Origin of the sequence: Leifsonia sp. EB41 (assembly GCF_041262565.1) — a bacterium.
GTDB lineage: Bacteria > Actinomycetota > Actinomycetes > Actinomycetales > Microbacteriaceae > Leifsonia.
On the sequence record NZ_JBGCCJ010000001.1, the window covers coordinates 507,575 to 620,906 of the forward strand.

Genomic DNA, 113,332 nt, shown 5'->3' on the forward strand with positions numbered 1-113,332 from the left:
CGGAGGCCCACACCACGATCGGCGCGTCGTAGAAGAACGCGATGGCGCCGATGGTGAAGGCGATAAGCATGATGATCACGGCCGTCCACGCCGCCGGCGAATGACCGTGGCCTGGATCGACTGACTCGCTGCTCATGGGACTCCTGCACGTCGGGTGCGCATCGAGGCAGCCCGGAGGCTGCACCACGGCGCGCACGGATTGGTGGATCTGGACCAGTCTAGTGGCTCAGCGGGTGGGGTCGTCGCCGCGACTCAGCTCGTCCCAGCTGTCGATCGCGGAGTCGCGGTCGAGGGTGGTCGGCTCCTCCTGGGCGTCCGATTCGGCGGCCTCCCGCGCCTCCCGCTCGTCGCCGGGCTCGGCGTCGTCGGCGGTCTCCGGCTCCTCGGCGTCGAGCCCGGCGAGCGTCTCCTCGGCCGAGCGGCCGTCCTCGCCCGCGAAACGCGACTGGTACTTGCGCGACGGGCCGGGCCAGGCCCGCAGGAAGACGATGGCGAGCGCGCCGGCCACCGCGACCAGCACTCCGCCGAGCACCGCGAACCACGGCCAGAACTCCGTCGTGGTGCTCTGGACGAGCTTGCGCAGCGACGCCTCCCCCGCGACGCCGGTCGCGGAGGTGATCGCTGCGCTGGCGGCCTGGAGCGGGTCGCCGAGGACGGCGAGAGCCGAGTAGACGATGGATGCGCCGAGCAGGATGCCGAGCAGCGCCAGCACGACCCGGAACGCGGGGCCCGCGATGGCGAGCGCCGCGGTCAGCGCGAGCCCGGCGAGCGACAGCGCCGTGAGCGCCGGCGCGGCGGCCGAGCCGGCGACGGTCACCGTGCCGGCGTGGTTCGCCACATCGGTGACCTGGATCGTGAACCAGGTCTGCGTGGCGGAGAGCAGGCCGAGGCCGCTCCCGACCAGGAGGGCGAGGAGCGTCAGGTACTTGATGCGCCGGTTCTCAGTCCGCACCGTGCACCCGTCTCATCCCGTTGGCCACCGCGACCGCGCGCAGCGGAGCCGCGGCCTTGTTCTGCGACTCCTGGAACTCCAGAACGGGCACCGAGTCGGCGACGAGACCGCCACCGGCCTGCACGCGCGCGACGCCTCCCAGGATGGTCGCCGTGCGGATCGCGATGGCGAGGTCGGCGTCGCCTGCGAAGTCGAAGTAGCCGATCACTCCTCCGTACACGCCGCGCTGCGCGGGCTCCAGCTCGTCGATGATCCGCAGCGCCATCGGCTTCGGCGCGCCCGACAGTGTGCCCGCCGGGAAGGTCGCCCGGAAGACGTCGATCGCGCCGGACTCGGGCAGCAGGTCGCCCTCCACCGACGAGACGATGTGCATGATGTGGCTGAACCGCTCCACGCGCATGAACTCTGTCACCTCGACGCTGCCGGCCGCACACACCTTCAGGAGGTCGTTGCGGGCCAGGTCGACGAGCATCAGATGCTCGGCGCGCTCCTTGTCGTCAGCGAGCAGGGAGGCCTCCAGGTCGAGGTCCTCCTCGGGCGTCGCGCCGCGCGGCCGCGAGCCGGCGATGGGGTGCGTGAACGCGCGACCCTCCTGCACCTTGACCAGCGCCTCCGGCGAGGAGCCGACGATCTGGTAGGGCTCGCCGTCCGGCCGCTCCAGCGACAGCAGGTACATGTACGGACTCGGGTTCAGCGCGCGCAGGACGCGGTAGACGTCGAGCGCGGAGGCCGTGCACTCCAGCTCGAAGCGCTGCGAGATGACGACCTGGAAGATGTCGCCGGCGACGATGCGCTCCTTGGCCGTCTCGACCGACGCGAGGAAGTCCTCCTCGCGGGTGCGGGACACCGGGTTCGCGGGCGTGCCGAGGTCGACCTCGGCCAGCCAGGCCTCCGACGGCTGCGCGAGCTGCCGCTGCATGCGGTCGAGGCGCTGCTGCGCGTCGCTCCAGAGCGCGTCGGCGTCCTGCTCGCCGTCCGCCAGCGCGTTGGCGATGAGCTTGACCGTGCCGGAGCGGTGGTCGATCACCACGAGGTCGGCGGCGAAGGCCATCGCCTGGCCCGGGATGTCGTAGTCCGCGGGCGGGCGCTGCGGCAGGCGCTCCAGCTGGCGCACCGCCTCCCAGCCGATGAAGCCGACCAGGCCGCCGGTCAGCGGCGGGAGTCCGGGGATGCGCGGCGACGACCAGCGCTCGTGGAGCGCCGCGAGGGCGTCGAGCGGGCCGCTCGGGACCGCGGTCCCGAGGGCACGCTCGGCGGACAGGCCGTAGTCGAGCCAGCGCACCTCGTCGCCGTCCTGCGTGAGCATCCCGAACGACGCCGCGCCGACGAACGAGAACCGCGACCAGATGCCGCCCTGCTCGGCGGACTCCAGCAGGAAGGTGCCGGGCCGGCCCGCGGTCAGCTTGCGGTAGATGCCGACCGGCGTCTCGCCGTCGGCGAAGAGTTCGCGGATCACGGGCACGACCCGGTGCTCGGCGGCTAGCGCGGCGAACTCGTCGCGGCCGGTCGTACCGTTCGCTGTCGCGATCACAGGTCGGACCCCATCTCCCTGACCAGCTCGTCGGTCTCCGCCCCGCCCACGGCAGGCGCGAGGACGTCGGCGTCGAAGCAGGTGCGGGTGCCCGTGTGGCAGGCCGCGCCCACCTGGTCGACGGTCACGAGCAGGGTGTCGCCGTCGCAGTCGAGCGCGGCGCCCTTCACATACTGGACGTGCCCGGACATGTCGCCCTTGCGCCAGTACTCCTGCCGGGAGCGCGACCAGAAGGTCACCCGGCCCTCGGTGAGCGTGCGGCGCACGGCCTCCGCGTCCATCCAGCCCATCATGAGCACCTCGCGGGAGTCCCACTGCTGGATGACGGCGGGCACCAGCCCGGCGTCGGTGAAGCGGATCCGTCCGATCACGGCGTCCAGTCCAGTCATGAGCGCACCTCCAAGCCTGCCCGCAGCAGCTCGTCCTTCACGTCGCCGATGGTCAGCTCCCCCGAGTGGAACACGCTCGCGGCGAGCACGGCGTCCGCCCCGGCCTCGATCGCGGGGACGAAGTCGCCGACCGCGCCCGCGCCGCCCGAAGCGATGACCGGGACCCGGCTGATCGCCCGCATCTCGCGGATGAGCTCCAGGTCGAAGCCCTCCTTGGTGCCGTCGGCGTCGATCGAGTTGACCAGGAGCTCGCCGGCGCCGAGCTCGACGGCGCGCTCCGCCCAGGCCAGGGCGTCGATCCCGGTCTCGGTGCGGCCGCCGTGCGTCGTCACCACGAAGCCGGAGGGCGTCGCCGCCGAGCGCTTGACGTCGAGCGAGAGCACGAGCACCTGCGCGCCGAAGCGCCGGGCGATCTCCGCCACCAGCTCCGGGCGCGCGATCGCGGCCGAGTTGACTCCCACCTTGTCCGCGCCGCTGCCCAGCAGCTTCGCGACGTCCTCGGTGCTGCGCACGCCGCCGCCGACGGTGAGCGGGATGAAGACCTGCTCGGCCGTCGCGCGCACCACGTCGTAAGTGGTCGCCCGGTCGTCGACCGTGGCCGTGACGTCGAGGAAGGTCAGCTCGTCGGCGCCCTGCTCGAAGTACCGGCGCGCCAGCTCGACGGGGTCGCCCTGATCGCGGAGGTTCTGGAAGTTGACGCCCTTGACGACGCGTCCGGCGGCCACGTCGAGACAGGGGATGACCCGGACCGCGACGCTCATCAGATCCGCGCCGCGTGGATCGAGGTGACCAGGATGGCCCTGGCGCCGAGCTCGTAGAGGTCGTCCATGACGTGGTTGGTGCTGTCGCGCTTGATCATCACGCGCACCGCCACCCAGTCGGGCTCGCCGAGCGGCGACACGGTGGGCGACTCCACGCCGGGTGTCAGCGCGACGGCCTGCTCCAGCAGGGCGACCGGGAGGTTGTAGTCGACCAGGACGTACTGGCGGGCGACCATGACGCCCTGCAGCCGGCGGAGCAGGGTGTCGACCCCCGCGGCCGGAGACGGCGAGGAGACCAGCACGGCCTCGGACTCCAGGATGACCGGGCCGAAGATCTCCAGGCCCTGCTTGCGCAGCGTCGAGCCGGTCTCCACCACGTCGGCCACCGCGTCCGCGACGCCGAGCCGCACCGCGGACTCCACGGCGCCGTCGAGCTTGATGAGCGCGGCGTCCACGCCGTTCTCGGCGAGGAAGCCGCCGACCAGGCCGGGATAGCTCGTCGCGACGCGCTTGCCGTCGAGGTCGGCGAGGTCGGTGTACGTGCCGGCTGGACCGGCGAACCGGAACGTCGAGGCGGCGAAGTCGAGCGCTGCGATCTCGGCGGCGGGCGACTCCGAGTCGATCAGGAGGTCGCGGCCGGTGATGCCCACGTCGAGGGCGCCGGAGCCGACATACGTGGCGATGTCGCGCGGCCGGAGGTAGAAGAACTCCACCCCGTTGCGCGGGTCGGCGACGATGAGCTCCTTGGGGTCGCGGCGGCCGTTGTAACCGGCTTCGTGGAGCATCTGCGCCGCAGTCTCGGAGAGGGAGCCCTTGTTGGGGACGGCGATCTTCAGCATGTGATTAGTGACTTTCGTGACGTGATTGACGGAGGCGGGGTCGTTCGTCACAGATGTCGGTACACGTCGGCCGGAGTCAGGCCTTTCGCGAGCAGCAGCACCTGGAGGTGGTAGAGGAGCTGGGAGATCTCCTCCGCCGTGGCCTCGTCGGACTCGTACTCGGCGGCCATCCAGACCTCGGCGGCCTCCTCCACGATCTTCTTTCCGATGGCGTGCACGCCCGCGTCCAGCTCGCGAACCGTCCCGGAGCCCTCCGGGCGGGTCTCGGCCTTCTCACGGAGCTCGGCGAAGAGGTCGTCGAAGGTTTTCACCGTTACAGCGTACCGGTCGTGGAGCGCGGGTCGCTCCGCGTGACGATGCCGATGCCGATGCCTGTCGTACGCGACCGATGTGCTAATGTCAACGGGTTTGCTCTGACATATCCCATCTCGATGAGGAGATCCGTATGACGTCGACCGTCTCTCGTCCGCCCGCCCTCTGGCCCCTGCTGCTCTGCTGGGTGATCGTCGCCCTCGACGGCTTCGACCTGGTCGTGCTCGGCACGGTGATCCCCACGCTCCTGAGCACGAAGGAGCTCGGGTTCGACCCCGCCGCGGCCACCGCGGTCGCCACGGCCGGGCTGGTGGGCGTCGGCATCGGCGCGCTCACGGTCGGACCGCTCGCCGACCGCCACGGCAGGCGGCTCTGCCTGGTCGTGTGCGTGACGGTGTTCTCTGTGCTCACGCTCGCGATCGCGGTCGCGCCGAACGTCTTCGTCTTCGGGCTGCTGCGCGTGCTCGCCGGTCTCGCCCTCGGCGCGTGCCTGCCGGTCACGATCGCCTACGTCACCGACCTGATGCCGAGCGCACGCGCCGGAAAGGCGACGACGCTCACCATGACCGGCTACCACGCCGGGGCCGTCCTCACCGCGCTCCTCGCCATCGCGGTCATCCCCGACTGGCGTGTGCTGTTCCTGATCGGCGGCGCCGCGGGGCTGGTCGTCGTCCCGCTCATCCGGTTCCTGCTGCCGGAGGCGCGGCGGGAGCGGGACGCCGCCCCAAGGGCGACGGTGCGGCAGCTCGTCGCGCGTCCGTACCTGACGATCAGCGTCGGCGTCTGGGTCGCGTCGTTCATGGGCCTGCTGGTCGTCTACGGGCTCAACACCTGGATGCCGCAGTTGATGAAGGACGCCGGCTACGGCTCCACCGACGCGCTCGGGCTGCTGCTCACCCTCAACGCGGGTGCGGTCACCGGGCTGGTCCTCGCGGGTGTCGTCGCCGACCGCGCAGGCACCAAGCGCGTCGCGATGGCGTGGTTCGTGCTCGCGGCCGCGTTGCTGGCGTTCCTCAGCATCCGGCTGGAGGACGTCACGATGGTGTACGTCGCCGTCTTCGTCACGGGCGTCTTCGTGTTCTCGGCCCAGGTGCTCGTGTACGCGTTCATCACCCAGCTCTACCCGCCGGAGGTCCGCAGCACCGCGCTCGGCTTCGCCGCGGGCATCGGCCGGCTCGGCGCCATCCTCGGCCCGGCCGTGACCGGAACGCTGGTCTCGCTCGGCCTGGCGTACCCCGGCGGCTTCTACGTGTTCGCGGCGACGGCGCTGCTCGCGGTCGGCGCGCTCGCGGTCATCCCGGCGCGCGCCCCCGCCGCGGTCGCGACTCCGCAGCCCGCCGCCGCAGAGGTTGACGTCGCGGGCTGACGTCGCGGGCCGACACCGGTCGGCGGCGCCGCCCTCAGTGGGTGTGCGCCGCCACCGCGGCCCGCAGGCCGGCGATCCGCTCGGCCGGCTCGCCGCGGAAGACGCTCGACCCGGCCACGAACGTGTCGGCGCCGTTCTCCGCCGCCGTCACGATGGTCTCCTCGGTGATCCCGCCGTCCACCTGCAGCCAGACGTCGAGGCCGCGGGCCTCCACCGCCTCCCGCAGCGACCGCAGCTTGGGCATGGTCTCCGTCATGAACGACTGGCCGCCGAAGCCGGGCTCCACGGTCATCACGAGCACCTGGTCGAACTCCGGCAGGAGGTCGAGGTAGTTGTCGGCCGACGTGCCGGGCTTGAGCGCGATCCCGGCGCGGGCGCCGATGGCGCGCAGGCGCCGCGCGAGGGCTACCGGGTCGGCAGCGGCCTCGGCGTGGAAGGTCACCGAGTAGGCGCCGAGCTCGGCGTAACCGGGGGCCCAGCGGTCGGGGTCGTCGATCATCAGGTGTACGTCGAGCGGGATCGGGCTGACGTCCTGGATGCGCCCCACCATCTGCGGGCCGAAGGTCAGGTTCGGCACGAAATGGTTGTCCATGACGTCCACGTGCACCAGGTCGGCCGTGGCGATGGCGCCGAGGTCCCGCTCCAGGTTCACGAAGTCGGCCGCCAGGATGCTCGGGTTGATGCGCGTCGCCATGCCTCCAGCCTATTGGTCGGAGGCCTATTGCTCGGAGGCCTCTGGCGCGGAGGCGTCGCCGCCCGCCTTCTCCAGCACGGCGATGAACATCGCGTCGGTCAGGTGGCGGTGCGGCCAGAGCTGGACGAGGTCGGCGTCGCCCGCGAGGTCGAGCCGCTCCTCGGCGACGGACTGCACGATGTCGGCCGTGCCCACCGGCCGCAGGGCGCGGTGCCGGTCGAGGGCGTCGGCGACGATCGCGCGGGTCTCCGCGACGTGGGGCGAGCAGGTGATGTAGGCCAGCAGGCCGCCCGGCTTGAGCGCGGCCACCGCGGAGTCCAGGAGCTGCGTCTGCAGTGCGGTCAGCTCGGCCACGTCGCGCGGGGTCTTGCGCCAGCGGGCCTCCGGGCGGCGTCGCAGCGCGCCGAGGCCGGTGCACGGCGCGTCGAGCAGGATGCGGTCGAACGCCTCCGGCTCCTCCGCACCGATGCCGACGCCGTCGCGCTCCCAGACCGGTACGTCGAGCGGCACGGCGGCGAGGGCGCGGCGGACCAGCTCGGCACGGGCGGGCACGACCTCGTTCGCGACCAGGGTCGCGCCGCCCGCGAGCGCCTCGGCGGCGAGCAGCGCCGCCTTGCCGCCCGGGCCGGCGCAGAGGTCGAGCCAGCGCTCCCCCTGCTGGATGGGCCGGGCGCGCGTGAGCGCGAGCGCGGCGAGCTGGGAGCCCTCGTCCTGCACGCGGAGCCGGCCCTCCGCCCCGGTGACGAGCCCCTGCGGGTCTCCCCCGCCCGCGGTGAAGCCGACGGGCGAGAACCGGTCGGGGCGCGCGCCCTCCGGCGGCTCGGCGAGGCCGGGCAGCGCGACCAGGTTGACGCGGGGCGCGGTGTTGTCGGCCTCCAGCAGCGCTTCGAGTTCGTCGCCGCGGCCCTCGGACTCCAGGGCGCGGTGGAACGCGCGCACGATCCAAGCCGGGTGTGAGCTGAGCGCGGCGAAGCGCTCGTCGTCGTTCTTCGCGTCGGCCAGGACGCGCACACGCCACTCCTCCGGCGTCGAGCGGCCGATCTCGCGGAGCACGCCGTTGACGAAGCCGGTGCCGGAGCGGCTGCCGACCTGGCGGGCGAGCGCGACCGACTCGTTGACGGCCGCGTGCGACGCCACCCGGGTCGACAGGAGCTGGTGCGCGCCGAGCCGCAGCACGTCGAGCAGCGGCGGGTCGATCTTGTCGACAGTGCGGCCGGCGGCGCGGGCGATCACCCGGTCGTAGTAGCCCTGCATCCGCAGGGTGCCGTAGGTCAGCTCCGTGGCGAGCGCGGCGTCGGCGGGCGACAGACCCGCCCGGGCGATGCGGCCGGGCAACAGGAGATTGGCGTAGGCGTCCGACTCGCGGACGGCCGAGATGACGTCGAGCGCGACCTTGCGGGACGGCTGGACGCGGGTGCGCTCGGCGGCGCTGCGGCCGGGCTGGTTACGGTCGTTGCGGCGGTGGTCGCTCATGCCAGCACCGCCTCCCCGCCGGCGCCGCGCCACCAGTCGGCGGCGTCCATGGCGCGCTTGCCCGCGGGCTGTACCGTGAGGAGCTCGAGCGGGGTCGTCCCGGTGCCCACCTGGATGCGGCCCTCGGTCACGGCGACCACGCCGGCCGGGAGCGACAGGCCTGTAGCCGGGCGGGCGGCGTGGATCTTGAACCGCTCGCCGTCGAGGAGCACCCAGGCGCCGGGCTCCGGGGTCACGCCGCGCAGGCGCGCGTAGACCTCCTCCACCGGCCGGGTGAGGTCGAGGCGGGCGTCGTCGATCGTGAGCTTCGGCGCGAGCACCGGGTCGCCGGACTGCGGCACGGCCTCGGCGGTGCCGTCCGCCAGGGCGGCGACGGTGTCTATGAGCAGGGGCGCGCCCTCCTCGGCCAGGGTGTCGAGCAGCTCCCCCGCCGTCGCGTCGGCCGGGATCGGGCGGCGGAGCTCCGCGAACACGTCGCCGGCGTCCAACCCGGCGACGAGCTGGAAGACGGCGGCGCCGGTCTCGGCGTCGCCCGCCATGACGGCGCGCTGGACGGGCGCGGCACCGCGCCAGCGCGGGAGGAGCGAGAAGTGCAGGTTGACCCAGCCGAGCCGCGGGGTCGAGAGCAGCGGCTCGCGGACCAGGCCGCCGTACGCGACGATCACGCCGAGGTCGGCCTCCAGGCGGGCGACCTGGTCGGTCACGCCGTCGTCCAGCCGGTTGGCCTTGATCACCGGGAGGTCGAGGGCGGCGGCGGCATCGGCGACCGGCGACGGTGTCAGCACGCGCTTGCGGCCGAGCGGCGCGTCCTCGCGGGTGATCACGGCGGCGATGTCGAACCGCTCGGCCAGGGCGTTCAAGGAGGGGACGGCGACGGCGGGTGTGCCGGCGAAGACGAGTCGCATGTCAAGGTTCTTTCGGTCAGGTCCAGCCCCCGAGTCTACCCGCGCCGCCCTGCGCGCCCCCAGCACCCACCCCATCCCCGCCGAGGGGCACGTTGTTGTCACTTAGGGGCGCGAAAAGTGACAACGACGTGCCCCTCGGCGAGGAGAAGAGAGGGTTAGAGGATTTCGGGGTCGTCGAAGCGGACGCGGAGCGTCGGGGCGGGGCGGTAGCCGGGGCGGCCTCCCGGTGCCCGGCGGCGCTGCGTCGCGTTGCGCACGACCGTCGCCCGCACGGCCGCGGCCACGTCGGCGCCCTTCGCGTACTCGAAGCGCAGGATGACCCTGACCGTCTTCTCGTCGACCGCAGCCGGGCCGAGCACGTCGATCAGAAGTTCGGGGTCGACCGCCTTCAGCAGACCGTCGACCGCCTCCGCCGCCCCGGTCACCGAGGCCAGCCGCACGGCAGGCGGGAACCGGAGCTGACGGCGGTCGGCCAGCTCCTCGCGGGCGAAGTCGACCAGTCGGCCGGTCGCGAAGTCGCGGGCGAGGTCGCCGGAGACCCCGACGAGCACGGTCGGCGCGCCCGCGGCGGCCAGCACCGCGGCGCTCGTCCACCAGCGCAGGCAGTCCTCGGCGACGTGCAGTGTCTCCCTCGCCAGCATCCGCTCGCCGTCGAGCAGCAGCACCGCCTGGTAGCCGCCCTCGGCGATCGGCTCGGCGCCGCGCGTGGCGACCACGAGCGCGGGGGCGGAGCCGACGCGCTGCACCGGGTGGTCGCCATCCGCGAGGATCACGCGCGTGCCGGGGAAGGCGCGGCCCAGCTCCTCCGCCGTCCGACCGGAGCCCGGCGTCACCATCCGCAGCTTCGTCTGCTCGCAGCGCGTGCAGTGCCAGTCGGTCGCCAGCGCGCCGCACACGCCGCAGGACGGCGTCGCTCCTGCCCGGCGCTGGCCGAGCGGCCCGGTGCAGCGGGCGCAGCGCGCCGCCTGACCGCAGTTGGCGCACGACAGCACCGGCAAGTAGCCGGGACGGGCGACCTGGACGAGCACGGGGCCGCGCGGCCTCCCGCTCTCGCCGCTCAGCGCGTCCCTCGCGGCCCGCCACGCGGACGACGGAATGCGCGCGGCGCGGGCGGCGGGCTCGTCGGCGAACTGGTTCGCGGTCAGCACGACCTTGGCCGCGTGCGCGCGCTCCGGCCCGAGGTCGCGCAGCCAGCCGAGGTCGACCAGTCGCTGCGCCTCGACGCTGCGCACCAGCCCGCTCAGCACGAGGGCGCCGCCCTCCAGCTCCTGCCGGACCAGCGCGGCGTCACGCGCGTGCACGTACGGGCTGAGCGGCTCGGCGAACAGCGGGTCGCTGTCCTCCCACACAGCGACGAGGCCCAGCCGGGCGGCGGGAGCGTAGACCACCGAGCGGTTGCCGATGACGATGCGCGGGCCGGAGAGCGCGGCGAGGAACCCCTTGTACCGCTCCGGGTTGGACTGGGAGGCGTCGGCGCGGACCACCGCGGCCGCGGGGGCGATCGCCGCCAGCGCGGCCGCGAGCTGCTCCAGGTCGCGGTGGTCGGGCACGGCGACGATGGCGGTGCTGCCCGCGCGCCAGGTGGCGGTCGCGAGCGCGGCGAGCGTGACCGCCCACTCGCCGACCCAGGTGCCGTCCGGGAGCCTGCTCAGCCGCGGGATCGGCCGCAGCGCGATGCGCTCCCCCGCCGCGACCGCGGCCTCCAGAGCGCCGGCGACGTAGCCGCGGACCGGGAACGCCGGCGGCTGCGCCTCGCCCGGCGCGGGAGCGGAAGCGGAAGTGGCAGCGCCCGCCTCCCGCGCCGCCAGCCACGCCTTCTCCACCCGCACCATGCGCGGCGGCACGGCGAGCCGGAGGATGTCGCTCGCGGTCCCCGCACTGCGGTCGGCGAGCCTGCGGGCGAGCCGCCACACCGGCTCGGTGAGCACCGGCACCGGCGACACCACGGCCTCCAGCGGGCTCAGCGTCCCGGAGAAGGCCTCATCGGGCTCGGCGAGCTCCACCAGGTAGCCGTCGGCCACCCGTCCCGCCGAGCGCAGCGGTACGCGCACGCGCACGCCGGGGACCGCCTGCTCCGCGAGCTCGTCCGGAACGCTGTAGTCGAACAGGTGGTCGAGCTGCGGGAGCGGCGAGTCCAGGGCCACACGGGCGACCGTGGCGGCCGCCGGCACGGCTACAGCCCCGCGGCGGAGCGCAGGTCGTCGACGCGGTCCAGCCGCTCCCAGGTGAAGTCGGGGAGGTCGCGGCCGAAGTGGCCGTAGGTCGCCGTCTGCGCGTAGATCGGCCGGAGCAGGTCGAGGTCGCGCACGATCGCGGCCGGGCGCAGGTCGAACACCTCGCGGATGGCGCGGATGATGCGCTCGTCCGAGACGGTGCCGGTGCCGAACGACTCCACGTAGAGCCCGACCGGGGCGGCCTTGCCGATCGCGTACGCGATCTGCACCTCGAGCCGCTCGGCGAGGCCCGCCGCGACGGCGTTCTTCGCGACCCAGCGCATCGCGTACGCGGCCGACCGGTCGACCTTCGACGGGTCCTTGCCGGAGAACGCGCCGCCGCCGTGCCGGCTGGCGCCGCCGTAGGTGTCGACGATGATCTTGCGCCCGGTGAGCCCGGCGTCGCCCTTGGGCCCGCCGATCTCGAATCGGCCGGTCGGGTTGATGAGCGTGCGGATGTGCGCGGTCTCCAGCCCGGCGGCGTGCATGACCGGGGCGATGACCTCCTCGACCACCTCGGCCTGGAGCTGTTCGCTGGAGACGTGCGGCGCGTGCTGCGTCGAGAGCACGACGGTCTCCACCGTGCGCGGCGTGTGGCCCTCGTAGCCGATCGTGACCTGGGTCTTGCCGTCCGGGCGGAGGTAGTCGAGGGTGCCGTCCTTGCGTACGGCGGCGAGGCGCTCGGCCAGGCGGTGCGCCAGCCAGATCGGCAGCGGCATGTACTGCAGCGTCTCGGTGGTGGCGAAGCCGAACATGATGCCCTGGTCTCCCGCGCCCTGGCGGTCGAGGTCGTCGGTGCTCTGCTCGGTGCGCGACTCGAAGGCGTTGTCGACGCCCTGGGCGATGTCGGGCGACTGCGCGCCGATCGAGACGGACACGCCGCACTGGGTGCCGTCGAAGCTGACGTCGGAGGAGTCGTAGCCGATCTCGACGATCTTCTCGCGCACCAGCGCGGGGATCTCGACGTAGCCCTTCGTCGTCACCTCGCCTGCGACGTGGACCAGCCCGGTGGTGACCAGCGTCTCCACGGCGACGCGGCTGTGCGGATCGACCGCGAGCAGCGCGTCCAGGATGCTGTCGGAGATCTGGTCGCAGATCTTGTCGGGGTGACCTTCCGTGACCGACTCCGACGTGAAGAGGCGCAGATCTGCCATTGTTCTCCTTGATCGCGGCATGGAGGTACGGCCAGGGATGCCGTGGCCCTGGTCGTCGACTAGACGACGACGTCCAAGATACGGTCGGCCACCGACAGCTTGCTCCCCGAGGCCTCCATCACTATATCGCCGCCCCTGCGGAGGACCACGACCTCGTTGCTCTCCGTTGCGAAGCCCTGCTCCCAGCCGACCTGGTTGAGGACGAGGAAGTCGCTGCCCTTGGCGGCGAGCTTGGTGCGGCCCAGCTCGATGAGCGTCGACGGGTCGGGCTCGGTCTCGGCGGCGAAGCCCACGACGACCTGGCCCTCGCGCTTGGCGGCGGAGAGGCCGGCGAGGATGTCCGGGTTGGCGACCAGTTCGAGCGTGAGGGTCTGACCGGCCTCGGACTTCTTGATCTTGGAGTCGCGCATGACGGCGGGCCGGTAGTCGGCGACAGCGGCCGTCATCACGACCAGGTCGGCGGAGCGCGCGGCCTCGGTGACGGCCTCCTGCAACTCCAGCGCGGTCTGCACCTGGACCAGCTCGACGCCCTCCGGCGGCTCGACCTCCAGGTGCGCGGCGATCAGGACGACTTCGGCGCCGCGGGCCTGGGCCGCCGCCGCGACGGCGACGCCCTGCCGCCCGCTCGACCGGTTGCCGAGGAAGCGCACGGGGTCCAGCGGCTCCCGGGTGCCGCCCGCGGTCACGACGACGCGCTTGCCCGCGAGGTCCACGCCTCCGCGCGGCCGGCGGGAGGCCTCGTTGGCCCGGCGGCGCTCGGAGAGCACCACGACGTCGGCGACCGGCTCGGGCACAGCGGAGACCGCGAGGCGCGGCGAGATGCCGGCGGCGCGCAGCGCGGCGCGCACGATGACCTCGGGCTCCTCCATGCGGCCGGGGCCGGAGTCGGCGCCCGTGAGCTGGCCGGAGGCCGGGCCGACGACGGTGACGCCGCGGCTGCGCAGGGTGGCGACGTTGGCGACCGTTGCCGGATTGCGCCACATCTCGGTGTGCATCGCCGGCGCGACCACCAGCGGGGCGGTGGAGGCCAGGACGGTGTTGCCGAGCAGGTCGTCCGCGATGCCGGCGGCGAGCTTGGCCAGGGTGTTCGCCGTCGCCGGGGCGATGACGATGAGGTCGGCGGACTGGCCGATGGCCACGTGCCGCACCTCGGCGACGCCTTCGTAGAGGTCGGTCGCGACGGGGTTGCGGCTGATCGCCTCCAGGGTCGGACGGCCCACGAACCGCAGCGCGGCCTCCGTCGCCACGACGTGCACCGAGTGCCCTTCGAGCACCAGCGCGCGGATGACCCCGACGGCTTTATACGCGGCGATGCCGCCGGTCACTCCGACGACGACGGTCAATCGTGGGCTCACGGCGGCATCTCCTCCAGCCAGCGGGACACGGTCCCGGCTGTGGTCGTTCTCTTGCGCTCGGTCGGCGGCTCTCTGTCTGCCGGATGTGGCGGGAGGTTACTCCGCGGCCAGCGGCTTGATGACGAGCTTGTCCTCGTTGATCTCGTGGAGCGCCACCGAGAGGGGCTTGTCGTCGACGGAGGAGTCGACCAGCGGGCCGACGTTGTCGAACAGGCTGCCCTCGTGCAGGTCGGCGTAGTAGTCGTTGATCTGGCGGGCGCGCTTGGAGGCGAAGATGACCAGCGCGTACTTGGACTCGACGCGGGCCAGGAGCTCGTCGATGGGCGGGTCGATGATGCCGTTGTTCGTGGTCGCCATTGCGGTAACCCTCTCTGTTGTGCTTCCGGGCCTCGCGGAGTCGAGACGCGGAGAAACTGCGGTAAAGCGCCGATCCCGGCGCGCACGATTCTGGTCTACGGGCGCGACGGCGCCACGCGGACCTTCATCAAGTCTACGACCTCCCGGGCGGCCTCAGCGACCGTGTGGTTGACCACACGGTAATCGAACTCGTCCTGGGCGGCCAGTTCCACCTTCGCGGTCTCCAGCCGACGCTGCTGCTCGGCGGCCTCCTCGGTGCCGCGCCCGATCAGCCGTCTGACCAGCTCGTCCCAGGTCGGCGGCAGCAGGAAGATCAGCCTGGCCTCCGGCATGGACTCGCGCACCTGCCGGGCGCCCTGGAGGTCGATCTCCAGCAGGACGCTCCTGCCCTGCTCCAGCGCTGCCTCGATCGGCCCGCGCGGCGTGCCGTAGCGGTAGGCATTGTGCACGGTGGCGTGCTCCAGGAGCTCGCCCTCCTCGATCATCCGGTCGAACTCGGCGTCGTCGACGAAGTAGTAGTTGACGCCGTCCACCTCGCCGGGCCGCGGCGCGCGCGTGGTCGCGGAGACCGACAGCAGCACCTCCGGGTAGTTCTCCCGGATGTAGGTGGAGACCGTGCCCTTGCCGACGGCGGTCGGGCCGGCCAGCACGACGAGCTGCTGGCGGCGGCGGCCGGCGCGGTTCTCGCGCTCGATCAGGAACTCGCGGAGCTTCAGCCGCTGGTGCCTGCCGAGGCCGCCGAGCCGCTTGGCCGGCGAGATGGCGAGGCGCTGCAGGGCCTCCTGCATCTTCGTGGTCCCGATCGCGGGCACGCTCAGCAGGAACTCGGTGACCCGGAGCCGGCCCTCCACGCCCTCGGGCGCGGCGGTCGCGTGGTCGAGCACGACCAGCGGCGAGACCTCGCGGGAGGCGATGGCGTTCTTCACGGCAGCGCGCGCTCGGCGGGCGGCGACAGCGGCCGCTGACGCGGCGGTCCGGTCGACCTCCGGCGGTGCGGGGCGGCGGGAGGCGGTGGTCGGCTCAGCCATGACTGGTGCGCACCTCCTCGGCGCGACGGGCGACGGCCTCGGCCAGTCCACCGGGGCCGGCGGTCAGCAGCCCGCGGGACTCGCTGACGATCACCCCGGGCGCGAACGCCCCGAAGATCGCGTGCACGTCGGCCACCCGGGCGCCCTGGTGGCCGAAGCCGGGCGCCAGCACAGGGACGGTCGGCGCGACGGCGGTCGCGGTGTCGATCCCGTAGTCCCCCAGCGCGACGGTGGCGCCGAGCACCAGGCCGACCGTGCCGAAGGGATGCGGGGGCTGCTCCTGGTTGAACGCGTGCACGTCTTCGATGATCGCACGGGCGACCGTCATCCCGGCACGGGCCCCGTCGGCGACGACCGCCTTCTGGATGGCCGCGGCCTCCGGATTGGACGTCGCCGCGAGCACGAACAGGCCCTTGCCTGCCGCCTCGGCGAGTCGCATCGGCTCGGCGATCGAGCCGACGCCCTGGAAGGCGGCGATCGTCATGGCGTCGGCCTCCAGGGGCGAGCCAGGGGTCAGCCACGCCTCGGCGTACGCCGCGACACTCGTCCCGATGTCGCCGCGCTTCGCGTCCGCGATCACCAGGAGCCCGGCGTCGCGCGCCGCGCGGATGACGCCCTCCAGCGCCGCGTAGCCCGCGGACCCGTAGCGCTCGAAGAACGCCACCTGCGGCTTCACGATCCCGGCCCGGCCGGCGGCGGCCTCCACCACGCGCAGTCCGAACGCGCGCACGCCGGCGGCCGAGGCCTCCAGGCCCCAGTCCGCCAGCAGGTGCGCGTGCGGGTCGATGCCGACGCACAGACGGCCGTGCGCGTCGAACGCCGCGGCCAGCCTGCCGCCGAACGACACCGAGGTCCCCGTCACGCGCGCGCGGCCCTCTGCAGCGCGTACTCCTGCAGCGACGTCACCTCGAAGCCCTCGCGCACCGCGTCGAGCGATGCGACGGCGGCACTCAGCTCGGCGATGGTCGTGAACAGCGGCTTGTCGCCGGCCACGGCAGCGGCGCGGATCTCGTACCCGTCGGCACGGGCGGAGCGGCCGCTCGGCGTGTTGATGACGACGTCCACCTCGTTGCGGGTGATGAGCCCGACGACCGAGTCCTCCTCCGGCGCCTCGCTGAACTTGCGCACGATGCCCGCCTCGATGCCGTTGCGGTTGAGCACCTCGGCGGTGCCCTCCGTTGCGACGATGTCGTAGCCGAGCTGCTTCAGCCGCAGCACCGGGAGGACGATCGCGCGCTTGTCGCGGTCGGAGACCGAGACGAAGACGGTGCCCTCCAGCGGCATGCCGCCGTAGGCCGCGGCCTGGCTCTTGGCGAACGCGGTCGGGAAGTCGCGGTCGATGCCCATGACCTCGCCGGTCGAGCGCATCTCCGGGCCGAGCACCGAGTCGACGATCTTGCCCTCGCGGGTGCGGAACCGCTTGAACGGCAGCACGGCCTCCTTCACGGCGACCGGCGAGTCCATCGGGATGATGGAGCCGTCGGTCTCCGGCAGCAGGCCCTCCTCGATCAGGCCGGTGACGGTGTCGCCGACCATGATCCGCGACGCGGCCTTGGCGAGCGGGATGCCCAGCGCCTTCGACACGAACGGGACGGTCCGCGACGCGCGCGGGTTGGCCTCCAGCACGTAGAGCACGCCCGCGCCGATCGCGAACTGCACGTTCAGCAGGCCGCGGACGCCGATGCCCTGGGCGATCTTCAGCGTCGCCTCACGCACGCGATCGATCTCGCGGCGGCCCAGCGTGATCGGCGGCAGCGTGCAGCTCGAGTCGCCGGAGTGGATGCCGGCCTCCTCGATGTGCTCCATGACGCCGCCGATGTAAAGCCGCTCGCCGTCGTAGAGCGCGTCGACGTCGATCTCGATCGCGTCGTCCAGGAACCGGTCGACCAGCAGCGGGTGCGATGGCCCGACGATGCCCTGACCCGCGACGCGCTCGAAGTAGTCCGCGAGCGAGGCGGTGTCGTAGACGATCTCCATGCCGCGTCCGCCGAGCACGAAGCTGGGGCGCACGAGCACCGGGTAGCCGATCTGCTCCGCGGCGTGCGCGGCGCTCGGGAAGTCGATCGCCGTGGCGTTCTTCGGGGCCAGCAGCCCGGCGCTTTCGAGGATCCCGGCGAACAGGCCGCGCTCCTCCGCCAGGTCGATGGCCTCCGGCGTGGTGCCGAGGATCGGGACGCCCGCCGCCTCCAGGCCCTTGGCGAGGCCGAGGGCGGTCTGGCCGCCGAGCTGCACGACGACGCCGACCAGCTCGCCGGACTGCGACTCGGCGTGGATGACCTCCAGCACGTCCTCCAGCGTCAGCGGCTCGAAGTACAGGCGGTCGGAGGTGTCGTAGTCGGTCGACACGGTCTCCGGGTTGCAGTTGATCATGATGGTCTCGAACCCGGCGTCGTGCAGCGCGAACGAGGCGTGCACGCACGAGTAGTCGAACTCGACGCCCTGTCCGATGCGGTTCGGGCCGGAGCCGAGGATGACGACCTTGCGGCTGTCGCTCGGGGCGACCTCCGTCTCCTCGTCGTAGCTGGAGTAGTGGTACGGCGTGAGCGCAGGGAACTCGCCCGCGCAGGTGTCGACCGTCTTGTAGACCGGGCGGACGCCGAGGATGTGCCGCACCTCGCGCACGTCGGCCTCGCCGAAGCCGCGCAGCTCGCCGATCTGAGCGTCCGAGAAGCCGTGGTCCTTGGCGTAGCGGAGCGTGTCGGTGTCGAGCGTCTCCGCGTCGCGGATCTGCTCGGCGACCTCGTTGATCAGGACGATCTGGTCGATGAACCAGGGGTCGATCTTGGTCGCTTCGAAGACCTCCTCGGCCGTCGCGCCCAGGCGCAGCGCCTGCTGCACGTCCACGATCCGGCCGTCGGTCGGGGTCGCGATGGACTCCAGCAGCTCCTGGACCGTGCGGGACTCCGCGCCCCAGTGGAACGACGAGCCGCGCTTCTCCAGCGAGCGGAGCGCCTTCTGCAGCGCGCTCGTGAAGCTGCGGCCGATCGCCATCGCCTCGCCCACCGACTTCATGGTGGTGGTCAGCGTCGGGTCGGCGGCCGGGAACTTCTCGAACGCGAACCGCGGCACCTTGACGACGACGTAGTCGAGCGTCGGCTCGAAGCTCGCTGGGGTGACCTTGGTGATGTCGTTCGGGATCTCGTCCAGCCGGTAGCCGATCGCGAGCTTCGCGGCGATCTTCGCGATCGGGAAGCCGGTGGCCTTCGACGCCAGCGCCGACGAGCGGGAGACGCGCGGGTTCATCTCGATGACGATGATCCGGCCGTTCTCCGGGTCCACCGCGAACTGGATGTTGCAGCCGCCGGTGTCGACGCCCACCGCGCGGATGATGTCGATGCCGATGTCGCGCAGCTTCTGGTACTCGCGGTCCGTCAGCGTCAGCGCGGGCGCGACGGTGATGGAGTCGCCGGTGTGCACGCCGACCGGGTCCACGTTCTCGATCGAGCAGACGACCACCGTGTTGTCGGAGGTGTCGCGCATCAGCTCGAGCTCGTACTCCTTCCAGCCGAGGATCGACTCCTCCAGGAGCACCTCGCTGGTCGGGCTCTGGTGGATGCCGTCGCCCGCGATGCGGCGCAGGTCCTCCGGCGTGTAGGCGAAGCCCGAGCCGAGGCCGCCCATCGTGAACGAGGGGCGGACGACGAGCGGGTAGCCGAGGTCCTCGGCGAACTCCAGCGCCTCCTCGACAGTGTGCGCGATGTGCGAGCGCGCCACCTCCGCGCCGGCGGCGACCACGAGCTCCTTGAAGATCTGGCGGTCCTCGCCCTTCTGGATCGCCTCGAACTTGGCGCCGATCAGCTCGACGCCGTACTTCTCCAGGATGCCGTGCTCGTGCAGCTGCATGGCCGCGTTGAGCGCGGTCTGGCCGCCGAGGGTCGGCAGGATCGCGTCCGGCTTCTCCTTGGCGATGATGGTCTCGATGACCTCCCAGGTGATCGGCTCGACGTAGGTCGCGTCGGCGAAGTCGGGGTCGGTCATGATGGTGGCCGGGTTGGAGTTCACCAGGATGACGCGCACGCCCTCCTGCTTGAGCACGCGGCAGGCCTGGGTGCCGGAGTAGTCGAACTCGCAGGCCTGGCCGATGACGATCGGGCCGGACCCGATGACCAGGACGGAGTGGATGTCGTCGCGCTTGGGCATCAGTCGGTGCCTTCCTGGGTCTCATCGTCGGTGGCGCCGTTCTCACGCTTCCGGATCATCTCGATGAACCGGTCGAAGAGGTAGTTGGCGTCGTGCGGCCCTGCGGCCGCCTCCGGGTGGTACTGCACGCTGAACGCGTCGATGTCGAGGCAGTTCAGGCCCTCTACGACGTTGTCGTTGAGGCTGAAGTGGCTGACCTCCACCGTGCCGAACCCGGCCGGGGAATCGAAGGTCGCGTCGATCGGCGCCTTGACCGCGAAGCCATGGTTCTGCGCGGTGATCTCCACGCGGCCGGTGCGCTTGTCGAGCACCGGCTGGTTGATCCCGCGGTGGCCGAAGGGCAGCTTGTAGGTGGTCAGGCCGAGCGCGCGGCCGAGGAGCTGGTTGCCGAAGCAGATGCCGAAGTACGGCAGGCCGGCGCGCAGCGTCTCCTGGAGGAGCGCGACGTGCTTGTCCGAGGCCTGCGGGTCACCCGGGCCGTTCGAGAAGAACAGCGCGGACGGATTCAGGCTGAGCACGTGCTCGGCCGTGACCTGCTGCGGGAGGACGTGGACATCGAGCCCGCGCGCGGCCAGGTTCTCCAGGGTGGACTTCTTGACTCCGAGGTCGAGGACCGCGACAGAGCCGATGCGCTCGCCGACCGCCGGGACCGTGTACGGCTCGACGGTGGAGACCTCGGCCGAGAGGTTGCGGCCGGCCATCTTCGCGCCGGACTGCACCAGCTCCAGCTGCTCGGAGTCGCTCAGCCCGAAGTCGTCGCCGGAGAAGATGCCGGAGCGCATCGCGCCCGCCGAGCGGATGTGACGGGTGACGGCGCGGGTGTCGATGCCGCTGATGCCGACGACGCCCTGCTCCACGAGGTCGTCGTCGAGGCTGCGCTGGGCGCGGAAGTTGGAGACGACCCGGCTGGGCTCGCGGACGACGAAGCCGTCGACCCAGATCCGTCGGGACTCCATGTCCTCGTCGTTCGTGCCGGTGTTGCCGATGTGCGGCGCCGTCATGAGGACGATCTGGCCCGCGTACGACGGGTCGGTGAGGGTCTCCTGGTAGCCGGTCATGCCGGTGGCGAAGACCGCCTCGCCGAGCGTCCGCCCGCGGGCGCCGTAGGCCCGGCCCACGTAACGCTTCCCGTCTTCGAGGACGAGCACGGCAGGTTCTGCTGCGGCCACGTCACACCTCGCTTTCGTTCGTTCCCTCGGGCGTTCCGCCCGGGAGGATGTCTTCGACGGCCGCGGTCAGCAGACCGCGCCCGGCCGGGTCCACGACCCGGAAGTAGCTGTCGGCGGACGCGCCGCCGCTGGTGGTCCAGCCGAGCCGGAGCAGGCCGTCCCGCTCCACGACCCGGTCGATGGTGACCGTCGCCGCGCCGACGCCGGTGAGCGCCGTCGCCGGAATGAACACGGGGGGCTCCCCCGTGACGCGGAGCTGCACGCCGTCTCCGGAGACCTCCACGGTGCCGCGGCCTCGATACGACAGCCCGGGCAGCGCCAGGCGCTCCAGCGGCTCGCCGGCCTTGGTCGTGGCGACGTAGAGCACCTCGGAGGAGGCCGTGACGGCCGTCGGGCTCTCCGGCGCCGGGTACCCGCCGCCGGCGGGGGCGTCGCGGCGGATGCGACGGCGCCAGCCGACCAGCGCAAGCGCGAGCACCACGATGACGACGAGGAGGATGCCGATGGTCGGCAGGAGCTTATCCACGGGCCGCCTCCAGCTCCTCGACCACGGTGCCGTCGAGCACGGTGGCGTAGCCGCGGTGGAAGGTCGCCACCACCCGTCCCGGCAGCGTCATCGACAGGTAGGGCGAGTTGACGCCCTTGCCTGCGAGGTCCCCGGTCGAGAACTCCCGCGAGGCGGCCGGGTCGTAGAGGAACAGCTCGGCCGGCGCGCCGGTCTCGAGCGGGAGGCCGTGGCCGTCCAGCCGGCCGATGCGGGCCGGGGCCGCCGAGAGCACCCGGGCGATGTCCGTCCAGCCGAGGAGGCCGTTGTCGACCACCGAGGCCTGCACGACCGAGAGCGCGGACTCCAGCCCGACCATCCCGAACGCGGCGGCGTCCCACTCGCAGTCCTTGGACTCCACCGGGTGCGGCGCGTGGTCGGTCGCGACGATGTCGATCGTCCCGTCCGCGAGGCCCGCGCGCAGCGCCTCCACGTCCTCCGCACGGCGCAGCGGCGGGTTGACCTTGTAGCGGGCGTCGTAGCCGGAGGCCAGCTCCTCGGTCAGCAGCAGGTGGTGCGGCGTGACCTCGGCCGTGACGTCGACGCCGCGCGCCTTCGCCCAGCGGATGACGTCCACCGAGCCGGCGGTCGACACGTGGCAGACGTGCAGGCGCGAGCCGACGTGCTCGGCGAGGAGCACGTCGCGGGCGATGATCGACTCCTCGGCGACGGCCGGCCAGCCGGTCAGGCCGAGCTCGCCCGAAAGCGCGCCCTCGTTCATCTGGGCGCCCTCGGTGAGCCGCGGCTCCTGCGCGTGCTGGGCGATCACGCCGCCGAACGCCTTGACGTACTCCAGCGCGCGGCGCATCAGCAGCGGGTCGGAGACGCACTTGCCGTCGTCGGAGAAGACCCGCACCCTGGCGCGGGAGTCGGCCATCGCGCCGAGCTCGGCGAGCCGCTCCCCCGCGAGTCCGACGGTCACGGCGCCGATCGGCTGGACGGTCGCGTAGCCCGCGGACTCGCCGAGCCGGAGCACCTGCTCCACGACGCCGGCGGTGTCGGCGACCGGGGAGGTGTTCGCCATCGGGAACACCGCGGTGAAGCCTCCCGCCGCGGCGGCGCGCGTGCCGGTGAGGACCGTCTCGCTCTGCTCGTAGCCGGGCTCGCGCAGGTGCGTGTGCAGGTCGACCAGGCCCGGAAGGGCGATCAGGCCGTCCGCGTCGATCACGGTCGCGCCCGTATCGCTCGCGGCACTGCCGGTGGCCGCGATCCGGCCGTCGGCGAGCAGGAGGTCGGTGCGGGCGCCATCGGCCAGAGTCGCGCCGCGGATCAGGTACTTCTGGGTCATCACGCTCTCACTCATCGCACACCGTCATTCGTCTGCTGGCCGTCCCTGTCTCCTCCGGAGAGCAGCAGATACAGTGCCGCCATTCGCACGGACACGCCGTTGGCGACCTGCTCCCGCACCGTCGACCGCGGCGAGTCGGCGGCGGCCGCCGAGATCTCCAGCCCGCGGTTCATCGGTCCCGGGTGCATCACAATGCTATCGGCCCCGAGCCGGCCCAGCCGTTCGTCGTCCAGCCCCCAGCGCCGCGCGTACTCGCGCTCGGAGGGGAAGTAGGCCGCGTGCATCCGCTCGCCCTGGATGCGCAGCATCATCACGACGTCGGGCTCGGCGTCGATCGCCGCGTCCAGGTCGTAGCCGATCGCGGCCGGCCAGCTCGACACGTCGACCGGCAGCAGGGTGGGCGGCGCGACCAGGGTCACCTGCGCGCCGAGGGTCTGCAGCAGCCACACGTTGGAGCGGGCGACCCGGGAGTGCAGGATGTCGCCGACGATCGTCACGGTCACGCCGTCGAGGTCGTGTCCGCGCGAGGCGCGGCCGTGCAGCCGGCGTCGCATCGTGAAGGCGTCGAGCAGCGCCTGGGTCGGGTGCTCGTGGGTGCCGTCGCCGGCGTTGAGCACGCCCGCGTCGATCCAGCCGCTGGTCGCGAGCGTCTGCGGGGCGCCGGAGGCGCTGTGCCGCACGACGACCGCGTCCGCGCCCATCGCCGCGAGCGTCTGCGCGGTGTCCTTCAGGCTCTCGCCCTTGGAGACGCTGGAGCCCTTGGCGGAGAAGTTGATGACATCCGCCGAGAGCCGCTTCGCCGCCGCCTCGAACGAGATGCGCGTGCGGGTGGAGTCCTCGAAGAAGAGGTTGACGACTGTCTTGCCGCGCAGGGTCGGCAGCTTCTTGACCTCGCGGTCCTGCACGTCCGCCATGTCCTCGGCGACGTCGAGCAGGGTGATCGCGTCGTCCCGCGAGAGGGTCTTGGTGCTGAGCAGGTGCCTCATGCCCCGGCCTCCTCGATCGTCCGCGACTCTTCGATGGTCACCGACTCCTCGCCGTCGATCTCGTCCAGCCGCACGAAGATGCGCTCGGAGGCGGCCGACGGAAGGTTCTTGCCGACGAAGTCCGCCCGGATCGGCAGCTCGCGGTGCCCGCGGTCGACCAGCACGGCGAGCCGGACGGCCCGCGGCCTGCCCAGGTCGCTGATCGCGTCGAGCGCGGCGCGGATGGTGCGGCCCGAGAAGAGCACGTCGTCCACCAGGACGACGGTCCGCCCGTCGATCGACCCCGGCAGCGAGGTGGGCTGCGGCGCCCGCGTGGGATTCCGGGACAGGTCGTCGCGGTACATCGTCACGTCGAGGGAGCCGACGATGTCGTCGGGCGACGCGACCGAGTCCGGCTCGATCCGCTGGATGTTCGCGGCGATCCGCCGGGCCAGCACGACGCCGCGCGTCGGGATGCCGAGGATCACCAGCTCGTTCGTTCCCCGGTTGGACTCCAGGATCTCGTGGGAGATCCGAGTCAACGCCCGGGCGATGTCAGCCTGTTGCAGCACGGTGCGCGCTGTCATGCCGACCTCCTTCCCCGCCTCACAGGACGGCTGTTAAAGGATGCCAATTGGGTCGAGCCTAGCAGGCCCGGCGCAGCTCACCGGCACAGCTCACCGGCCGAGGAAGCTCGCGAACTCCTTCTCGTCGCTGATCGAGCCGGTGTACTGCTTGCCGTTCACGAGCACTGTCGGCGTGCCCTGGATGTTGTCGAGCACTTTCTTGCCGTCCACCGTGATCGGTCCGCTCTGCGAGTGCGCGGTGTTCGCCTGCGCCCACGCCTGGTACGGCCCGCTGCGGTCGATGCAGCCCGAGATGTCGGTGATGCCGTGGTCCGTGGCAAGCGTGGCGAGCTGCTTGTCGGTCAGGCCGCTGGAGTTCTCCTCCGGCTGGTCCGCGAACAGCGCCTGGTAGTAGTCCAGCGTGCGCGCCGGCTCGTGTACGGCGACGCAGGCGAGCGCAGCCGACGCCCGGGTCGAGTATCCGGTGCCGTTCGACGCGCGGTCCAGGAAGGTCAGCGGGTGCAGGCGGAGCGTGATCGAGCCGTCCTTCACCGCGTTGGCCAGCGTCGTGCCGTTCGACTTCTCGAACGCGCCGCAGACCGGGCACATCGGGTCGAACCAGAGGTCGACCTTCTTCGGGCCGGAGCCGGCCGAGACGTAGCCGCCGTCGAAGTTCGCGACGCCATCGATGCCCGTGGCCGGCTTGGCGGTCGCGACGGGGACGTTAGAGTTGCCGCCGAGGAGCGAGCAGGACGCGACGCCCGCGGTCACCGCGACCGCGAGCACCGCTGCGGCGACGATCCGGCGCAGCCGGCCCGTCGCGGTCATGCGCGCTGCGGGCGGTTCTGCGCGATCTTCGCGAGCAGGCCGTTCACGAAGCCGGCCGAGTCGTCCGTCGACAGCACGGTCGCGGCCTCCACGGCCTCCGAGATCGCGACGCCGTCCGGCACCTCGTCGTTGAACAGCAGCTCCCACACGCCGATGCGCAGGATGGCGCGGTCCACGGCGGGCATGCGCGCCAGGGTCCAGCCCTGGGCGTACGTCTCGATCTGCTCGTCGATCTCGTCCTGGTGGTCGATCACGCCGTCCACGATTTCGCGGGCGTACAGCCAGGAGGCCTCACGCGTCGGCTCGTTGGCCGCGCGCTCCGCCTCGGCCGCCAGGGCCTGCGGCAGGGTGAGCTGCCGCAGGTCGGCGCTGAACAGCACATCGAGGGCGCGCTTGCGCGCCTTGGTCCTGGCGCTCACTAGTCGTTGACGCGGCCGAGGTAGTCGCCGGTGCGGGTGTCGACCTTGACCTTGGTGCCGGTCTCCAGGAACAGCGGGACCTGGATCTGGTAGCCGGTCTCCACGGTCGCCGGCTTGGTGCCGCCGGTGGAGCGGTCGCCCTGCAGGCCGGGCTCGGTGTAGGTGATCTCCAGGACGACCGAGGCCGGGAGCTCGACGTAGAGCGGCGAGCCCTCGTGCAGCGCGACGGTCACGTTCTGGTTCTCGAGCATGAAGTTGGCGGCGTCGCCGACGACCGGGCCGGTGATGGTGAGCTGGTCGTAGTCGCTGGTGTCCATGAAGACGAAGTCGGCGCCGTCCTGGTACAGGTACTGGTACTCGCGGCGGTCGACGTTGGTGATGTCGATCTTCGCGCCCGCGTTGTAGGTGCGGTCGACGGTCTTGCCGGTCGTGACGTTCTTCAGCTTCGTGCGGACGAACGCTCCACCCTTGCCCGGCTTGACGTGCTGGAACTCGATGACGCTCCAGAGCTGTCCGTCGATGTTGAGGACGATGCCGTTCTTGATGTCAGCGGTCGATGCCATGCGGGAGTTCCATTCGGTTTGCGGAAGTTACGGGTGGGATCGGCGCCCCTCGCCGTCCACGACGGGCCCCGGCGTACGGAGCCCCAGAAGATTCTAGACGTCAGCGCGCGTTTCGGCGAATGAACGCCAGTGCGAGGCGATACGACTCGAAGCCGAACCCGGCGATGACGCCGGTGGAGACGGCGCTGATGACGCTGGTGTGCCGGAACTCCTCGCGGGCGTGCGGGTTGGACAGGTGCACCTCGACGACGATGCCGCCGGCCTTCGTCACGAGCGACACGGCGTCGCGCAGCGCGTACGAGTAGTGCGTCCACGCGCCCGCGTTCAGGATGACCGGGGCGCCGGAGTCAGCCGCCTCGTGCAGCCAGCGCAGCAGCTCGCCCTCGACGTCGGTCTGGCGGAGGTCGATGTCCAGCCCGGGAGCGTCCGCGGCGAGCTGGGCGCGGAGGTCGTCGAGCGTCCCCGCGCCGTACACGTCCGGCTCGCGGGTGCCGAGCCGGCCGAGGTTGGGACCGTTCAGGACGAGGACGGAAGTCATGCCGCTCACCCTACCGGCGCCTCGCCGTCGGTGAGCGGACGGACGCGCACCGCCGACCAGACGTCGTCCACGGCCACGTTGCTGATCGGCCGCCAGCCGTACGCGCCGGCCTCCCGGATGAACGTGTCCCGGTTGAAGTCGGCCCTGCCGCCCTTCGGGTACAGGAACCAGACAGCGCGGGCGCCGGACAGCGCGGGCAGCTCGGTCTGGAACTGCGTCATCAGCTCGTCGCGGGTGCGCACGAACGTGATTGCGACAGCAGCGTCGGCCGGCGCCACCTCGGTCACGCCGTCGGGCAGCGCGCCGATCGCTGCGCGCTCGTCCGCTCCTGCGCCCACGAGACTCAGGGCGTCGCCCTCCTTCAGGAGCAGCTTCTGAGCGATCGTCTTGGCCATCAGGAGCCGATCTCCTGGTAGGCGGCGAACAACAGGCTCTGGTCGGGACCGGCGAGCACAGTCGGCCGGCCGATGTCGTCCAGCACGATGAACCGCAGCAGGCTGCCGCGCGCCTTCTTGTCGCGCTGCATGCTCGCCAGCAGCGTCTGCCAGCGGCCGAGCGGGTAGCTCGTCGGCAGGGTGAGCGACTCCAGGATGCGGCGGTGCCGGTCGACGGCCTCGTCGCTCAGCCGCCCGCTCAGCCGGCCGAGCTCGGCGGCGTAGACCATCCCGACGGAGACCGCCGCGCCGTGCCGCCACTGGTAGCGCTCGGCGTGCTCGATCGCGTGGCCGAGCGTGTGGCCGTAGTTGAGGATCTCGCGCAGGCCCTGCTCGGTGAAGTCCTCGCCGACCACCCGCGCCTTGATCCCGATGGACAGCTCGACCAGGCGGCGGAACTCCGGCGACTCCGGGTCGGTTGCGACGTCCACGTCCCGCTCGATGATGTCCAGGATCTCCGGCTCGGCGATGAAGCCGTACTTGACGACCTCGGCGAAGCCCGCGAGCAGCTCGTTGCGTCCGAGGGAGGTGAGCGTGTCGAGGTCGCAGACCACGGCGGCGGGAGCGTAGAACGCGCCGACGAGGTTCTTGCCCTCGGCGGTGTTGATGCCGGTCTTGCCACCGACAGCGGCGTCCACCATCCCGAGCACGGTCGTCGGAACCTGGATCAGCTTCACGCCGCGCAGCCAGGTCGCGGCGACGAAGCCCGCCAGGTCGGTGACGGCGCCGCCGCCGAAGCCGATCACCGCGTCCGAGCGGGTGAAGTCGGCCTGGCCCATGATGCCCCAGAGGAAGGAGGCGACCTCGACGCGCTTGGCGGCCTCCGCGTCCGGGACCTCGGCGAGCAGCACCTCGTATGTGCCGAGCAGCGACTCGCGCAGTTCGGCCGCCGCGGCGCCGAGCGTGGCGGGGTGGACGACGAGTACCTTGCTCACGCCGGTGCCGAGGTGCGCTGCGAGGTCGAACCGGAGGCCGCGGCCGACGACGACCGGGTACGGGCTCGCCCCCGCGACGAGGATCTCGGTGGGCTGGTCGGTCATGACTCTCCTTGTTCGGTGCTCTGGCCGTGTTCGGTGCGGCCGCTCTCCACCCAGCGGGCGATCTCCTCCACGATGGTGTCGATCGGCCGGGTGGACGTGTCGGCGGTGTAGTCCGCCAGCGACTCGTAAAGCGGGGTGCGCGCCGCCACGAGCCGTTTCCACGACTCCAGGTCGGTGACCAGCGGGCGCTTGCGGTTGGTGATCCGGGCGGCGATCGCCTCGGCCCGCACAGTCAGCAGGACGACCCGGGTCGCGGCCAGGTCGGCCTGCGTGTCCGGGTCGAGCACTGCTCCCCCGCCCAGCGAGACGATGCCCGGCCGGCCGACCGCTTCCGCGACCGCTGTGCGTTCCAGCGCCCGGAAGTACGGCTCGCCGTGCTCCGCGAAGATCTCCGCGATAGCGCCGTGGTCGGCGACCACGACGGCGTCGGTGTCCACGAACGACAGTCCCAGCCGCTTGGCCAGGCGCTTGCCCACGCGCGTCTTGCCCGCCGCCGGCGGGCCGATCAGGACGATCGTCACGGGACTCAGGCGTACGGCGCGCTGACGCGCTCGGTCGCCAGGTTCTGCGGGATGGCGTCGAGGTAGCCGTGCAGGTTGCGCGCCGTCTCGGTCACCGAGTCGCCGCCGAACTTCTCCAGCACGGCGTTCGCGAGAACGAGCGCGACCATCGCCTCCGCGACCACACCGGCCGCGGGGACGGCGCAGACGTCGGAGCGCTGGTGGTGCGCGGGGGCCGCCTCGCTCGTGGCGATGTCGATGGTGCGCAGCGCGTGCGGGACCGTCGCGATCGGCTTCATGCCCGCGCGGACGCGCAGCACGCCGCCGGTGCTCATGCCGCCCTCGGTGCCGCCGGCCTTGTCGCTGGTGCGCTGGATGGCGCCCTCCTCGGCCACGAGCTCGTCGTGCGCCTGCGAGCCGCGGCGGGTCGTCGTAAGGAAACCGTCGCCGACCTCCACGCCCTTGATCGCCTGGATGCCCATGAGCGCCGCGGCGAGCTGTGCGTCGAGGCGACGGTCCCAGTGCACGTGCGAGCCCAGTCCCGGCGGGAGGCCGTAGGCGAGCACCTCCACGACGCCGCCGAGGGTGTCGCCCTCCCTTGTGGGCGTCGTCGACCTCGGCGACCATCCGCTCGGAGGTGGCGGGGTCGAAGCAGCGCAGCGGGTCGGCGTCGAGCGTCGCGACGTCGGCGGGCGTGGGCAGCGGGGCGTCCTCCGGAACGCGGACCGGCCCGATGGACAGCGTGTGGCTGACCAGCGTGATCCCGAGCTCGGCGAGGAACGAGCGCGCGACGGCGCCCAGCGCGACGCGGGCCGCGGTCTCCCGGGCGCTCGCGCGCTCCAGGATCGGCCGGGCCTCGTCGAAGCCGTACTTCTGCATGCCGACCAGGTCGGCGTGGCCGGGACGCGGACGCGTCAGGGCGGCGCCGCGGCCGCCTGCGAGCTTCTCCGGGTCGACCGGCTCGGGGCTCATGACGTCGACCCACTTGGGCCACTCGGTGTTGCCGATGCGCAGCGCGATCGGGCTGCCGAGGCTCAGGCCGTGGCGGACGCCGCCGGAGACCTCCAGCGCGTCCTGCTCGAACTTCATCCGCGCGCCGCGGCCATAGCCCAGCTTGCGGCGGGCGAGATCGGCGCGGACGGCGTCCAGGGAGACGGGCACCCCGGCAGGGAGTCCCTCCAGGACGGCGATGAGTTCGGGGCCGTGGGATTCCCCGGCCGTGAGCCAACGAAGCATGCTTCGATTCTGGCACAGCGGCAGGGGGCCTCCTCCCGGCATTACGGCCGGCGGCGCTGCCCTGCTACTCCGATTCGCCCTCGATGGAGCCGTCGCCCACCGGCGACCCCTCCGCGTCGATGCCGACCGCGGCGAGCATGGCCTCCAGCACGCCCTCCTCGTCGGGCAGCGGCTGGAGCACGTCGCCGGAGAGGAAGATGCGCACCTGCAGCAGCGCCTGCTGCGCGAGCATCGCCAGGCCGGAGACGACCCGGCCGCCGACGGCCTGCCACGCCGACGCGAGGACGCTCGGCCACGGGTCGTAGGCGACGTCGAGCAGCACGGCCGCGCGGCGCGTCGAGTCGGTGTAGATCGCCTCGGTGGAGGCGCCGCCCGGCAGCGTGCTGATCACGAGCTGCGGCACGTCCAGCGACCGGTCGGCCTGCGCGAACGACCGGATGCGGATCCTCAGCCCGAGCTGGTGGGCCAGCGGCTCCAGCCAGACGCTCTTCTGCAGGTCGCGCACGTGCACGTCGACCCGCTCGGCGCCGAGCTCGGCCGCGGCGACCAGCGCGGACGCGGCGGTCGCTCCCCCGCCCAGGACGTGCACGTAGTGCGCCTCGTCCAGGCCGGCGGCTGACAGCGCCCGGACGATGCCCGCGACGTCGGTGTTGAAGCCGCTGATGTCGTCGCCGTCGAGCAGGACGGTGTTGGCCACGCCCGTCTGCTCCGCGACCCGGTCCGTCTCGGTCAGCAGCGGGATGACGGACTGCTTGAGCGGCATGGTCAGCGACAGACCGCGCCACTCCTCGCCCAGTCCGTCGAGGAAGGCGGACAGGCCGGCCTCGCTGACATCGAGCTGGTCGTACGACCAGTCCAGGCCGAGCGCGGTGTAGGCGGCACGGTGCAGGGCGGGCGACTTGGAGTGGCCGATCGGCGAGCCGAGGACGGCGAGGCGACGGGAGGCGGTGGCGGCGGGGGCCGGTGCAGGATCCGCAGGTTCCACGGGCTCTTCCTCCGGTGCCGGCTCCTCCGCGGGCTCCTCGTCCTCCAGCGGCTCCTCCTCATCGGCGGCACGCTCGGCCTCCGCGATCGCCGCCTCCTCGGCCTCCACCTCGCGCTCGGCCTCCACCAGCTCGGCGATCAGCTCCTCGGCGGACGCCTCCGACACCCCGTTCTCGACGGCGTCGAGCGACTCCCCCTCGTGCGACTCCTCGGCTTTCGCCGGCTTCGGTCGAGGGGCGCGCGACTTCGCGGCGGGCCGGGGCTTCGGTGCGTCACTCATAGCCGGGGTTGTCCTTCATCCATTGCTGCCATTTCGCGACCGCCGCGTCGTGCTCGGCCTGCGTGGTCGAGAAGATCGTCTCGCCGGTCTTGAGGTTCCAGGTCACGAAGTACATCCAGGTCCCGGCCGCCGGGTGCGTCACCGCGTTCAGCGCGAGGTCGCCCGGGTTCGAGATCGGCCCGACCGGGAGGCCGGGGTGCGCGTACGTGTTGTACGGGTTCGACGCGTCCGCGCGCTCGGCGTCGGTGGTCGTGACCCGGTCGGTGTGCCCGGTTCCGTAGGCGACGGTCGCGTCGGACTGGAGGTCCCAGCCCTGCGCGAGCCGGTTGAGGAAGACGCGCGCGACCTTCGGGTAGTCGTCCTTCAAGCCGGCCTCGCGCTGCACGATGGAGGCGAGGATGACGTCGTTCCAGCGGTCGGCGACCGGCACGCCCGCCTGGTCGAGCGCCTCGAAGGACCGGTCCACCATCGTCTTGATCGCATCGTGTGCGGTGACACCGGGCGCGAACGTGTACGTCGCAGGGAACAGGAAGCCCTCGAGCGTCTTCGCCTGCGCAGGCAGACCGAAGTCCGCCGGATTGGCGGCGGCAGCCTGCAACTGGGCGAGCGGGATCTTCGTGGCGGTCGCCACGGTCTGCAGCGCGTCCTTCTCCGCCGTGCCCTCAGGGATCACCGCGGTGTTCTGCAACCGCGCCGACGGGTTCTGCAGCGCCGCTAGGGCGGCCTTCGCGCTCATCTGCTTCGCCAGCTTGAAGACACCGGGCTGCCAGACGATCTGCGGCTGCTGATGCAGGAGCAGCGTGTAGAACGCGGTGTAGCTCTTGGTCACGCCCGCCTTCTGCAGGTTGGTAGCGATCGCGCTGCCGTCGTCGCCCGACTTGATGGTGAACGTCACCGAGCCGGTACCGTTGCCCGTGTAGTCGTTGTTCTGCGGCATGACCTTCGCTACGAGCGCGGCGACCTGCGGCTGGAACGCCATGAAGCCACCGGTCGCGAGCCCGCCGAGGACGAGGATGACGACGAGGGTGATGACGAGCCGTTTCAGCCAGCGCCGCTTGCGCTTGGGCGGCTCATGCGAGAGGTAGTTCTGCTGACGCCAGGAGAGCGGCGAGTCGCCATGTCCTCCCGCGGACGCGTCAGCGCGGTCATCGGGGCCGTCGGCGGCGAGCGACGCGAAGATCGCGTGCGCCGAGTCGTCGAACCGGCCGTGGTCGCCGGCCGCCGCGCCGTGAGCGGCCTCGTGGCGCGCGGACGCGCCGACCGGCTCGCGCCCGGAGCGTGCCGCGTCGACCGCCACGGGTCCGGTCACGACGGAGTCGAAGTCCAACCCGTTCAGGGTCTCGCGGTTCGAGAGAGTCTCGGCGGGCGGCGGTGTCCACGGCCCAGGAGTCTGCGGGTTGCGGGTGTCGTCGACGGGCGCGGGCCGGTCCGCGGGCGGCTGCGGAGCCTGCGCCTGCGCAGCCTGGGCCTCCTCGGCCTCCCTGGCCTGGCGCGCCTCGCGCCGGGTCAGCGGCTGCTGCCGGTTCACGGCGGGGAAGACGGGGGGCTCCGGCTTCTCCTGCGGGTTCTGCGACAAACTAGGGTCCAATGCTCGGTTCGACGGGTTGGCCCGGCGGACGGCCTGAAGCGCGCTCCGCGTCGAGGGCGTGCTGCAAAATTATCGTGGCGGCCACCTGATCCACCACCGGACGCGCGCTTTTCGAGTTCTTGCCCGACGCCCGGAGCGCCGAGTGGGCCGAGACGGTCGAGAGCCGCTCGTCCACCAACCGCACCGGGACGTCCACCTGGGCGTCGAGCGCTTCCGCGAAGGCGACGGCATCCGCCGTCGACGCAGTATGCGCGCCCGAGAGCGCCAGAGGCAACCCGACGATAATCTCGAAAACTCCGAGTTCGGTCACAATCTCCGCGATCCGGCGCCGATCCGCAGCATCCTCGGAGCGTGCGACCGTCTCCACCGGAGTCGCGAGCATCCCGTGGAGGTCGGACCGGCTCACGCCGATCCGCACCTTCCCGACGTCGATGCCGAGCCGCACGCCCGTGCGCACGCGCTAGCCGATCGCCGAGACCACCGCGGACAGCGCGGCCGGGATCGCCTCGGCGTCCGTGCCGCCGCCCTGCGCGAGATCGGCCTTACCGCCGCCGCCGCCGCCGAGCACGCCGGACGCGGTCTTGGCGAGCGCTCCCGCGTTCACGCCGGCGTCGCGCGCGGCCTGGTTGGTCGCCACGATCACGACGGGCTTGCCCGCGGCACGCGCCGCGAGAGCGACGGTCGCCGCGTCCGAGCCGAGCCGCTCGCGGACGGTCGTCGCCAGCAGGCGCAGGTCGTCAGCCGAGTTGAGCGTGCCGGCGTCCTCCGCCACCACGGTGACGGCGCCGCGACGGGAGGCCGACTCCAGCAGCGCGGGCACCTTGTCGAGCACCGCGCGCGCCTCGAACGCCTGGATGCGCTTCTCGGCGGCCTTGAGGTTCGCCATCAGGTCCGCGATCTTCTCGGGGAGCTGCTCGCGCGGCGTCTTGAGTGCGCCGGAGAGCTGCGACACGATGGTGCGCTCGACGGCGAGGTCCTGGAAGGCCTCCAGCCCGACCAGCGACTCGACGCGGCGGTTGGTCGAGCCGACGGACGACTCGCTCACCAGGTTGATCATGCCGATCTCGGCGCTCGAGGCCACGTGCGTGCCCGCGCAGAGCTCGCGCGACCACGGGCCGCCGATGTCGACCACGCGCACGACGTCGCCGTACTTCTCGCCGAACAGCGCCATCGCGCCGAGCGCCTTGGCCTCCGCCAGCGGCAGCTCGCGCGTCGTCACCTGCAGGTTGTCGCGGATCGCGTTGTTGGAGATCTCCTCGATCTCGCTGCGGGTCTCCGGCGACAGCGCCTGGTTCCAGGAGAAGTCGAGTCGCAGGTAACCGGCCTTGTTGAACGAGCCGGACTGGTGCGCGTTGGGGCCGAGCACCTGGCGCAGCGCCGCGTGGATGATGTGCGTGCCGGAGTGCGCCTGCTTGGCGCCGCGGCGGTACTCCGCGTCCACGAGGCTGGTCGCCGGGGAGCCGACACCGACCTCGCCGCTGCGGACCAGCACCTTGTGGCTGATCAGGCCCTTCACCGGCTTCTGCACGTCGAGGACGTCGAGCTCGTAGCCCGGGCCGACGATCGTGCCCGCGTCGGCGTCCTGGCCGCCGGACTCCGCATAGAGGGAGGTCGCGCCGAGAATGATCTCGGCGACCTGGCCCTCACGCGCGACGTTCACCGACTTGCCGTCGACGATCAGGCCGAGCACGCTCGACTCCGTCTCCAGGTCGGTGTACCCGGTGAAGACCGTCTCGCCCTGCGCGCGGAACGCGCTGTAGACCGACAGGTCGGCGAGGGCTGTCTTCTTCGCCTTGGCGTCCGCCTTCGCGCGGGCGCGCTGGTCCGCCATGAGCGTGTCGAACGCGGCGCGGTCGACGCTGAGGCCGGCCTCCTCCGCCATCTCCAGGGTCAGGTCGATCGGGAAGCCGTAGGTGTCGTGCAGGAGGAACGCGGTGTCGCCCGCGAGCTCGTCCTTGCCCGCGCCCTTGGTGTTCGCCACGGCGGTGTCGAGGATGCTCGTGCCGGACGCGAGCGTGCGCAGGAAGGTCTCCTCCTCCGCGTAGGCGAGCTGCGACGTGCGCGCGAATTCGGCCTCCACCTCGGGGTACGCCGCCTTCATGGCGTCGCGCGAGGCGGGGAAGAGCGCGGGGAACGTCGCGGTCTCGACGCCCAGAAGGCGCATCGCGCGCACCGTACGGCGCAGCAAGCGGCGCAGCACGTAGCCGCGGCCCTCGTTGGACGGCGTCACGCCGTCGGTCATCAGCATGAGCGCGCTGCGGACGTGGTCGGCGACCACGCGCAGGCGCACGTCGTCCTCGTGCGCCTCATGGCCATACGGCTTGCCCGCCAGCTCGGCCGCGCGGTCGAGCACCGGACGCACCTGGTCGATCTCGTACATGTTGTCGACGCCCTGCTTGATGAACGCGACGCGCTCCAGCCCGAGGCCGGTGTCGATGTTCTTCTTCGGCAGGTCGCCGAGGATGTCGAAGTCCTTCTTGCCGGTGCCCTCGCCGCGCAGGTACTGCATGAAGACGAGGTTCCAGATCTCGACGTAGCGGTCGTCGTCCGTCGCCGGGCCGCCGTCGATGCCGTAAGCGGGGCCGCGGTCGAAGAAGATCTCCGAGCAGGGACCCGCCGGGCCGGGCTGGCCGGTCGACCAGTAGTTGGTGTCCTTGCCGAGGCCCTGGATGCGCTCGGCCGGGAGGCCGGCGACGCGCGTCCAGATCTCGCGGGCCTCGTCGTCGTCCTCGTACACGGTGACCCAGAGGTCCTTCGGGTCGAAGCCGAGGCCGCCCTCGTCCTCGGACAGGGTGAGGAGGTCCCAGGCGAACGTGATCGCCTGCTCCTTGAAGTAGTCGCCGAACGAGAAGTTGCCGCACATCTGGAAGAAGGTGCCGTGGCGGGGGGTCTTGCCGACCTCCTCGATGTCCAGCGTGCGGATGCACTTCTGGACGCTCGTCGCGCGCGGGAACGGCGCGGGGACGACACCGGTCAGGTACGGGACGAAGGGCACCATCCCGGCGACGGTGAAGAGCAGCGACGGGTCGTCGCTGACCAGCGAGGCGGACGGGACGACGGTGTGACCGCGCGTGGCGAAGAAGTCGAGCCAGCGGCGGTGGATTTCAGCAGTCTGCATGGTTTCCGGTCGATCGAGGATGGAACGAGACGAGGGCGTCAGGAGAGGGGCGGCGGATCACTCGCCGTCGATGGCCGACCGCAGCTCGGCCTCGCGCTGGCGGTACCCGTCCGAGACGGCCTCGCCGAAGTCGCGCGCCTTCTTGTCGAGCGTGCCGAAGAACTCGCGACCCTTGGGGGTCTCGTTGACCTTGTGGGCGACGACGAAGCCGACAGCCACGCCGATCAGGAGCCACAGGAAACTCTTCATTGCCGGATCTTCCCTCCCTGGTTGCGCGCGCTCAGCGCACTCGCGCAAGTCTAGTCCGACTGGCGTCGGGAACGCCGGGAGGCCCCTGGCACGCGGAGGGCCGCGCGGACGGCGGCGCTGAAGCCCGCCAGCTTGATCAGCGGACCGCCGACCGTCGCGGCGAACAGCGCCACCAGCGCAGACACGTTGCCCGTGACGTCGGCGACGTTCTTGGTGATCGTGTCGACCCGCGCGAGCTGCTTGTTCGTCTCCTGCAACGTGGTCGCCGTCTCCTCCAGGATCGGCGTGATGCCGTCGCTGGCCTCCTTGATGGCGTCGCGTGTGGAGTCGAGCACACGGCCGAGCTTCAGCAGCGGAACGGCGATGAATCCGACCAGGACGGCGAACACGGCCGCCGCGATCAGTCCTGCGATGTCGCCTCCGGACATGACGGCCCCCTCCATTCCGTGACGGGCATACGACCCCCAGCGTACGGGAAACGGGTCCCGGATGGACCCGGGAGAACGAGAAACGGGGCCGCGGCCGAAGCCGCGACCCCGTTCTGCGGGAGTCTGTCGCTCGCCTTAGCGGGCGGCGTAGTACTCGACGACGAGCTGCACGTCACAGGTGATGGGGACCTCGGCGCGCTTCGGGCGGCGCACGAGGCGGGCCTGGAGCTTGTCGATCTCGACATCGAGGTAGGCCGGGACCTTGGGCAGGACGTCGACGTGACCGCCGGCGGCCGCGACCTGGAAGGGCTCGGTGCCCTCGGAGCGGGCCTTGACGTGGATGAGCTGACCCGGCTTCACGCGGAAGGACGGGCGGTCGACGATCTTGCCGTCGACGAGGATGTGACGGTGCACGACGAACTGGCGGGCCTGCGAGATGGTGCGGGCGAAGCCGGCGCGGAGCACCAGCGCGTCGAGGCGCATCTCGAGGAGCTCGACCAGGTTCTCACCGGTCAGGCCGGCGGTGCGGCGGGCCTCTTCGAACGCGATGCGGACCTGCTTCTCCAGGATGCCGTACTGGGCGCGCAGACGCTGCTTCTCGCGCAGACGAACGGCGTAGTCGGAGTCGGCCTTGCGCTTGGTGCGGCCGTGCTCACCCGGAGCGTACGGGCGCTTCTCCATGTAGCGGGCCGCCTTCGGGGTCAGGGCGATGCCCAGGGCGCGCGACTCGCGGGTCTTGCTGCGGGAACGTGAAGACACGATTTCCTTTCGGTTTTCTCTCTACGAATGTTGGTCGCAGTGCGCGCAGGGGCGCACTGCGCAGGGTCTTTCACCTGCAAGAGAGAGGGATTGACGCCAAGGACGCCCGGCTAAAGGGCCTGTCCCGTCGAAACCGTGTCCCGGGCAGCCGCACCCTGAACACGCTTCTAGGCCAGACGATTCTAGCAGAACCGCGTCAGCGTCCGCGCACGATGCGGCGCAGCTTCGCCAGGCGCGCTGCGACGTCGCGCTCGTTGCCGTGCTCGGTCGGCGCGTAGTAGGTCGTGTCGGCCAGTTCGTCGGGAAGGTACTGCTGCTGGAGCACCCCGAGGGCGTCGTCGTGCGGGTACTTGTAGCCCTTGCCGTGGCCGAGCCGCTTGGCGCCGGGATAGTGCGCGTCGCGGAGGTGCTTGGGCACCCTCCCGATCTTGCCTGCGCGCACGTCGGCGATCGCCGCGTCGAGCGCCATGTAGGCCGCGTTCGACTTGGGGGCGGTGGCGAGGTGGACGACGGCCTGCGCGAGCGGGATGCGCCCCTCCGGCATCCCGATGTACTGCACCGCGTCGGCGGCGGCGATGGCCACCACGAGCGCCTGCGGGTCGGCCATCCCGATGTCCTCCGACGCCGAGACGATGATTCTGCGGGCGATGAATCGCGGGTCCTCCCCCGCCTCGATCATCCGCGCCAGGTAGTGCAGCGCGGCGTCGACGTCCGAGCCGCGGACCGACTTGATGAAGGCGCTGATGACGTCGTAGTGCTCGTCGCCGTTGCGGTCGTAGCGCAGCAGGGCGCGGTCGACCGCCTGCGCGACCAGCTCGGCGGTGATGACCGGCTTCTTCTTGGAGGTCGCGGGCGTCACCGAGGCGGCGGTGACCGACGCGGCCTCGAGCGCCGTGAGCGCACGCCTGGCGTCGCCGGACGCGAGCCGGATGAGGGCGGCGCGCGCCTCGTCGTCCAGCGTGTACTGACCGCCGAGGCCGCGGTCGTCGGACACCGCCCGGTCGACGACGACGCCGAGGTCCTCGTCGCTCAGCGTCTCCAGCGTGAGCAGGAGCGAGCGCGACAGCAGCGGGGAGATGACCGAGAACGACGGGTTCTCGGTGGTGGCGGCGACCAGGATGACCCAGCCGTTCTCCACGCCGGGCAGGAGGGCATCCTGCTGCGCCTTGGTGAAGCGGTGGATCTCGTCGAGGAAGAGGACGGTCGAGACGCCGTACAGGTCGCGGGTGGACAGTGCCTCGTCCATCACCAAGCGGACGTCCTTCACGCCCGCGGTGACGGCGGAGAGCTCCACGAACCGCCGGCCGGACGAGTGCGCGATGGCCTGCGCCAGCGTGGTCTTGCCGGTGCCGGGCGGGCCCCACAGGATGACGGACACCGAACCGGACTGCCCGTCCTTGTCGGAGGCCAGCGCGACCAGCGGGGAACCGGGCCGCAGCAGATGGCGCTGCCCGGCGACCTCGTCCAGCGACTTCGGCCGCATGCGCACGGCGAGAGGCGTCGCTCCCGTCCGGAGCCCAGGTTGCACGTCGACCACCCGACAAGAGTAGTCGCCGCCACCGACATCGGCGTCCGTACCGGAGAGTGCGCCACCGGCGCGTGGGTTTGGGCGCTCATAGCCACGCCGGATAGGGTTCGTGCAGCATCCATCCCGCCACGGCATCCGTCGGCGCGGTGGCATCCATCCCCCGCTCGACGGCGCCCCCGGAGGACAGACGTGGCACCCAGCAAGCAGAACGACCGCGAAGCGCGACAGGCACGCGAGCGCCTCCGCGCGTATCAGGCGCGGCAGACGGTGCACGAGGAGAAGGTCAAGCGCCGCAAGCGGGACAACTGGGTCGCCGGGATCGCCGTGCTCGTGATCGTCCTGCTGGCGGTCGGCACGCAGCTCCTCTTCTTCGCGAAGCCCGCCGCCACGAGCGCGTCGGCCTCCCCGTCCGCATCCCCCTCCCCGTCGTCGTCCGCCGCAGCCGGCGTGCCGTCGAAGAGCATCGCGGAGGGCCGCACCTGGACGGGCGACCTCACGATCAACGGCATCAAGCTCGGCGTCTCGCTCGACGGCGCCGCCGCCCCCCAGGCGGTCTCCTCGACCATCTCGCTGACGCAGAAGAAGTTCTACGACGGGCTCACCTGCCACCGCCTCACCAACGGCGGCTTCTACGTGCTGCAGTGCGGCGACCCCAACGGCGACGGCACCGGCGGCCCCGGCTACTCCTACGGCCCGGTCGAGAACGCGCCGAAGAACGACAAGTACCCGGCCGGCACTCTCGCGATGGCGCGCCAGAGCGGCAACGCCAACAGCCAGGGCAGCCAGTTCTTCATCGTCTACAAGGACACCACCATCCCGTCGGACTCCGCCGGCGGCTACACCGTCATCGGGAAGATCACCAGCGGTCTCCCCACCCTGATCAGCGACGTCACCGACAAGGGCGTCCAGGGCGGCAGCACCGACGGCAAGCCCGCCGTGGCGACGAAGATCGACAGCTTCACGCTGCAGTGATCCCGGCGTGTGCAATAGGCTGATTCCCAACGTGGCACCGCAAGCAAGGTGAGGCTCTTGGCTACTTCTGAACAGCACCCCTGGGGTCGCGTCGATGAGACCGGCACCGTGTACGTCCGTGAGGGCGATGGCGAGCGCGCCGTCGGCGAGTACCCGGACGGCACTCCGGAGGAGGCGATCTCCTACTTCGAGCGCAAGTACAACGACCTCGCCGGCCAGGTCGGTCTCCTGGAGCAGCGCGCCCGCCGCGGCGCCCCGGCGGCCGATGTCGCCAAGTCGGTCGCGAGCCTGCGCACCGCAGTCGAGGGCGCGAACGCCGTCGGCGACCTCCCGTCGCTGATGACCCGGCTGGACGCGCTCGGCGGCACCGTCGAGGAGCTCACGGAGCAGCAGAGCGCCGAGGCCAAGGCCGCGCTCGAGCAGGCCATCGCCGACCGCACCGCGATCGTGGAGCAGGCGGAGGCCCTCGCCGCGCAGGACCCGGCGCGCACCCAATGGAAGCAGACCACCGCCGAGCTCGACGCACTCTTCGCGAGCTGGCAGGCCCACCAGCACGACGGCCCCCGGCTGCCGAAGAACGACGCCAACGAGCTGTGGAAGCGGTTCCGCGCCGCGCGCTCGACCATCGAGCACAACCGCAAGGCGTTCTTCGCCGACCTGGACAACCAGCACCGCGACGTCCGCAGCCGCAAGAACGCCCTCATCGAGCAGGCCGAGGGCCTCGTGCCGCTCGGCGCCGACGGTGTGCCGGAGTACCGGCGCCTGCTCGACCAGTGGAAGCTGGCCGGCCGCGCGGGCAAGAAGAACGACGACGCGCTCTGGGCGCGTTTCAAGGCCGCAGGCGACGCGATCTACTCGGCCAAGGCCGAGGTCGACGCGCGCGACAACGTCGAGTACGAGGAGAACCTCACGCTCAAGCTCGCGCTGCTGGAGGAGGCGGAGCCGCTCCTGAAGGAGAAGGACCGCGAGACCGCCCGCACGAAGCTGCTCTCCATCCAGGAGCGCTGGGACGCCATCGGCCGCGTGCCCCGCGACCAGGTGCGCCCCATCGAGGACCGCCTGCGCAAGGTCGAGGCCTCCGTGCGCCGGCTGGACGAGGAGCACTGGGAGCGCAACAACCCCGAGAAGAAGGCGCGCTCCGAGGGGCTGGCCAGCCAGCTCAACGCGGCGATCGCCAAGCTGGAGCAGGAGCTCGAGGAGGCCAAGGCCAGCGGCGACGCCGCCAAGGTCAAGGCCGCCCAGGAGGCGCTCGACGCCCGCAAGGTGTGGCTGGACGCACTCGGCTGACTCCCGGCCGTCGGAGGCACGGTCGCCTGCGGCGGGTTTGTTCTCCACAGCCCGAGTGAGCGGGTGAGTACTCCACGGATTCGCCGCCGGCCGTCCGCGGGAGTTGCGTGCAGCGGAGGCTGGACGCATGACAACAGCGCTCCCTCTCCTCCTCGACCGTGACGTCCTCCCGCTCGCCGAGCTCTTCTCTCTCGTGCTCGACGGGCAGCTCTACCGGGTCGGCGACGCGTTCGCCACCACGGACATCCCCGACACCCCCTCGCTGCGCGCGCACGCGTTCGCGGCGCACCGGCCGGGAAGCACAGTCGCCGATCGCGGCACCGCGGCCTGGATCCACGGCACGCGCTCGGCGCCGCCACTACGGCCGCAGGTCTGTGTCGACCGCAGGCGCCGCGGTCGCGTCCCACCCGACTTCGACGCGCACCAGCACCGGCTGGGAGCCGACGATGTCGTCGAGCTGAGCGGCGTGCGGGTCACGGCGCCGCTACGCACGGCGGCCGACCTGATGCTGACGCTCCCCCGGTTCGGGCATCATGAAGCCCTGGAGGTGCGACACCTGCTCGACCTCGGGCGCGCCTCGCCCGACCGGCTCGGCGCCCACCTCGCCCGGTCACGCCGGCACGGGGCGACGCGGGCGCTCACCCGGATGCCCGTGGTCGAGCGCACGGAGCTCCCGGTCCCGCTCAGCCGGCGCTGACCCGGTACACGTCGTAGACGCCGTCGATCCGGCGCACGGCGTTGAGCACGCGGTCGAGGTGGGTGGTGTCGCCCATCTCGAACACGAAGCGGCTCAGCGCCAGCCGGTTGCTCGACGTCGTAACCGTCGCAGAAAGGATGTTGACATGGTGCTCGGACAGCACGCGCGTGACGTCGGAGAGCAACCCGGAGCGGTCCAGGGCCTCCACTTGGATCTGCACCAGGAAGACGCTCTTCGAGCTCGGCGCCCACTCCACGTCGATCATGCGGTCGGGCTCCTGCAGCAGCGACTGCACGTTGTGACAGTTCGCCTGGTGCACGGAGACGCCCTGACCTCGCGTCACGAAGCCGACGATCGGGTCGCCGGGCACCGGCGTGCAGCACTTGGCCAGCTTCACCAGGATGTCCGGCGCACCCCGCACGAGCACGCCGGAGTCGCTGTTGCGGAGCTGCTTCGGCCGGCCCTTGACCGGGATGTCCATCTCACCGTCGGACTCGACCTCGCTCTGCAGCGAGGCGACGATCTTCTCGATCACCGACTGCGTCGAGATGTGACCCTCGCCGACGGACGCGTACAGCGACGAGACGTCCGGATGCTTGAGCGAGGACGCGACCTCCACGAGGGCGTCCTGCGTCATCAGCTTCTGCAGCGGCAGGTTCTGCTTGCGCATCGCCCGGGCGATGGCGTCCTTGCCCTGCTCGATCGCCTCGTCGCGGCGCTCCTTGGTGAACCACTGGCGGATCTTGTTGCGGGCGCGCGGGCTCTTGACGAAGTTCAGCCAGTCCTGGCTCGGGCCGGAGTCCGGGTTCTTGGAGGTGAAGATCTCCACCACGTCGCCGGTGGAGAGCGTACTCTCCAGCGGAACCAGGCGGCCGTTCACCTTGGCGCCCATCGTGCGGTGGCCGACCTCGGTGTGCACGGCGTAGGCGAAGTCGACCGGGGTGGCGCCGGCGGGCAGGCCGATCACGCGGGCCCTTCGGCGTGAAGACGTAGACCTCCTTCGCGCCGATCTCGAACCGCAGCGAGTCCAGGAACTCCGACGGGTCGGCCGTCTCGGCCTGCCAGTCGGAGATATGCGCGAGCCAGGCCAGGTCCGTGTCCACCTTGGCCGGGCCGCCGGTGCTCTTGCCGGTCGTCTGCTCCTTGTACTTCCAGTGCGCCGCGACACCGAACTCGGCTCGCTGGTGCATCTCCTCGGTGCGGATCTGGATCTCGACCGGGCGGCCCTGCGGACCGATCACCGTCGTGTGCAGCGATTGGTACAGGTTGAACTTCGGGGTGGCGATGTAGTCCTTGAAACGGCCGGGCATCGGCGTCCAGCGCGCGTGGATGGAGCCGAGCACCGCGTAGCAGTCGCGCACCGTGTTGACGAGCACGCGGATGCCGACAAGGTCGTAGATGTCGTCGAACTCGCGGCCGCGCACGACCATCTTCTGGTAGATCGAGTAGTACTGCTTGGGCCGGCCGACCACCTTGCCGCGGATCTTCGCGGTCTTCAGGTCGTCGTTGATCGCGTCGATCACCTGCTGCACGAGGCGCTCGCGCTCGGGGGTGCGCTGCTTGACCAGGCTCTCGATCTCCGCGTAGAGCTTGGGATACAGCACGGCGAACGAGAGGTCTTCCAGCTCCCACTTGATCGTCTGGATGCCGAGCCGGTGCGCGAGCGGCGCGTAGATCTCGAGGGTCTCCGTCGCCTTGCGCGTCGCGTTCGCCGCGGGGACGAAGCCCCAGGTGCGGGCGTTGTGCAGGCGGTCGGCGAGCTTGATTATCAGCACGCGGATGTCCTTCGACATCGCGACGATCATCTTGCGGACGGTCTCGGCCTGCGCGCTGTCGCCGTACTTGACCTTGTCGAGCTTGGTGACGCCGTCGACGAGCATCGCGATCTCGTCACCGAACTGGTCGCGGAGCTCGTCCAGCGTGTAAGCGGTGTCCTCCACCGTGTCGTGCAACAGCGCGGCGGCGATGGTCTTGGCGCCGATCCCGAGGTCGGCAATGATCTGCGCGACGGCGACCGGGTGGGTGATGTACGGCTCGCCGGAGCGGCGCTTCTGGCCGTCGTGGGCGCGCTCGGCGACCGCGTAGGCGCGCTCGATGAGCGAGAGGTCGGCCTTCGGGTGGTGCATGCGCACCGTGCGGATCAGGGTGTCGACGGCGCCGGCGGGCTGGGCGCGGGAGAAGATCCGCGGCACGAGACGGCGCAGCGAGGCGGACTGCGGTGTCGTCGTGTCAACCATCTGCTCGCCTCCTGTCGTCCATTATCGCCGCTGTTCGTGCCTTCCCGTTCACGGGGGCGGCGCGACCGACGCTCAGACGGACGCTCCGGGGGGTCCATCGGGGTCGGAGACCGGGCCACCGGAGGCCTGCCAGGCGAGCATCCCGCCCGCGACGTTGGCCGCCGGATAGTCCGCCTGCAGCAACGCGTCGGTCACCATCCGCGACCGGCCGCCGACCGCGCAGATCACCAGGATCTGCTCGTCCTCCGGCAGCTCGTGCTGGCGCAGGCCGAGCTCCCCCATGGGGATGTGATGGGCGGCCGGCGCATGGCCGGACTCCCACTCGTGGTCCTCGCGGACGTCGAGCAGCCAGGCCGCTCCGGCGTCGACGAGCTCGAGCGCACGCGCGGCGCTCACCTCATCCTCCGACAGGTAGCGACCGCTCATGCGCCGACGCTACTCCGCCGCGACCGGCTCGGCCGTGGCGACCTTGGCCTTCGGGCGCACCGCGCGGACCTTCTGGTCGTGCTTCTTGATCGCGGCCTCGCCCTCGCGGAACTGCGAGTACATCGGCGCGGCCAGGAAGATGGTCGAGTACGTGCCGACGATGATGCCGATGAGCAGTGCGAGCGAGATGTCGCGCAGCGTGGCGGCGCCGAAGGCATACGCACCGATGAAGAGGATCGACGCGACCGGCAGCACCGCGACGACGGCCGTGTTGATCGATCGCACGAGCGTCTGGTTCACCGCCAGGTTCACCGCCTCGGGGAACGTGCGCCGGGTGAGCTCGAGCTCCTCGCGCGTGTTCTCGCGGATCTTGTCGAACACCACGACCGTGTCGTACAGCGAGTAGCCGAGGATCGTCAGGAAGCCGATCATCGTCGCGGGCGACACCTCGAAGCCCACGAGGGCGTAGATCCCCGCGGTGATGATGAGGTCGTGGAAGAGCGAGATGATCGCGGACGCCGACATCTTCCAGGTGCGGAAGTACAGCGCCATCGCGATGAACGCCAGCAGCAGGAACACCACGAGGCCCTGGATGGACTGCTGCGTGACGTCCGCACCCCACGACGGGCCGATGAAGGTCGAGGAGATCTCGGACGACGGGACGCCGTAGGCCGTGGCCAGTGCGTCGGCGACGGCCTTGGTCTGGGTGTCGGAGAGCTGGTCGGTCTGCACCTGGATGGCGTTGTTGCCGACGACGCTGACATGCGAGACCGCGTTGGGCACGACGCTGGAAACGGCGTTCTGCGCCTTGGTCGTGTCGGTGCTCTGCACCTGGCTGATCTGGAACTGCGAACCGCCGCGGAACTCGATCGAGAAGTTGAACCCGCCCTTGACGATCGGGACCAGGATCGAGAGTGCGACCAGGACGATCGCGATGGTGTACCAGATCTTGCGCTTGCCGACGAAGTCGAACGAGCGCGCGCCCGTGTAGAGGTCGTTACCGAACTTGGTGAGGCGGCTGGCCATCAGTTGTCCTTCCCCTCGGTCGATCGATCCGACGACGAGGAGGTCGAGGCGGAGGCGAGCTCCGCCGCCTTGCGCTCGGCGATCGTCTGGCGGCGTGCCGCCTCCCCGCTGGCGCGGGAGGCCTTACCCGCGCCCACGAGCTCGGGCTGGGGCGCGCGGAAGCGTGCGGCGCCGCGGTACACGGCGCCCAGGGCGTCCGGGTCGAGGCCGGAGAGCGGGTGGCCGCTGCTGAAGAAGCGGGTCTTCGCGAGGAGCTGGAGCGTCGGGTGAGTGAACAGCAGCACCACGATCACGTCGATGATGGTCGTGAGACCCAGCGTGAACGCGAAGCCGCGCACGTTGGCCGCGGCCAGCACGTACAGCACGACGGCCGCGAGGAGGTTGGTCGCCTTGGACGCGTAGATCGTGCGGCGCGCACGGCCCCAGCCGGCCTCCACGGCCGATTCGAGACTTCGCCCGTCGCGCAGCTCGTCTCGTATTCGCTCGAAGTAGACGATGAAGGAGTCTGCTGTGAAGCCGATCGCCACGATCAGACCGGCGACGCCCGCGAGCGACAGCCGGTAGTCGTAGTGCCACGACATCAGCGAGATGGTCAGCCAGGTGAGTGTGCCGGCGACGACGAGCGAGAAGATCGTGACGAGGCCGAGGAGGCGGTACTGGAAGAACGTGTAGATCGCGACCAGGATCAGGCCGATCAGACCGGCGATCAGACCGCTGATGAGCTGCGAGGTTCCGAGCGTGGCCGAGATGTCGTCCTGGCTCTGCACCTTGAAGCTGAACGGCAGCGCACCGAATTTGAGCTGGTCGGCGAGGGTCTTGGCGCTCTGCTCGGTGAAGTTGCCCGAGATCTGCGGCTTGCCGTCCGTGATCACTGCGTTGGTGGTCGGCGCCGAGATGACGCGGCCGTCCAGGACGATCGCGAACTGGTTCTGCGCGCCCTGGAGGGCGTTCAGGCGCGTGGTGACCGCGGCGAACTGCTTGGTGCCGGTGGCGTCGAAGACGATGTTGACCGCCCACTGGCCGGTCGTGACGCCCTGCGAGCTCTGCATCAGGCCGGCGCTGGCGTCGGAGATGTTCTGGCCCTTCACCTCGACCGGGCCGAGCAGGTACTTGACCGTGTTGGCGTCGTCGCAGGTGATCAGCGGCTTGTCCGTCGGAGCGGCGCTGAGGTCCTTGTTCTTGTTCGCGGCGCACGAGAAGGCGTCGTATTCCGCCTGCAGCGCCGGGGTCACCCAGGCCAGGTCGCTGCCGTTCGTCGGCGACGTCGACGGCGTCGACTGGAGGCCGGGAGCCGGGCTCGGCGCCGGGGTCGACTTACCGTCGGCGCCCACGACCTCGTTGGTCGGGCCGCCGGTGAGCAGCACCGGCCGGAAGTCGAGCCGCGCGCTCGCCTTGACGCGGTCGAGCGTCTGCTGGTCGGGCTTGCCCGGCAGCGACACCACGATGTTGCGCGAGCCCTCGGTGGAGATCTGCGCCTCGGACACGCCGGACGCGTCGATGCGCTGCCGGATGATCGAGACCGCCTGGTCGAGCTGCTGCTGCTGCACCGACTGACCGTTCTCGACCTGCGGCGCGAGGATGATCTGGGTGCCGCCCTCGAGGTCGAGGGCGAGCTTGGGCAGCCACGTGGCGTTGCTGAACAGGACGCCGGCCGTGAGGGTCCCGAGGAGGACCACCACGATCACACCAAGCCACGTCAACGAACGCCAGGCCTTTTTGACCGGAGTCGACTTTGCCACCTAGGAACTCAGCTTTCTACGAGCGATCCGCGCACCCTGTCGGTGCGCGGAGCACAGGGATGCTATCAGTCGTCGCTCTTCGCGCCGGGCTTCTTCGGCGCGTCGTCGAGCCGCTCGCCGAATTCCGGAGCGGACGAGTCGGCCGGGATGGCGTGGTCCTGGTTGAGCTCCAGGCCCGCGACCTCGGTGTCGTCGGTCTCGACGGTCTTCGGCTCGACCACGCGGGAGAGCACCTGGCGGTGCACCTTCACGACGTGGCCGGGGCTCGTCTCGATGATGGCGGTGTTGTCGTCCTCGTCGACGGACAGCAGGGTGCCGTACAGGCCGAAGTTGGTCATGACCTCGGCGCCGGGCACCATCTTCGAACGGGTCTCCGCCTGCTCCTTCTGCCGCTTGCGGCTGTTGCGGAACATGAAGAAGACGAGGGCCGCCAAAATGACGACCATCACAATGGTCAACGGATCCATGAAGTAAGCCGAACCTTCCGGTGAAAGTCAAGGGGGTGTGTGGCGAGTGGCCAGCTTGAATTATAGGTCATCCATCAGGGACGGTTGCTGTGAGTGGCCTTGCGGTACGCCCCCAGGTCGAGGGCTGGACAGTCCGAAGTGCCGCCAGGCCGACGGCGTGGCGACCCGTCCGCGCGGTGTTCGCGACAGCAGACCGATGCGGACGAGGAACGGCTCGACCACGGATTCGATGGTCTCCGCCTCCTCGCCGACCGACACCGCGAGGGTGTTGAGGCCGACCGGGCCGCCGTCGAAGCGCTCCATGATCGCGTGCAGCACTGCGCGGTCGAGGCGGTCGAGGCCGAGCGGGTCGACGTCGTACAGCTCCAGCGCGGCCTGTACGGCCACCACGTCCGCACGGTGGCCGTGGACGAGCGCGTAGTCGCGGACGCGGCGCAGCAGCCGGTTGGCGATGCGCGGGGTTCCCCGGCAGCGGCCGGCGATCTCCGCCAGCGCCTCGCGGTCGACCTCGAAGTCGAGCATCGTCGCAGCGCGGGTGAGAACCTGCGTCAGCTCGCTCTCGTCGTAGAACTCCAGGTGGGCGGTGAAACCGAAGCGGTCGCGCAGCGGGTTCGGCAGCAGCCCGGAACGGGTCGTCGCGCCGACCAGCGTGAACGGCGCGAGCTCCAGCGGGATGGAGGTGGCGCCTGCGCCCTTGCCGACCATGATGTCGATGCGGAAGTCCTCCATCGCGAGGTACAGCATCTCTTCCGCCGAGCGCGCCATGCGGTGGATCTCGTCGATGAAGAGCACCTCCCCCGGCGTCAGCGACGACAGCAGGGCGGCGAGGTCGCCGGCGTGCTGGATGGCGGGGCCGCTGGAGAGCCGGAGCGGCCGCTCGCTCTCGTGCGCGACGATCATGGCGAGCGTGGTCTTCCCGAGCCCGGGAGGCCCGGCCAGGAGGATGTGGTCGGCCGTGCGATCCTGCATCTTCGCGGCCGTGAGCAGCAACTGGAGCTGGCCGCGGACCTTCGCCTGCCCGACGAACTCGGACAGCGTGCGCGGGCGCAGCGCACCCTCGAAGGCGAGCTCCGACTCCGATTCGAGCTCCGGCGCGGTGAGGTCGTCGCTCATCGGGTCGCTCCGCTCGCCGCGCCGGCCGGGCCGAGGCGCGCGAGCGAGAGCCGCAGGAGGGCCTGGACCGAGTCGCGCTCGCCCTCATCGGTCTCGGCGACCACGTCGGACACCGCTTCCGCCGCGATCCGCTCGGGCCAGCCGAGGCCGACCAGGGCGACGATCACGCTGTCGGGGACGGCGGAGGGCGCTCCCTTCGCCTTCACCGCGCGGGCGGGCGCGCGCCGGGCGGCGGCGAGCTTGCCGGTGAGCGAGACGACGATGAGCTTGGCGGTCTTGGGGCCGATGCCCGACACCTTGCGGAACGGCGCGTCGTCGTCGGCCGCGACGGCGTCGGCGACCTGGTCCGGGCTGAGGACCGACAGCACGCCGATCGCGGACTTCGGGCCGACTCCGGAGACGCCGGTGAGCAGCTCGAAGACCTGGAGCTGCTCGAGGTCGGCGAAGCCGAAAAGCTGGAGGGCGTCCTCCCGGACGATGAGCGACGTGAACACGAACGCCTCGTCGCCGACGCGCAGAGAGAGCACGTGGTCGGGGGTGAGCTGCACGGCGAAGCCGACGCCGCCCACCTCGATCACGGCGGTTCCGCCGCTCGCAGAGAGGACGGTGCCGCGGAGGGAGGAGATCACCTGGCCAGCCTACGGGGAACGCCCGACGTCCGGGCGGAGCGCTCGGCGGCGAGCCACGCGGCCTGCGCGGGGGTCTGCGCCGCGCCGCCCGCTCCCGCGCCGTTTGCTCCCCCGTCGGCAGCGGGCGAGCCGCGCCAGGCGTGGCAGATCGCGATGGCGAGGGCGTCAGCGGCGTCCGCCGGCTTGGGCACCTCGGCCAGCCCGAGGATGCGCGCGACCATCGTCTGGACCTGCTTCTTGTCGGCGGCGCCGTAGCCGGTGATCGCGGCCTTGACCTCGCTCGGCGTGTGCAGCGCGACGCGGAGTCCGCGGCGCGCGGCGGCGTGCAGCGCCACCCCGCTCACCTGGGCGACGCCCATGACCGTGCGGAGGTTGTGCTGGGCGAAGACGCGCTCGATCGCCACCACGTCGGGGCGGTGGGCGTCGAGCAACTCGTCGATCCCGGTGCCGACCGCCAGGAGCCGCTGCTCCAGTGGCATGTCGGCGGGCGTGCGGATGACCGTGACCTCCACGAGGGTGGCCGTGCGGTCGGGACGGACGTCGACGACGCCGACGCCGCAGCGCGTCAGACCCGGGTCGATGCCGAGGACCCGGATCGTCATCGCGGCGCCCTACTCGTCGTCTTCGAGCTGCGCCTGCACCTCGGGCGTGAGGTCGAGGTTCGTGTAGACGTTCTGCACGTCGTCCGAGTCCTCAAGAGCGTCGATGAGACGGAAGACCTTGCGGGCCAGCTCGGCGTCGGCCTCCACGTTGACCGTGGCGACGAACTCGGCGTCGGCCGAGTCGTAGTCGATGCCGGACTCCTGCAGCGCGGTGCGGGCGGCGACCAGGTCGGTGGCCTCGGTCAGGACTTCGAAGCTCTCGCCGCGGTCGGTGACCTCCTCTGCGCCCGCGTCGAGGACGGCGGTGAGGACGGTGTCCTCGTCCACCCCGTCCGCGTGCGGGACGACGATGACGCCCTTGCGGTGGAAGTTGTACGCGACGCTGCCCGGGTCGGCCATGGTGCCGCCGTTGCGGGTCATCGCGGTGCGGACCTCGGCGGCGGCCCGATTCTTGTTGTCGGTGAGGCACTCGATCATGAGGGCGACGCCGCCGGGGCCGTAGCCCTCGTACATGATGGTCGTGTACTCGATCGACTCACCGGTGAGGCCGGCGCCGCGCTTGATCGCGCGGTCGATGTTGTCGTTGGGGACCGAGGTCTTCTTGGCCTTCTGGACCGCGTCGACCAGGGTCGGGTTGCCGGACAGGTCGGCGCCGCCGGTCTTCGCCGCCACCTCGATGTTCTTGATGAGCTTGGCGAACGACTTCGCGCGGCGGGCGTCGATGACCGCCTTCTTGTGCTTGGTCGTTGCCCACTTGGAATGCCCGGACACTGGTGCTCCCTCGAATTGCGGTTGAACCTGTCCATAATAATGCCTCGGCAGAGGGCGGCCCGAAGGCGCGGCCGGCGGTCCGAGCGCTAGTGCGCCGCGAGCGCCCGGTGCACCGACGCGACCGCGCTGGCACCCTCGCCGACGGCGGCGGCGATGCGCTTCATCGAGCCGTGGCGCACGTCGCCCGCGGCAAACACGCCGGCCAGGCTCGTCTCGAACGGCAGCGGCCCGCGACCGGCGTCGGCGACCGCAGGGAGGTCGACATCCGTCAGCAGGAAGCCGCTGGCGTCCACCGCCGCCCCGCTCAGCCACGACGCCCGCGGCTCCGCGCCCACGAAGCAGAACAGCGCCGCGGCGGCGACGTCCTCACTCTCACCGGTGGCGGAGGAAGTGAGCGTGACGGCCTCCAGCTGCTCGCCGCCGTGCAGCGCCGTCACGTCGGACGAGGAGTGCACCGTGATCCGTTCGTGCGACCGCACCCGGTCGACCAGGTAGCTGGACATCTTGACCGCGATGTCCGGTCCGCGGACGACCAGCCCGACCTCGCTGCCCAGCTCGGCGAGGTACAGCGCGGCCTGCCCCGCGGAGTTCGCGCCGCCCACGACGACCGCGGGCCGGCGCGCGACGGTCCTGGCCTCCAGCTCGGTCGTCGCGAAGAAGATGCTGCCGCCCTCGAAGTCCGCCCAGCGCTCCAGCGGGAGGCGGCGGTAGCGCGCCCCCGTGGCGACGACGATCGCGCGCGCCCGGATGGCGTCGCCCTCCGCCAGCGTCAGCTCGTGGCCGCCCTCCCGAGGCGACAGCGCCGTGACCTCCGCCGGCGCCGACAGCCGAACCCCGAACTTCAGCGCCTGCACCAGGCCCAGCTCGGTGATCTCCGCGCCGGAGACGCCGGACGGGAAGCCGAGGTAGTTCTCGATCCGGGAGCTGGCCGCCGCCTGGCCGCCGGGAGCGAGGGCGTCGAGCACCAGTGTCCGCAGGCCCTCCGAGGCCCCGTAGATGCCGGCGGCGAGCCCGGCGGGACCGGCACCGACGACGACCAGGTCGAACTCGTCCCCGTCGCGGTAGCGGTACGCCAGCCCGACCGCCTCCGCGAGGGCGAGCGGGGTCGCGGCGGCGATCACCGCGCCGCGGGACATCACGAGCGGGAGGTCGAGGCCGGCGTGCTCCGAGGCCTCCAGCGCCGCCCGGCCCGCCTCGGTGGAGACGTCGGTCCAGCGGTGCGGCAGCTCCATCCGCGCGGCGTAGCGGCGCAGGGCCAGGGCCGCAGCGGAGCCCTCCGTCCCGAAGATCTGCGTCGTGCGGTCGGCGGCGGCCATCAGCAGGCGCCGCCGGGCGCGGAAGGCCGCGAGCAGGATCTCCGACAGCTCCCCGTCGTTCGACATGAGCTGCTTGAACACCGCGTTCGGGACGCGCCGCACCCGGCTCGGCTCGACGATCCGGGCGGTGAGCAGGGAGGCCTGCCCGGTCAGCATGCTCAGCTCGCCGAGGAACTCGCCCGCCTGCCATTCGGCCACGACGCGCGCACGCGAGTCCGCCGTCGCCTCCCGGACGATGTCGACGCGTCCGGACTCCATGACGAAGAAGTCGAGCTCCTCATCACCGGCACGGAACAGCGTGTCCCCGACGCCGAACTCCTCCGGCTCGCCGAGCGCCATCAACCGGGCGAGGACGTCCTGCTCCAGGACGGGGTTGGCCGCGGTGCCGACCGGGACCCGGAACGGCGGCCGCTCGGCAGGAGGCGTCGGCACGCCGCGATCATAGGCGACTGCGGCGTGGCCGCACCATCCTCAGACCGCAGCGTCCACCCGCGCGTTCACCCGCGCACGCACCTTGCCCAGGAAATACTCGTGGAATCGCGTATCCCCCGTGATCTCCGGGTGGAACGACGTGCCGAGCAGGTCGCCCTGCTCCACCGCCACGACGCGTCCGTCCGGCACGCGGGCGAGCACGGTCGCCTTCTCCCCCACGCTCTCCACGATCGGCGCCCGGATGAACACCGCGTGCACCGGCTCGTCGCCGAGCTGCGGGATGTCGAGGTCGGTCTCGAACGAGTCCACCTGGGAGCCGAAGGCGTTGCGGCGCACGGCGACGTCGAGGCCGCCGAGGCTCTGCTGGCCGGCGATGCCGTCGACGATCGCGTCCGCGAGCATGATCAGTCCCGCACAGGTGCCGTACACCGGCAGCCCGGCGGCGATGGCGGCCTTCAGCGGCTCGGCGACGCCGAACGCCCGGGACAGCTTGTCCATGACGCTGGACTCGCCGCCCGGGATGACCAGGCCGTCGATGCTCTCCAGCTCCTCCGCCCGGCGGACGGGCACTGCGTCGGCGCCGAGGCCCCGCAGGACCGCGAGGTGCTCGCGGAAGTCTCCCTGCAGGGCCAGGACGCCGACGCGGAGGCCGGTGACGGTCGCCGCGGCAGCCGTTGCGTTACCAGCCACGCTCGGCGAGGCGGTGCGGCGCGGCGAGGTCGGACACGTTGATGCCGACCATCGCCTCGCCCAGGCCGCGGGAGACCTCGGCGATGACCTGCGGGTCGTCGTAGAACGTGGTCGCCTTGACGATCGCGGCGGCGCGCTGCTCCGGGTTGCCGGACTTGAAGATGCCGGAGCCGACGAAGACGCCGTCCGCGCCGAGCTGCATCATCATCGCGGCGTCGGCCGGGGTGGCCACGCCGCCCGCGGTGAACAGCACGACGGGGAGCTTGCCGGTCTCGGCGATCTCGGCGACCAGCTCGTAGGGCGCCTGGAGGTCCTTGGCGGCGACGTACAGCTCGTCGCGCGTCATCGACTTCAGCGCGTTGATCTCGGAGGTGATCTTGCGGATGTGCTTGGTGGCCTCCGAGACGTCGCCGGTGCCGGCCTCGCCCTTGGAGCGGATCATCGCCGCGCCCTCGTTGATGCGGCGCAGGGCCTCACCGAGGTTGGTGGCGCCGCAGACGAACGGGACGGTGAACTGCCACTTGTCGATGTGGTTGACGTAGTCGGCGGGCGAGAGCACCTCGGACTCGTCGATGTAGTCCACGTCCAGCGCCTGCAGCACCTGGGCCTCGACGAAGTGGCCGATGCGGGCCTTCGCCATGACCGGGATGGAGACCTCGGCGATGATCGCCTCGATCAGGTCCGGGTCGCTCATGCGGGCGACGCCGCCCTGCGCGCGGATGTCGGCGGGGACGCGCTCCAGCGCCATCACGGCGACGGCTCCGGCGTCCTCGGCGATGCGGGCCTGCTCCGGCGTGACGACGTCCATGATGACGCCGCCCTTCAGCATCTCGGCCAGGCCGCGCTTGACCCGGCTCGACCCCGTTGCGGTGCCCTGTTCTGTGACTGTCATGATCGCCCTCTCGTGCGGTACGAAAAAAGTTTTGGCCTATGCCGAAGATATCATCCTCCTGAGGGCTGGTTAGACTCGACGCCGGGGAGCAGATAGTGGACGAACAGGTCATCACGGGCACGACCGCGGCGGAGATCGCGGCGAGCGTGCGCGCACTGCACGAGCGCGGTGCGCTGCGCCGCGGGGACGCCCTCCCCCCGGTGCGCGAGCTGGCCGCCCGGCTCCAGGTCAACCGCAACACGGCGGTCGCCGCCTACCGGCTGCTGGCGCAGGCGGGCGTGGTCGTGGCGCGCGGCAGGGCCGGCACGGTCATCGCGGGCGTGGAGGCCGTCGCGCAGGAGGGCTACGCGGCCGACAGCGTGCTCCGCGACGTCGGCACGGGCAATCCCGATCCGGGCCGCATCCCGGACCTCTCGTCGGCGCTGGCCCGCGCGACCGGGCGGCCGGTGCTCTACGGCGAGCCGGTGATCGACCCGGCCCTGGAAGCCATCGCGCTCGCCTGGGTGCGGGAGGACCTGCCGAACCCGGACCTGCGGATCACCGTGACGAACGGCGCGGTCGACGCCGTCGAGCGGCTCCTGGCCCAGGCGCTGCTGCGCGACGACGCGGTCGCGCTCGAGGACCCGTGCTTCCTGGCCAGCATCCACACGGTCCGCCACGGCGGCTACCGCGCGGTGCCCGTGCCGGTGGACGCCGAGGGGATGACCGTGGACGGCCTCCGCGCGGCGCTCGACGCCGGGGTGCGCGCGATCATCTGCACGCCGCGCGCGCAGAACCCGACCGGCGCCACGCTCTCCCCCGCGCGCGCCGCTGCCCTGCGTGCGCTGCTGGCCGACCACCCGTACGTGCTCGTCATCGAGGACGACCACTTCTCCATGCTGTCGCAGCGACCGTACGAGACGCTGATCGGGCCGGGCCACCGGCGCTTCGCGCTGGTCCGCTCCGTTTCGAAGTTCCTCGGCCCCGACATGTGCCTCGCGATCGCCGCGACCGACGCGGAGACCGCCGACCGTCTCGCGTTCCGGCTGAGTCCAGGCACCACCTGGGTGAGCCACATCCTCCAGCGGCTCGTGCTCGCGCAGCTCACCGACGACACGGTGCTGAGCGAGGTCGCGGAGGCCGGGCGGCATTACGCCACACGGAACGCGGCGTTCGCGGCACAACTCGGTGCACGAGGCCTCCCGACGGAGGCCGGCGACGGACTCAACCTGTGGGTGGAGCTGCCGGTCGAGGCGCGAGTCGTCGCGGAGCGGCTGATGCGGCGCGGGTGGCTCGCGCGGACCGGGGACGAGTTCCTGCTGGGCGGGCGCCCCGCCGCGTCGCATCACCTGCGGCTGACGGTGCACGACCTCGGCGAGGAGAAGGCGGGGCGGCTGGTGGACGACCTGGTGGAGGCGGCGGAGCGCTCGGCGCCCCGCCTCTGATCTGCCAGGATCGAAGGATGCGCATCCTCTCCATCCAGTCCGCTGTCGCCTACGGCCACGTCGGCAACTCCGCCGCTGTGTTCCCGCTCCAGCGCATCGGCGTGGAGGTGCTCCCCGTCTACACGGTGAACTTCTCGAACCACACGGGCTATGGCGCGTGGCGTGGGCCGCTGATCGCGCCGGACGATGTGCGCGCGGTGATCACCGGGATCGAGGAGCGCGGTGTGCTCGGGAGCATCGACGCCGTCCTGTCCGGATATCAGGGCAGCGAGGGTATCGGGGACGTGATCGTGGACGCCGTGGCCCGCGTCAAGGCCGCCAACCCGAACGCCGTGTACGCGTGCGACCCGGTGATGGGCAACGCGAAGTCCGGCTGCTTCGTCGCGCCGGCCATCCCCGAGCTGCTGCGCGACAGGGTCGTGCCGGTCGCCGACATCATCACGCCGAACCAGTTCGAGCTCGGCTACCTCACCCGCACCGAGCCGGGCGACCTGGAGTCCACGCTCGCCTCGGTCGATGCCGCGCGGGCGATGGGCCCGCGCACCGTGCTTGTCACCAGTGTGGAGCGGCCGGACCAGCCGGAGGACACCATCGAGATGCTCGCAGTGGACGACGCGGGCGCGTGGATCGTGCAGACCCCGCGGCTGCCGCTGAAGGCGAACGGGTCGGGCGACGTCACGGCGGCGCTGTTCACGGCGCACTACGTCGCGTCCGGCGACGCGGCTTCCGCGCTCAGCAAGACCGTCTCCAGCGTCTACGACCTGCTCGCGAACACGCTCGCGTCAGGTGAGCGCGAGCTCCAGCTCGTGGAGTCGCAGGAGTCGTACGCGCACCCGCGCGAGCAGTTCACCGTCACGCGGGTGCGCTGACCCGCACGCATTCGTGCCGAATGTCGCGTTTCGCGCCGGCGAACACGACATTCGGCACGAATCGGGGCGCTTCAGTCGCCCTCGTGAGGCCAGGCGTTCGCGATGGCGGCGCGCACCTCGCCGAGGAGCTGCGGCAGCGCCTTCGTCTTGGCGATGATCGGGAAGAAGTTCGCATCCTGAGCCCAGCGCGGCACGATGTGCTGATGGAGGTGCGCGGCGATCCCGGCGCCGGCGACCTCGCCCTGGTTCATGCCGATGTTGAAGCCGTCGTTGTGCGAGACCTCGCGGATGACGCGCATCGCGGTCTGGGTGATGCTCCCGATCTCCGCGACCTCCTCCGGCGTCGCCTCGTCGTAGTTCGCGATGTGGCGGTACGGGCAGACCAGCAGGTGGCCGCTGTTGTACGGGAACAGGTTGAGCAGCGCGTACGCGTACTCACCACGCGCCACGATCAGCGCGTCCTCGTCGCTCAGCGTCGGGGCGACGCAGAACGGGCAGTCGTCCTTGCCCGGCTGCTGCCCGTGCTGGATGTAGACCATCCGGTGCGGTGTCCACAGCCGCTGGAATTCGTCGGGCACGCCGACGAGGTGCGACGGGTCGTCCACGCGGATCTCCTCCGCGTGGACGTCCCCACCGCCGTCGCCGAACTGCTCGTCGCCGTCGGCGTAGTCGTCGAGGCTCAGTCGAGCCATGCCGTCTCGACCAGCTCGTGGCTCTCGATGCTCGCGACGATCCGCTCGATCGCCTCGTCCACGGTCACGCCGTTGCGCTGGCTGCCGTCGCGGAACCGGAAGCTGACCGTGCCGGCCGTCGCGTCCTCCTCGCCCACGATGAGCTGGAAGGGCACCTTGGCCTTGGTGTGCGTGCGGATCTTCTTCTGCATGCGGTCGTCGGAGTGGTCCACCTCGGCGCGCACTCCCCTGGCCTTCAGCCGCGCGATCACGTCGTCCAGGAACGGCCCGTAGTTGTCGGCGACCGGGATGCCCACGACCTGGACCGGCGACAGCCAGACCGGGAACGCGCCCGCGTAGTGCTCCAGCAGGATCGCGAAGAACCGCTCGATGGAGCCGAGCAGCGCGCGGTGGATCATCGCCGGCTGCTTGCGCGTGCCGTCCGCCGCGTTGTACTCCAGCTCGAACAGCTCCGGCTGGTTGAAGTCGAGCTGGACGGTGGAGAGCTGCCAGGTGCGGCCGATCGCGTCGCGTGCCTGCACCGAGATCTTCGGGCCGTAGAAGGCCGCGCCGCCCGGGTCGTCCACGAGCTCCAGGCCGGACTCGACAGCCACCTCGCGAAGGGTCTGCGTCGCGGTCTCCCAGCTCTCGTCGCTGCCGACGTACTTCTCCGGGTCCTTGGTGGAGAGCTCCAGGTAGAAGTCGGTGAGGCCGTAGCCGCGCAGGGTCTCCAGCACGAATTCGAGCTGGCGCCCGACCTCGTCCTTGATCTGCTCGTCGGTCACGTAGATGTGCGCGTCGTCCTGCGTCAGGCCGCGCACGCGGGTGAGGCCGGAGAGCGTGCCGGACTTCTCGTACCGGTACACGGTGCCGAACTCCGCGAGGCGAAGCGGCAGCTCGCGGTAGCTGCGCCCGCGCGCCCGGAAGATCAGGTTGTGCATCGGGCAGTTCATCGGCTTGAGGTAGTAGTCCTGCCCCTGCCGGGTGATGTTGCCCTCGGCGTCGCGCTCCTCGTCCAGGTGCATGGGCGGGAACATGCCGTCCTTGTACCAGTTGAGGTGCTGGCTGATCTCGTAGAGGTGCGCCTTGGTGATGTGCGGCGTGTTCACCAGCTCGTAGTCGTTCGCGATGAGCCGCTCGCGCATGAAGTTCTCGATCTCGTTGCGGATGATCCCGCCCTTGGGGTGGAACACCGCCAGGCCCGAGCCGATCTCGTCGGGGAAGCTGAACAGGTCGAGCTCGGCGCCCAGCTTGCGATGGTCGCGCTTGGCGGCCTCCTCCATGCGGGTCTGGTACGCGCGCAGCTCGTCCTTGCTGGGCCACGCGGTTCCGTAGACGCGCTGGAGCTGCGGGTTCTTCTCCGAGCCGCGCCAGTAGGCGGCGGCGACGCGGGTGAGCGCCCAGCCGTTGCCGAGCATGCGCGTGTTCGGGACGTGCGGGCCGCGGCAGAGGTCCTTCCAGACTGTCTCGCCGGTCTTCGGGTCGACGTTGTCGTAGATGGTCAGCTCGCCGGAGCCCACCTCCACCGACTCGTCGGCATTGCCGGACTCGGCGCCCGACCCCTTGAGGCCGATCAGCTCGAGCTTGTACGGCTCGCCGGAGAGCTCGGCGCGCGCCTCGTCGTCGGTGACCACGCGGCGCATGAAGCGCTGGCCCGCGCGCACGATCCGCGCCATCTCCTTGTCGAGGGCCTTCAGGTCCTCCGGGGTGAACGGCTCGGCGACGTCGAAGTCGTAGTAGAAGCCGTCGGTGATGGGCGGCCCGATGCCGAGCTTGGCCTCCGGGTTGACCGCCTGCACGGCCTGCGCGAGGACGTGCGCGGTGGAGTGGCGGAGGATGCTGAGGCCGTCCGGCGAGTCGATGGTGACCGGCTCGACGGTGTCCGTGGTCGTGACGGTCGTCGCGAGGTCCTTCAGCTCACCGTTGACGCGCATCGCGACAACGGAACGGTCGGTGAAGAGCTCGAAGCCGTCGGCCACCTGTCCACTCCTTGAGTCGTATTCCAATGGGATGCGTTCAACTCTAGTCGGCACGAGTGCCCCCTCCCGGACGGGAGGGGGCACTCGGCACTGCGATGGACGCGCTACTTCGTGATCGCCGCGAAGAAGGAGGCGCCGTTCGGCGTCCCGACTCCCGTGGCTGTGTCGTAGCCCTTGGTGCTGTGGAGCGTCTGGTTCGGCGACTCCTCCGTCCGCAGGCTGTAGCTGAGACCGCCGGCGGCGCTCTCGCTGTCGACGTAGTTCACCCGGAGGACGCTCGGCAACGCCGAGCCGAACATGTCCTTCTGGTCGACGTCGTAGTACGCCGAGCCCCCGGCCGAGTACGCCCCGTAGATGCGCGGGTTCAGGAACCCGAGCGGAGCGCCGGCGACCTGGTTGGCGACGGCCGCCATGCCCGCGGTCAGCGGAGCTGCGACGGAGGTGCCGCCGATGCGGTACTCGTCGTAGTACGTCCCGTTGCTGAACGTCTGGGTCTGACCGACGAGCAGGCCCGTGTTCGGGTCGGCCAGGGCGCTGATGTCGGGCACCAGCCTCCCGGACGCCGAGCCGACCGCCGCGGCCTGGTAGGACGGCTGCGCGAAGATCTTGCTCACGCCTCCGCCGCCACCGCCGTTGAAGTTGCCGGGAAGAGCCGCCGCGAACGTGCCGTCCAGCTCGTACGGCGCGCTCGCGATGTGGTCGGTCGCGGTCGGCTTCACCGTGTCGAGCCCGGTCTGCCAGCCCACCTCGAACGACCGCTTCCAGCCGCTCTGGTTGAGGGCGGAGGTCGGGTCGTCGACCGAGCCGTAGCCGAGTCCGGTCGGGGCTGCTGCGGTCGGGACGACGGAGGCCGAGGTCCCGCCGACGGCCGTCACCCACGGGCTGTCCGCGTAGAAGTCGACCTGGGGCGAACCGAAGTTGCCGACCTCGTCACCGCTGTCACCGCTGGAGACGAAGACGCCGATGCCGGTCGCCGCCGCCTGGATGAAGGTGTTGTTGAGGCTGTTGACGAAGCCCTGCGGCACCGCCTCCCCCGAGAAGCCGTAGCTGATCGAGAGGATGCTCGCCAGGTGCTTGTCGACGATGTGGTTCACCGACGCGTCGAAGTCCTGGCCGGCGTTCGCGGAAGCCACGTAGAGCAGGCTCGCACCCGGCGCCATCGAGTGGATGGCCTCCGCGTCGAGCGTCTCCTCGCCGTAGAAGGCACCGGGCGTCAGCTTCGGGGTGTCAGGGTGCCGGTAGATGCCCGGCGCCACCATCTGGGTGATGTTCGGGGCGGGCAGGTTGTGCAGGCTGCTGTACTTGGTCACATCCTGCACGATCGTCGGGCTCGCTGTGGCGCCGACGAAGGCGACCGTCTGGCCGGCGCCCGTCGCGGCGACGGAGTCGAGGCCGTAGAGGCCGCGCACCTGGGCCGGCGTGTACCCGCACGGGGCGATCGGCTTGCTGCTGGTGCCGTACGCCGGGGCGTTCGGCATCGCGACCGTCTTCTCGCCGTACCAGAGCGAGCACGGCTGGCCGGCGCGGAAGCCCGCGGAGGGCGCGCCGTGGACCTGGTTCGGGCCGTTGCCGTTCGTGTTGGTCGGCGCGATCAGGTCGGCGCCCTGGTCGAGGCCCGCCACGCTCTCGACGATCCCGTTGAGGGAGGCCGGGATGGTGACCGCGGACTCCGGCGCGCGGAGCGTCGTGCCGTAGGCGTCGTACTCGCCGAGCGTGACGCCGAACGCGTTCTGCGCCTGGGCGACGGTGCCCTCGGCGGAGACGTACCGGTTGTTCGACGGCGTGTCGACGATGGAGAAGCCGGCGGACCGCAGGAACTGCTGAACGGCGACCACGCTGGACTGCGCGGGAGCGAACTGCTGGCGGAACTGCTGCGGGGTCAGGTAGTGCCGATAGCTCGCCGAGCCGGGCGTGGACACGGCGAGCGCCGTCGCCGCCGCCTGCGCCTGGTTCTGCCACGGCAGGTACACCCGCAGGTCGACCGTGTCGGTCGCGGGGGCTGCCGAGCGGAGCGCTTTCGCGTTCGCCCAGGCCGGCTGGCTGCCCGGTAGGGCGTTCCTTCCTGGTGATGCGACGGCGGGTGACGCCGCCACCGCGGCAAAGAGAAGGGCCGCGCCGGTGGTGACGGCTGCGGCCCTGAGGGTTCTGGTTGTCGTGCGCATGGATGTCCTTTCACCAATGCGAGGGATGCGCTGGTAGGCGCACGGCCATCCAACCCCTGTGAACGGGGGTAGACCAAGCATGGTTTTCTGAGAGTCCATACAGAAACAGTCCCCGGCCTGCTGGACGGCGGGGCGCGGTTACGGTGGAGCGCATGACCACGATCGAGATCGACGTCCCGACCGCCCTCGACAGCAGCGACCTGGAGGCCATCCGCCGGCTGCTCCCGCAGCTCTCCCGCTCATCCACGTTCGATGAGGAGCGGCTCGTGGCGATGCTGGGCCACCCCGGCACTGACCTGCTGCTCGCCCGCGTCGACGGCGAGGTGGCCGGGATGGCCACGCTGGCGTCGTTCCCGCTCGCGACCGGCTGGCGCGGTCACGTGGACGACGTGGTGGTGGACGACGCGCACCGCGGGCAGGGCATCGCCCGGAGGCTGCTGGAGGCGATCATCCAGCTCGCCGAGTCGCGGGGGCTGCGGACGCTCGACCTGACGTCGCGGCCGAGCCGGCGTGCGGCGATCGCACTGTACGAGTCGGTGGGATTCGTGCGCCGGAACTCGGCGCTGATGCGGTACGCGGGGGTGCAGGGCTAGGGCACTGAATGCGCCTGGGCAGCAGGCAGGTGCCGGTCGAGCCGCGCGAGCAGGCTCTCCAGCGCTCCGGGAGCCTCCGACTCGTACGGCAGCACCGTCCCGCGCAGGTCGAGCACCTCCCGGCGGTCATCGTCGATGCTCTCCCGGAACTGCTCGACCCAGGCGTGGTCGGCGTGACCGGGATGACGCGACCCGTCGCGGGCGCGTTCCTCGAACCGACGGACCAGCTCGTCCGCCGACGCCGTGCAGTGCACCTGGATCGCCGTGAAGCCGTACTCCGCCTGCCACGACTGGAACTTGGCGTCCTCGTAGGCTGCGTTGAACGCGGCGTCCACCACGAACGGCGCGCCCGCCTGCAGCTGCCGCTCGACCATGTAGTCGAGCAGCGCGAAACTGGCGCGGCCCAGCGACATCGACCAATCCCGGTCGCCGGCGCCGAGAGTGTCGAACAGGAGCTCCTTCAACCCGTCCTTGGACACCACGGGAAGGCCCCAGCGGTCGGCGATGGCCGTGCTGACGGTGGTCTTCCCCGACGCGGGGCGGCCGACGACCAGCACGAGGGCGGGGCCGGTGACGGCGGCGTCGGACGGAGGTGGTGGTGGCGACTGATCCGATGGCATGACGGACAGGGTAGCCCGCGCTGTGTGCTGCCGAAGGTCGACCGGGTGATCGCGGATGCGAGCTGACCGATCGGTCTGAAACGATGCCGTTATGACTCGATCACTCGACACCGGCCGTGGCGACGCCCCGCGCACGGCTCCCTACGACGCGATCGCCGACGGCTACGCGGAGCTGAACGCGACCAGCCTCCTGAACGAGTACTACAACCGACCGGCGCTCGTGGAGCTCGCGGGCGACGTCGCCGGTCGGCGGATCCTGGACGTCGGCTGCGGTTCGGGTCCGGTCCTGGCCGACCTCCGCGAGCGCGGTGCGATCGTCACCGGGGTCGACGCGAGCGCCGGGATGCTCGAACAGGCACGAGCCCGGCTCGGAACCGAAGCCGACCTGCGCGTCGCCGACCTGTCCGAGCCGCTGCCGTTCGACGACGGCACCTTCGACGACGTCGTCGCTTCGCAGGTCCTCCACTACCTGAAGGACTGGGGGCCCGCCCTCGCCGAACTCCATCGCATCCTCACACCGGGCGGACGCCTGATCGTGTCGGAGGAGCACCCCACCGCCCTCTTCCTCTCCAACCGGCTGTCGGGCGGTGACCGCGAGTACTTCGGGGTGCACGAACGAACCGAGGAGTGGACGCTGGGCGGGCGGACCGCCGAGCTCACCTTCTGGGATCGGCCGCTGCACGCGATGACCGACGCGTTCGCGGCTGCCGGTTTCAGGATCACAGCGATCAGTGAGCCGGCTCCCGCACCGGAAGCGTTCGACCGTTTCCCGGAGATCAGGAAGCATGAGAGCGGACGGTTCCTCGCGTTCCTGCTCTTCGTGCTGGTGGCGGAGCCGTCGCGATGAGCGCCTTCGCCGTCGTCGCCCTCTTCGCACCGATCGAGGTCGGCACCGCCGTCCCCCGGTCGGCGTGGCCCGCACATGTGACGCTGGTCTCGAACTTCGCCGCCGAGGCGTCGCCGGAGCGCGTGATCGAGGTCGTCCGTGACGCGCTGGTGGACGGCGCACTCGTCGAGGCCCGGATCGCCGGGCGTGCGATGTTCGGACCTTCGGCCGACATCCCGGTTCAGCTCGTGGAGCCCGGACCCTTCCCCGGCATGCACGAGGCGCTCGCGGAGGCCGTCGAGCGCCTGCCCGGCTTCGTCGCCGACGAGCCCGACTACTGGCACGAGGGCTATCGCCCGCACATCACCCTCCGCGCGGGAGAGAGTCTGCGGGAAGGCGACGGCTGGCTGGTCCGGTGCTTCGCGACGGTGCAGCTCACGGAGGAGTACGGAACGATCGTCGACGTTGTGAACGTGGGGTGGGGGTGAGCGGCGCCGCCTAAGGCTCCCGCGCGGGCACCGCGCCGGCGCCCCCGTATCCTGCGGTCAGGGGTTAGCCCGACCTACCGCCGCCAGCACCAGGTCGGCCGCGGTGCGCGCACTGACCGAGGCGTCGAATCGTGTCTCCGTCACGAAGTCCAGCGGCTGCCAGCCGTGATACCAGCCGCTCATCTCGTCCACGGTGAACGCCTCGGCCTTCGCCCGGGTCGCGTGCCGCCGGAGGGTCTCGTCGAGCGGGAGGTCCCACGCGAAGAAGTGCGACCGCGTCGCGATCCCGGCGAGGTGCTCGAGGGTGCGCTGGTGGCGTCCGGCGTTCAGGATGCCCTCGACCACGACCACGAGTCCTCGGCCGAGCCCCCAGGCAGCGATCGTCCCGAGCAGGTCCTTGCTGGCCACCTCCGCCCTGTCGGCTTCGTTCAGGAGCTGCCTCCGCACGACATCCTGAGGCACCACGAGGCACTCGCCGGGCCCGATATCCGCCTGCACCAGGCTCGCCACGGTGGATTTCCCCGAGCCGGAGTTGCCCCGGAGGACGATGAGCGCGCCGGCTTGATGATCCACGGCCGTCATCCCCGCGCTCCGTCCCCTGCTGCGACAGTCCGCAGCACCCGGGCCGCTACCACCTCCACGTCGTCGGCGCTCGTGTCGACTAACTCGCCCTCGATGCCCGCGGAGTCGAGGATCGCCGTCAACTCCGGCGCGCGGGCGAGGTGCCACGCCAAGCCGTCCGGATCCTCCGTGTGCCGCGCGCGCAGCCGCCGCTCGATGACCGTGGCGTCGGCGGTCAGTCGCACGAAGGTCGCGGACCCGCCGACCGCGCGCTGGAACCGCTCCGCGTCTTCCCGGGACTCGATGACCCCGGCGACGATGACGAGCTGCGCGCCGGCCGCGCCGAAGTTCTCCACCAAGGCCGCGACGTTCGCGAGCTGCAGCTCCAGGTTGAACGGGTCGCGGGCCGCGGCGGGACGGAACCGGCGGATCTCGTCGAGGTCGACGACGGCGTGCGGACGCGGCTCGAGTTCGCTCATCGCATCGGCGACGGAGCTCTTGCCGACACCGACCGTGCCGTTCAGGAAGACTGTGTGCATCCCGCGATTCTTGCAGGCGCGCAGCGGAAGCTCCTCGCACGCACCGCATTGCGTCCACGGGCCGACAATCCTACGATCGCTGCGTGCCTACACCGACCGAGCGCGCGGACGAGTACTGGTCGGCGGTGTTCCGGGTCGAACCGGCGGTGTTGAGGCGTCCCGGCGTGCACACCACGTTCGTCGACGACCCGAGCGCGGGGATCTATGTCCTGCGTATCGGCGACACCGTGCGTGTGCGCGCCCGCGAAGCGCTTCGGGGGCAGGTCGACGGCCTCCTCGGCGAGCTCTCGGTCGAGGACGCCCTTGAACCGGAGCGGTGGAGGTCCGCCCTGCAGAGCCTCGACCCACTGATCCTCGGCCCGGCGGCTCATTTCGTGGCAGGCGACGTTCGCCGTCCCGCGGTCGAGGAGGCCCGACCGAACGCCAAGGAGGTGCAGCGCATGGCCGCGCGGATACCGGCTGAGGAGGTCGAGGAGTCCGGCGTGCTGGAGCGGGATGTCGAGCATTTCGGCTCCTGGGCGGACGGCGACCTCGTTGCAGTCTCGGCGCTGGCACCCTGGGTCGGCGGACGCACTGACGTGGGCCTCCTGGTCGCGCCCGCCTTCCGGGGACGGGGCCTCGGCGAACAAGTGGCCGCGGTCGCCCTGACCGTCGCGACACAGCGCGCCGGACTCGCGCGCTGGCGGTGCCGTGAGGACAACGCCGCCTCGATGCGGCTCGCGGCACGTCTGGGGTTGCACCCGTACGGGAGGAACCTCGGTATCCGCGTCTGAGGGGCTTCTATCGGTTCAGCCGATGCGGACGGCCCGGATCGCGTGGTTCAGCTCGGCCATCCGTTCGATGATCAGGTCAGCGTCGTGAAGGAGCGCCGCCGGCGTCAGGGCGCTGAAGCCGATCACGTGCATTCCGGCGGATCGAGCTGCGCTCACGCCTGCCGGGCTGTCTTCGATGACGACGCAGTGTCCCGGCCGGTACCCCAGCTCCTGCGCCGCTCGAAGGAACAGATCGGGTGCTGGCTTGCCGTGCGTCACGTCGTCGGCGCTGAAGATGCGTCCCTCGAACAGCGACCAGAGCCCGGTCGTCCCCAGCGTGAGCCGCATCCGGGCGTGGCTTCCCGACGAGGCCACACAGGTCTCGTGGCCGACCGCGTGCAGCTCGTCGACGGCCTGGCGCACGCCGGGGATCGCCGTCAGCCGGTCCCGGAAGCTCTGCTCGTAGGCGTCGCGCCGAGCATGCGCGAAGTCCGGCGGGACCGGTCGACCGATCGCCCGCTCGATGTTGGCCGTGACCGCCGCCTCGGACCGCCCGAGGTGCTGGGTGAAGATCTCCTCCCGGGTGATCCGCCAGCCCAATTCGCCGATCATCCGCAGGTCGATGTCCTGGACCAGCCGTTCGCTGTCGACCAGGACGCCGTCGCAGTCGAAGATGACGAGCGGCAAGGAGGTCACGTCAGGATCCTAACCAGCCGGCGTCGTCCCCCATCCACTCGCGCAACATGTTGTTGCACGTCTGACGATCGGCAGGTACGATGAGTCGCGCAACCAATCATTGCGCGACAAAGGAGGATCACATGTTCGACATCCTGCACCGCGTCGGTGCGAAGGCTTCGCTCGAGGCCGCGTACGACGCCATCGCCACACCGGCCGGAGTGGCCGAGTGGTGGACCGAGGAAACGACCGGCGAGGGCGGCGTCGGCTCGACCATCACGACCGGCTTCACGGCGGCCGACACCCAGCAGTACATCGGCGGCTTCGACCTCGCGGTCGAGGAGCTCGTCCCGAATCAGAGGATCGCGTGGCGCGTGACCGACGGCCCCGCCGAGTGGATCGGCACGCTCATCGGTTTCGACCTCACGTCCGCGGGAGACTATACGGTGGTGAACTTCTCCCACCGCGGCTGGCGCGAGCCGGTCGAGTTCATGAGCCACTGCAGCACGAAGTGGGCGACCTTCCTCCTGAGCCTCAAGGAGTACCTGGAGACCGGGACGGGGAAGCCTGCACCCCACGACACCCCGATCAGCGACTGGCACTGATCGCACCGACACCGCACGACCGGACCAAGGAGACACCAGTGACGAGCACCGCGAGCAGCTTCTCGACCATCCAGCGTTCGCTCTACATCGAGGCCACCCCCGAGGTCGTGTACACGGTGGTGAGCCGGCCCGAGCACATCGCCGCGTGGTGGAGCGACGACGCCGAGTTCGAGGCGACTCCGGGGACGACGGGCTTCGTCGCCTTCGGGGATCCCGAGGCCGGCGGGAAGCGCGTCGAGATCACGGTCGACGAGGCCGTGCCCGGGCGGCTCTTCGCCTTCCGCTGGGCCTACGCGGACGGCCAGCCCGCCCGTGCAGGCAACTCGAACCTGGTGACGTTCGAGCTCAGCCCCGAAGGGCACGGCACCCGACTCAGCTTCATCGAGACCGGCTTCACCGACCGCGGACTCGACGACGACTCGGCGCAGGCCATGCACGCCGACCACAGCACCGGCTGGGACTACTTCCTCGCGAAGCTGGTCGCCTACGCCCCGGGAGCCCACTGATGCCGGCGACCATCGACGACGAACTCTGGTCGGCGATCGGCGACCCCATGCGTCGTCGAATGCTCGACCTGCTGACCGACGGCGGAGCGAACACGGCGACCGCGCTCAGCGAGCGCCTTCCCGTGAGCCGGCAGGCGATCTCCAAGCACCTGCAGGTGCTCGACCGCGCCGGGCTCGTCACCGGCACGGTCGCGGGCAAGGAACGCCGCTACCGGGTCGACGAGGACAGGCTCGCCGACGCGATCGCGCAACTCCATGACGTCGGCTCCGGATGGGACAAGCGACTGCGCAGGATCCGCCGGGCCGCGGAGGAGATCCAGCGCCTCAGCGGCGAGTCGCCCGGAGTGCTGTCCCCCGGCCCGTTTGACGTCGCTGCGACCACCCCACCAGACTGAGGTGGCCTCGACCCGACCTGGAGAACACGTGCCCGAACCGATCCCCTTCTCGCAGGCTCTCCGCGAGCGTACGCGCGTTGTCCACGAGAAGAGCGAAGGCGCGGTCTTCATGCAGGACCTCATGGCGGGGCGCGGCAGCCGGGACGATTACGTCCGTCTCCTGGCGCAGCACTGGTTCGTCTATGACGCGCTCGAAGAAGCGGAACGCTGCTCGCCGATGACCCTGTCGTCGCCCCGTTCGTCGCTCCCGAGCTGATCCGGCTGCCGGCGATCGAGGTCGACCTGGAGTTCCTCATCGGAGGCGACTGGCGCAACCGGATCGAGGCACTGCCGAGCACCTCCGATTACGCGGCGCGCATCCGCGAGGTCGGCGGCACCTGGCCGGAGGGCTTCGTCGCCCACCACTACACGCGCTATCTGGGCGACCTCTCGGGCGGCCAGATCGTACGCACCCTGCTCCAGCGCCACTACGACCTGGAGCCCGAAGCCGTCGCGTTCTACCGGTTCGACCGGATCGAGAAGCCCAAGGTCTTCAAGGACCGCTACCGGGAGCGGCTCGACGCCATCGACTGGACCGAGGATCAGCGCGAGCGCGTGATCGCGGAGACGGCACTGGCCTTCGAATTCAATGCCCGGCTCTTCGACGACCTGGCGGCGGCGAAAGCGACTGCCTGAACGCGCCGAGACAGTTGTTGGACTGAATCCGCGTATTCTGAGGCTGATGACTGAGAGCCTGATCCTGTCCGATCCCTCTGAACGCCGGCGTTTGGAAGAGTGTGTCAAAGAGCCGATCCGGACGCCGGGCCGTATCCAATCGCACGGAATACTCTTCGTCGTCGAGACGGCGAAATTCGAGATCGTCGTCGCAAGCGAGAATGCGTCGGAGTGGCTCGGTCGCTCGGTCGCCGAGCTCGGCAGCCCGTCGCTCGAGTGGAGCGTCGCCTCGGAGCCGCACGGCGACCCCGTCCGGGTCGAACTGGACGGACGCCGTTTCGATGCCGTCACGCACGCGCTCGACGGGCGGGTCGTCGTCGAGCTCGAACCGATCGACGACGGGCCGGGGCTCCCGACGCCCTCGGTCGTCGGCGCGATCCGCCTGCTCGGCGCGATCGCGGATCCCGATGCGCTGCGGCAGGCCGCGGCCGAGGAGATCAAGCGCATCACCGGATTCGATCGGGTGATGGTCTACCGGTTCTTCCCGGACGGGCACGGCGAGGTCGCCGGCGAGGCCGCGGAGCCCGACATGGAGCCGTACCTCGGCCTGCGCTTCCCCGCCTCCGACATCCCCCAGCAAGCTCGATCGCTGTACATCACCAAGCTGTCGCGCGCCATCGTCAGCACCTCCGACCCCGGGACGGCCCTCCTCTCGAACGACCCGGGCGCTGCGGCCTTGGATCTCAGCCAGGCCGAACTGCGCGCCGTCTCCCCGCACCACCTCCAGTTCATGCGCAACATGGGGCAGGCCTCCACCGTCTCGTTCTCGCTGATCGGCGACGGGCGCCTCGTCGGGATGATCACGTGTGCGCATCGCACCGAGCGGCGGATGCCCATCCTGCTGCGCCGAGCGCTGGAAGTGCTCACGACGCAAGTCACCCTGCAACTGGAGTCGCTGGAGTCGATCGCACGGCTGCGCCGCGACCTGACCATCCGGGAACGTCGCGCGAACCTCCTCTCGGACGTCCTCGCTGCCGACGAGGTCCTGCAGGGCCTGGCCGACCAGGGCGACGAGCTGCTCGACCTGGTCGGCGCCGACGGGGCCATCCTGGTCCTGGAGGGCATGAGCCGGAGCATCGGAGCTGCGCCCGGCGGTGACCGCAGTGAGCTGCTCGCGGCCATCGGCACCGAGTACCTCTGCACCGACGAAGTGGAACGGACCAACCCCGGGCTGGCCACCCTGATGCCGGGCCTGGCGGGCCTGCTGGTGGTCCCGGCCGCGAACGGCGTGCTCGTCTTCTTCCGCCGTGAGGTGGCCCAGGTCATCCGCTGGCTCGGCGACCAGTCGGCCGAGAACCGCGACACACCCCTGTCGCCGCGGCGATCCTTCTCCGAATGGCGGCAGAGCGTGAAGGGAACGTCACTCGCCTGGGGCTCCAGGGCGGAGGAAGCGCGCGACCTCGGCCGTGACATCACCCGGGTGATCGATCGGCGCAACGAGACCCGGTTGGCGCGCCTCGCACTGGTCGACCATCTGACCGGCCTCCAGAACCGGCGGGCGTTCGAGCAACGACTCGAACGCGCCATCGCGGAGGGTCAGCCCGGCGCGGTGCTGTTCCTCGACCTCGACGGGTTCAAGGAGATCAACGACCATTACGGGCACGAGACCGGCGACACGGTCCTGCGCGCGGTCGCCGACCGCCTGACGAGCGCCTCCCGGGACTCCGACGTGATCGCTCGACTGGCCGGCGACGAGTTCGTCGCGCTGTCCCTCGGCACCTCGACGGCGGGTGGCGAGAGCCTGGCCCACCGACTGATCGAGGCCGTCAAGGCGCCGATCGACACCCCGGTCGGCCAGGTCCACGTCACGGCATCGTGCGGCGTTGTGGGCCTCCTCGCCGGCAACACCTCCAAGCAGCTGTTGGATGCCGCTGACGCCGCCATGTACCGAGCGAAGAAGGCAGGCCGCGACCGCGTCTCCGAGTGAGGCTCGCCAGGCGTGACGCCGAGAAGGCTGCCGACTACCCGGCCCAGTCAACCGAGCTGAACATCGCTGCCGTGTCGGTGAACGAGGTGATCGACCCTTCGACGCTCGCTTCGATCGCACGATCCGAGGTGATATCCCCCGTCTCGCCGGTCGCCGGGATGGAGTAGTCGGCGTGGAAGGTGACCTCTGCGGGCGTCGACGTCGTCACCAGCCAGCAACCACCGGCGCTCACGTCAGCCATCCCCGGCGCACGGCATCCGAAGTCCCAGGCGCCGATCGCGATCGTCGGACGGGATTGCACGTGCCAGGACGGGTTCGCCCACACCTCGCCGGGCGCGGCCTCTGAGCTCAGGTAGAACGAGCAGCGATCCGGGTGGGTCGTCGGTTCGGCCACGCACTGGTCCAACCAGGCATTGGCGGCGGCGATCACTGCATCCTGACCCTTCGCGGTCAGCGTGGCCGGAACCCGGAACTGATCCGAGTGGCCGAACCCGGCGACGGAGACTGCGGCATTCGGCAACGTGAACCACGGCGATTGCGCGTTGATGGTGAGCGCATACGTCCCGGGAAATGCGTGGATATGCTGCACCGCACCCTTCCACCCGAGAGGAACTCCGGAAAGCGTCGCATCGACGCGGCCCGGCGCACCCATGGTGATCTCCACCGTCGCCAGGTCCACCGGCAGGAGCTTCCACGAATCCACACCCAGCAGGCTGAGCGGATTGGCCATCCTGTTCAGGTCGAACTTCGCTGTCGTCGAGCCGCTCTTCTGCAGGATGCGCACTGTGACCGTCGAGCCCGCTCCGATCGTGCGCGTGTCGAGGATGCGGAAACCGGTCATCCGATCCGTCGCGTGGCTGTACGCCCTGTCGGTGAGCAGCACCTCCTCCGGGTTCGCGGCGCGCCCCTCCATCCGCAGCGCGGTCGAGATGTCGCCGCGTTGCACGTCCGACAAGTAGGCCGAGACGATCGCCGACGGCTGCGAGGCGTCGTGGGCGCTGACGAGCATCACCACAGCGGTGGTGCCCAGCCCCAGGTATACGGCCCCGGCGAACGCCGCGATCGCGATCCCCAGCCGAATGCGCAACGTCATATCGATTCCCCCTGATCGAAATACTGCGCACAGCTTAGCGACGAAACACCGGTCCGCCGTAGAAACGAGAAAACCCCCGGTCACCCGCGGGTTTTCTGTTGGTGGGCGATAGTGGGATCGAACCATTACCGTATAGGTCTGCAGACATAGCGCAGCAACCGCGTCGGAGGGGAGGACACCCGGAACCGGAAGCCGCGCCTGGGGCCTGCGGCACCATCCGCGGCCGAGCGGCGGCGTCGGCTTCCGGAACTCCCTGCCGCCACGGACGCCCCCGAACTGGATCTGGACTGAGGGGCGTAGTCCGTATGGGCCACCCGGCAGCGCCCGCGGTGAGGCGAAGCGAGTTCTCCTGATCGCCGTTGCTACGCTGACGACGACCGAGGAGGATCGTTGGGACTATTTCGACGCCGCAATGAAGAGCCGCAGCCTGCTGATCGCATCGAGTGGGTGACCTCCACCGCCCGGCGAGTCCTCGCTGAGCGCGGGATCGAGACCACCATCCAGCACGGCGCTCAGCCGGAGGATGTCACACTCATCGCATCCGACAGCCAGGGCTACCCGCTCTTCAACGCGTTCGCCAAGACCCACGGCGCCAGCGCCGAGCAGGCACGGCTGATCATCACCGAGCACATCGACAATCTCCTCGACTCCCGAGGCACGCCCTCCCCCACCGATCTGTCGGCCGACGAGCTCCGGACACGGGTGCGGACCCGCATCCTCCCTGGCGGTGAAGACCGCCCGAACGAACCGACGTTCCACTACGCGAGGCCGTTCGCCGAGGACCTCATCCTCGCGCTCTGCGTCGACTTCCCCACGACGGTGTCGTACATCAACGACGCCCACGTCGACAAGCTCGCCCTGGGCCTTGACGAGCTGTATGTCTTCGGCCAGCTCAACACCGACCAAGAGCCCGTCGACGAGCGCATCGAACCCGTGCCGGGCATCCAGGTCGTCGTCGGAGAGTCCCTGTTCATCGCTTCGAAGGCGGCGAACCTGCCCGCCGTGCTCGGAGCCGCACCGCTGGGGACGCTCTTCACCCTCCCGCACCGCCACATGCTCATCGCTGTGCCCGTCACCGGCCCAGAGACCCTCGCCGCGGTGGAGCACCTCGTGGGACTGACCCAGCATGTGCTGAGCGACGGACCGCCGCCCGGCGGCGTCATCTCTGCCGACGTCCTGTTCTCTCGGAATCAGGAAGTCAGCCGGGTGTCCGCGACCGACGAGCACGGAGCAACCTCGATCGTCGTGGACGACCGCCTGCAGGAAGCGCTGGAGCAAGCCCTGGGCTGACCGGGCGCCGATGGGCTCGGCAGGCGGCGGTCGCCACTGACCGCGCTGTGAAGGACCCAGCACGCGTGATCGTCGGACGATCGACTTCGCAGACAACCGCGACAGCCATGGGCGCCGGCGCCACGGAAGGATGGTGGCATGGACACTCTCAGCCCAACCGACGCGATCTTCATCGCCGGTCGCTCCGGCGTCGGCAAGACCAGCGTGGCTGCCGAGGCGTCGCGTATCCTCGCGCGCGGCAGCGTTCCTCACGCCATCATTGAGGGCGACAACCTAGACCAGGCCTATCCGGAGCCGTGGCGCAACGGCATCGATCTGGCCGAACGAAACCTCGCAGCCATCTGGCGCAACTACCAGTCGATCGGGTACTCGCGGCTCATTTTCACGAACACCGTCAGCGTGTTGCATCTGCCCGCCCTAATCGCGGCGCTTGGTGGCAACGTGCGCTCCTTCCCGGTCCTCCTGACAAGCAGGGACGGCACAGCGGCCGAACGGCTCGCTCTACGAGAAATCGGAAGTGCGCTCGACGAACACATCGAACGCAGCAGGAACGCCGCCGCGCACCTCGACAGCTCTGCGAAGGATGTCTTCCGAGTTGACACCGAAGGCCGGAGCGTCGAGGAGATAGCCCGAGAGGTGCTGACCGCGGCCGGGTGGATCGAGTAGGCGCGATCTACCTCGAAGAGCTGTCGATCCAGTGGACGACACTGTCATGGAGCATCGCTCACCGGTCCTGCGATCGCAGGAAATGGCTCGCTGGAATCAGTTCGATTCCGATGAGGTGGCCATCGACGTCGAAATCAAGGTTCACCATTCCGTTGCTCTCGTTCAGGAGCGGCTCGGTGCGCCCGAACTCACGCTTCTCCTCCCGCGTGCCAATGTAGACATACGCGGCATCGGCCGCCTCGTCGACGACAATCTGAGGCATCCGATTCATCTACCTTTCACCTGGGTTTGCTTTCAACCGCATCAGGACCTCATCGGCAGTCAAGTCGAAGCCTGTCGCTTCGGCCCCTGCCCAGTTCAGGCCGGCCAGAAGACCGTCCCGGCGGATGCCAGGTAGCCACCGCGTTTCGAACTCGACCCGTGGGATCTCACGCGTTTGGAACCCACGGTATGCAGGAACCGAGGCGGTGACCCGTTCAAGCCGCGATCGCAACGACCAAAACGGCATCGCGCGGCGCCCGTCGGTGCCCACTGGTGCCGGCACCCCGCCATCGTCTTCGATAGTCCAAATCGATCCATCGGCGCCGATCTCCTCGAAGAAGGCCGAAGCTTGCGCTGCACTGGTGCTCACACCCAAAGGTTAGATCAAGGCGGGCATCGCCCACGGGCTCGGCAAGCCGTGCTGCGCCGTGGGACCGGTGGGCGTTGCGACACGCGGTACCGGATCTTCGAGCGCATGGTCGCACAGCCCAATGCGTTCGAGGAACTGATCACTTCCCAGGGCCCACGCGACTGACTGGTTGAGCCCTCGTTGCCCGAACCCGTGGCCGATCAGATGACCGCTGCTGCGGAGTAGCGCAATAAGGTGCTCCCGTCATCGGAGGTCTCTGACTCGACGAGTTCAAGGGCTGCGTATCGAGTTGGGAGGGTCTGGGCTGACCCGCTGAAGGCAACCGCGCTCGGGTCCGAGGAGAGCGCGGGGCGTACGAGAAGCGCGATCTCATCGACGAGACCCGCACGTAGCAGCTCACTGTTCAGCTTGGCGCCCGCATCGGATCGAACTCTCCGGATTTCGAAGTCCGCACTCAGCCGCGCGAGTGCTTGGCCGAGGTCAACGCGATCGCTGCCGATCGACAGATATTCGATGCCGCGTCTGTCCAAGTAGCGCACATACTCGTCCGGGGTGGAGGAGGAGATCAGGACCAGGATCGCTCGATACCATGGCTGCGCCTGAGCATGGCGCCAGTTCCTGACACGACCGCGACTGTCTGGGACGACCAGCAGCGGACGTTGCCGCTCCAGCACATGTTCGAATCCTGCGGGCGGGTTCACCTGTGCCACTGGATCGAGAATCGTGCGCTGTTCGTCGGCGCTTTCCTGCGGTCCGAAGTTCAACGCCGTGACGCTGCCCATCAGAATCGCATCTACTTCCCACCGGAAGGCACGCCCGTAATAGTCGTGCGGGTCGCCGGCGAATCCCCCAAGCTTTCCATCGATGCTCACCTCGTTGTAGATCATCAAGTGCGGGGTGCTCACAGCACCGACAATATCGAGCTGAGCGTGACTCGGGTCAGCTCGTCAGGTGCGTGAGCGCCTCGTAGTGTGTCATTGCGACGGCGAATGGGATGGCGACGGCCAGCAGCAGTGCGACCGCGACGAGCGAGCGTCGCGTCCAGGTGCGCAGCGGGAACCCGCTCACACCCCAGGTCGCGATCAGGACTACGGCGACGGCGGCTGTCGCGGTCGACCAGACGGGCAGGCTGTCGTGCGCTTCGTCTCCGATCAGGAGCGTCCAGACGCCGAGCGCGACCGTGACGACGACCAAGCCGATCGCGACCGCGAGAACCGTCCTGCGGGTCCGGTCGCTGAGGGGCTCCGCTTCCAGCGAAGCCGGGTAATAGGGCTCGTCATCGTCCACGCACTCATCGTGGCAGCGGAGGGCGCTTCCGGGCCGCATCACGGCCCCGACACGCGCGGAATCCGAGATGCGTCGCGGTCCAGAGCGAATGCCGGGCCGCAGCTACCGAACCATCCGCACATGCGGCAGGTCCGGCATCACCGGGTCGACCTTGTGGGCGCCGTCGAGCTCGAAGCCGTTCCGGCGGTAGAACGCCTGCGCGCGCGGGTTGTGCTCGGCCACCCAGAGGAACGCGGGGCCGTCACCGAGCGCCTGATCGAGGAGGCTCTGAGCGACCCCGCTGCCGTGGTGATCGCGGGAGACGTAGATCGAGTAGAGCTCGCGCTCCGCACCCTCCGGGCCGTCGGAGACCGGAGGCCCGGCGAACGCGAACCCGACGAGAGCACCGTCGAACGTCGCCACCTGGACCTGCCGGTCGGGGCGTGGATTACTCACGATCCGGTCCCACATGGCGCGTCGCCGTTCCAGAAGTTCCGGCGTGAAGAAGTCGGACGGCAGCTGGTCGGCGTATGTCTCGATCCACGTCGCGACGTGCAAGCGCGCGAGAGCATCGACATCCTCGACGCCGGGGGCTCGGGTCTCATAGGTCACGGAGTGATCATCGCACCTCCGGTCAGCCGGAAAGCCTCAGCTGCTTCCTGGCACGGTTGCGCAATTTCAGGCCCGACGGCCGACAGCAGCTCAGTGTCGGCCAGCGACGTAGGTGCACTGGTCCGAGAGCCGAGGGATCGACTCCGCCGGGACGAGTCCAAAATCAGCGCCGCATTCTTTGTCCCCGCGCTTGCTGGCCGTTACGGCCGATTGCCCCGCCCGGCTGATTGTACGACCCAACGCTGACCCCACGAGCGCGCTCACTCGCTCGATAACACCACGGAAAACGAAGAAAACCCCCGGGAGACCGGGGGTTTCTGTTGGTGGGCGATACTGGGATCGAACCAGTGACCTCTTCCGTGTCAGGGAAGCGCGCTACCGCTGCGCCAATCGCCCAGAGCCTGAATGCTCAGGATCGAGGTGGATACGGGATTCGAACCCGTGTATACGGCTTTGCAGGCCGCTGCCTCGCCTCTCGGCCAATCCACCGAAGCCACAACACGGAAGAACCGTACCGTATTCGAGAGGCCTGGAATCCGAGGAAACCAGGCCGACTCGAGCGGATGACGAGACTCGAACTCGCGACCCTCACCTTGGCAAGGTGATGCGCTACCAACTGCGCTACATCCGCATTTCGCACCCCGGTTTCCCGCGGCACTTGAATGACTTTAGCTGATCCCCGCACCGATGACCAAACCGGACCCGCCGTCCGGGTGTGTCGCGCGACGCAACGCCCGGCACGCGGGGCCGATGTGCAATCCGGTGCCGCGGTCAGCTAGTATCGAGACTCGCAGCCGGAATCTCGGCCGCGAAAGCACGGGCGATTGGCGCAGTTGGTAGCGCGCTTCCTTCACACGGAAGAGGTCATCAGTTCGAGTCTGGTATCGCCCACCATCGATGAATCCCCGGTCCTGGCCGGGGTTTTCGCATTCACGGAGTGAACCACGGGCGATCGCCGTGCGCGACCACTGCGATCGGGTACCCCCACGCCGGTCCGATCCACCCCGTTCTGGGGTGACAGGGATGACCGCCCGGGTCTGTAACGTGTGATCGTTCAACGCCGCGGCAGCGGCCGGTTCTGGGGGCGACGATGATGCGGGTCGGGCAATGACGGAGAAGGCGCTTCCAGGCGAGTCCGCGACAACGCGGAGGTCCAGGCCGGCAGCGTTGTTCGGGGCGACACCGGACGAAGCCGCGAGGATGAGCCGCACCGCAACGGTTGTCGCCGCGATAGCGCTCCTCGCGGCGGCCGTTTGCTCCGTAGCCGGGCTGGTGGTCTCGCAGGTCGCAGGATACGTGGCGCTCGGGGCGGTCGCGGTCGCTCTCACCGCGGAGGTCGTGAAGTTCGGGCACCGGGTCCCGCCCACGTCGATGTTCGAGAAGCCCGACCGCCCGGACCGACGGTGATGCGGCATTCACCTTGCGGAGTAGACACGATGATGCGCTTCGAGGCGGCCGCATGACTCGCACGACGCTCGCTGACAGGCTCCAGGCCGCGGGCGTGCAACCGATCGGCGGCAACCGATGATGTCGGCATTGTTCGGCGGCGTTTGGCTGCTCCTGCTCAGCGTCGCCGGGATCGTGTTCCGGCGGCGGCTGGCGCGGATGCTTCTTCACTGGACGAATGAGGCTCTTCCCCAGACGCAACGGTTGCGGGACCTGACTATCGGGATCGTCCTGCTGTGCTGTTTCGCCGCCGTCATGGGTGCTTCGGGAGTGGTCATGGCAGTGCTGGGCGGCCAGCCGAGCTTTCCGGTGATCGTGGTGACACTTGCGGCCGCCGTTCCGCTGAACTTCGCTTACTGGTACCGGTTCCGCCGGACCGGTCTCGGACGAGTGCGCCGTCAGGGCTAGCTGACGGTCGGACATCAGCTACTCAGTATCCGATGACGCCCGTGAAGTCCGGTGAGCCGTCCGGTCTCGCCGGGAGCGGGGTGCCGTTGACGTAGCGCGGCCACTCCAAGCGGAATCCACCGACCGGCGTCAGCACGTTCGGGTACGGGGACGACGGCACGGCTGTGGTGGCGGGAGCAGCGGGAGGCGCGAAGGCCGCGGTCGCCGGAGCGGCGGCGAAGGGGGCAGCAGCCGCAGCAACAGGAGCGGCGGTCCGCGCAACCTTCTCCGCCTTCGGCCCGAACAACGTGTACGTCAACGGGATGAGTATCGTCCCCAGCGCGTCCAGGATCGCGATGGTCGCCACGAGCCGCCAGTACGTGTCAGAGAACGTCGTGTGGTCGAACACCAGCGGCGCCGCGAGCCCGAGGGTGAGCGCACCGACCAGCACCAGCGTGCACACGGTCACCTTGGACATGATCGGGCCGGTGAAGCGGCGCTGGGTGTTCAGCACCAAATGGATGTGCAGGAGACCGAGCCGCACCACGACGACGAGCGCGATCCAGCCGACGAACCCCCACGACGACGTTCCTTGCCCGTCATCCAGGGTGGAGCTCCCGTCGAGCGCCGGCGACCAGATCTTCACCAGGCCGTCCAGCAGCAGGAACGCCGACAGGATCACCGACACCGCGCCGAACCACGGCGCGCGGCGGGCGGACACGTCCGCGTCGTACCAGGACACCAGCGAGAAGAACACCAGCAGCGCGATCGTGCCGATCAGCCGCCAGCAGGTCTCGTCCCAGGTCCCGATGATCACCGCGTAGACGCCGACCAGCGCGGCGGCGATCAGGGCGCCGACCACGATCCGCGGCAGGAGCTTGCGCACCCAGGCGAAGCGGTCGGTGTCGGGAGGGAGGGCGCCGGTCATTTCCGTCATGGCTCGAACGCTAGCGACGGGGCGCCGGGCGCAGAATCCGTGCCAGTACGGTATTCGTCCGCGCCCTATCCCGCACCCTGGCTCGGATGCGGGAGGTCGCCGACCCGCGCCTGCTCCCGCAGCATCTCCGCCGTCAGTTCGTCCCGCACCTCGGCATACGACGCATCCCCGTACACGTTGTGCAGCTCCTCGGGGTCGCGCTCCAGGTCGTACAGCTCCCACTCCGGCGGGTACGTGAAACTCCCCGTCCCCGGCAGGCCGAGGCCGTCGTTGTAGAAGTAGATGAGCTTGTGCGTGCCTGTGCGGTACCCGTAGTGCGCCGGTGCCCGGTGCGAGCTGTCGTCGTGCTCCCAGTAGCGGTAGTACATCCCCGATGCGGGCGGCTGCGACGGGGAGGCCACCAGGTCGCCCCAGAAGCTCCTCCCCTGCATCCGCTCCACGGGCTCCACGCCCGCGGCGTCGAGGATGGTCTGCGCCCAGTCCACGTTCGTCACGATCCCGTCGTGCACGGCGCCGGCCTCCACCCGCGACGGGAGGCTGAGCAGCAGCGGCATCCGCAGCGACTCCTCGTACATCAGCCGCTTGTCGAACCAGCCGTGATCGCCGAGGAAGAAGCCCTGGTCGGAGGCGTACATCAGCAGGGTGTCGTCGAACCGGCCGTGCTCGTCGAGCCAGTCGATGACCCGGCCGACGTTCTCGTCAACGGCCTGCACGCAATCGAGGTAGTCCTCCATGAAGCGCTGGTACTTCCAGACCGCCGTGTCCTCGTAGCTCAGGCCGTCCGGCGGGGACGCCTTGAGGTCCTCCAGCGCGAGATGCTCGGCGATCCGCATGGCGGCCCTCCGCGCCGACGTCGACCGGGTGGCGTAGTCGTCGTCGAAGGTCGCGGGCAGCGGCACGGCCTCGGACCGGGGCCGTGACCCCTCCCTCGGCTCCCACGGCCGGTGCGGCGCCTTGTGGTAGATCAGCACGCACCACGGGTCGTCCCCGGGGAGCGAATCCAGCCAAGAAAGGGCCAGGTCGGTGATGATGTCCGTCGCATATCCCGGCACGGTCCGCTCCCCCGCCGCCGAGAGGAACTGCGGGTCCCAATACTCCCCCTGACCCTCCGAGCCGACGAGCACGTCCCAGTAGTCGAAGCCTTCGGGATCGTGGCCTGGCCCGTGACCCAGGTGCCACTTGCCGACGATCGCCGTGCGGTACCCGGCGGCCTTCAACTGCGACACGAACGTCGGCTGGGCGGCGTCGATCGGCGTCTCCAGCGTGGTCACACCGTTCACATGGCTGTAGGTGCCGGTCAGGATGCTCGCGCGGCTCGGCGAGCACAGCGAGTTCGTGACGAAACAGTTCCGGAAGAGCACGCCGCGCCCCGCGATCTCGTCGATGCGCGGCGTGGAGTTCACCGCCGACCCGTACGCCCCGATCGCGTGAGACGCGTGATCGTCGGTGAGGATCATCACCACGTTCGGCCGGCGCTCGCTCATCGGACCGGGTGGCCGCCTTCGTCGAGCGCGCGCAGCGCCGTCACGAGCTGCGCGGTGTCCGGCATCCCGCGGAGCCCGGCCGGCGTCGGGTAGACGCGGCAGGCGAGCTCCTGGATGGGCACCGCCGCCGGGAAGAGGTCGGCGCCGTCGACCACGATCGTCGGCGAGCCGGCGAACACCGTCCCGGCCAGGTCGGCGGAATCCCCCAGCAGCCGGTACTCCACCGCCGCGTCGATCCCGGCCTCGGCGAGCGCGACCTCCAGCCGTGCGCCGGCCTCGCGCCAGCTCGGGCACTCCTGGATGTGCAGCACCTCGACCCGCATGGCCCTCCGATCGACCCTCTCCCGTCCTTACCTTACGTTCCGTGACGCGACCGGATGCGCTCGACGGCGCGGTGCCGCATCCTTGGGCGATGAGCTTCGCACCGGCCCGCCCCCTGGAGCAGCTCTTCGCGTCCAGGTCGAGCATCAAGTGGCGCCGCTATCCGGCGGACGTCCTGCCGGTCTTCGTCGCCGAGATGGACTTCGACGTCGAGCCCGCCATCCTCGACCGGGTCGCCGAGACGCTCCGCAACTCGGACACCGGTTACCTCGACTCGGCCGGTCCGCTGGCGCCCGCCTTCGCAGACTTCGCCTGGAGCTCGTGGTCGTGGGGCGTCGACCCGGAGTGGGTGCACCTGGCCACCGACGTGACGGTGGGCGTGGTCGAGACGCTGCGGCTGGTGCTGCCGGAGGCCGGCGGGCGCGTCGTACTGACGCCTCCGGTCTATCCGCCGTTCTTCGAGATGATCGAGGAGGCCGACGCCGTCGCGATCACCGTCCCGCTGCGCGAGGACGCCGGCTGGACGCTCGACCTCGACGGCCTGGAGGCCGCCTTCGCCGCGGGAGCCGACGCCATGCTGCTCTGCAACCCGCAGAACCCGACCGGCCGATGTCACAGCCGGCGCAGCCTGGAGGCGCTCGCCCGCCTCGCCGCCCGCTACGGTGTGTTCGTCGTCAGCGACGAGGTCCACGCCCCGCTCGCCCACCCGGGCGCCCGCTTCACGCCGTTCGCTCCTGTCGCCCTGGCCGCCGGCGCCCGTGCCGTCACGGTGACCTCCGCCAGCAAGGCGTGGAACCTCGCCGGACTCAAGTGCGCGGTCATCGTCGCCGCCGAGCCGGCCACCGCCGACCTGCTCACCCGGCTCCCGGAGGAGCTCGCGGCACGCACCAGCATCCTCGGCCTCCACGCCAACGTCGCGGCGCTCTCCTGCCTGCGCTGGCGCGACGGCCTCCTCGACCAGCTCGTGACGAACCTCCGGCTGCTGGAGGCCGAGCTCGCCGTGCACGCGCCGTCGGTGCGCGTCATCCGGCCCGACGCCGGCTATCTGGCCTGGCTGGACTTCCGGGAGACGGGGCTCGGCGACGACCCCGCCCGCACTCTGATCGACGTCGGCCGGGTCGCCCTCAACTCCGGGGTCGCGTTCGGCGAGCAGGGCCGCGGCTTCGCCCGGATCAACCTGGCCTGCGACCCGAGCACCGTGGTGGAGGCGGTCCGCCGCATCGCCGCGACCGTCGCCGCGGCGACCCCCGCCCTCGCGCCCCTCCCCGCCTGACCCCGCGCCACAAAGGATCGAGGGGACGCAACACGCCGCAAGCGTCGATGCGTAGCGGCGTGTTGCGTCCCCTCGTTCGGGAGAGGTCAGGCGCGGGCGGCTGCGTGGAGGGCCCGGTCCAGGTCCGCGATGATGTCGCGGGGGCTCTCCAGACCGATGGACAAGCGCACCAAGCCAGGGGTGATCCCGGCCTCCAGCCGCTCCCCCTCGGTGAGCTTGGCGTGGATGGTGCTGCCCAGGTGGATGGCCAGCGTGCGCACGTCGCCGATGTGCGTCATCGGGCTGACCAGCCGCAGCGCGTCGAGGAACCGCTGAGCGGCCTCCCTGCCGCCCGCGAGGTCGATGGAGACGATGGAGCCCGCCCCGCGCGGGAGGTACCGCGACGCCAGCGAGTGGAACGGGTCATCCACCAGCCCCGGATAGAACACGCGTGCCACCTCCGGCCGACCGGCCAGGAACTCCGCAACCTCCTGCGCGTTGGCGACGTGCCGGTCCATCCGCACCGACAGCGTCTCGATGCCGTGCAAGAGCAGGAAGGTGCTCAGCGGGGGCACCGTCGGCCCGTACTCCAGCACGATCACCGATCGCAGGTAGGCCAGGTAGGCACCGTCGCCGAACCGCTCCACGAAGGAGGCGACCCCGGGCCGCGGTGGCTCGGTGAGCTGCGGGAACCGGTCCGCGTGCGCCGCCCAGTCGAACCGGCCGCCGTCGACCACCGCGCCGCCGATCACCGATCCATGTCCGGACAGCCATTTGGAGGTCGAGTGCACGACGATGTCGGCGCCGTCCTCGATGGGGCGCCACAGGTACGGCGTCGGCACGGTGTTGTCGACGACCAGCGGGACGCCGGCCGCGTGCGCGATCCGGGCCAGCCGCTCGATGTCGACCACCTGGTTCAGCGGGTTCGGCAGCGTCTCGGTGTAGACGGCCTTCGTGTTCGGCCGGAACCGCGCCGCCCACTCCGCGTCCGTCGCGTCGTCGGCCACGTACTCGAACGCGATCCCCTGACGCTTCAGGATGCCGCGGAACATCTCCCGCGTTCCCTCGTACAGCGACCGGGTGGCGAGGATGTGGTCGCCCGCCTCGGCGAGCGCGTTGAGCGCAGCGGCGATGGCGGCCTGCCCGCTGGAGACCACGATCCCGTCGACGCCGCCCTCCAGGTCGGCGATGCGCCGCCCCGCGACCGCGTTGGTCGGGTTGTCGTTGCGCGAGTAGGCGCGGTAGCGGCTGCGCCCGGCGAAGCGGTCCTCACCGTCGTCGAAGTCGTCGAAGACGTAGCCGGCGGTCTGGTAGATCGGGGTGACGCGGGCGCGGGTCTCGGCGTCGACCACCGCTCCGGCGTGGATCTGCCGGGTCTCGAAGTCGAGCGGGTGCGAACAGTCGTCAGGCATGCCGACACTGTAGTGACGCAGGCCGGGAGCCGTGCAGTTCCCGTTCACCGTTCGTCACGGACGCCGCTCAGCTCCAGCCGTACAGCGTCCGCAGCGCGGTGCGGACGGTCGCGAACCGGCGTGCGTCGAGGGCGGCGGCCTCCCGGCGCATCCCGGTGCAGTGCACGCGGAAGACCCGGTCGAGCCGCACGAAGCTCGGCCGGCCCCGGCCGTCCCAGGCGCCCGCTCCGATCGCCAGGTACTCGGGACGCCCGGGATGCGCCTGGCTGGTCAGCGCGACCGCGATGAGGGAGCCGGAGGGCTCGGCCGCCACGACGAGCACCGGGCGGTCTTTGCCGCGGCCGTCGTTCTCCTCGTAGGGCACCCAGGTCCAGACGATCTCGCCGGGGTCGGGCTCGCCGTCCGTCTTCGGGTTGTACGAGGTGCGGAGGCCCTTCAGCCGGCGCGGGTCGACCTGGATCGTCGCGTTGACGCCCCCGCGCCCGGGCTCGACCCCGGAGAGGCGTCCGGGGCGGGCAGGCGCGAAGCGGGAGGCCGGCCGTTCAGTCTTCCGCGCCGCCGGCCGGAACAGTCGCGCGATCGCGTCGAGGAGTCGGCTCACTCGTGGCACGATAGCGGATCCGGGTGAGGCCCACCGTGAAGCGCAGCGCGAGCGCCAGCAGCAGCGACACGACGAACGAGCCGATCAGCACCGAGAATCCCGCGATCGCCTGGGCCGTGAACAGGTCGAAGTTCCCGCTGTCCACCATCCCGCCGCCCGCTGCGAACAGCCCGAGGTAGAGCAGGCCGACCATGCTCGCGACCGTCACGATGACGATCAGCGCCATCGACGCGCCGAACCGCGCCCGCGCGGCCAGGTCGACCATGGTCGCGCACGCCACCGCGGCGATGGCGCCGAGCAGCAGCGACCAGCCGGCGGTCAGCACTCCGGCCGCCGGTGTGATCGCCACGAGCCCGGAGAAGGCACCGCAGAGCGCACTCACCGTGGTGGGCCGCCGCAGCAGCACCCGGTCCACGACCATCCAGGCCAGGCAGCCCCCGGCGGAGGCGATGAACGCGTTGATCGCGATCAGGCCGGTGAAGGAGTCCACCGCCCCCTCCGACCCGACCACCAGCCCGAGCCAGCCGACCCAGAGGAGCGTCCCGCCGATGGCGATGGCCGGGAAGCTGCGCTGCTCCGGAGGCCGGTGCTCGCCGCGCCCGCACGCCAGGATGACGCCGGCGGCCGCCGCTCCCGCGGCCACGCCGATCGGCAGCGCTCCCCCGAAGTCGATCACGCCGAGCACGCCGGTCGCCCAGCCGTCGTCGAGCGCGAACACGGCGTAGCCCGCCGGGTACAGCACCAGCACCGACCAGAGCACCGTGAAGACCAGCCAGGCGCGCAGCGTTATCCGCGACGCGACGGCGACGCCTACGATCGCGACCGACACCGCGGCCGCCGCGAGGATCGCCCCCGCCTTGGCCAGCGCGTACAGGTCGGGCCGGTGCGACGCCGCCCCGAAGCCGGCGGCGAGGTCGAACGACGGAGCGCCGAGCACGTGAGCCAGCAACGGCCGTCCGGCGATCATCCCGTAGCCGCCCGCCACCCCGAGCAGGATGGTCGCCGCCGTGCCGGTCAGAGCGAACTTGAGAGCCCGGGAGGTCGTGGAGCGCCCGCCGAGCCCGCCGACGAAGAACGCGAGGCCGAACGGGACGAGCAGCGTCAGCGCCCCGCAGACGAACAGCAGCAGGGTGTCGACCTGCTCGCTCGTGGCGGCCATCCCGCTCCTTCCGCCTCAATGCAAGCATTACCCTAGCGGCCGCGCACACGCGGAACGGGGCGCCGCCCGCAGGCGGCACCCCGTTCGCGGATGCTCGATGGTGTGGGTCGGGTCACACCGTCTCGAGCGAGTAGCCCTCCTCGCCGTGCACGACGGTGTCGACGCCGGCCAGTTCGTCCTCGTTCTTGATCCGGAAGCCCATCGTCTTCTGGATGACCCAGCCGATCGCGTAGGCCAGGACGAAGGAGTAGATCAGGACGCTGAAGGCGCCGATGGCCTGCGCTCCGAGCTGCACCAGGCTCCCGCCGTACCAGAGGCTGGAGAACGGCTTGGTGGCGTCGCCGTCGATGTGGGTGAAGCCGAAGACACCGATCCACAGCGTTCCGATGATGCCGCCGATGAGGTGGATGCCGACCACGTCGAGCGAGTCGTCGAAGCCGAGCTTGAACTTGAGGTCGATCGCGACGGCGCAGACCGCGCCGGCGACCAGGCCGAGCAGAATCGCGAAGCCCGGGGTCAGGATGTTACAGGCCGGGGTGATCGCGACCAGGCCGGCGACCGCGCCCGACGCCGCACCGATGGAGGTCGGCTTGCCGTCCTTGATCTTCTCGACGATCAGCCAGCCGATGGTCGCGGCGGCCGGGGCGGCAAGGGTGTTGATCCAGGCGATCGCGGCGACGCCGTCGACCGCGGCCTCCGATCCGGCGTTGAAGCCGAACCAGCCGAACCACAGCAGCGCAGCACCGAGGAGGGTCAGCGGCACGTTGTGCGGCTTGCTCATGCCCTTCTGGAAGCCAACGCGCTTGCCGAGCACCAGCGCCAGGGCGAGGCCGGCCGCACCGGCGTTGATGTGCACCGCCGTGCCACCCGCGAAGTCGTTCACGTGCAGGACGGAGGCGATCCAGCCCTGCGACAGGTTGAACACCCAGAACGCGACCGGGAAGTAGACGACCGTCACCCAGACACCGGCGAAGACCATCCAGGCGCCGAACTTGGCGCGGTCGGCGATGGCGCCGGAGATCAGGGCCACCGTGATGATGGCGAAGGTGGCCTGGAACCCGGCGAACGCGAGGCCGCCGAGGTCGGGGGTCATGCCGTCCTTGCCCATCAGGCTGGACAGGAACCAGTCCGGCGTGCCGAGCACGTGCGGGATGAGCGGCGTCCCGAACGCGAGGCCGTAGCCGTAGACGACCCACAGGACGCCGACGATGGCCATCGCGCCGAAGCTCATCATCATCATGGAGACGACGCTCTTCGCGCGGACCATGCCGCCGTAGAAGAACGCGACACCGGGGGTCATCAGCAGGACGAGGGCGGCGGCGACGAGCAGCCACAGGGCGTTGACGGTCCCTGTCGATGCGTAGTCCGCTGCTGTGTGCAACACCATGCGAGTCTCTACCTCTCTATGCGACGCCCTGGGGTGGGTTCTGACTCATCGGAGCCGAGCCGGGCGCTTCGGGGTGGAGCCAGTCTGATGGCGGGAGATTTCGAGAGGGGCGTTCTCGTGTTTCGCGGGTGTTACGCATCCCTGCGCTGTGTAAACAGTCTGTTTCGCCGCCGTGCGAATGTCCGGGGCGGGCGCAGGGAGGGAGCCCTACTCGTCGTGCGGCGGCAGCTCGCCCGCGGTGAGGGCGATCATGCGCGACACCGAGCGCAGGTACTTCTTGCGGTACCCGCCGCCCAGCATCTCGTCGTCGAAGACCTCGCTGAGCGGCGTCCCGGTCTGCACGACGGGGATCTCCGCGTCGTACACGCGGTCAATGAACGCGACGAGCCGGAGGGCCGCCATCTGGTCGTGGAGCACGTGGACGTCGGCCAGCCCGATGACGTCGACGCCGTCGAGCATCTTGATGTAGCGCGACGGGTGCACGGTGGCGAGGTGCGCGATGAGGCCGTCGAACGTGTCGCTCGTGGCCGTCTCGCCGCGGGCGGCGAGTGCCGAGAGCATCCGGTCGTACTGTTCGGCGTCGACGCTGACCGCCGCCCCGGAAGTGTCGCGCCGGCGGTAGTCGAGTCCGTCGATGCGCAGAGTCTGGAAGTTGGCGGAGAGCGACTGGATCTCGCGCAGGAAGTCGCTCGCGGCGAACCGGCCTTCGCCGAGCGCGTTCGGGGGCGTGTTGCTCGTGGCGGCGATGCGGGTGCCGGAGGCGACCAGCTCGCCCAGCATCCGGGTCATCATCATGGTGTCGCCCGGGTCGTCGAGCTCGAACTCGTCGATGCAGATCAGGGTGGAGCCGCGCAGGAGGTCGACCGCGCCCGCGTAGCCGAGCGCGCCGACCAGCGCGGTGTACTCGATGAACGTGCCGAAGTACTTGGGCCCGGGAGCCTCGTGCCACAGCGCGGCGAGGAGGTGGGTCTTGCCGACGCCGAAGCCGCCGTCCAGGTACACGCCCGGCTTCATGGCCTCCACCTTGCGGCGGCTGCGGCTGAACAGCCCGGCCGGGCGCTGCGGCTCCCACGACTTGGCGAACAGCTTGAGGGTGGCCACGGCCTCCGACTGCGACGGGTAGTCGTGGTCCGGCCGGTACGAGTCGAAAGTGGCGTGCTCGAACTGCGACGGCGGCACCAGGCTCGTCGCGATCTCGGCGCCGGTGATCGCCGGCGAGCGGTCCGCGAGGCGGGGCAGGGCTCCGGTCGTCTCGATCGTCATGTGTGGATGCGCACCTTTAGTGTGAAGAAGTGTTGACGGGACGTTCGTCACCCGCTGCGGGCCGCGTAGCCTGGACTCCTGGCCCGCGATTTCGCAGGCTCCCAGCTTAACCCGGAGGATCAGCAGCATGGCCATCGCCCCCGACCCCTCGACCGACTTCGCCGGCTACGCGCACCCCGAACGGCTGGTGGGCACCGACTGGCTGGCCGAGCACCTCGGCGAGCCCGGCCTGGTCGTGGTGGAGTCCGACGAGGACGTGCTGCTCTACGAGACCGGCCACATCCCCGGCTCGGTCAAGATCGACTGGCACACCGACCTCAACGATCCCGTGGTCCGCGACTACGTCAGCCCGGAGCGGTTCGCCGAGCTGCTCGGCGCCAAGGGCGTCTCCCGCGACACCACCGTCGTCATCTACGGCGACAAGAACAACTGGTGGGCCGCCTACGCCCTGTGGGTCTTCACGCTGTTCGGCCACGAGGACGTCCGCCTCCTCGACGGCGGCCGCGACAAGTGGATCGCGGAGGGCCGCGAGCTCACCCGCGAGACGCCGACTCCGGCCCCGGTCGAGTACCCGGTCGTGGAGCGCGACGACCACACCATCCGCGCCTTCAAGGACGACGTGCTCGCCCACCTGGGCAAGCCCTTGATCGACGTCCGCTCCCCCGAGGAGTACAGCGGCGAGCGCACCGAGATCCCCGGCTACCCCACCGAGGGCGCGCTGCGCGCCGGCCACATCCCGTCGGCCGCCTCCGTCCCGTGGGCGCGCGCCGCCGCGCCGGACGCGACCTTCAAGCGCCGCGCCGACCTGGAGGCCATCTACCTCGGCGACGCCGGCCTGAAGCCCGGCGACGAGGTGGTGGCGTACTGCCGCATCGGCGAGCGCTCCAGCCACACCTGGTTCGTGCTGACCCACCTGCTCGGCTTCGAGAACGTCCGCAACTACGACGGCTCGTGGACCGAGTGGGGCTCGGCCGTGCGCGTCCCCATCGTGACGGGGACTGAGCCGGGCGAAGTCCCCGCACGCTGACCCTGCCGCGCCCGCACGAAGGTAGCCTTAAAGAATGACCGCCCTCACCGGCACGCTCGCCGAGATCCGCGACGACTTCCAGGCGCTGGAGCAGAACGACCGCCTCCAGTTGCTGCTGGAGTTCTCCGACGAGCTGCCCGACCTTCCGGAGCGCTACCGCGACCACCCGGACCTGCTGGAGCGGGTCGAGGAGTGCCAGGCGCCGGTGTACATCTTCGTGGAGGTGGACGAGCACGACATCGTCCACCTCTTCGCCACGGCCCCCCAGGAGGCCCCCACCACCCGCGGTTTCGCCTCGATCCTCGTGCAGGGCCTCGCCGGGCTCACGGCCGACGAGGTGCTCGCGGTGCCGGACGACTTCCCGAACACCCTCGGCCTCACGCAGGCCGTGTCGCCGCTGCGCCTCCGCGGGATGTCGGCGCTGCTGGGGCGCGCCAAGCGGCAGGTGCGGGCGAAGGTCAAGGCGTAGCTCAGTCGGCCCCGGTCAGCCGCGGCGGTAGTCGGCGAACACCCGGCGGCTCTCGCCGTCGAGGGTGACCCGCCCGCCGTAGGGCACGATCCACTGCGGCGAGGTGTGCCCGAACGGCACGCCGACGCACACCACCGCCTCCTGGTTGTACTCGGCGACGGTCTCGATGACGGCGTCCCGCTGCGCGTCCCGGAGCCGCGTGCGCTCGGATGCGTCCGGCCGGTGCTCGAACGTGCTCACCGGGGGCCGCGCCGCGAGCACCCCCGCGAGCGGCGCGAGCAGCCCGCGTTCGCCCAGGGCGCGCAACGTGTAGCTCACCCAGTGCGCCGGCGGCGTCAGCTCGCTCGTCTCGACCAGCAGCACAGCGCCCTCCAGCGCCGACGGCGGGAACGGGAAGCGGTCGGCGAGCAGTATCCAGTCCACGACCTCGAGGCAGCCGCCCCATGTCGTGCCCGTGACGCTGCGCGCAGGTCCCGCCCACGCGAACCCCTCGGTCGGCTCGCGCTCCCCGGTCTCGGTCAGGGCGCGCGGATCGCCCCAGTCGGTCCCGAAGTCCTCCGACTCGCCCGGGTCGGTCAGCTCGATCGGGTCGCCGCCGAGCAGGGCGGCGCGCAGCGAACGCAGGTGGATGTCGTGGACGCGCGGCCCCGGCCCCAGGTTCACCTGTGTGCTGCCGCCGTAGAACCCGGCGACGCCCGCCGACCAGAGCCAGTTCAGGAGGCTGGTGTTGTCGCTGTAGCCGAGGAACGGCTTCGGGTCGGCCAGCACGGCCTCCCGGTCGAGGTGCGGGATCACCCGGAGCTGGTCGTCGCCGCCGATGGTCGCCAGCACCGCGCGGATGCCGGGGTCCGCGAAGGCGGCGTTCACATCCCGCGCCCGCTCCTCGGGCGTCGCACCGAGCTGGCGGGTGGTCGGGTATTCGACCGGCACCAGCCCTGTCAGCTCCTCCAGCCTGCGCAGCGCCTGCTCGTGCACGGCCGGCCAGCGCGCGGGCGCCGCGAACGACGGCGACAGCACGGCGACCCTGTCCCCCGGCCGCGCCGCAGGCGGCACGACCGGGCGGTGCGGCGCGCTCACGCGCGCTCGTCCAGCCACTCCCGGACGGCCGCCGACCACTTCGCCTCGTCGTAGTTCCAGAGCTTGGTGTGCAGCGCGACCGTGAACGGCACGAACGTCACGATGTCGCTACGTGCGGCGGCGAGCGCACGCGAGGCCGAGTCCGGCACGAAGCCGTCGTCCTGGCTGTGCAGGATGAGCATCGGGAGGCTGAGGTCGGCCGCCCGCGCCACGAAGTCCATGCTGCGCAGGTCGATCGGGGCGCCCAGCCCGGTGATCGGCCCGCTCCAGTTGGAGGCGATGAGCCGCATCGCGCCCTGGGCGATCGCGTCGGGGAGGCGCAGCATGTTCGCCTGGAACTCGAGCGTGTCGATCCAGTCGACGACCGGCGACTCCAGCACAACGCCGCTCACCAGGTCGAGGTTCTCGGAGCGGGTGACCGTCTGCAGCACCACGGCGCCGCCCATCGACCAGCCCATGAGCACGATCGAGCGCGCGCCGCGCTCCGCGGCGAACCGGATCGCGGCGTCGATGTCGCGCCACTCGGTGCCGCCGAGGCCGTAGCGGCGGTCGGCGCTCTCGGGGGCGTCGCCGTCGTTGCGGTAGGAAGCCAGGAGGCAGGTGTAGCCGGCGGCGTGGAACGTCGGGACCGCGCGCAGCCCCTCCTGCCGCGACGCGCCCCAGCCGTGCACCTGGATGACCCAGCGGTCGCCGACAGCAGCGCCGTCCGCCGGGAACACCCACGCCGGCGCCTGCCCGAGGTCGGTCTCGATCACCACGCTCTCCACCGGCAGCCCGAGCTCCTCCGGCTCTAGGTAGTAGTACCCGCTGATCCGCGCGCGTCCGGGCCCGAGCTCGCCGAAGTGTATGCGCTCCAGCTCGCGGACGACGCTGCCGTCCGTGGTCTCCAGGAGGCCGCCGAGCTTGGCGTAGCCCGACTCCGAGCCGAACCACAGCCCGAAACGCCCCGGCATCGCCGAGTCCGGCGTCCGCTTGAGGGTGATGGTGCCGAGCGCCTCGTCCACTCCGCGCACGAACTCGCGCTGCGGCCGGCGGCGGACCGGCGTGATCACCGTCCTGGCGACCCGCGCCACCGCGTAGGCGGCGGTCGCCGCCGCGACCAGCGCGATTCCTCCGGCGACGGCCGCGCCGACGCCGATCGCCTTCCCGAGTGCCCCGTTCCCGCCCGATCCGCTGCTCGTGCTCGCCATGCCCGACAGCGTAGCCGCGCCACGGGGCCGCCGCCTTCAGGAGTTCGTCAGGCGGCGTGCCTTACTGTCGCCTGCCCCCGAACCCTTCTAGTGTTCGTAGCGTGTCGACACCCACTTCGACCCCGCCGCACCTGCCCGGGGACCCGCACCAGCCCAGGGAGCCGCACCTGCCCAGGGAGTTCGCGGCGGCGCTGGAATCCATCCGCGCTGCGAAGTCGCGGCCCGAGCTCGTGATCACCGAGATCCCGGCTCCGGCCCAGCTCGCCCCGTACTCCATCGCACTCGCGGCCGATGTGCGGCCCGCGCGGCACGGCGACGACTCGGATCTCGGCACCGGACGCTTCATCCTGCTCTACGACCCCGACGAGCCGGAGGCCTGGGGCGGCCCGTTCCGCATCGTCTGCTTCGCGCAGGCGCCACTGGAGACCGACATCGGGCTCGACCCGTTCCTCGCCGACGTCGCGTGGTCGTGGCTGGTCGACGCACTCGACGCCCGGCACGCCAAGTACACCGCGGCAAGCGGCACTGCGACCAAGATCATCTCCACCGGCTTCGGCGAGCTCGCCGCCCAGGGCGACGGCGCCCAGATCGAGCTGCGCGCCTCCTGGAGCCCGCTGGAGACCGACATCGCCGCCCACGTGGAGGGCTGGGGCGAGCTGCTGTGCATGCTCGCCGGCCTGCCGCCGACGGGCGAAGGGGTGAGCCTGCTGAGCACGAGACGGACACCGCGTGGCTGATCACACCGTCATCGACACGCGCGACGGCTACCACCGCGCCCTCGACCTCATCGTCGCGGGCGAGGGGCCGATCGCGGTCGACGCCGAGCGGGCGAGCGGCTTCCGCTACTCCCAGCGCGCGTACCTCATCCAGATGTTCCGGCGCGGCTCGGGCACCTTCCTCTTCGACCCGCCCGCGGTCGGCCGGTTCGACGAGCTCAACGAGGCGATCGCCGGCGACGAGTGGGTGCTGCATGCGGCGACCCAGGACCTCACCTGCCTGCGCGAGGTCGGGCTCGACCCGGTCAGCATCTTCGACACCGAGCTCGCCGCGCGCCTGCTCGGGATGCCGCGCGTCGGCCTCGGCACCGTCGTGGAGGAGCTGCTCGGCATCCACCTCGCCAAGGAGCACAGCGCCGCCGACTGGTCGACCCGCCCGCTGCCCGAGCCGTGGCTGCAATATGCCGCCCTCGACGTCGAGCTGCTGCCCGACCTGCGCGACGCGATCTCCGGGCTGCTCGTGGAGGCCGGCAAGACCGACATCGCCCGGCAGGAGTTCGCCGACGAGCTCACCCGCGAGCTCGTCGTCACGCGCCACGAGCCGTGGCGGCGGCTGTCCGGCATCCACTCGATCCGGGGCCTCCGCAACCTCGCCGCCGCGCGCGAGCTGTGGCTCAGCAGGGACGCGCTCGCCCAGCAGCTCGACGTCGCGCCCGGCAGGCTCGTCCCGGACGCCTCCCTGACCGCCGCCGCCAAGGCGATGCCGGAGTCCAAGCGCGCCCTCGCCGCCATGCGCGAGTTCACCGGCCGCGCCAGCCGCACCGAACTGGACCGCTGGTGGGGCGCGATCGAGGCCGGCCGCACCACCGACGACCTCCCCGTCCTGCGCGGCACCGGCGACAGCCTCCCGCCGCCCCGGGCCTGGGCCGACCGCAACCCGGACGCCGACGCCCGGCTCAAGGCCGCGCGCGCCGCCCTGACGGCCGTGGCCGAGGAGCTCTCGCTCCCGCTGGAGAACCTGCTCACGCCCGACACGCTGCGCCGCGTCGCCTGGGCACCGCCGGCGGACGTCACGCCGTCGACCGTCGGCGACGCGCTCGCCCAGCACGGCGCGCGGCGCTGGCAGATTGAGGCAACCGCACAGTCGATCGCCCAGGCCTTTGTGGAAAGCAGCCAAACGCCCGGCGACGCCTCCGAAGCCGCTTCGTAGAAAGAATCAAACGATTCCACTGCGGCGTCCGGGCCTCCTTAGGATCGTCAGCGACCTGATTTGGGAGGCACTGTGGCCGATAGAACGGATGTCGTGTTCGTCGACGGAGTCCGCACTCCGTTTGGACGTGCGGGCGAAAAAGGGCAGTACTGGAACACTCGCGCCGACGACCTCGTCGTCAAGGCCATGATCGGCCTGATGGAGCGGAATCCGAACGTGCCCAAGGAGCGCATCGACGATGTCGCCATCGCGGCGACGACGCAGCAGGGCGACCAGGGCCTGACCCTGGGCCGCACCGCGGCGCTGCTCGCCGGGCTGCCGAAGTCGGTGCCCGGCTTCGCGATCGACCGGATGTGCGCCGGCGCGATGACCAGCGTCACCACGCTCGGCTCCGGCATCGCGTTCGGCAGCTACGACCTGGTGATCGCCGGCGGTGTGGAGCACATGGGCCGGCACCCGATGGGCTTCGGCGCCGATCCCAACCCGCGCTTCCTCTCGGAGCGCATGGTCGGTGAGGACGCCCTCAACATGGGCATGACCGCCGAACGCATCCACGACCGGTTCCCCGCGCTCACCAAGGAGCGCTCCGACCGGTTCGCGCTCGGCAGCCAGCAGAAGACCGCCGCCGCGTACGCCGCGGGCAAGCTGCAGCCGGACCTGGTGTCCGTCGCCATCCGCTCCGAGCAGGGCTGGGGCCTCGCCACGCAGGACGAGGGCATGCGCCCGGAGACCACGCTGGAGGGCCTCGCCACGCTGAAGACCCCGTTCCGCCCGCACGGCCGGGTGACGGCGGGCAACGCGTCGCCGCTCACCGACGGCGCGACCGCGAGCCTGCTGGCGTCCTCCGACGCCGTCAAGGAGTTCGGCCTGACGCCCAAGATGCGCATGGTCAGCTTCGCGTTCGCCGGCGTCGAGCCGGAGATCATGGGCATCGGCCCTGTCCCCTCGACCGAGAAGGCGCTCCGGAAGGCCGGCCTGACCATCGAGGACATCGGCCTGTTCGAGCTGAACGAGGCGTTCGCCATCCAGGTGCTGTCGTTCCTCGACCACTTCGGCATCGACGACGCCGACCCCCGCGTCAACAAGTGGGGCGGCGCCATCGCGGTCGGCCACCCGCTCGCTGCGAGCGGCGTGCGCCTGATGATCCAGCTCGCCCGCCAGTTCGAGGAGCACCCGGAGGTCCGCTACGGACTCACCGCGATGTGCGTCGGCCTCGGCCAGGGCGGCACCGTGATCTGGGAGAACCCCCACTACAGCAAGCGCGCGGCGAAGAAGGGCTGAGCACCAGTGACCGACTACAGCACCATCGACTTCTCCCCGCTCGTCGAGCTCACCACCGACGAGGTCGTCAGCCACTCGTACGTGAAGGACGTGCCGCTGCCCAGCGGCAAGACCCTCGCGCTGGTCACGCTCGACAACGGCCGCGACCACACCCGCCCGAACACGATGGGCCCGGCCACGCTCCTGGAGCTGGGCCGCACCTTCGACGCACTGACCGAGCGCGCGGCGCGCGGCGAGATCGACGCGGTCGCCGTCACCGGCAAGCCGTTCATCCTCGCCGCGGGCGCCGACCTCAGCCGGGTCGGCGACATCCCGAGCGTGGAGGTCGCCAAGCTGCTCCCCCAGCTCGGCCACTACGTGCTCGGCAAGCAGGCGACGTTCGGCGTCCCGTCGTTCGTGTTCACCAACGGCCTCGCGCTCGGCGGCGGCGTGGAGATCGGCCTCAACGCCGACTACCGCACCATCGACCGCAACGCGGCGGCGTTCGCGCTGCCCGAGGTCTTCCTCGGCCTGATCCCGGGCTGGGGCGGCGCGACCATCCTGCCGAACCTGATCGGCATCGAGAACGCCCTCAAGGTCGTCATCGAGAACCCGCTCAAGCAGAACCGCATGCTGAAGCCGCAGGAGGTCTTCGACCTCGGGATCGCCGACGCGATCTTCGACTCGGCCAACTTCCTCGAGGACTCGCTGCTCTGGGCCGACAAGGTGCTCACCGGAGCGGTCGAGGTCAAGCGCCCGAACGTGCCGGGCAAGGTCGAGCGCCTCGTCAAGTGGGACGCCGCCATCGGCATCGCCCGCAAGATGCTGGAGAGCCGCATCGGCACCGTCCCGAAGTCGCCGTACCGCGCTTTGGACCTGCTGAAGGCCGCCAAGTCGAACGACCGCGCCGCCGGCTTCGAGCTGGAGGACGACGCCCTCGCCGAGCTCATCTCCGGCGACCAGTTCCAGGCCAGCATCTACGCGTTCAACCTGGTGCAGAAGCGCGCCAAGCGCCCCGCGGGCGCGCCGGACAAGGCCCTGGCCAAGAAGGTCACCAAGATCGGCGTCATCGGCGCCGGCTACATGGCCAGCCAGTTCGCGCTGCTGTTCGTGCGCCGGCTGCGGGTGCCCGTGGTCATCACCGACCTCGACCAGGCGCACGTCGACAAGGGCGTGGCGTACATCCACGACGAGATCGGCAAGCTCCTGGAGAAGGGCCGCGTCTCCCCCGACGAGGCCAACCGCCTGCGCGCGCTCGTGACCGGCACCACGGACAAGGCCGACTTCGCGGACTGCGACTGGGTCATCGAGGCCGTCTTCGAGGAGCTGACCGTCAAGCAGAACGTCTTCGCCGAAGTCGAGCAGTACCTCTCCGACGAGGCCGTGCTGGCGACCAACACCTCCTCGCTCTCGGTGGAGCAGATCGGCGCGAAGCTGAAGCACCCCGAGCGCCTGGTCGGCTTCCACTTCTTCACCCCGGTCGCGGTCATGCCGCTGATCGAGGTAGTGAAGACGCCGCACACCGACGACGCGACGCTGTCCACGGCGATGGTCACGGCGGCTGCCCTCAAGAAGAACGCGGTCATCACGGCCGATACCCCCGGGTTCGTGGTGAACCGGGTGCTCGCGAAGGTCCTCGGCGAAGCGATGCACGCGGTCGACGACGGCACCCCGTTCGAGACCGTGGACAAGGCGTTCGCCCCGCTGGGCCTGCCGATGGCGCCCTCCGTGCTGCTCGACCTGGTGGGCCTGAAGGTCGGCGCGCACGTGCTCGACACGCACCACGCGGCCTTCCCCGACCGGTTCTACCGCAGCGAGAACCTGCACCGCCTGGCGGAGTACGGCACCCTCCTGGAGAAGGACGGCAAGGGCAAGGTGAAGGGCCTCGACAAGGGCGCGGCCAAGATCCTGGCCGGCGGCAAGAACCCCTGGACGGAGCAGGAGATCCTGCGCCGGCTGGAGGATGGCCTGGCCGACGAGATTCACCGCATGCTGGTTGACGACCACGTCGTCGAGGCGCCGGAGGACATCGACCTCTGCATGATCCTCGGCGCGGGCTTCCCGTTCCAGATGGGCGGCATCACGCCGTACCTCGACCGCGTGGGCGCCTCGGAGCGGGTCTTCGGCGACACCTTCCAGCACCCGCCCGTCCGCGGCGTCACCACCCCCGTGGAGGCCGCCGCCTAACTCGCGAGTACGCCCGAAATCCGGCCGAAACCGCCGAGTACGCAGATTCTTCGCGTACTCGGCGGTTTCGTTTTTTCACCCGCGGCGGGTCTTGACCGTCGGGAAAGCGCGTCGTTACGGTTCGTATATCTCACTGGTGTGCGAAATTGGGGGGCTCCGTGACGGATCAGAAGGCAGCACCGCAGACAGGACTGTCCGCCCCGGTGAAACTCTCGATGCTCACGATGACCGGCATGGTGGTCGGCAGCATGGTGGGAGCCGGGGTCTTCTCGCTCCCCCGGCGCTTCGCGCAGGAGACCGGCGTCGCCGGCGCCCTCATCGCCTGGTCCATCGCGGGCGCGGGCATGCTCATGCTGGCGTTCGTCTTCCAGCTCCTGGCCAACCGCAAGCCGAAGCTCGACGCCGGTGTCTACGCGTACGCCAAGGCCGGCTTCGGCGAGTACCTCGGCTTCTTCTCCGCGTTCGGCTACTGGGCCAGCGCCGCCGTCGGACTGGTCTTCTACTGGGTCTTCATCATGTCGACGATCGGGGCGGTCGTCCCGGCGTTCGGGAGCGGCGACACCGTCCTCGCGATCGGGATCTCCTCGGTCGCGCTCTGGGGGTTCTTCCTCTTGATCCGCCGCGGCATCAAGGAGGCGGCGGCGATCAACCGCATCGTCACGGTCGCGAAGGTCGTGCCGATCATCATCTTCATCCTGCTCGCACTGTTCGTGTTCAAACCCGACGTGTTCGCGGCGAACTGGGGCGGAGCGGACTATGCCGGCTCGCTGTTCGACCAGGTCCGCGGCACCATGCTGGTCACGGTCTTCGTCTTCCTCGGCGTGGAGGGCGCGAGCACGTACTCCCGGCACGCGAAGCGCCGCGCCGACGTGGGGCGCGCCACGATCCTCGGCTTCGTGAGCGTGTTCGCAGTGTTCGCCTCGGTCACGATCGTGTCCTACGGCGTCCTGCCGATGGGTGAGATCGCCAAGCTCCGCCAGCCGTCGATGGCCGGTGTGCTGGAGGCCGCGGTCGGGCCGTGGGGCGCCTGGTTCGTGAGCATCGGCCTCATCGTGTCAGTGCTCGGCGCCTACCTCGCCTGGTCGCTCATGGCGGCCGAAGTGCTGTTCGTGGCCGCGCAGGACCACGACATGCCGCGGTTCCTCGGCCGGGCGAACAAGCAGGACGTGCCGGTGAACGCGCTCCTGCTCACGGCCCTGTTCGTGCAGGCCGTCCTGGTGATCCTCTACTTCGCGCACAACGCTCTCGACCTGGCACTCGACCTCACCAGCGCGCTCACGCTCATCCCGTTCTTCCTCGCCGCGCTGTACGCGCTCAAACTCGTGCTGACCAGGGAGAGCTATGTCGACCAGCCGCGCGGCTGGGGCCGCGATCTGGTCGTGACGATCCTCGCGACGGTCTACACGGCATTCCTGCTGTTCGCGGCCGGCCTGACGTTCGTGCTGCTGTCGTTCATCGTCTATGCGCCGGCGACCATCCTGTTCGTCATGGTCAGGCGCGAGCAGGGCAGGAAGCTCTTCAGCGGCCGGGAGCTGGTCATTCTCGCCGTCTCGATACTCGGCGCGATCGCCGGAATCGTCGCGCTCTCGGTCGGCTGGATCACATTGTGAAGACGCCCAAACACTCTCGACCGGCCAACCATCACGTACGACACGTAAGGGGAACACTGTGACCGACACGACATTCGGCGTCCACTCGGAGGTCGGGCAGCTCCGGCGCGTGCTCGTGGCCGCGCCCGGTCTCGCGCACCACCGGCTCACGCCGACGAACGCCGACGACCTCCTCTTCGACGACGTGATGTGGGTCGAGAACGCCAAGCGCGACCACGCCGCCTTCGTGGCCGACCTGCGCTCCAACGACGTCGAGGTGCTCGAACTCCACCAGGTGCTCGCCGAGACCGTCGCGCAGCCGGAGGCGCGAGCGTGGCTGCTCGACCGCAAGGTCGTCCCGAACGAGGTCGGCGTCGGGCTCGTGGAGGGCACCAGGGCGTTCCTGGAGTCCCTGCCCGCCGAGCGGCTGGCCGAGTTCCTCATCGGCGGGCTCTCCACCGCCGACCTCCCCGAGGACTACCGCACCGGCTACATCGCGCTCGCCCGCGAGTCGACCGGCGTGCAGGAGTACCTCATGCCTCCGCTCCCGAACACGCTCTACACGCGCGACACGACCTCGTGGATCTACGGCGGCGTCACCCTCAACCCGCTCTACTGGCCGGCCCGCCACGACGAGACCCTGCTCATGAAGGCCGTCTACCTGTTCCACCCGGCGTTCGCGGGCGCGCGGGTGTGGTGGGGCGACCCCGAGCGCGAGTGGGGCCACGCGACCCTGGAGGGCGGCGACGTCATGCCCGTGGGCAACGGGGCCGTGCTCATCGGCATGAGCGAGCGCAGCTCACGGCAGGCGATCACGCAGACCGCGGCGGCGCTCTTCGAGGCGGGCGCGGCCGAGCAGGTCATCGTCGCCGGCATGCCCAAGCTGCGTGCGGCCATGCACCTCGACACCGTGCTCACGTTCGCCGACCGCGACCTGGTGACGCTGTACCCGGCGATCATGGACCGGGTGCACACCTTCACGCTGCGCCCCGGCACCGGCGCGAACCCCGTCGACGTCATCGACGAGGACGGCCGCGCGTTCGTGGACGTCGTCGCCGGCGCGCTCGGCCTCCCGAAGCTCCGGGTCATCGAGACCGCGGGAGACAACTACGAGACCGAGCGCCAGCAGTGGGACAGCGGAAACAACGCGGTGGCGCTCCGCCCAGGCGTCGTCTACGCCTACGACCGCAACACGGCCACCAACGACGCTCTGCGTCGCGCGGGCGTCGAGGTCATCCCGATCGTCGGCGCCGAGCTCGGCCGCGGCCGCGGCGGCGGCCACTGCATGACCTGCCCCCTCCTCCGCGACGCCGTGGACTTCTAGCCCACCCACACGCACTATCCATCGCCGAGGGGCACGTCGTTGTCACTTCTGACGTCGAAAAGCGACAACAACGTGCCCCTCGGCGAAGGAGATCAGGCGGCGCAGCGGAATCCGATGTGCGTGGTCGCGGTGTCGTCGGCCTGCGGCGAGCGCGCCGCCGGACGGAAGCGCAGGCAGTAGTCCGGCGAGCACAGATAAGAGCCGCCCTTCAGCACCCGGCGCGGGATGCGCGAGCCTGGCTCGGCGCTGGCGGACGCGAGCAGGTTGACCCGCGCGCCGGCCTCCACGGCCTCCTGGCCCGGCACGACGTGGCGGGGAGTGTAGTAGTCGCTCGTCCACTCCCAGGTGTTGCCGATGATGTCGTAGAGGCCGTAGCCGTTCGCCGGGTACGAGCCGACCGGCGCCGTCGTCGCGCCGAACCGGCCGCGGTTGTCGTACGGGAAGCTCCCGATCCAGGAGTTCGCTTGCGCCTCGCCGCCCGGGTAGGCCTCCTCGCCCCAGGCGAAGCGCGCACCGTCGACCCCGCCGCGCGCCGCGAACTCGTGCTCGGCCTCCGTGGGGAGCCGCTTGCCGGCCCACGCCGCGTACGCGGACGCGTCCTCGAACGCGACCTGCACGACGGGATGGTCCATCCGGTCCGCGACGTCCGAGTCCATGCCCTCAGGACGCCGCCAGTGAGCGCCGGGCTCCCATCGCCACCACTGCCGCCAGTCACGCAGGTCGACCGGCCCGGCGGTCGCGGTGAACACCATCGCGCCGGGCACCAGGTCCTCCGCGGAAACCCCCGGGTAGTCGGCTGGGTCCATCGGCCGCTCGGCCACCGTCACGTAGCCGGTCGCGTCGACGAACCGGGCGAAGTCCGCGTTGGTGACCGCGTACCGGTCGATCAGGAAGCTACCCACGGTGCGCTCGTGAACGGGCTGCTCGTCCGGGTAGAACTCGTCGCTCCCCATCCGGAAGGTCCCGCCCTCGATGCGCACCATGTCGTCCACACGGCAACGCTACCGCGCAGCAGGCCGCCCGGTGTCCAGCACGAGGTCGAGGTAGCCGCGCAGGGCCGCGGCCGCGTCGATCCGCTCGGGAGCGTAGAGCCACTGGAGCTGGATGCCCTCCCACAGCGCCACCACCGTCGCCGCGGCGAGCGCGGGGTCCACGCCCTCGCGGAGGCGGCCGGTCGCGGCGAGCGCGGCGAACTCGCGTTCGTACGACTCCTGCATGCCCGCGTACCGGCCGAGGAAGTAGTCGTGGCCGGGATGTCCGGGTGTAGTCGCCTCGGCGGCGAGGATGCTGTAGAGCGCGATGAGCCCGGGAATTCCCTCGTTGCGCCGGGCCTGGGCCACGAGGGCGTCGGGGAACGGAAGGTCGTCGGGCAGCCGGCCGCCCGACGTGTCGACGTCGCCGCCCAGCTCGTCACGGCGCGCGAGCACCGCGAGGAGCAGGTCCTCCTTGCCGCCGAAATGGTGCTGGAGCGTGCTCAGGCCGATCCCGGCCGCCGTGGCGATCTCGCGCAGGGAGCTGCCGTGGTAGCCGCGGGTCGCGAACACGCGGTAGGCCTCATCCACGATCTGCTGCCGCCGCTCGGCCGACTTCGCGTAGGGGCCGCGTCGTCGCGCGGGTTCCTCGCCTACGCCCACGCCAACCTCCAAATTAGGTCAGTCGAACCATTTTCGACTACCGTCGATGCTAGTCCTTCCACGCCGCAGTGACGATCCAGTGACGATCAAGGAGCACCCGTGCCGTCTCCCGCCCTTCTCGCCGACACCGCACCCTTCTCCGGCGCCCTCCGCGCGCCGCGGTCCTGGCTGCACTCCGACGCGCCGACGCTCTCACTGAACGGCGAGTGGCGGTTTCGGCTCTCCCCCACCGCCGACCTCCCGGACGACGTCGCGCGCGCCGACCTGGACGACGGCGGCTGGGACACCCTCCCCGTCCCGGCGCACTGGGTCCTGCACGGCGACGGCCGCTACGGCCGCCCGATCTACACCAACGTGCAGTACCCGTTTCCGATCGAGCCGCCGTTCGTGCCCGACGAGAACCCGACCGGCGACTACCGGCGCCGCTTCGACCTCCCGGCCGGCTGGACCGCGGACGCGCGCGTCGTGCTGCGCTTCGACGGCGTCGAGTCGCTCTACCGGGTGTGGCTGAACGGCGTGGAGGTCGGCTCCGGGAGCGGAAGCCGGCTCGCCCACGAGTTCGATGTGACCGACCAGGTGCGGGCGGAGGGCAATCTGCTCGCCGTGCGCGTGCACCAGTGGTCGGCCGCGAGCTACCTGGAGGACCAGGACCAGTGGTGGCTGCCCGGCATCTTCCGGGAGGTGACGCTCGCCGCGCGCCCCGCCGACGGCTTGGAGGATGTGTGGCTCCCCACCGCCTTCGCGGACGGCGTGGGCACGATCCTCCCGGAGGTCACCGCGCCGGACGGTGCCTTCCCGATCACACTGCGCATCCCCGAGCTCGGCGTGGAGGCCGTGTGGCCGACGCCCGCGGACGTCGCCCCTGTCGTGGTCGGCGAGGTGGACCCGTGGACGGCGGAGACCCCGCGGCTCTACGACGCCACGGTCTCCACCCACGGCGAGACGGTCTCCCTCCGCCTCGGTTTCCGCACCGTGGAGATCCGCGGCGACCGGTTCCTGGTCAACGGCCGTCGCGTCGTCTTCCACGGGCAGAACCGTCACGAGACGCACCCCGTCCGCGGCCGGGTCTTCGACGAGGAGCACGCCCGCGCCGACCTGATCCGGATGAAGCAGTTCAATGTGAACTCCATCCGCACCAGCCACTACCCGCCGCACCCCCGCCTCCTCGACCTCGCCGATGAGCTGGGTTTCTGGGTGATCCTGGAGTGCGACCTGGAGACGCACGGCTTCGAGAAGGCCGGCTGGCGGGACAACCCGAGCGACGACCCGCGCTGGCGCGACGCCTACCTCGACCGCATCCGGCGCACCGTGGAGCGCGACAAGAACCATCCGTCAATCGTGATGTGGTCGCTGGGCAACGAGTCGGGCACCGGCGCGAACCTCGCCGCGATGTCCGCCTGGGCGCACGACCGCGACCCTGGGCGCCCGGTGCACTACGAGGGCGACTACACCGGCGAGTACACCGACGTCTACTCGCGCATGTACTCGTCCGTCCCGGAGACGGAGCAGATCGGCACGGACGGCTCGCTCGCACCCCTGCTCGGCTGCACGCCCGCGCAGGGCGCGCGGCAGCGGTCCAAGCCGTTCATCCTCTGCGAGTACGCGCACGCGATGGGCAACGGACCCGGCGCACTCGACCAGTACGAGGCGCTGGTGGACGCGCACCCACGGCTGCACGGCGGCTTCGTATGGGAGTGGCGCGACCACGGCATCCTCACCCGGACCGCAGACGGCACCCCGTACTACGCGTACGGCGGCGACTTCGGGGAGGTCGTCCACGACGGCAACTTCGTGATGGACGGCATGGTGCTGTCGAACGACGTGCCCACCCCGGGCCTGCACGAGTTCAAGGCCGTGGCGCAGCCGGTCGCGCTGACGTTCGACGACGGCGAGCTGGTGGTGACGAACCGGCGGCACAGCGCGAGCACCGCCGACCTGGCGCTGCGCTGGACGGTCGAGCACGACGGGCGCGAGGCGGCGTCCGGGACGCTCGACCTCCCGGCGGTGGAGGCCGGCGAGTCGGCGCGTGTGCCGCTGCCCGCTGTCCCGGTCGCGAAGGACGCGGAGACCTGGCTCACCGTGACGGCGGTGCTCGCCGCCGACACGGCCTGGGCGCCTGCCGGGCACGTCGTCGCGCGGGCGCAGCTCGACCGATCGGCGCCCCGGCGTCCCCGTCCCGCGGCGCGGCCCCTCGACTGGAGCGAGGCGGAGGGCACGCTCACGCTCGGGCCGGCCTCCTTCGAACGCGGCCTGCTCGTCTCCCTCGGCGGCCGCGCGGTCTCGGGCCCGAGACTGGAGCTGTTCCGCGCGCCGACCGACAACGACGAGGGCGCGGCCTACGGCGACCTTTCCTTCAGCGACGCGAGCACCGTCGGCATCTCCAGCGCGAGCCTCTGGCGGGAGCAGGGCCTCGACCGGCTGACGCACCGGCTGGTCGCGGTGCACGAGGCGGCAGGCGCCCTCCGCACAATCACCCGGGTCTCCGCGGCGAACGCCGTGAACTCGGTCACCGTCGAGACCGTCTGGACGCTGGACGACGGCGAGCTCGGCCTCCGGGTGGAGATCGAACCGTCCTCCGGCTGGCCCAGCGTCTGGCCCCGGGTCGGCGTGCGTTTCGACCTCCCCGACCGCGGCGGTTTCGTGGCGGGCGCCGAGTGGTTCGGCGCCGGCCCGCTGGAGTCCTACCCCGACAGCACCCGCGCCGCGTATGTCGGCCGGTTCCGCGCCACGGTGGCCGACCTGAATGTGGAGTACGCCCGCCCGCAGGAGACCGGGCATCGCTCGGCCGTGCGGGAGGTCGACCTGGGCGCGTTCGGCTTCACGACGTCCCCGGACAGCCGCGGGCGGCTCCCCGGCTTCTCGCTGTCCCGGCACACGCCGCAGCAGGTCGCCGCGGCGGGCCACCCGCACGAGCTGCCGGAGTCGAACACCACCTACCTGTTCGTGGACGCCGCCCAGCACGGCCTCGGCTCGCGCGCGTGCGGCCCCGACGTCTGGCCGGAGTACGCCCTCCGCCCCGAGGCCCGTACGCTGCGGCTGCGCTTCCGCGCCTGACGCATTCCGCGCCTGACGCATGAGGGGACGCAACACGCCGCTTCGCGCGGGACGAAGCGGCGTGTTGCGACCCCTGGCTGCGCTACTTGTTGAGCGGGCTCATGTCCGCGTAGCGGTCGCCGACCGGGGCGGCCACGGCGTCGAGGCGCGCAAGCTGCTCGGGGCTGAGGTCGAGGTCGGCGGCGGCGACGTTCTGCTCCAGGTTCTCCACGCGGCGCGTGCCCGGGATGGGCGCGAGGTCGTCGCCGCGCGACAGCAGCCACGCGAGCGCCACCTGGCCCGGCGTGGCGCCGGCCTCGCGGGCGACCTCGTCCACCTGCTCCACGATGCGGATGTTGGCCTCCAGGTTGTCGCCCTCGAACCGCGGGTTGAAGCGGCGGAAGTCGTCCTCGGCGAGCTGGTCGAGCGAGCGGATCGAGCCGGTGAGGAAGCCGCGGCCGAGCGGCGAGTACGGCACGAAGCCGATGCCGAGCTCGCGCACGGTGGGCAGCACCTCCGTCTCGGGGTCGCGCGTCCACAGCGAGTACTCGGTCTGCACCGCTGTCACCGGGTGCACCGCATTGGCGCGCACGATGGTCTCCGGCGCGGCCTCGGACAGCCCGTAGTGCCGGATCTTGCCCTCCTCGATCAGCTCCTTCAGTGCGCCCACCGTCTCCTCGATCGGCGTGCCCGGGTCCATCCGGTGCTGGTAGTAGAGGTCGATGCGGTCGGTCTGCAGCCGCTTCAGCGAGCCCTCGACCGAGAGCCGGACGTTCTCGGGCGAGCCGTCGAGGCCACGCTCGTTCTTCGAGCGGTGCAGGATGGTGCCGAACTTGGTGGCGATGACCACCCGGTCGCGGCGGCCGCCGGCGAAGGCGCGGGCCAGCAGCTCCTCGTTCGTGTACGGGCCGTAGATCTCTGCGGTGTCGAAAAAGGTGACCCCGAGGTCCATCGCCCGGTGGATGGTCCGGATCGAGCCGGCGTCGTCGTCGCCGGCGCCGGTGTAGAACGCGCTCATTCCCATGCAGCCGAGGCCGAGTCGCGAGACCTCGAGCTTCTCCGTACCCAGTGTGATCGTCATCAGTGCCATGCCCTCACGATATCCCCGTGTCCGCGGCGGCTGGTACCTTCGCGGCATGGCCCTCACGAAGTACTACGTCGCCTCCTCCATCGACGGCTTCATCGCCGACGTGCACGACCGCATCGAGTGGCTCATGCAGTTCGGCTTCGAGGAGTTCGACGAGCACTACCAGCAGTTCATCTCCGGCATCGGGGCGCTCGTGATGGGCGCGACGACGTACGAGTTCGTGCTCGGCGAGCAGGGACCGTGGCCGTACCAGGACATCCCCACCTGGGTGGTCACCCACCGCGCGCTGCCGGTCCCGGAGGGCGCTGATGTGACCTACTTCTCCGGCGACATCGTCCAGCTGGACACGGTACTGCGGGAGGCCGCAGGCGACCGCGACGTGTGGATGGTCGGCGGCGGAGCGCTCGCGGCCCAGTTCGCCGACCGCGGACTGATCGACGAGCTGCACATCACGTACGTGCCGGTGCTCGTCGGCGCGGGCAAGCCCCTCCTGCCGGTCGCCCAAGCCAGCCGCCCGCTGGTGCTCTCCGGCACCAAGACCTTCCCCTCCGGCGCCGTCGAGCACGTCTACCGCTTCGCCTGAGCGCACCCGAGACCGCCGAGGGGCAGGTGCGGGCTAGGCGCGGCGCTTCTTGGCCTCGACGCCCTCGGCGGGCTCCTCGGCGGGCAGCGGGCGGGCGATCGGGATGCGGCTGCCCAGCACCTGCGCGACCAGGTCGCGCGCGATCTTCTGCGGGGTGAGCCCCGCGTCGTCCAGGATCTGGCTGCGCGACGCGTGGTCGATGAACGCGTCCGGCAGCCCGAGCTCGTCCACCGCGGTGTCGATGCCGGCCTCGCGGAGGTCCTGGCGCACGCGCGTGCCGATCCCGCCGACCCGGATGCCGTCCTCGATCGTCACCACGATGCGGTGCTCGGCGGCCAGGCTCAGGATGCTGCGCGGCACCGGGACGACCCAGCGCGGGTCAACGACGGTCGCGCCGATCCCCTGCGCGGCGAGCCGGTCCGCCACCTTCAGGCCGAGGTCGGCCATCGGCCCGACCGTCACCAGCAGCACGTCCTTGCTGTCCGACTCGCGCAGCACGTCCACGCCGTCCTCCAGGCGCCGCACGGCCGGGATGTCCGCCTGCACGTCGCCCTTCGGGAACCGCAGCACGGTGGGCGCGTCATCGACCGTCACGGCCTCCGCCAGCTCCTCGCGGAACCGGGAGCCGTCGCGTGGCGCCGCCAGCCGGATATTGGGGACCACCTGCAGGATCGCCAGGTCCCAGATGCCGTGGTGGCTCGGCCCGTCCGGGCCGGTGACCCCTGCACGGTCGAGCACGAACGTGACGCCGGCCTTGTGCAGCGCGACGTCCATCAGCACCTGGTCGAACGCCCGGTTGATGAAGGTCGCGTAGATCGCGACGACCGGGTGGAGGCCGCCGTACGCGAGCCCCGCGGCGCTCGTCGCGGCGTGCTGCTCGGCGATGCCGACGTCGTGCACGCGGTCGGGGAACCGCTCGGCGAACTTGTGGAGGCCGGTCGGCCGAAGCATGGCGGCGGTGATGCCCACCAGCTTCGGGTTCTTCTCCGCGAGCTTCACGATCTCGTCGGAGAACACGTCCGTCCACTGCATCCCGGTCGAGCTCGCGAGCGCCTCGCCGGTCTCCGGGTCGATCTGGCCGACCGCGTGGAACTGATCGGCGGCGTCGCGCAGCGCGGGCTCGTAGCCGCGGCCCTTCTGGGTGATCGCGTGGACGATGACCGGGGCGCCGTAGTTCTTCGCCTGGCGCAGCGCCTCCTCCATCGCCTCGATGTCGTGGCCGTGCACCGGCCCGATGTACTTGATGTCGAGGTTCGAGTACAGCGACTCGTTGTTGGAGAAGCGGCTGAGGAAGCCGTGCAGGCCGCCGCGGACGCCGCGATACAGCGACTGGCCGGGAGAGCCCAGCTTGTCGAACGCCTTCCGGCTGCTCAGGTACAGGTTGCGGTAGCCGCGCCGCGTGCGCACCGTGTTGAGGAAGCGCGCCATGCCGCCGATCGTCGGGGCGTAGGAGCGGCCGTTGTCGTTGACGATGATGATCAGCCGGCGATTGTTGTCGTCGGATATGTTGTTGAGCGCCTCCCACGTCATCCCGCCCGTGAGCGCGCCGTCGCCGACGACCGCGACGACGTGCCGGTCGTTCTGGCCGGTCATCTCGAAGGCGCGCGAAATGCCGTCGGCCCAGCTCAGCGACGACGACGCGTGCGAGCTCTCGACGATGTCGTGCTCCGACTCGGAGCGCTGCGGGTAGCCGGCGAGGCCGCCGCGCTGGCGCAGCCGGGAGAAGTCCTGGCGCCCGGTGAGCAGTTTGTGGACGTACGACTGGTGCCCGGTGTCGAAGACGATCGCGTCCCGCGGCGAGTCGAACACGCGGTGGATGGCGATCGTCGTCTCGACCACGCCGAGGTTCGGCCCCAGGTGGCCGCCGGTCTTGGCGACGTTGGCGACCAGGAACGCCCGCACTTCGGCAGCGAGCTGGTCGAGCTCCCGTTCCGTGAGCCGGTCGAGATCACGCGGCCCGTGGATGGTTTCGAGGATGCTCATGGATTTCAGTGTAGAACCGTGTGAATCGGAGGAGGCTCGGAACCGACGATCCCGAGCCTCCCCTTGACAACGGTCTGGTTACACCAGGCTCCGCAGGACGTACTGCAGGATGCCGCCGTTGCGGTAGTAGTCGGCCTCACCTGGGGTGTCGATCCGGACCACAGCGTCGAACTCGACGGCCTGCTTGCCGGCGGGCGACTGCTCGGTCGGCTCGGCGACGACGTGCACGGTCTTCGGCGTGCGGCCCTCGTTGAGCTCCTCCAGCCCGGTGATCGAGAAGGACTCGGTGCCGTCCAGCCCCAGCGAGTCGGCGTTCTCGCCGGCCGGGAACTGCAGCGGGACGACGCCCATGCCGATCAGGTTCGAGCGGTGGATACGCTCGAAGCTCTCGGTGATGACCGCGCGGACGCCGAGGAGGCTGGTGCCCTTCGCCGCCCAGTCTCGCGACGAGCCCGAGCCGTACTCCTTGCCGCCGAGCACGACGAGCGGGGTGCCCTGCGCCTGGTAGTTCTGCGACGCGTCGTAGATGAACGACTGCGGGCCGTCGGCCTGCGTGAAGTCACGCGTGTAACCGCCCTCGACGCCGTCCAGGAGCTGGTTGCGCAGGCGGATGTTCGCGAACGTGCCCCGGATCATCACCTCGTGGTTGCCGCGGCGCGAGCCGTAGGAGTTGAAGTCCTTGCGGTCGATGCCGTGCTCGTTGAGGTACTGACCGGCCGGGCTGTCCGCCTTGATGGAGCCGGCGGGCGAGATGTGGTCGGTGGTGACCGAGTCGCCGAGCTTGGCCAGGACGCGCGCGCCGGTGATGTCGGTGACCGGGGTGGTCTCCAGCGTCATCCCCTCGAAGTACGGGGGCTTGCGCACGTAGGTCGACTTCTGGTCCCACTCGAACACCGAGCCGGTCGGGGTGGCCAGCGACTTCCAGCGCTCGTCGCCCTCGAAGACCGACGCGTACTCGTGGACGAACATGCCCTCGTTGATGGAGGAGTCGATCGTCTCCTGCACCTCGGCGGCGTCCGGCCAGATGTCCTTCAGGAAGATGTCGTTGCCCTCGGAGTCGGTGCCCAGCGGGTCGACCTCGAAGTCGAAGTTCATCGTTCCGGCGAGCGCGTAGGCAATGACGAGCGGCGGGCTCGCCAGGTAGTTCATCTTCACGTCGGGGTTGATGCGGCCCTCGAAGTTGCGGTTGCCGGAGAGGACGGCCGTGACGGCGAGGTCGCTGTCGTTGACCGCCTGCGAGATCTCGTCGAGCAGCGGGCCCGAGTTGCCGATGCAGGTGGTGCAGCCGTAGCCGACCGTGTAGAAGCCGAGAGCCTCCAGGTCCTTGGTGAGGCCGGCCTTCTCGTAGTAGTCGGTGACGACCTTGGAGCCCGGCGCCAGCGTGGTCTTGACCCACGGCTTGGCCTTGAGGCCCTTCGCGGCGGCGTTGCGGGCCAGCAGGCCGGCGGCGAGCATGACCGACGGGTTCGACGTGTTCGTGCACGAGGTGATCGCCGCGATGGCGACCGCGCCGTGGTCGATCACGAAGTCCGTGCCGTCCTCCAGCTTGACCGGGGTCGGTGTGGAGGCCGTCTTCGGCGCGTGGCTGTGGTGCGTGTGGACGTGGTGGCTGTGGCCGTCCTCCGGCTGCAGCTCGCCCGGGTCGGAGGCCGGGAAGGACTCCGAGATGGTCAGGTCGACCAGATCGTGCGAGATGTCGGCGTAGTCGACCAGGTCCTTCTCGAACTGGGTCTTCGCCGAGCTGAGCTCGATGCGGTCCTGCGGGCGCTTCGGTCCGGCGATCGACGGGACGACCGTCGACAGGTCGAGCTCCAGGTACTCGGAGAAGGTCGGCTCGGTGGCGGGGTCGTGCCACAGGCTCTGCGCCTTCGAGTACGCCTCGACCAGGGCGACCTGCTCCTCGCTGCGGCCGGTGAGGCGCAGGTAGTCGAGGGTCACGTCGTCGATCGGGAACATGGCGGCCGTGGAGCCGAACTCCGGGCTCATGTTGCCGATGGTGGCGCGGTTGGCGAGCGGGACCTCCGCCACACCGGCGCCGTAGAACTCCACGAACTTGCCGACGACGCCGTGCTTGCGCAGCATCTGCGTGATGGTGAGGACGACGTCCGTCGCGGTCACGCCGGTCGGGATGGCGCCGGACAGCTTGAAGCCGACGACCTTGGGGATGAGCATGGACACCGGCTGGCCGAGCATGGCCGCCTCCGCCTCGATGCCGCCGACGCCCCAGCCGAGCACGCCGAGGCCGTTGACCATGGTGGTGTGGGAGTCGGTGCCGACGCAGGTGTCCGGGTAGGCCTGCAGCTCGCCGCCGACCTCGCGGGTCATGGTGACGCGGGCCAGGTACTCGATGTTCACCTGGTGGACGATGCCGGTTCCCGGCGGGACGACCTTGAAGTCGTCGAACGCGGTCTGGCCCCAGCGGAGGAACTGGTAGCGCTCGCCATTGCGCTCGTACTCGATGTCGGTGTTGCGCTCCAGCGCGTTCTCGGTGCCGAAGAGGTCGGCGATGACCGAGTGGTCGATGACCATCTCGGCGGGCGCGAGCGGGTTGATCTTGTCCGGGTCGCCGCCGAGCGAGGACACGGCCTCGCGCATGGTGGCGAGGTCGACGATGCAGGGCACGCCGGTGAAGTCCTGCATGATGACGCGGGCCGGAGTGAACTGGATCTCGGTGTCCGGCTCGGCCTGCGGGTCCCAGCCGCCGAGGGCGTTGATGTGGTCGGCGGTGATGTTCGCGCCGTCCTCGGTGCGCAGCAGGTTCTCCAGCAGCACCTTGAGGCTGAACGGGAGCTTCCGGTAGCCGTCGACCGTGTCGATCTTGAAGATCGTGTAGTCCTTCGACCCCACCGTCAGGGTGCTCTTCGCACCGAAACTATTTACAGCTGACACTGTGCCTTCTCCTTCGTCGGCGAGCGATGTCCCGCGAGCCTCATCCATCTTGGTCGTGCGTCGAAGCCTGTTTCCAGCAAGGTAAGCCTAAGCGGTCGGCTCAGGAAAGTATCTTGACGTCAAGATAAAATCTAGCACGTTCACTCGCGGTCGAACACCAGCCCGCGCCGTCGCGCGAACCGGTAGAACAGCTCGATACCGGCCGACCCCACCGCGCCCACCGCGATCCCCCAGAGCAGCGCTGTGTCGAGCGACAGGTGCATCTCGAAGAAGGCCGCAGTGCCCGGGATGACGCACACCAGCACGAACGCCGCCGCCACCCCGCCGAGCAGGAACCACCGCCAGGTCGTGAGCGGCCGCGTGAGAACGCACAGGATCCAGAGCGACACGCAGAACAGGGCGAGCGTGGTCACGCTGCGCGCCTCGCGCAGGGGGATCGAGCTGTGCAGTGGCGCGTACGCCACCACGGCGGTCAGCCCGGCGATGACGCCGGTCGGGATGGAGTACCGCAGGATGCGCGACAGCACGCCCGGCGTGTAGATGCGCTTGTTCGGCGCCAGCGCCAGGAAGAAGGAGGGGATGCCGATCGCGAGCGTCGAGACCAGCGTGAGCTGGCGCGGCAGGAACGGGAACGGCCAGAGCACCACCGCGCTGAACAGCGCCAGCAGGATGCCGTAGACCGTCTTCGCCAGGAAGATGTTCGACACCCGCTCCACGTTGGCGATCACCCGGCGGCCGGAGGAGAGCACGTCCGGCAGCCGGTCGAATCGGTTGTCGAGCAGCACCAGCCGGGAGACCGCCTTGGTCGCCGCCGTCGCCGTCCCCATCGCGATCCCGAGGTTCGCGTCCTTGATCGCCATCGCGTCGTTGACGCCGTCGCCGGTCATCGCCACGGTGCGGCCCTGGCGCTGCAGCAGGCCGACCGCCGTGCGCTTCTGCTCCGGGCTGACCCGGCCGAAGATGCTGGAGCGCCCCAGCGCGGCCTCCAGGTCGTCGTCGGTCTCCAGGGTGGAGGCATCGACGGCCTCGCCCTCCATGTTCAGCGCCCGGGCGATGGCCTCGACCGTCACCGGGTTGTCGCCCGACATCACGATGACGCGGACCGCCTGCTCGCCGAAATAGCCGAGCGTCTCCGGCGCCTCCGGCCGCAGCGTCTCGCCCAGCACGACCAGCAGCGCAGGCGCCACCCGCAGGTCGCCGAGCGGCACGTGCGTGCCGTGCGGCAGCGGGTCGATCGCCTGCGCCAAGGCCAGCGTCCTGCGCCCGGTCGAGGCGATGGCCGTCGCGCGCCGCAGCGCCTCCTCGTGCCCGGCGAGCACGCGCTCCGGGGCGCCGAGCACCCACGCCGTCTCCTCGTCCGCCACGCGCATGACGAGCCCGCTGTACTTGGTGGCCGAGCTGAACGGGATGCGCCGCTCGACGCGGAACCGGTCGCTCTGGAACCCGGTCGACAGGATGCCGGAGGTCGCGTTCCCCGTCTCGTCGGCCCCGAACGCGGCGAGCGCGATCTCCGCCAGCTCGGTGGGGACCTCCCCGATCGGCTCCGTGCCTTCCAGCACCAGTTCACCGCTGGTCAGCGTCCCGGTCTTGTCGAGACAGAGCACATCGACGCGCGCAAGCACCTCCACGGCCGCGAGCTCCTGCACGAGCACCTTGCGCGCGGCGAGCTGGATGGCGGCGACGCCGAACGCGAGGCTGGTCAGCAGCACGAGGCCTTCGGGGATCATCCCGACCACCGCCGCCACCGCGTCGAGCAGCGCGCGCCGCCAGCGCGAGTCGGTGAACAGCTCGTTGAAGCCGCCGTACGCGAGCACCCGGCCGATGACCGTGACCAGGATGATCGGACCGAGGATCCAGGAGAGGTACACGAGGATGCGGTTGGTCGCGTCGCGCAGCTCGGAGTGCACGAGCGAGTGCCGGCGGATCTCGCTGGTCAGCTTGCTCGCGTAGGAGTCGGCTCCCACCGCCGTGACGACCGCGTAGCCGGTGCCGGTGGCGACGTGCGAGCCGGAGAGGAGCTGGGCGCCCTCGTCCTTGAACACGGGATCGGACTCCCCCGTCAGCAGCGACTCGTCCAGGGAGAGCCCCGTGCTCTCGGCCACCACCGCGTCGGCCGGGATCTGGTCGCCTGGTCGCAGCACCAAAAGGTCGTCGAGCACGACGTCCTCCAGTGCGATCGCGACGACCTCGCCATCGCGGCGGACCCGGCTCTCCGGCGCCGCCAGCAGCGCCGCGCGGTCGAGCACGCGCTTGGCCCGCACCTCCTGCACGATGCCGATGAGGGCGTTGACGACGACGACCCCGTAGAAGAAGCCGTCGCGGAGGTCGCCGAGCAGCAGCACCGCGATGAAGCAGCCGGTGAGGATGCCGTTGAACAGCGTGAAGATGTTCTCGCGCAGGATGTCGGTGATCGACCGCGACCCCGGCTGGCGCTGGAGGTTCGCCCTGCCGTCCGCGTGGCGCTCCGCCACCTGCGCGGCGCTCAGGCCTTCCCTGGTCTGCGCGTCGAGCATCCTTCCCCCTCCTGGACGGTCCTGCGCCTAACCGGCGCTGTTGCCTTGCGGCTTCGGCGACTGGGGCTTCTGGGGCTGCGGCTTCTGCGGGAACTGCCCCTTCACCACGAACCAGGTGATCAGCAGCAGCGGAGCATAGAGCGGGACGCCCATCAGCAGCTTGGTGAGGGCGAGCGCGCTGGTGGCCGCGTCGGTGTGCGCCAGGTAGAGCGGCACCTGCACGAGCAGCCGCGCGGCGAAGAGCAGGAACCAGAGGAAG

Annotated in this window: 109 protein-coding genes, 4 tRNA genes and 2 pseudogenes (2 of these 115 cut by a window edge); 32 read left to right on the top strand and 83 right to left on the bottom strand. The window is 70.6% G+C overall.

Features of this window, described 5'->3' with window-relative positions:
• The 7 genes from ABH923_RS02460 to ABH923_RS02490 form a co-directional block, all read right to left on the bottom strand.
• Positions 1 to 136: the 5' portion of a DUF6704 family protein gene (locus ABH923_RS02460; RefSeq protein WP_370053699.1), read on the bottom strand. The gene continues 95 nt to the left of window position 1, outside the view; the window shows 136 of its 231 coding nt (coding positions 1-136); its start codon is at positions 134 to 136; the stop codon falls past the left edge of the window.
• Positions 137 to 226: 90 nt separating this feature from the next.
• Positions 227 to 952, bottom strand: a complete 726-nt coding sequence (locus ABH923_RS02465; RefSeq protein ID WP_370053700.1) for a Trp biosynthesis-associated membrane protein — start codon at positions 950 to 952, stop codon at positions 227 to 229.
• A complete protein-coding gene (locus ABH923_RS02470) occupies positions 942 to 2,483 on the bottom strand; it encodes an anthranilate synthase component I (RefSeq protein ID WP_370053701.1) in 1,542 nt (513 codons plus the stop codon). The genes ABH923_RS02465 and ABH923_RS02470 overlap by 11 nt, the downstream gene beginning before the upstream one ends.
• Positions 2,480 to 2,872 (bottom strand): phosphoribosyl-AMP cyclohydrolase, encoded by a 393-nt coding sequence (gene hisI, locus ABH923_RS02475; protein ID WP_370053702.1) that lies wholly within the window; start codon positions 2,870 to 2,872, stop codon positions 2,480 to 2,482. The genes ABH923_RS02470 and hisI overlap by 4 nt, the downstream gene beginning before the upstream one ends.
• Complete coding sequence (gene hisF, locus ABH923_RS02480) at positions 2,869 to 3,633, bottom strand: imidazole glycerol phosphate synthase subunit HisF (RefSeq protein WP_370053704.1); 765 nt, start codon at positions 3,631 to 3,633, stop codon at positions 2,869 to 2,871. Before hisF ends, hisI begins: the two co-directional genes overlap by 4 nt.
• Positions 3,633 to 4,472: an ATP phosphoribosyltransferase gene (hisG, locus tag ABH923_RS02485; RefSeq protein ID WP_370053706.1), complete on the bottom strand. Its 840-nt coding sequence runs from the start codon at positions 4,470 to 4,472 to the stop codon at positions 3,633 to 3,635. The genes hisF and hisG overlap by 1 nt, the downstream gene beginning before the upstream one ends.
• A 47-nt stretch (positions 4,473 to 4,519) precedes the next feature.
• Positions 4,520 to 4,783, bottom strand: coding sequence for a phosphoribosyl-ATP diphosphatase (locus ABH923_RS02490; RefSeq protein WP_370053707.1), 264 nt, complete (start codon positions 4,781 to 4,783; stop codon positions 4,520 to 4,522).
• Positions 4,784 to 4,917: 134 nt separating this feature from the next.
• Here ABH923_RS02490 and ABH923_RS02495 point away from each other — a divergent pair, with 134 nt between their 5' ends.
• Positions 4,918 to 6,150, top strand: a complete 1,233-nt coding sequence (locus ABH923_RS02495; RefSeq protein ID WP_370053709.1) for an MFS transporter — start codon at positions 4,918 to 4,920, stop codon at positions 6,148 to 6,150.
• Positions 6,151 to 6,184: 34 nt separating this feature from the next.
• Here the strand turns inward: ABH923_RS02495 and rpe are convergent, their stop codons facing one another.
• The 31 genes and pseudogenes from rpe to ABH923_RS02650 form a co-directional block, all read right to left on the bottom strand.
• Positions 6,185 to 6,844, bottom strand: coding sequence for a ribulose-phosphate 3-epimerase (rpe, locus tag ABH923_RS02500; RefSeq protein WP_370053711.1), 660 nt, complete (start codon positions 6,842 to 6,844; stop codon positions 6,185 to 6,187).
• Positions 6,845 to 6,868: 24 nt separating this feature from the next.
• Positions 6,869 to 8,317 carry an RsmB/NOP family class I SAM-dependent RNA methyltransferase gene (locus ABH923_RS02505; RefSeq protein ID WP_370053712.1) on the bottom strand — a complete coding sequence of 483 codons (1,449 nt, stop codon included), beginning with the start codon at positions 8,315 to 8,317 and terminating at the stop codon, positions 6,869 to 6,871.
• Positions 8,314 to 9,222 carry a methionyl-tRNA formyltransferase gene (gene fmt, locus ABH923_RS02510; RefSeq protein WP_370053714.1) on the bottom strand — a complete coding sequence of 303 codons (909 nt, stop codon included), beginning with the start codon at positions 9,220 to 9,222 and terminating at the stop codon, positions 8,314 to 8,316. The genes ABH923_RS02505 and fmt overlap by 4 nt, the downstream gene beginning before the upstream one ends.
• A 155-nt stretch (positions 9,223 to 9,377) precedes the next feature.
• A complete protein-coding gene (locus ABH923_RS02515) occupies positions 9,378 to 11,393 on the bottom strand; it encodes a primosomal protein N' (RefSeq protein WP_370053716.1) in 2,016 nt (671 codons plus the stop codon).
• Between the two features lie 2 nt (positions 11,394 to 11,395).
• Complete coding sequence (gene metK, locus ABH923_RS02520) at positions 11,396 to 12,589, bottom strand: methionine adenosyltransferase (RefSeq protein ID WP_370053717.1); 1,194 nt, start codon at positions 12,587 to 12,589, stop codon at positions 11,396 to 11,398.
• Positions 12,590 to 12,648: 59 nt separating this feature from the next.
• Positions 12,649 to 13,932, bottom strand: coding sequence for a bifunctional phosphopantothenoylcysteine decarboxylase/phosphopantothenate synthase (locus ABH923_RS02525; RefSeq protein WP_370057263.1), 1,284 nt, complete (start codon positions 13,930 to 13,932; stop codon positions 12,649 to 12,651).
• 108 nt (positions 13,933 to 14,040) lie between these two features.
• Positions 14,041 to 14,301: a DNA-directed RNA polymerase subunit omega gene (gene rpoZ, locus ABH923_RS02530; protein ID WP_370053719.1), complete on the bottom strand. Its 261-nt coding sequence runs from the start codon at positions 14,299 to 14,301 to the stop codon at positions 14,041 to 14,043.
• Positions 14,302 to 14,396: 95 nt separating this feature from the next.
• Complete coding sequence (gene gmk / locus ABH923_RS02535) at positions 14,397 to 15,329, bottom strand: guanylate kinase (protein ID WP_370053721.1); 933 nt, start codon at positions 15,327 to 15,329, stop codon at positions 14,397 to 14,399.
• The gene (gene pyrF, locus ABH923_RS02540) at positions 15,322 to 16,191 is read right to left on the bottom strand and encodes an orotidine-5'-phosphate decarboxylase (protein ID WP_370053722.1); all 870 of its coding nucleotides are present in this window, start codon (positions 16,189 to 16,191) and stop codon (positions 15,322 to 15,324) included. The genes gmk and pyrF overlap by 8 nt, the downstream gene beginning before the upstream one ends.
• Positions 16,188 to 19,469, bottom strand: coding sequence for a carbamoyl-phosphate synthase large subunit (carB, locus tag ABH923_RS02545; protein WP_370053724.1), 3,282 nt, complete (start codon positions 19,467 to 19,469; stop codon positions 16,188 to 16,190). The genes pyrF and carB overlap by 4 nt, the downstream gene beginning before the upstream one ends.
• Complete coding sequence (gene carA, locus ABH923_RS02550; protein WP_370053725.1) at positions 19,469 to 20,638, bottom strand: glutamine-hydrolyzing carbamoyl-phosphate synthase small subunit; 1,170 nt, start codon at positions 20,636 to 20,638, stop codon at positions 19,469 to 19,471. Before carA ends, carB begins: the two co-directional genes overlap by 1 nt.
• A gap of 1 nt (position 20,639) precedes the next feature.
• Positions 20,640 to 21,164: a hypothetical protein gene (locus ABH923_RS02555; RefSeq protein WP_370053726.1), complete on the bottom strand. Its 525-nt coding sequence runs from the start codon at positions 21,162 to 21,164 to the stop codon at positions 20,640 to 20,642.
• Entirely contained in the window at positions 21,157 to 22,485 is a 1,329-nt protein-coding gene (locus ABH923_RS02560) for a dihydroorotase (RefSeq protein WP_370053727.1), read from the bottom strand. Before ABH923_RS02560 ends, ABH923_RS02555 begins: the two co-directional genes overlap by 8 nt.
• Entirely contained in the window at positions 22,482 to 23,456 is a 975-nt protein-coding gene (locus tag ABH923_RS02565) for an aspartate carbamoyltransferase catalytic subunit (protein ID WP_370053729.1), read from the bottom strand. The genes ABH923_RS02560 and ABH923_RS02565 overlap by 4 nt, the downstream gene beginning before the upstream one ends.
• Positions 23,453 to 24,022, bottom strand: coding sequence for a bifunctional pyr operon transcriptional regulator/uracil phosphoribosyltransferase PyrR (gene pyrR / locus ABH923_RS02570; RefSeq protein ID WP_370053731.1), 570 nt, complete (start codon positions 24,020 to 24,022; stop codon positions 23,453 to 23,455). The genes ABH923_RS02565 and pyrR overlap by 4 nt, the downstream gene beginning before the upstream one ends.
• Positions 24,023 to 24,112: 90 nt before the next feature.
• Positions 24,113 to 24,829 carry a DsbA family protein gene (locus ABH923_RS02575; protein WP_370053733.1) on the bottom strand — a complete coding sequence of 239 codons (717 nt, stop codon included), beginning with the start codon at positions 24,827 to 24,829 and terminating at the stop codon, positions 24,113 to 24,115.
• Positions 24,826 to 25,248, bottom strand: coding sequence for a transcription antitermination factor NusB (gene nusB / locus ABH923_RS02580; RefSeq protein ID WP_208039424.1), 423 nt, complete (start codon positions 25,246 to 25,248; stop codon positions 24,826 to 24,828). Before nusB ends, ABH923_RS02575 begins: the two co-directional genes overlap by 4 nt.
• Entirely contained in the window at positions 25,248 to 25,811 is a 564-nt protein-coding gene (gene efp, locus ABH923_RS02585; RefSeq protein WP_370053735.1) for an elongation factor P, read from the bottom strand. Before efp ends, nusB begins: the two co-directional genes overlap by 1 nt.
• 100 nt (positions 25,812 to 25,911) lie before the next feature.
• Positions 25,912 to 26,349, bottom strand: a complete 438-nt coding sequence (locus ABH923_RS02590) for a type II 3-dehydroquinate dehydratase (RefSeq protein WP_370053736.1) — start codon at positions 26,347 to 26,349, stop codon at positions 25,912 to 25,914.
• Between the two features lie 5 nt (positions 26,350 to 26,354).
• Positions 26,355 to 26,744, bottom strand: a complete 390-nt coding sequence (locus tag ABH923_RS02595) for a hypothetical protein (protein WP_370053738.1) — start codon at positions 26,742 to 26,744, stop codon at positions 26,355 to 26,357.
• A complete protein-coding gene (gene aroB / locus ABH923_RS02600) occupies positions 26,744 to 27,823 on the bottom strand; it encodes a 3-dehydroquinate synthase (protein WP_370053740.1) in 1,080 nt (359 codons plus the stop codon). Before aroB ends, ABH923_RS02595 begins: the two co-directional genes overlap by 1 nt.
• Positions 27,820 to 28,344: a shikimate kinase gene (locus ABH923_RS02605; protein ID WP_370053741.1), complete on the bottom strand. Its 525-nt coding sequence runs from the start codon at positions 28,342 to 28,344 to the stop codon at positions 27,820 to 27,822. The genes aroB and ABH923_RS02605 overlap by 4 nt, the downstream gene beginning before the upstream one ends.
• A 5-nt stretch (positions 28,345 to 28,349) precedes the next feature.
• Positions 28,350 to 29,559: pseudogene (gene aroC / locus ABH923_RS02610) on the bottom strand (chorismate synthase).
• A gap of 64 nt (positions 29,560 to 29,623) precedes the next feature.
• A complete protein-coding gene (locus ABH923_RS02615; RefSeq protein ID WP_370053743.1) occupies positions 29,624 to 30,823 on the bottom strand; it encodes a shikimate dehydrogenase in 1,200 nt (399 codons plus the stop codon).
• Positions 30,816 to 32,399 carry an endolytic transglycosylase MltG gene (mltG, locus tag ABH923_RS02620; RefSeq protein ID WP_370053745.1) on the bottom strand — a complete coding sequence of 528 codons (1,584 nt, stop codon included), beginning with the start codon at positions 32,397 to 32,399 and terminating at the stop codon, positions 30,816 to 30,818. The genes ABH923_RS02615 and mltG overlap by 8 nt, the downstream gene beginning before the upstream one ends.
• 1 nt (position 32,400) lies before the next feature.
• Positions 32,401 to 32,868, bottom strand: a complete 468-nt coding sequence (gene ruvX / locus ABH923_RS02625; RefSeq protein ID WP_370053747.1) for a Holliday junction resolvase RuvX — start codon at positions 32,866 to 32,868, stop codon at positions 32,401 to 32,403.
• Positions 32,869 to 32,871: 3 nt separating this feature from the next.
• A complete protein-coding gene (alaS, locus tag ABH923_RS02630) occupies positions 32,872 to 35,529 on the bottom strand; it encodes an alanine--tRNA ligase (protein ID WP_370053749.1) in 2,658 nt (885 codons plus the stop codon).
• 57 nt (positions 35,530 to 35,586) lie between these two features.
• Positions 35,587 to 35,778, bottom strand: coding sequence for a hypothetical protein (locus tag ABH923_RS02635; RefSeq protein ID WP_370053751.1), 192 nt, complete (start codon positions 35,776 to 35,778; stop codon positions 35,587 to 35,589).
• A 50-nt stretch (positions 35,779 to 35,828) separates the two neighbouring features.
• Positions 35,829 to 36,206, bottom strand: coding sequence for a DUF948 domain-containing protein (locus tag ABH923_RS02640; RefSeq protein ID WP_370053753.1), 378 nt, complete (start codon positions 36,204 to 36,206; stop codon positions 35,829 to 35,831).
• A 135-nt stretch (positions 36,207 to 36,341) separates the two neighbouring features.
• Positions 36,342 to 36,968 (bottom strand): 30S ribosomal protein S4, encoded by a 627-nt coding sequence (gene rpsD, locus ABH923_RS02645; protein ID WP_370057264.1) that lies wholly within the window; start codon positions 36,966 to 36,968, stop codon positions 36,342 to 36,344.
• Between the two features lie 193 nt (positions 36,969 to 37,161).
• Positions 37,162 to 38,502 (bottom strand): replication-associated recombination protein A, encoded by a 1,341-nt coding sequence (locus ABH923_RS02650; RefSeq protein ID WP_370053755.1) that lies wholly within the window; start codon positions 38,500 to 38,502, stop codon positions 37,162 to 37,164.
• Between the two features lie 180 nt (positions 38,503 to 38,682).
• Here ABH923_RS02650 and ABH923_RS02655 point away from each other — a divergent pair, with 180 nt between their 5' ends.
• The 3 genes from ABH923_RS02655 to ABH923_RS02665 all read left to right on the top strand — a co-directional run bounded on the left by ABH923_RS02655 (position 38,683) and on the right by ABH923_RS02665 (position 41,449).
• On the top strand, positions 38,683 to 39,465 hold the full coding sequence (locus tag ABH923_RS02655; protein ID WP_370053757.1) for a peptidylprolyl isomerase: 783 nt from the start codon (positions 38,683 to 38,685) through the stop codon (positions 39,463 to 39,465).
• A 48-nt stretch (positions 39,466 to 39,513) separates the two neighbouring features.
• On the top strand, positions 39,514 to 40,752 hold the full coding sequence (locus ABH923_RS02660; protein WP_370053758.1) for a DUF349 domain-containing protein: 1,239 nt from the start codon (positions 39,514 to 39,516) through the stop codon (positions 40,750 to 40,752).
• 127 nt (positions 40,753 to 40,879) lie between these two features.
• On the top strand, positions 40,880 to 41,449 hold the full coding sequence (locus ABH923_RS02665; RefSeq protein WP_370053759.1) for a hypothetical protein: 570 nt from the start codon (positions 40,880 to 40,882) through the stop codon (positions 41,447 to 41,449).
• On the opposite strand, the pseudogene ABH923_RS02670 reads toward ABH923_RS02665, so the two are convergent.
• The 12 genes and pseudogenes from ABH923_RS02670 to pdxS form a co-directional block, all read right to left on the bottom strand.
• Positions 41,436 to 43,686: pseudogene (locus ABH923_RS02670) on the bottom strand (bifunctional (p)ppGpp synthetase/guanosine-3',5'-bis(diphosphate) 3'-pyrophosphohydrolase). The gene ABH923_RS02665 and the pseudogene ABH923_RS02670 overlap by 14 nt on opposite strands.
• Before the next feature lie 72 nt (positions 43,687 to 43,758).
• Positions 43,759 to 44,112 (bottom strand): rhodanese-like domain-containing protein, encoded by a 354-nt coding sequence (locus ABH923_RS02675; RefSeq protein ID WP_370053761.1) that lies wholly within the window; start codon positions 44,110 to 44,112, stop codon positions 43,759 to 43,761.
• A gap of 9 nt (positions 44,113 to 44,121) precedes the next feature.
• On the bottom strand, positions 44,122 to 45,138 hold the full coding sequence (secF, locus tag ABH923_RS02680; protein ID WP_370053762.1) for a protein translocase subunit SecF: 1,017 nt from the start codon (positions 45,136 to 45,138) through the stop codon (positions 44,122 to 44,124).
• The gene (gene secD, locus ABH923_RS02685) at positions 45,138 to 46,877 is read right to left on the bottom strand and encodes a protein translocase subunit SecD (RefSeq protein ID WP_370053764.1); all 1,740 of its coding nucleotides are present in this window, start codon (positions 46,875 to 46,877) and stop codon (positions 45,138 to 45,140) included. The genes secF and secD overlap by 1 nt, the downstream gene beginning before the upstream one ends.
• 65 nt (positions 46,878 to 46,942) lie before the next feature.
• Positions 46,943 to 47,344, bottom strand: a complete 402-nt coding sequence (yajC, locus tag ABH923_RS02690) for a preprotein translocase subunit YajC (protein WP_370053765.1) — start codon at positions 47,342 to 47,344, stop codon at positions 46,943 to 46,945.
• A 60-nt stretch (positions 47,345 to 47,404) separates the two neighbouring features.
• The gene (gene ruvB / locus ABH923_RS02695) at positions 47,405 to 48,457 is read right to left on the bottom strand and encodes a Holliday junction branch migration DNA helicase RuvB (RefSeq protein WP_370053766.1); all 1,053 of its coding nucleotides are present in this window, start codon (positions 48,455 to 48,457) and stop codon (positions 47,405 to 47,407) included.
• Complete coding sequence (gene ruvA, locus ABH923_RS02700; RefSeq protein WP_370053768.1) at positions 48,454 to 49,086, bottom strand: Holliday junction branch migration protein RuvA; 633 nt, start codon at positions 49,084 to 49,086, stop codon at positions 48,454 to 48,456. Before ruvA ends, ruvB begins: the two co-directional genes overlap by 4 nt.
• Entirely contained in the window at positions 49,083 to 49,682 is a 600-nt protein-coding gene (gene ruvC / locus ABH923_RS02705; RefSeq protein WP_370057265.1) for a crossover junction endodeoxyribonuclease RuvC, read from the bottom strand. Before ruvC ends, ruvA begins: the two co-directional genes overlap by 4 nt.
• Positions 49,683 to 49,697: 15 nt before the next feature.
• Positions 49,698 to 50,459 (bottom strand): YebC/PmpR family DNA-binding transcriptional regulator, encoded by a 762-nt coding sequence (locus ABH923_RS02710; protein WP_370053770.1) that lies wholly within the window; start codon positions 50,457 to 50,459, stop codon positions 49,698 to 49,700.
• A gap of 86 nt (positions 50,460 to 50,545) precedes the next feature.
• Positions 50,546 to 52,207, bottom strand: a complete 1,662-nt coding sequence (locus ABH923_RS02715; RefSeq protein ID WP_370053772.1) for an FAD-dependent oxidoreductase — start codon at positions 52,205 to 52,207, stop codon at positions 50,546 to 50,548.
• A 39-nt stretch (positions 52,208 to 52,246) separates the two neighbouring features.
• Positions 52,247 to 52,897 (bottom strand): pyridoxal 5'-phosphate synthase glutaminase subunit PdxT, encoded by a 651-nt coding sequence (gene pdxT, locus ABH923_RS02720; protein ID WP_370053774.1) that lies wholly within the window; start codon positions 52,895 to 52,897, stop codon positions 52,247 to 52,249.
• Entirely contained in the window at positions 52,887 to 53,789 is a 903-nt protein-coding gene (pdxS, locus tag ABH923_RS02725; protein ID WP_185277226.1) for a pyridoxal 5'-phosphate synthase lyase subunit PdxS, read from the bottom strand. Before pdxS ends, pdxT begins: the two co-directional genes overlap by 11 nt.
• Before the next feature lie 95 nt (positions 53,790 to 53,884).
• Here pdxS and ABH923_RS02730 point away from each other — a divergent pair, with 95 nt between their 5' ends.
• The gene (locus tag ABH923_RS02730) at positions 53,885 to 55,213 is read left to right on the top strand and encodes an aminotransferase class I/II-fold pyridoxal phosphate-dependent enzyme (protein ID WP_370053776.1); all 1,329 of its coding nucleotides are present in this window, start codon (positions 53,885 to 53,887) and stop codon (positions 55,211 to 55,213) included.
• Positions 55,214 to 55,230: 17 nt separating this feature from the next.
• Positions 55,231 to 56,082: a pyridoxal kinase PdxY gene (gene pdxY, locus ABH923_RS02735; protein ID WP_370053778.1), complete on the top strand. Its 852-nt coding sequence runs from the start codon at positions 55,231 to 55,233 to the stop codon at positions 56,080 to 56,082.
• A 71-nt stretch (positions 56,083 to 56,153) separates the two neighbouring features.
• On the opposite strand, the gene ABH923_RS02740 is transcribed toward pdxY, so the two are convergent.
• From ABH923_RS02740 to ABH923_RS02750, 3 genes are all read right to left on the bottom strand, one after another.
• Entirely contained in the window at positions 56,154 to 56,774 is a 621-nt protein-coding gene (locus ABH923_RS02740; RefSeq protein ID WP_370053779.1) for an HIT domain-containing protein, read from the bottom strand.
• Entirely contained in the window at positions 56,762 to 58,732 is a 1,971-nt protein-coding gene (gene thrS, locus ABH923_RS02745; RefSeq protein ID WP_370053780.1) for a threonine--tRNA ligase, read from the bottom strand. The genes ABH923_RS02740 and thrS overlap by 13 nt, the downstream gene beginning before the upstream one ends.
• 104 nt (positions 58,733 to 58,836) lie before the next feature.
• The gene (locus ABH923_RS02750; RefSeq protein ID WP_370053781.1) at positions 58,837 to 60,894 is read right to left on the bottom strand and encodes a protease pro-enzyme activation domain-containing protein; all 2,058 of its coding nucleotides are present in this window, start codon (positions 60,892 to 60,894) and stop codon (positions 58,837 to 58,839) included.
• Between the two features lie 152 nt (positions 60,895 to 61,046).
• Between ABH923_RS02750 and ABH923_RS02755 the strand changes: the two genes are divergently transcribed.
• Positions 61,047 to 61,487, top strand: a complete 441-nt coding sequence (locus tag ABH923_RS02755; protein ID WP_370053783.1) for an N-acetyltransferase family protein — start codon at positions 61,047 to 61,049, stop codon at positions 61,485 to 61,487.
• Here the strand turns inward: ABH923_RS02755 and ABH923_RS02760 are convergent.
• On the bottom strand, positions 61,484 to 62,107 hold the full coding sequence (locus tag ABH923_RS02760) for an AAA family ATPase (RefSeq protein ID WP_370053785.1): 624 nt from the start codon (positions 62,105 to 62,107) through the stop codon (positions 61,484 to 61,486). The genes ABH923_RS02755 and ABH923_RS02760 overlap by 4 nt on opposite strands.
• A gap of 91 nt (positions 62,108 to 62,198) precedes the next feature.
• Here ABH923_RS02760 and ABH923_RS02765 point away from each other — a divergent pair, with 91 nt between their 5' ends.
• A complete protein-coding gene (locus ABH923_RS02765; protein WP_370053786.1) occupies positions 62,199 to 62,954 on the top strand; it encodes a class I SAM-dependent methyltransferase in 756 nt (251 codons plus the stop codon).
• Positions 62,951 to 63,421, top strand: a complete 471-nt coding sequence (locus tag ABH923_RS02770; protein ID WP_370053788.1) for a 2'-5' RNA ligase family protein — start codon at positions 62,951 to 62,953, stop codon at positions 63,419 to 63,421. The genes ABH923_RS02765 and ABH923_RS02770 overlap by 4 nt, the downstream gene beginning before the upstream one ends.
• 57 nt (positions 63,422 to 63,478) lie before the next feature.
• On the opposite strand, the gene ABH923_RS02775 is transcribed toward ABH923_RS02770, so the two are convergent.
• Both ABH923_RS02775 and ABH923_RS02780 read right to left on the bottom strand, forming a co-directional pair.
• Positions 63,479 to 63,994 (bottom strand): AAA family ATPase, encoded by a 516-nt coding sequence (locus tag ABH923_RS02775; RefSeq protein ID WP_370053789.1) that lies wholly within the window; start codon positions 63,992 to 63,994, stop codon positions 63,479 to 63,481.
• 5 nt (positions 63,995 to 63,999) lie between these two features.
• Positions 64,000 to 64,521 (bottom strand): AAA family ATPase, encoded by a 522-nt coding sequence (locus ABH923_RS02780; protein ID WP_370053791.1) that lies wholly within the window; start codon positions 64,519 to 64,521, stop codon positions 64,000 to 64,002.
• 83 nt (positions 64,522 to 64,604) lie between these two features.
• Between ABH923_RS02780 and ABH923_RS02785 the strand changes: the two genes are divergently transcribed.
• The gene (locus ABH923_RS02785; RefSeq protein WP_370053793.1) at positions 64,605 to 65,294 is read left to right on the top strand and encodes a GNAT family N-acetyltransferase; all 690 of its coding nucleotides are present in this window, start codon (positions 64,605 to 64,607) and stop codon (positions 65,292 to 65,294) included.
• Between the two features lie 15 nt (positions 65,295 to 65,309).
• On the opposite strand, the gene ABH923_RS02790 is transcribed toward ABH923_RS02785, so the two are convergent.
• Positions 65,310 to 65,969 carry an HAD family hydrolase gene (locus ABH923_RS02790; protein ID WP_370053795.1) on the bottom strand — a complete coding sequence of 220 codons (660 nt, stop codon included), beginning with the start codon at positions 65,967 to 65,969 and terminating at the stop codon, positions 65,310 to 65,312.
• Positions 65,970 to 66,091: 122 nt separating this feature from the next.
• Between ABH923_RS02790 and ABH923_RS02795 the strand changes: the two genes are divergently transcribed.
• Genes ABH923_RS02795 through ABH923_RS02820 form a run of 6 tightly spaced genes read left to right on the top strand, consistent with a single transcriptional unit; the run spans position 66,092 to position 70,095 of the window.
• Positions 66,092 to 66,553 (top strand): SRPBCC domain-containing protein, encoded by a 462-nt coding sequence (locus ABH923_RS02795; protein WP_370053797.1) that lies wholly within the window; start codon positions 66,092 to 66,094, stop codon positions 66,551 to 66,553.
• 38 nt (positions 66,554 to 66,591) lie between these two features.
• Positions 66,592 to 67,059 carry an SRPBCC domain-containing protein gene (locus tag ABH923_RS02800; protein WP_370053798.1) on the top strand — a complete coding sequence of 156 codons (468 nt, stop codon included), beginning with the start codon at positions 66,592 to 66,594 and terminating at the stop codon, positions 67,057 to 67,059.
• Positions 67,059 to 67,454, top strand: a complete 396-nt coding sequence (locus ABH923_RS02805; RefSeq protein WP_370053800.1) for an ArsR/SmtB family transcription factor — start codon at positions 67,059 to 67,061, stop codon at positions 67,452 to 67,454. Before ABH923_RS02800 ends, ABH923_RS02805 begins: the two co-directional genes overlap by 1 nt.
• 28 nt (positions 67,455 to 67,482) lie before the next feature.
• Positions 67,483 to 67,710 (top strand): biliverdin-producing heme oxygenase, encoded by a 228-nt coding sequence (locus tag ABH923_RS02810; RefSeq protein ID WP_370053802.1) that lies wholly within the window; start codon positions 67,483 to 67,485, stop codon positions 67,708 to 67,710.
• A gap of 14 nt (positions 67,711 to 67,724) precedes the next feature.
• Complete coding sequence (locus ABH923_RS02815) at positions 67,725 to 68,129, top strand: heme oxygenase (biliverdin-producing) (protein ID WP_370057267.1); 405 nt, start codon at positions 67,725 to 67,727, stop codon at positions 68,127 to 68,129.
• A 46-nt stretch (positions 68,130 to 68,175) separates the two neighbouring features.
• Positions 68,176 to 70,095 carry a diguanylate cyclase domain-containing protein gene (locus ABH923_RS02820; protein ID WP_370053804.1) on the top strand — a complete coding sequence of 640 codons (1,920 nt, stop codon included), beginning with the start codon at positions 68,176 to 68,178 and terminating at the stop codon, positions 70,093 to 70,095.
• Positions 70,096 to 70,129: 34 nt separating this feature from the next.
• On the opposite strand, the gene ABH923_RS02825 is transcribed toward ABH923_RS02820, so the two are convergent.
• Positions 70,130 to 71,188 carry a hypothetical protein gene (locus tag ABH923_RS02825; RefSeq protein WP_370053805.1) on the bottom strand — a complete coding sequence of 353 codons (1,059 nt, stop codon included), beginning with the start codon at positions 71,186 to 71,188 and terminating at the stop codon, positions 70,130 to 70,132.
• Between the two features lie 447 nt (positions 71,189 to 71,635).
• Between ABH923_RS02825 and ABH923_RS02830 the strand changes: the two genes are divergently transcribed.
• Both ABH923_RS02830 and ABH923_RS02835 read left to right on the top strand, forming a co-directional pair.
• Complete coding sequence (locus ABH923_RS02830) at positions 71,636 to 72,478, top strand: hypothetical protein (RefSeq protein WP_370053807.1); 843 nt, start codon at positions 71,636 to 71,638, stop codon at positions 72,476 to 72,478.
• Between the two features lie 138 nt (positions 72,479 to 72,616).
• Complete coding sequence (locus tag ABH923_RS02835) at positions 72,617 to 73,144, top strand: adenylyl-sulfate kinase (protein WP_370053808.1); 528 nt, start codon at positions 72,617 to 72,619, stop codon at positions 73,142 to 73,144.
• A 58-nt stretch (positions 73,145 to 73,202) separates the two neighbouring features.
• Here the strand turns inward: ABH923_RS02835 and ABH923_RS02840 are convergent, their stop codons facing one another.
• The 8 genes from ABH923_RS02840 to ABH923_RS02875 form a co-directional block, all read right to left on the bottom strand.
• The gene (locus tag ABH923_RS02840; protein WP_370053809.1) at positions 73,203 to 73,406 is read right to left on the bottom strand and encodes a DUF2283 domain-containing protein; all 204 of its coding nucleotides are present in this window, start codon (positions 73,404 to 73,406) and stop codon (positions 73,203 to 73,205) included.
• Between the two features lie 9 nt (positions 73,407 to 73,415).
• Positions 73,416 to 73,775 (bottom strand): DUF2750 domain-containing protein, encoded by a 360-nt coding sequence (locus tag ABH923_RS02845; protein WP_370053811.1) that lies wholly within the window; start codon positions 73,773 to 73,775, stop codon positions 73,416 to 73,418.
• 200 nt (positions 73,776 to 73,975) lie between these two features.
• Positions 73,976 to 74,680, bottom strand: a complete 705-nt coding sequence (locus ABH923_RS02850; protein ID WP_370053813.1) for a RibD family protein — start codon at positions 74,678 to 74,680, stop codon at positions 73,976 to 73,978.
• Between the two features lie 34 nt (positions 74,681 to 74,714).
• Entirely contained in the window at positions 74,715 to 75,062 is a 348-nt protein-coding gene (locus ABH923_RS02855; RefSeq protein ID WP_370053815.1) for a hypothetical protein, read from the bottom strand.
• Between the two features lie 102 nt (positions 75,063 to 75,164).
• Positions 75,165 to 75,653, bottom strand: a complete 489-nt coding sequence (locus ABH923_RS02860; RefSeq protein WP_370053817.1) for an N-acetyltransferase family protein — start codon at positions 75,651 to 75,653, stop codon at positions 75,165 to 75,167.
• Between the two features lie 321 nt (positions 75,654 to 75,974).
• Positions 75,975 to 76,049: transfer RNA gene (locus ABH923_RS02865), tRNA-Val, on the bottom strand.
• A gap of 22 nt (positions 76,050 to 76,071) precedes the next feature.
• Positions 76,072 to 76,142, bottom strand: a tRNA-Cys gene (locus tag ABH923_RS02870).
• 69 nt (positions 76,143 to 76,211) lie between these two features.
• Positions 76,212 to 76,284, bottom strand: a tRNA-Gly gene (locus ABH923_RS02875).
• Positions 76,285 to 76,471: 187 nt separating this feature from the next.
• On the opposite strand from ABH923_RS02875, the gene ABH923_RS02880 reads away from it, so the two are divergent.
• The 3 genes from ABH923_RS02880 (at position 76,472) to ABH923_RS02890 (ending at position 77,507) form a co-directional block, all read left to right on the top strand.
• Positions 76,472 to 76,547 (top strand) — tRNA-Val (locus ABH923_RS02880).
• A gap of 306 nt (positions 76,548 to 76,853) precedes the next feature.
• A complete protein-coding gene (locus tag ABH923_RS02885; protein ID WP_370053819.1) occupies positions 76,854 to 77,060 on the top strand; it encodes a hypothetical protein in 207 nt (68 codons plus the stop codon).
• A 117-nt stretch (positions 77,061 to 77,177) separates the two neighbouring features.
• A complete protein-coding gene (locus ABH923_RS02890) occupies positions 77,178 to 77,507 on the top strand; it encodes a hypothetical protein (RefSeq protein WP_370053821.1) in 330 nt (109 codons plus the stop codon).
• 22 nt (positions 77,508 to 77,529) lie between these two features.
• Here the strand turns inward: ABH923_RS02890 and ABH923_RS02895 are convergent, their stop codons facing one another.
• The 3 genes from ABH923_RS02895 to ABH923_RS02905 form a co-directional block, all read right to left on the bottom strand.
• Positions 77,530 to 78,423 carry a hypothetical protein gene (locus ABH923_RS02895; RefSeq protein ID WP_370053823.1) on the bottom strand — a complete coding sequence of 298 codons (894 nt, stop codon included), beginning with the start codon at positions 78,421 to 78,423 and terminating at the stop codon, positions 77,530 to 77,532.
• A 65-nt stretch (positions 78,424 to 78,488) separates the two neighbouring features.
• Positions 78,489 to 79,907, bottom strand: coding sequence for a sulfatase (locus ABH923_RS02900; protein WP_370053824.1), 1,419 nt, complete (start codon positions 79,905 to 79,907; stop codon positions 78,489 to 78,491).
• A complete protein-coding gene (locus ABH923_RS02905) occupies positions 79,904 to 80,230 on the bottom strand; it encodes a thioredoxin family protein (RefSeq protein WP_370053825.1) in 327 nt (108 codons plus the stop codon). Before ABH923_RS02905 ends, ABH923_RS02900 begins: the two co-directional genes overlap by 4 nt.
• A gap of 41 nt (positions 80,231 to 80,271) precedes the next feature.
• On the opposite strand from ABH923_RS02905, the gene ABH923_RS02910 reads away from it, so the two are divergent.
• A complete protein-coding gene (locus tag ABH923_RS02910) occupies positions 80,272 to 81,501 on the top strand; it encodes a MalY/PatB family protein (RefSeq protein ID WP_370053827.1) in 1,230 nt (409 codons plus the stop codon).
• A gap of 86 nt (positions 81,502 to 81,587) precedes the next feature.
• Here ABH923_RS02910 and ABH923_RS02915 read toward each other — a convergent pair whose 3' ends face one another.
• From ABH923_RS02915 to zapE, 5 genes are all read right to left on the bottom strand, one after another.
• The gene (locus ABH923_RS02915) at positions 81,588 to 82,892 is read right to left on the bottom strand and encodes an O-acetylhomoserine aminocarboxypropyltransferase/cysteine synthase family protein (protein ID WP_370053828.1); all 1,305 of its coding nucleotides are present in this window, start codon (positions 82,890 to 82,892) and stop codon (positions 81,588 to 81,590) included.
• Positions 82,893 to 82,959: 67 nt separating this feature from the next.
• Complete coding sequence (locus ABH923_RS02920) at positions 82,960 to 83,493, bottom strand: type II toxin-antitoxin system PemK/MazF family toxin (RefSeq protein WP_370053830.1); 534 nt, start codon at positions 83,491 to 83,493, stop codon at positions 82,960 to 82,962.
• Positions 83,435 to 84,652: an ammonium transporter gene (locus ABH923_RS02925; RefSeq protein ID WP_370053831.1), complete on the bottom strand. Its 1,218-nt coding sequence runs from the start codon at positions 84,650 to 84,652 to the stop codon at positions 83,435 to 83,437. Before ABH923_RS02925 ends, ABH923_RS02920 begins: the two co-directional genes overlap by 59 nt.
• A gap of 112 nt (positions 84,653 to 84,764) precedes the next feature.
• Positions 84,765 to 86,039, bottom strand: coding sequence for an ammonium transporter (locus ABH923_RS02930; protein WP_370053833.1), 1,275 nt, complete (start codon positions 86,037 to 86,039; stop codon positions 84,765 to 84,767).
• Between the two features lie 207 nt (positions 86,040 to 86,246).
• The gene (zapE, locus tag ABH923_RS02935) at positions 86,247 to 87,302 is read right to left on the bottom strand and encodes a cell division protein ZapE (protein WP_370053834.1); all 1,056 of its coding nucleotides are present in this window, start codon (positions 87,300 to 87,302) and stop codon (positions 86,247 to 86,249) included.
• Between the two features lie 127 nt (positions 87,303 to 87,429).
• Between zapE and ABH923_RS02940 the strand changes: the two genes are divergently transcribed.
• Positions 87,430 to 88,329: a sulfurtransferase gene (locus tag ABH923_RS02940; RefSeq protein ID WP_370053836.1), complete on the top strand. Its 900-nt coding sequence runs from the start codon at positions 87,430 to 87,432 to the stop codon at positions 88,327 to 88,329.
• A 34-nt stretch (positions 88,330 to 88,363) separates the two neighbouring features.
• On the top strand, positions 88,364 to 88,798 hold the full coding sequence (locus ABH923_RS02945; RefSeq protein ID WP_370053838.1) for a SufE family protein: 435 nt from the start codon (positions 88,364 to 88,366) through the stop codon (positions 88,796 to 88,798).
• Positions 88,799 to 88,813: 15 nt separating this feature from the next.
• Here ABH923_RS02945 and ABH923_RS02950 read toward each other — a convergent pair whose 3' ends face one another.
• Together ABH923_RS02950 and ABH923_RS02955 are read right to left on the bottom strand one after the other, a co-directional pair.
• On the bottom strand, positions 88,814 to 89,875 hold the full coding sequence (locus ABH923_RS02950; RefSeq protein ID WP_370053840.1) for a S66 peptidase family protein: 1,062 nt from the start codon (positions 89,873 to 89,875) through the stop codon (positions 88,814 to 88,816).
• Positions 89,872 to 91,065: an alpha/beta hydrolase family protein gene (locus tag ABH923_RS02955; RefSeq protein ID WP_370053841.1), complete on the bottom strand. Its 1,194-nt coding sequence runs from the start codon at positions 91,063 to 91,065 to the stop codon at positions 89,872 to 89,874. The genes ABH923_RS02950 and ABH923_RS02955 overlap by 4 nt, the downstream gene beginning before the upstream one ends.
• Before the next feature lie 131 nt (positions 91,066 to 91,196).
• Here ABH923_RS02955 and ABH923_RS02960 point away from each other — a divergent pair, with 131 nt between their 5' ends.
• The 6 genes from ABH923_RS02960 to ABH923_RS02985 all read left to right on the top strand — a co-directional run bounded on the left by ABH923_RS02960 (position 91,197) and on the right by ABH923_RS02985 (position 99,351).
• The gene (locus ABH923_RS02960; RefSeq protein WP_370057268.1) at positions 91,197 to 91,802 is read left to right on the top strand and encodes a DUF3000 domain-containing protein; all 606 of its coding nucleotides are present in this window, start codon (positions 91,197 to 91,199) and stop codon (positions 91,800 to 91,802) included.
• Positions 91,795 to 92,991, top strand: coding sequence for an HRDC domain-containing protein (locus ABH923_RS02965; protein WP_370053842.1), 1,197 nt, complete (start codon positions 91,795 to 91,797; stop codon positions 92,989 to 92,991). Before ABH923_RS02960 ends, ABH923_RS02965 begins: the two co-directional genes overlap by 8 nt.
• A gap of 72 nt (positions 92,992 to 93,063) precedes the next feature.
• The gene (locus ABH923_RS02970; protein ID WP_370053843.1) at positions 93,064 to 94,272 is read left to right on the top strand and encodes an acetyl-CoA C-acyltransferase; all 1,209 of its coding nucleotides are present in this window, start codon (positions 93,064 to 93,066) and stop codon (positions 94,270 to 94,272) included.
• 6 nt (positions 94,273 to 94,278) lie between these two features.
• Positions 94,279 to 96,438 (top strand): 3-hydroxyacyl-CoA dehydrogenase NAD-binding domain-containing protein, encoded by a 2,160-nt coding sequence (locus ABH923_RS02975; RefSeq protein WP_370053844.1) that lies wholly within the window; start codon positions 94,279 to 94,281, stop codon positions 96,436 to 96,438.
• 215 nt (positions 96,439 to 96,653) lie between these two features.
• A complete protein-coding gene (locus tag ABH923_RS02980) occupies positions 96,654 to 98,048 on the top strand; it encodes a basic amino acid/polyamine antiporter (RefSeq protein WP_370057270.1) in 1,395 nt (464 codons plus the stop codon).
• Positions 98,049 to 98,106: 58 nt separating this feature from the next.
• Complete coding sequence (locus ABH923_RS02985; RefSeq protein ID WP_370053846.1) at positions 98,107 to 99,351, top strand: arginine deiminase; 1,245 nt, start codon at positions 98,107 to 98,109, stop codon at positions 99,349 to 99,351.
• Positions 99,352 to 99,443: 92 nt separating this feature from the next.
• Here ABH923_RS02985 and ABH923_RS02990 read toward each other — a convergent pair whose 3' ends face one another.
• Together ABH923_RS02990 and ABH923_RS02995 are read right to left on the bottom strand one after the other, a co-directional pair.
• The gene (locus ABH923_RS02990) at positions 99,444 to 100,334 is read right to left on the bottom strand and encodes a formylglycine-generating enzyme family protein (RefSeq protein ID WP_370057271.1); all 891 of its coding nucleotides are present in this window, start codon (positions 100,332 to 100,334) and stop codon (positions 99,444 to 99,446) included.
• Positions 100,335 to 100,352: 18 nt separating this feature from the next.
• Entirely contained in the window at positions 100,353 to 100,985 is a 633-nt protein-coding gene (locus ABH923_RS02995) for a TetR/AcrR family transcriptional regulator (RefSeq protein WP_370053847.1), read from the bottom strand.
• Positions 100,986 to 101,084: 99 nt separating this feature from the next.
• Between ABH923_RS02995 and ABH923_RS03000 the strand changes: the two genes are divergently transcribed.
• Positions 101,085 to 104,039 (top strand): glycoside hydrolase family 2 TIM barrel-domain containing protein, encoded by a 2,955-nt coding sequence (locus ABH923_RS03000; protein WP_370053848.1) that lies wholly within the window; start codon positions 101,085 to 101,087, stop codon positions 104,037 to 104,039.
• 82 nt (positions 104,040 to 104,121) lie between these two features.
• On the opposite strand, the gene ABH923_RS03005 is transcribed toward ABH923_RS03000, so the two are convergent.
• Positions 104,122 to 105,102 carry an aldo/keto reductase gene (locus ABH923_RS03005; protein ID WP_370057273.1) on the bottom strand — a complete coding sequence of 327 codons (981 nt, stop codon included), beginning with the start codon at positions 105,100 to 105,102 and terminating at the stop codon, positions 104,122 to 104,124.
• A 52-nt stretch (positions 105,103 to 105,154) separates the two neighbouring features.
• On the opposite strand from ABH923_RS03005, the gene ABH923_RS03010 reads away from it, so the two are divergent.
• Positions 105,155 to 105,688 (top strand): dihydrofolate reductase family protein, encoded by a 534-nt coding sequence (locus tag ABH923_RS03010; RefSeq protein ID WP_370053850.1) that lies wholly within the window; start codon positions 105,155 to 105,157, stop codon positions 105,686 to 105,688.
• A gap of 33 nt (positions 105,689 to 105,721) precedes the next feature.
• On the opposite strand, the gene dxs is transcribed toward ABH923_RS03010, so the two are convergent.
• The 4 genes from dxs to ABH923_RS03030 form a co-directional block, all read right to left on the bottom strand.
• Positions 105,722 to 107,671: a 1-deoxy-D-xylulose-5-phosphate synthase gene (gene dxs / locus ABH923_RS03015; RefSeq protein ID WP_370053851.1), complete on the bottom strand. Its 1,950-nt coding sequence runs from the start codon at positions 107,669 to 107,671 to the stop codon at positions 105,722 to 105,724.
• A gap of 78 nt (positions 107,672 to 107,749) precedes the next feature.
• Entirely contained in the window at positions 107,750 to 110,560 is a 2,811-nt protein-coding gene (gene acnA / locus ABH923_RS03020; RefSeq protein ID WP_370053853.1) for an aconitate hydratase AcnA, read from the bottom strand.
• Positions 110,561 to 110,700: 140 nt separating this feature from the next.
• Entirely contained in the window at positions 110,701 to 113,073 is a 2,373-nt protein-coding gene (locus tag ABH923_RS03025) for an HAD-IC family P-type ATPase (RefSeq protein ID WP_370053855.1), read from the bottom strand.
• A 27-nt stretch (positions 113,074 to 113,100) separates the two neighbouring features.
• Positions 113,101 to 113,332, bottom strand: the 3' end of a protein-coding gene (locus ABH923_RS03030) for a DUF3159 domain-containing protein (RefSeq protein ID WP_370053857.1). It continues 581 nt past the right edge of the window; only the last 232 of its 813 coding nucleotides appear in the window; its start codon lies off the right edge, out of view — the gene reads right to left on this strand; the stop codon is at positions 113,101 to 113,103.

Coding starts and splice junctions, on each gene's coding strand:
- hisI (WP_370053702.1), bottom strand. CDS start 2,872: ATGACTGGACTGGACGCCGTGATCGGACGGATCCGCTTCACCGACGCC.
- hisF (WP_370053704.1), bottom strand. CDS start 3,633: ATGAGCGTCGCGGTCCGGGTCATCCCCTGTCTCGACGTGGCCGCCGGA.
- hisG (WP_370053706.1), bottom strand. CDS start 4,472: ATGCTGAAGATCGCCGTCCCCAACAAGGGCTCCCTCTCCGAGACTGCG.
- ABH923_RS02495 (WP_370053709.1), top strand. CDS start 4,918: ATGACGTCGACCGTCTCTCGTCCGCCCGCCCTCTGGCCCCTGCTGCTC.
- rpe (WP_370053711.1), bottom strand. CDS start 6,844: ATGGCGACGCGCATCAACCCGAGCATCCTGGCGGCCGACTTCGTGAAC.
- ABH923_RS02505 (WP_370053712.1), bottom strand. CDS start 8,317: ATGAGCGACCACCGCCGCAACGACCGTAACCAGCCCGGCCGCAGCGCC.
- fmt (WP_370053714.1), bottom strand. CDS start 9,222: ATGCGACTCGTCTTCGCCGGCACACCCGCCGTCGCCGTCCCCTCCTTG.
- metK (WP_370053717.1), bottom strand. CDS start 12,589: ATGGCAGATCTGCGCCTCTTCACGTCGGAGTCGGTCACGGAAGGTCAC.
- rpoZ (WP_370053719.1), bottom strand. CDS start 14,301: ATGGCGACCACGAACAACGGCATCATCGACCCGCCCATCGACGAGCTC.
- gmk (WP_370053721.1), bottom strand. CDS start 15,329: ATGGCTGAGCCGACCACCGCCTCCCGCCGCCCCGCACCGCCGGAGGTC.
- carB (WP_370053724.1), bottom strand. CDS start 19,469: ATGCCCAAGCGCGACGACATCCACTCCGTCCTGGTCATCGGGTCCGGC.
- ABH923_RS02560 (WP_370053727.1), bottom strand. CDS start 22,485: ATGAGTGAGAGCGTGATGACCCAGAAGTACCTGATCCGCGGCGCGACT.
- ABH923_RS02565 (WP_370053729.1), bottom strand. CDS start 23,456: ATGAGGCACCTGCTCAGCACCAAGACCCTCTCGCGGGACGACGCGATC.
- pyrR (WP_370053731.1), bottom strand. CDS start 24,022: ATGACAGCGCGCACCGTGCTGCAACAGGCTGACATCGCCCGGGCGTTG.
- ABH923_RS02575 (WP_370053733.1), bottom strand. CDS start 24,829: ATGACCGCGACGGGCCGGCTGCGCCGGATCGTCGCCGCAGCGGTGCTC.
- efp (WP_370053735.1), bottom strand. CDS start 25,811: ATGGCATCGACCGCTGACATCAAGAACGGCATCGTCCTCAACATCGAC.
- ABH923_RS02590 (WP_370053736.1), bottom strand. CDS start 26,349: ATGACTTCCGTCCTCGTCCTGAACGGTCCCAACCTCGGCCGGCTCGGC.
- ABH923_RS02595 (WP_370053738.1), bottom strand. CDS start 26,744: ATGGCCAAGACGATCGCTCAGAAGCTGCTCCTGAAGGAGGGCGACGCC.
- aroB (WP_370053740.1), bottom strand. CDS start 27,823: ATGACCGACCAGCCCACCGAGATCCTCGTCGCGGGGGCGAGCCCGTAC.
- ABH923_RS02615 (WP_370053743.1), bottom strand. CDS start 30,823: ATGAGTGACGCACCGAAGCCCCGGCCCGCCGCGAAGTCGCGCGCCCCT.
- alaS (WP_370053749.1), bottom strand. CDS start 35,529: ATGCAGACTGCTGAAATCCACCGCCGCTGGCTCGACTTCTTCGCCACG.
- ABH923_RS02635 (WP_370053751.1), bottom strand. CDS start 35,778: ATGAAGAGTTTCCTGTGGCTCCTGATCGGCGTGGCTGTCGGCTTCGTC.
- ABH923_RS02640 (WP_370053753.1), bottom strand. CDS start 36,206: ATGTCCGGAGGCGACATCGCAGGACTGATCGCGGCGGCCGTGTTCGCC.
- ABH923_RS02665 (WP_370053759.1), top strand. CDS start 40,880: ATGACAACAGCGCTCCCTCTCCTCCTCGACCGTGACGTCCTCCCGCTC.
- ABH923_RS02675 (WP_370053761.1), bottom strand. CDS start 44,112: ATGAGCGGTCGCTACCTGTCGGAGGATGAGGTGAGCGCCGCGCGTGCG.
- secF (WP_370053762.1), bottom strand. CDS start 45,138: ATGGCCAGCCGCCTCACCAAGTTCGGTAACGACCTCTACACGGGCGCG.
- yajC (WP_370053765.1), bottom strand. CDS start 47,344: ATGGATCCGTTGACCATTGTGATGGTCGTCATTTTGGCGGCCCTCGTC.
- ruvB (WP_370053766.1), bottom strand. CDS start 48,457: ATGAGCGACGACCTCACCGCGCCGGAGCTCGAATCGGAGTCGGAGCTC.
- pdxS (WP_185277226.1), bottom strand. CDS start 53,789: ATGACAGTCACAGAACAGGGCACCGCAACGGGGTCGAGCCGGGTCAAG.
- pdxY (WP_370053778.1), top strand. CDS start 55,231: ATGCGCATCCTCTCCATCCAGTCCGCTGTCGCCTACGGCCACGTCGGC.
- ABH923_RS02740 (WP_370053779.1), bottom strand. CDS start 56,774: ATGGCTCGACTGAGCCTCGACGACTACGCCGACGGCGACGAGCAGTTC.
- ABH923_RS02750 (WP_370053781.1), bottom strand. CDS start 60,894: ATGCGCACGACAACCAGAACCCTCAGGGCCGCAGCCGTCACCACCGGC.
- ABH923_RS02755 (WP_370053783.1), top strand. CDS start 61,047: ATGACCACGATCGAGATCGACGTCCCGACCGCCCTCGACAGCAGCGAC.
- ABH923_RS02760 (WP_370053785.1), bottom strand. CDS start 62,107: ATGCCATCGGATCAGTCGCCACCACCACCTCCGTCCGACGCCGCCGTC.
- ABH923_RS02765 (WP_370053786.1), top strand. CDS start 62,199: ATGACTCGATCACTCGACACCGGCCGTGGCGACGCCCCGCGCACGGCT.
- ABH923_RS02770 (WP_370053788.1), top strand. CDS start 62,951: ATGAGCGCCTTCGCCGTCGTCGCCCTCTTCGCACCGATCGAGGTCGGC.
- ABH923_RS02780 (WP_370053791.1), bottom strand. CDS start 64,521: ATGCACACAGTCTTCCTGAACGGCACGGTCGGTGTCGGCAAGAGCTCC.
- ABH923_RS02795 (WP_370053797.1), top strand. CDS start 66,092: ATGTTCGACATCCTGCACCGCGTCGGTGCGAAGGCTTCGCTCGAGGCC.
- ABH923_RS02805 (WP_370053800.1), top strand. CDS start 67,059: ATGCCGGCGACCATCGACGACGAACTCTGGTCGGCGATCGGCGACCCC.
- ABH923_RS02820 (WP_370053804.1), top strand. CDS start 68,176: ATGACTGAGAGCCTGATCCTGTCCGATCCCTCTGAACGCCGGCGTTTG.
- ABH923_RS02825 (WP_370053805.1), bottom strand. CDS start 71,188: ATGACGTTGCGCATTCGGCTGGGGATCGCGATCGCGGCGTTCGCCGGG.
- ABH923_RS02835 (WP_370053808.1), top strand. CDS start 72,617: ATGGACACTCTCAGCCCAACCGACGCGATCTTCATCGCCGGTCGCTCC.
- ABH923_RS02840 (WP_370053809.1), bottom strand. CDS start 73,406: ATGCCTCAGATTGTCGTCGACGAGGCGGCCGATGCCGCGTATGTCTAC.
- ABH923_RS02885 (WP_370053819.1), top strand. CDS start 76,854: ATGAGCCGCACCGCAACGGTTGTCGCCGCGATAGCGCTCCTCGCGGCG.
- ABH923_RS02890 (WP_370053821.1), top strand. CDS start 77,178: ATGATGTCGGCATTGTTCGGCGGCGTTTGGCTGCTCCTGCTCAGCGTC.
- ABH923_RS02895 (WP_370053823.1), bottom strand. CDS start 78,423: ATGACGGAAATGACCGGCGCCCTCCCTCCCGACACCGACCGCTTCGCC.
- ABH923_RS02900 (WP_370053824.1), bottom strand. CDS start 79,907: ATGAGCGAGCGCCGGCCGAACGTGGTGATGATCCTCACCGACGATCAC.
- ABH923_RS02905 (WP_370053825.1), bottom strand. CDS start 80,230: ATGCGGGTCGAGGTGCTGCACATCCAGGAGTGCCCGAGCTGGCGCGAG.
- ABH923_RS02915 (WP_370053828.1), bottom strand. CDS start 82,892: ATGCCTGACGACTGTTCGCACCCGCTCGACTTCGAGACCCGGCAGATC.
- ABH923_RS02925 (WP_370053831.1), bottom strand. CDS start 84,652: ATGGCCGCCACGAGCGAGCAGGTCGACACCCTGCTGCTGTTCGTCTGC.
- ABH923_RS02930 (WP_370053833.1), bottom strand. CDS start 86,039: ATGGTGTTGCACACAGCAGCGGACTACGCATCGACAGGGACCGTCAAC.
- zapE (WP_370053834.1), bottom strand. CDS start 87,302: ATGACGATCGAGACGACCGGAGCCCTGCCCCGCCTCGCGGACCGCTCG.
- ABH923_RS02940 (WP_370053836.1), top strand. CDS start 87,430: ATGGCCATCGCCCCCGACCCCTCGACCGACTTCGCCGGCTACGCGCAC.
- ABH923_RS02945 (WP_370053838.1), top strand. CDS start 88,364: ATGACCGCCCTCACCGGCACGCTCGCCGAGATCCGCGACGACTTCCAG.
- ABH923_RS02955 (WP_370053841.1), bottom strand. CDS start 91,065: ATGGCGAGCACGAGCAGCGGATCGGGCGGGAACGGGGCACTCGGGAAG.
- ABH923_RS02980 (WP_370057270.1), top strand. CDS start 96,654: ATGCTCACGATGACCGGCATGGTGGTCGGCAGCATGGTGGGAGCCGGG.
- ABH923_RS02990 (WP_370057271.1), bottom strand. CDS start 100,334: ATGGTGCGCATCGAGGGCGGGACCTTCCGGATGGGGAGCGACGAGTTC.
- ABH923_RS03010 (WP_370053850.1), top strand. CDS start 105,155: ATGGCCCTCACGAAGTACTACGTCGCCTCCTCCATCGACGGCTTCATC.
- dxs (WP_370053851.1), bottom strand. CDS start 107,671: ATGAGCATCCTCGAAACCATCCACGGGCCGCGTGATCTCGACCGGCTC.
- ABH923_RS03025 (WP_370053855.1), bottom strand. CDS start 113,073: ATGCTCGACGCGCAGACCAGGGAAGGCCTGAGCGCCGCGCAGGTGGCG.